Annotated in this window: 98 protein-coding genes and 1 pseudogene (1 of these 99 running past the window's edge); 70 read left to right on the plus strand and 29 right to left on the minus strand. The window is 71.3% G+C overall.

Going from position 1 to position 115,343, the window contains the following annotated elements:
• The first annotated feature begins 155 nt into the window (after positions 1–155).
• The 6 genes from ACIBKY_RS29410 (at position 156) to ACIBKY_RS29435 (ending at position 5,051) form a co-directional block, all read left to right on the plus strand.
• Positions 156–608: a PH domain-containing protein gene (locus tag ACIBKY_RS29410; RefSeq protein ID WP_397101490.1), complete on the plus strand. Its 453-nt coding sequence runs from the start codon at positions 156–158 to the stop codon at positions 606–608.
• 69 nt (positions 609–677) lie between these two features.
• Entirely contained in the window at positions 678–1,415 is a 738-nt protein-coding gene (locus tag ACIBKY_RS29415; RefSeq protein WP_397101492.1) for a phosphodiesterase, read from the plus strand.
• 21 nt (positions 1,416–1,436) lie between these two features.
• Positions 1,437–2,327: an AAA family ATPase gene (locus ACIBKY_RS29420; RefSeq protein WP_397101494.1), complete on the plus strand. Its 891-nt coding sequence runs from the start codon at positions 1,437–1,439 to the stop codon at positions 2,325–2,327.
• Positions 2,320–3,393 carry a VWA domain-containing protein gene (locus tag ACIBKY_RS29425; RefSeq protein WP_397101496.1) on the plus strand — a complete coding sequence of 358 codons (1,074 nt, stop codon included), beginning with the start codon at positions 2,320–2,322 and terminating at the stop codon, positions 3,391–3,393. The genes ACIBKY_RS29420 and ACIBKY_RS29425 overlap by 8 nt, the downstream gene beginning before the upstream one ends.
• Positions 3,386–4,495, plus strand: coding sequence for an XdhC family protein (locus ACIBKY_RS29430; RefSeq protein WP_397101498.1), 1,110 nt, complete (start codon positions 3,386–3,388; stop codon positions 4,493–4,495). Before ACIBKY_RS29425 ends, ACIBKY_RS29430 begins: the two co-directional genes overlap by 8 nt.
• Positions 4,482–5,051: an NTP transferase domain-containing protein gene (locus ACIBKY_RS29435; RefSeq protein ID WP_397101500.1), complete on the plus strand. Its 570-nt coding sequence runs from the start codon at positions 4,482–4,484 to the stop codon at positions 5,049–5,051. Before ACIBKY_RS29430 ends, ACIBKY_RS29435 begins: the two co-directional genes overlap by 14 nt.
• Here ACIBKY_RS29435 and ACIBKY_RS29440 read toward each other — a convergent pair.
• On the minus strand, positions 5,044–5,934 hold the full coding sequence (locus ACIBKY_RS29440; RefSeq protein ID WP_397101502.1) for an endonuclease/exonuclease/phosphatase family protein: 891 nt from the start codon (positions 5,932–5,934) through the stop codon (positions 5,044–5,046). The genes ACIBKY_RS29435 and ACIBKY_RS29440 overlap by 8 nt on opposite strands.
• A 94-nt stretch (positions 5,935–6,028) precedes the next feature.
• Between ACIBKY_RS29440 and ACIBKY_RS29445 the strand changes: the two genes are divergently transcribed.
• From ACIBKY_RS29445 to ACIBKY_RS29455, 3 genes are all read left to right on the plus strand, one after another.
• A complete protein-coding gene (locus ACIBKY_RS29445) occupies positions 6,029–7,069 on the plus strand; it encodes an LLM class F420-dependent oxidoreductase (RefSeq protein ID WP_397101504.1) in 1,041 nt (346 codons plus the stop codon).
• A 533-nt stretch (positions 7,070–7,602) separates the two neighbouring features.
• Positions 7,603–7,665, plus strand: a complete 63-nt coding sequence (locus ACIBKY_RS29450) for a putative leader peptide (protein WP_376773472.1) — start codon at positions 7,603–7,605, stop codon at positions 7,663–7,665.
• A gap of 89 nt (positions 7,666–7,754) precedes the next feature.
• Entirely contained in the window at positions 7,755–9,050 is a 1,296-nt protein-coding gene (locus ACIBKY_RS29455; RefSeq protein ID WP_397101506.1) for a dicarboxylate/amino acid:cation symporter, read from the plus strand.
• Between the two features lie 796 nt (positions 9,051–9,846).
• Here ACIBKY_RS29455 and ACIBKY_RS29460 read toward each other — a convergent pair.
• Positions 9,847–10,784: pseudogene (locus ACIBKY_RS29460) on the minus strand (IS5 family transposase).
• Complete coding sequence (locus tag ACIBKY_RS29465) at positions 10,766–11,104, minus strand: hypothetical protein (protein WP_397101508.1); 339 nt, start codon at positions 11,102–11,104, stop codon at positions 10,766–10,768. Before ACIBKY_RS29465 ends, ACIBKY_RS29460 begins: the two are co-directional and overlap by 19 nt.
• Before the next feature lie 30 nt (positions 11,105–11,134).
• Between ACIBKY_RS29465 and ACIBKY_RS29470 the strand changes: the two genes are divergently transcribed.
• The 4 genes from ACIBKY_RS29470 (at position 11,135) to ACIBKY_RS29485 (ending at position 13,343) form a co-directional block, all read left to right on the plus strand.
• Positions 11,135–11,317, plus strand: a complete 183-nt coding sequence (locus ACIBKY_RS29470) for a hypothetical protein (protein WP_397101510.1) — start codon at positions 11,135–11,137, stop codon at positions 11,315–11,317.
• A gap of 49 nt (positions 11,318–11,366) precedes the next feature.
• Positions 11,367–11,912: a transposase gene (locus tag ACIBKY_RS29475; protein WP_397101512.1), complete on the plus strand. Its 546-nt coding sequence runs from the start codon at positions 11,367–11,369 to the stop codon at positions 11,910–11,912.
• Positions 11,909–12,442, plus strand: coding sequence for a transposase (locus ACIBKY_RS29480; protein WP_397102148.1), 534 nt, complete (start codon positions 11,909–11,911; stop codon positions 12,440–12,442). The genes ACIBKY_RS29475 and ACIBKY_RS29480 overlap by 4 nt, the downstream gene beginning before the upstream one ends.
• A gap of 262 nt (positions 12,443–12,704) precedes the next feature.
• Positions 12,705–13,343 carry a hypothetical protein gene (locus ACIBKY_RS29485; protein WP_397101514.1) on the plus strand — a complete coding sequence of 213 codons (639 nt, stop codon included), beginning with the start codon at positions 12,705–12,707 and terminating at the stop codon, positions 13,341–13,343.
• 353 nt (positions 13,344–13,696) lie between these two features.
• Here the strand turns inward: ACIBKY_RS29485 and ACIBKY_RS29490 are convergent, their stop codons facing one another.
• Both ACIBKY_RS29490 and ACIBKY_RS29495 read right to left on the minus strand, forming a co-directional pair.
• Positions 13,697–15,085, minus strand: a complete 1,389-nt coding sequence (locus tag ACIBKY_RS29490; protein ID WP_397101516.1) for a rhamnulokinase family protein — start codon at positions 15,083–15,085, stop codon at positions 13,697–13,699.
• On the minus strand, positions 15,082–16,059 hold the full coding sequence (locus tag ACIBKY_RS29495) for a LacI family DNA-binding transcriptional regulator (protein ID WP_397101518.1): 978 nt from the start codon (positions 16,057–16,059) through the stop codon (positions 15,082–15,084). The genes ACIBKY_RS29490 and ACIBKY_RS29495 overlap by 4 nt, the downstream gene beginning before the upstream one ends.
• A gap of 103 nt (positions 16,060–16,162) precedes the next feature.
• On the opposite strand from ACIBKY_RS29495, the gene rhaI reads away from it, so the two are divergent.
• From rhaI to ACIBKY_RS29510, 3 genes are all read left to right on the plus strand, one after another.
• Positions 16,163–17,299 (plus strand): L-rhamnose isomerase, encoded by a 1,137-nt coding sequence (rhaI, locus tag ACIBKY_RS29500; protein ID WP_397101520.1) that lies wholly within the window; start codon positions 16,163–16,165, stop codon positions 17,297–17,299.
• Positions 17,299–19,329, plus strand: a complete 2,031-nt coding sequence (locus ACIBKY_RS29505) for a bifunctional aldolase/short-chain dehydrogenase (protein WP_397101522.1) — start codon at positions 17,299–17,301, stop codon at positions 19,327–19,329. The genes rhaI and ACIBKY_RS29505 overlap by 1 nt, the downstream gene beginning before the upstream one ends.
• A 552-nt stretch (positions 19,330–19,881) precedes the next feature.
• Positions 19,882–21,663 carry a serine/threonine-protein kinase gene (locus ACIBKY_RS29510; protein WP_397101524.1) on the plus strand — a complete coding sequence of 594 codons (1,782 nt, stop codon included), beginning with the start codon at positions 19,882–19,884 and terminating at the stop codon, positions 21,661–21,663.
• 194 nt (positions 21,664–21,857) lie between these two features.
• Here ACIBKY_RS29510 and ACIBKY_RS29515 read toward each other — a convergent pair whose 3' ends face one another.
• Positions 21,858–23,645, minus strand: coding sequence for a glycoside hydrolase family 9 protein (locus ACIBKY_RS29515; protein WP_397101526.1), 1,788 nt, complete (start codon positions 23,643–23,645; stop codon positions 21,858–21,860).
• Between the two features lie 92 nt (positions 23,646–23,737).
• Here ACIBKY_RS29515 and ACIBKY_RS29520 point away from each other — a divergent pair, with 92 nt between their 5' ends.
• The 3 genes from ACIBKY_RS29520 to nusB are packed head-to-tail and all read left to right on the plus strand — an operon-like array spanning position 23,738 to position 25,773.
• The gene (locus ACIBKY_RS29520; protein ID WP_397101528.1) at positions 23,738–24,775 is read left to right on the plus strand and encodes a M24 family metallopeptidase; all 1,038 of its coding nucleotides are present in this window, start codon (positions 23,738–23,740) and stop codon (positions 24,773–24,775) included.
• Between the two features lie 25 nt (positions 24,776–24,800).
• The gene (gene efp, locus ACIBKY_RS29525; protein WP_397101530.1) at positions 24,801–25,361 is read left to right on the plus strand and encodes an elongation factor P; all 561 of its coding nucleotides are present in this window, start codon (positions 24,801–24,803) and stop codon (positions 25,359–25,361) included.
• Between the two features lies 1 nt (position 25,362).
• A complete protein-coding gene (gene nusB, locus ACIBKY_RS29530; RefSeq protein WP_184960681.1) occupies positions 25,363–25,773 on the plus strand; it encodes a transcription antitermination factor NusB in 411 nt (136 codons plus the stop codon).
• A gap of 286 nt (positions 25,774–26,059) precedes the next feature.
• Here the strand turns inward: nusB and ACIBKY_RS29535 are convergent, their stop codons facing one another.
• Both ACIBKY_RS29535 and ACIBKY_RS29540 read right to left on the minus strand, forming a co-directional pair.
• Positions 26,060–26,983, minus strand: a complete 924-nt coding sequence (locus ACIBKY_RS29535) for a LysR substrate-binding domain-containing protein (protein ID WP_397101533.1) — start codon at positions 26,981–26,983, stop codon at positions 26,060–26,062.
• Between the two features lie 19 nt (positions 26,984–27,002).
• A complete protein-coding gene (locus tag ACIBKY_RS29540) occupies positions 27,003–28,316 on the minus strand; it encodes an MFS transporter (RefSeq protein WP_397101535.1) in 1,314 nt (437 codons plus the stop codon).
• Positions 28,317–28,492: 176 nt separating this feature from the next.
• On the opposite strand from ACIBKY_RS29540, the gene ACIBKY_RS29545 reads away from it, so the two are divergent.
• The 14 genes from ACIBKY_RS29545 to ACIBKY_RS29610 all read left to right on the plus strand — a co-directional run bounded on the left by ACIBKY_RS29545 (position 28,493) and on the right by ACIBKY_RS29610 (position 40,065).
• Positions 28,493–29,920, plus strand: coding sequence for a 2-hydroxymuconic semialdehyde dehydrogenase (locus ACIBKY_RS29545; RefSeq protein ID WP_397101537.1), 1,428 nt, complete (start codon positions 28,493–28,495; stop codon positions 29,918–29,920).
• Positions 29,921–29,928: 8 nt separating this feature from the next.
• Positions 29,929–30,741 carry a 2-keto-4-pentenoate hydratase gene (locus ACIBKY_RS29550; RefSeq protein ID WP_397101539.1) on the plus strand — a complete coding sequence of 271 codons (813 nt, stop codon included), beginning with the start codon at positions 29,929–29,931 and terminating at the stop codon, positions 30,739–30,741.
• A complete protein-coding gene (locus tag ACIBKY_RS29555; protein ID WP_397101541.1) occupies positions 30,738–31,472 on the plus strand; it encodes a 2-keto-4-pentenoate hydratase in 735 nt (244 codons plus the stop codon). The genes ACIBKY_RS29550 and ACIBKY_RS29555 overlap by 4 nt, the downstream gene beginning before the upstream one ends.
• Positions 31,469–31,897, plus strand: a complete 429-nt coding sequence (locus ACIBKY_RS29560) for a RidA family protein (RefSeq protein WP_397101543.1) — start codon at positions 31,469–31,471, stop codon at positions 31,895–31,897. The genes ACIBKY_RS29555 and ACIBKY_RS29560 overlap by 4 nt, the downstream gene beginning before the upstream one ends.
• Positions 31,894–32,436 carry a 3-hydroxyanthranilate 3,4-dioxygenase gene (locus ACIBKY_RS29565; RefSeq protein ID WP_397101545.1) on the plus strand — a complete coding sequence of 181 codons (543 nt, stop codon included), beginning with the start codon at positions 31,894–31,896 and terminating at the stop codon, positions 32,434–32,436. The genes ACIBKY_RS29560 and ACIBKY_RS29565 overlap by 4 nt, the downstream gene beginning before the upstream one ends.
• The gene (locus ACIBKY_RS29570; RefSeq protein ID WP_397101547.1) at positions 32,433–33,425 is read left to right on the plus strand and encodes an amidohydrolase family protein; all 993 of its coding nucleotides are present in this window, start codon (positions 32,433–32,435) and stop codon (positions 33,423–33,425) included. Before ACIBKY_RS29565 ends, ACIBKY_RS29570 begins: the two co-directional genes overlap by 4 nt.
• Positions 33,422–34,582, plus strand: a complete 1,161-nt coding sequence (locus ACIBKY_RS29575) for an alpha/beta fold hydrolase (RefSeq protein ID WP_397101549.1) — start codon at positions 33,422–33,424, stop codon at positions 34,580–34,582. Before ACIBKY_RS29570 ends, ACIBKY_RS29575 begins: the two co-directional genes overlap by 4 nt.
• Complete coding sequence (locus ACIBKY_RS29580) at positions 34,579–35,451, plus strand: acetaldehyde dehydrogenase (acetylating) (protein ID WP_397101551.1); 873 nt, start codon at positions 34,579–34,581, stop codon at positions 35,449–35,451. The genes ACIBKY_RS29575 and ACIBKY_RS29580 overlap by 4 nt, the downstream gene beginning before the upstream one ends.
• Positions 35,448–36,455 carry a 4-hydroxy-2-oxovalerate aldolase gene (dmpG, locus tag ACIBKY_RS29585; RefSeq protein ID WP_397101553.1) on the plus strand — a complete coding sequence of 336 codons (1,008 nt, stop codon included), beginning with the start codon at positions 35,448–35,450 and terminating at the stop codon, positions 36,453–36,455. Before ACIBKY_RS29580 ends, dmpG begins: the two co-directional genes overlap by 4 nt.
• 10 nt (positions 36,456–36,465) lie before the next feature.
• Positions 36,466–36,801 carry an MmcQ/YjbR family DNA-binding protein gene (locus tag ACIBKY_RS29590; protein WP_397101555.1) on the plus strand — a complete coding sequence of 112 codons (336 nt, stop codon included), beginning with the start codon at positions 36,466–36,468 and terminating at the stop codon, positions 36,799–36,801.
• A 19-nt stretch (positions 36,802–36,820) separates the two neighbouring features.
• On the plus strand, positions 36,821–37,450 hold the full coding sequence (locus ACIBKY_RS29595) for a C39 family peptidase (RefSeq protein WP_397101557.1): 630 nt from the start codon (positions 36,821–36,823) through the stop codon (positions 37,448–37,450).
• A 30-nt stretch (positions 37,451–37,480) separates the two neighbouring features.
• The gene (locus tag ACIBKY_RS29600) at positions 37,481–38,215 is read left to right on the plus strand and encodes a methyltransferase domain-containing protein (protein ID WP_397101559.1); all 735 of its coding nucleotides are present in this window, start codon (positions 37,481–37,483) and stop codon (positions 38,213–38,215) included.
• 26 nt (positions 38,216–38,241) lie between these two features.
• Positions 38,242–39,483, plus strand: coding sequence for a DNA polymerase IV (dinB, locus tag ACIBKY_RS29605; protein ID WP_397101561.1), 1,242 nt, complete (start codon positions 38,242–38,244; stop codon positions 39,481–39,483).
• Positions 39,484–39,666: 183 nt separating this feature from the next.
• Positions 39,667–40,065 carry a DUF3040 domain-containing protein gene (locus ACIBKY_RS29610; RefSeq protein ID WP_397101563.1) on the plus strand — a complete coding sequence of 133 codons (399 nt, stop codon included), beginning with the start codon at positions 39,667–39,669 and terminating at the stop codon, positions 40,063–40,065.
• Between the two features lie 211 nt (positions 40,066–40,276).
• Here the strand turns inward: ACIBKY_RS29610 and ACIBKY_RS29615 are convergent, their stop codons facing one another.
• From ACIBKY_RS29615 to ACIBKY_RS29625, 3 genes are read right to left on the minus strand one after another with little or no spacing between them, the layout of a single operon-like run.
• Complete coding sequence (locus ACIBKY_RS29615) at positions 40,277–42,697, minus strand: transglutaminaseTgpA domain-containing protein (protein WP_397101565.1); 2,421 nt, start codon at positions 42,695–42,697, stop codon at positions 40,277–40,279.
• Positions 42,694–43,953: a DUF58 domain-containing protein gene (locus ACIBKY_RS29620; protein ID WP_397101567.1), complete on the minus strand. Its 1,260-nt coding sequence runs from the start codon at positions 43,951–43,953 to the stop codon at positions 42,694–42,696. The genes ACIBKY_RS29615 and ACIBKY_RS29620 overlap by 4 nt, the downstream gene beginning before the upstream one ends.
• On the minus strand, positions 43,950–44,999 hold the full coding sequence (locus ACIBKY_RS29625) for an AAA family ATPase (protein ID WP_397101569.1): 1,050 nt from the start codon (positions 44,997–44,999) through the stop codon (positions 43,950–43,952). Before ACIBKY_RS29625 ends, ACIBKY_RS29620 begins: the two co-directional genes overlap by 4 nt.
• A 409-nt stretch (positions 45,000–45,408) precedes the next feature.
• Between ACIBKY_RS29625 and mraZ the strand changes: the two genes are divergently transcribed.
• From mraZ to ACIBKY_RS29715, 18 genes are all read left to right on the plus strand, one after another.
• On the plus strand, positions 45,409–45,840 hold the full coding sequence (mraZ, locus tag ACIBKY_RS29630) for a division/cell wall cluster transcriptional repressor MraZ (RefSeq protein WP_184960700.1): 432 nt from the start codon (positions 45,409–45,411) through the stop codon (positions 45,838–45,840).
• A gap of 212 nt (positions 45,841–46,052) precedes the next feature.
• The gene (gene rsmH, locus ACIBKY_RS29635) at positions 46,053–47,012 is read left to right on the plus strand and encodes a 16S rRNA (cytosine(1402)-N(4))-methyltransferase RsmH (RefSeq protein WP_397102150.1); all 960 of its coding nucleotides are present in this window, start codon (positions 46,053–46,055) and stop codon (positions 47,010–47,012) included.
• A complete protein-coding gene (locus ACIBKY_RS29640) occupies positions 46,996–47,883 on the plus strand; it encodes a hypothetical protein (protein WP_397101571.1) in 888 nt (295 codons plus the stop codon). The genes rsmH and ACIBKY_RS29640 overlap by 17 nt, the downstream gene beginning before the upstream one ends.
• Complete coding sequence (locus tag ACIBKY_RS29645; RefSeq protein ID WP_397101573.1) at positions 47,880–50,231, plus strand: penicillin-binding transpeptidase domain-containing protein; 2,352 nt, start codon at positions 47,880–47,882, stop codon at positions 50,229–50,231. Before ACIBKY_RS29640 ends, ACIBKY_RS29645 begins: the two co-directional genes overlap by 4 nt.
• Positions 50,232–50,271: 40 nt before the next feature.
• Entirely contained in the window at positions 50,272–51,792 is a 1,521-nt protein-coding gene (locus tag ACIBKY_RS29650; RefSeq protein ID WP_397101575.1) for a UDP-N-acetylmuramoyl-L-alanyl-D-glutamate--2,6-diaminopimelate ligase, read from the plus strand.
• Positions 51,789–53,237 (plus strand): UDP-N-acetylmuramoyl-tripeptide--D-alanyl-D-alanine ligase, encoded by a 1,449-nt coding sequence (gene murF, locus ACIBKY_RS29655; protein WP_397101577.1) that lies wholly within the window; start codon positions 51,789–51,791, stop codon positions 53,235–53,237. The genes ACIBKY_RS29650 and murF overlap by 4 nt, the downstream gene beginning before the upstream one ends.
• Positions 53,234–54,292, plus strand: a complete 1,059-nt coding sequence (gene mraY, locus ACIBKY_RS29660) for a phospho-N-acetylmuramoyl-pentapeptide-transferase (protein ID WP_184960705.1) — start codon at positions 53,234–53,236, stop codon at positions 54,290–54,292. Before murF ends, mraY begins: the two co-directional genes overlap by 4 nt.
• Positions 54,289–55,665, plus strand: coding sequence for a UDP-N-acetylmuramoyl-L-alanine--D-glutamate ligase (murD, locus tag ACIBKY_RS29665; RefSeq protein WP_397101580.1), 1,377 nt, complete (start codon positions 54,289–54,291; stop codon positions 55,663–55,665). The genes mraY and murD overlap by 4 nt, the downstream gene beginning before the upstream one ends.
• On the plus strand, positions 55,662–56,951 hold the full coding sequence (ftsW, locus tag ACIBKY_RS29670; RefSeq protein ID WP_397101582.1) for a putative lipid II flippase FtsW: 1,290 nt from the start codon (positions 55,662–55,664) through the stop codon (positions 56,949–56,951). The genes murD and ftsW overlap by 4 nt, the downstream gene beginning before the upstream one ends.
• A gap of 13 nt (positions 56,952–56,964) precedes the next feature.
• On the plus strand, positions 56,965–58,041 hold the full coding sequence (gene murG, locus ACIBKY_RS29675) for an undecaprenyldiphospho-muramoylpentapeptide beta-N-acetylglucosaminyltransferase (RefSeq protein WP_397101584.1): 1,077 nt from the start codon (positions 56,965–56,967) through the stop codon (positions 58,039–58,041).
• Complete coding sequence (gene murC, locus ACIBKY_RS29680) at positions 58,038–59,441, plus strand: UDP-N-acetylmuramate--L-alanine ligase (protein WP_397101586.1); 1,404 nt, start codon at positions 58,038–58,040, stop codon at positions 59,439–59,441. The genes murG and murC overlap by 4 nt, the downstream gene beginning before the upstream one ends.
• Positions 59,438–60,100, plus strand: a complete 663-nt coding sequence (locus tag ACIBKY_RS29685; RefSeq protein ID WP_397101588.1) for a cell division protein FtsQ/DivIB — start codon at positions 59,438–59,440, stop codon at positions 60,098–60,100. The genes murC and ACIBKY_RS29685 overlap by 4 nt, the downstream gene beginning before the upstream one ends.
• 679 nt (positions 60,101–60,779) lie before the next feature.
• A complete protein-coding gene (gene ftsZ, locus ACIBKY_RS29690; protein ID WP_379618563.1) occupies positions 60,780–62,210 on the plus strand; it encodes a cell division protein FtsZ in 1,431 nt (476 codons plus the stop codon).
• Positions 62,211–62,411: 201 nt separating this feature from the next.
• The gene (locus tag ACIBKY_RS29695; RefSeq protein WP_397101590.1) at positions 62,412–63,107 is read left to right on the plus strand and encodes a YggS family pyridoxal phosphate-dependent enzyme; all 696 of its coding nucleotides are present in this window, start codon (positions 62,412–62,414) and stop codon (positions 63,105–63,107) included.
• A 117-nt stretch (positions 63,108–63,224) separates the two neighbouring features.
• Complete coding sequence (locus ACIBKY_RS29700) at positions 63,225–63,728, plus strand: cell division protein SepF (RefSeq protein WP_397101592.1); 504 nt, start codon at positions 63,225–63,227, stop codon at positions 63,726–63,728.
• A gap of 83 nt (positions 63,729–63,811) precedes the next feature.
• The gene (locus ACIBKY_RS29705) at positions 63,812–64,102 is read left to right on the plus strand and encodes a YggT family protein (RefSeq protein ID WP_184960716.1); all 291 of its coding nucleotides are present in this window, start codon (positions 63,812–63,814) and stop codon (positions 64,100–64,102) included.
• 102 nt (positions 64,103–64,204) lie between these two features.
• Positions 64,205–65,068 (plus strand): DivIVA domain-containing protein, encoded by an 864-nt coding sequence (locus ACIBKY_RS29710; protein WP_379618558.1) that lies wholly within the window; start codon positions 64,205–64,207, stop codon positions 65,066–65,068.
• 42 nt (positions 65,069–65,110) lie between these two features.
• Entirely contained in the window at positions 65,111–66,697 is a 1,587-nt protein-coding gene (locus tag ACIBKY_RS29715) for a hypothetical protein (RefSeq protein ID WP_397101595.1), read from the plus strand.
• A gap of 141 nt (positions 66,698–66,838) precedes the next feature.
• Here ACIBKY_RS29715 and ileS read toward each other — a convergent pair whose 3' ends face one another.
• On the minus strand, positions 66,839–69,973 hold the full coding sequence (gene ileS / locus ACIBKY_RS29720) for an isoleucine--tRNA ligase (RefSeq protein WP_397101597.1): 3,135 nt from the start codon (positions 69,971–69,973) through the stop codon (positions 66,839–66,841).
• Positions 69,974–70,404: 431 nt separating this feature from the next.
• Here ileS and ACIBKY_RS29725 point away from each other — a divergent pair, with 431 nt between their 5' ends.
• The 3 genes from ACIBKY_RS29725 to ACIBKY_RS29735 are packed head-to-tail and all read left to right on the plus strand — an operon-like array spanning position 70,405 to position 72,250.
• Entirely contained in the window at positions 70,405–70,794 is a 390-nt protein-coding gene (locus ACIBKY_RS29725) for a TraR/DksA C4-type zinc finger protein (RefSeq protein ID WP_184960723.1), read from the plus strand.
• The gene (gene lspA, locus ACIBKY_RS29730) at positions 70,758–71,324 is read left to right on the plus strand and encodes a signal peptidase II (RefSeq protein ID WP_397101599.1); all 567 of its coding nucleotides are present in this window, start codon (positions 70,758–70,760) and stop codon (positions 71,322–71,324) included. Before ACIBKY_RS29725 ends, lspA begins: the two co-directional genes overlap by 37 nt.
• A complete protein-coding gene (locus ACIBKY_RS29735; RefSeq protein WP_397101601.1) occupies positions 71,321–72,250 on the plus strand; it encodes an RluA family pseudouridine synthase in 930 nt (309 codons plus the stop codon). The genes lspA and ACIBKY_RS29735 overlap by 4 nt, the downstream gene beginning before the upstream one ends.
• A gap of 186 nt (positions 72,251–72,436) precedes the next feature.
• On the opposite strand, the gene ACIBKY_RS29740 is transcribed toward ACIBKY_RS29735, so the two are convergent.
• From ACIBKY_RS29740 to ACIBKY_RS29765, 6 genes are all read right to left on the minus strand, one after another.
• Positions 72,437–73,807, minus strand: a complete 1,371-nt coding sequence (locus ACIBKY_RS29740) for an acetyl/propionyl/methylcrotonyl-CoA carboxylase subunit alpha (protein WP_397101603.1) — start codon at positions 73,805–73,807, stop codon at positions 72,437–72,439.
• Positions 73,804–74,256 carry an acetyl-CoA carboxylase biotin carboxyl carrier protein gene (locus ACIBKY_RS29745; protein WP_397101605.1) on the minus strand — a complete coding sequence of 151 codons (453 nt, stop codon included), beginning with the start codon at positions 74,254–74,256 and terminating at the stop codon, positions 73,804–73,806. The genes ACIBKY_RS29740 and ACIBKY_RS29745 overlap by 4 nt, the downstream gene beginning before the upstream one ends.
• Complete coding sequence (locus ACIBKY_RS29750; protein WP_397101607.1) at positions 74,249–75,910, minus strand: acetyl-CoA carboxylase carboxyltransferase subunit alpha; 1,662 nt, start codon at positions 75,908–75,910, stop codon at positions 74,249–74,251. Before ACIBKY_RS29750 ends, ACIBKY_RS29745 begins: the two co-directional genes overlap by 8 nt.
• Positions 75,907–76,245, minus strand: coding sequence for a TcmI family type II polyketide cyclase (locus ACIBKY_RS29755; RefSeq protein WP_397101609.1), 339 nt, complete (start codon positions 76,243–76,245; stop codon positions 75,907–75,909). The genes ACIBKY_RS29750 and ACIBKY_RS29755 overlap by 4 nt, the downstream gene beginning before the upstream one ends.
• A gap of 113 nt (positions 76,246–76,358) precedes the next feature.
• Positions 76,359–77,024 carry a response regulator gene (locus tag ACIBKY_RS29760; protein ID WP_397101611.1) on the minus strand — a complete coding sequence of 222 codons (666 nt, stop codon included), beginning with the start codon at positions 77,022–77,024 and terminating at the stop codon, positions 76,359–76,361.
• The gene (locus tag ACIBKY_RS29765) at positions 77,003–77,815 is read right to left on the minus strand and encodes a sensor histidine kinase (RefSeq protein ID WP_397101613.1); all 813 of its coding nucleotides are present in this window, start codon (positions 77,813–77,815) and stop codon (positions 77,003–77,005) included. The genes ACIBKY_RS29760 and ACIBKY_RS29765 overlap by 22 nt, the downstream gene beginning before the upstream one ends.
• Before the next feature lie 353 nt (positions 77,816–78,168).
• Here ACIBKY_RS29765 and ACIBKY_RS29770 point away from each other — a divergent pair, with 353 nt between their 5' ends.
• Genes ACIBKY_RS29770 through ACIBKY_RS29810 form a run of 9 tightly spaced genes read left to right on the plus strand, consistent with a single transcriptional unit; the run spans position 78,169 to position 85,060 of the window.
• The gene (locus ACIBKY_RS29770) at positions 78,169–78,522 is read left to right on the plus strand and encodes a SchA/CurD-like domain-containing protein (RefSeq protein ID WP_379618535.1); all 354 of its coding nucleotides are present in this window, start codon (positions 78,169–78,171) and stop codon (positions 78,520–78,522) included.
• Positions 78,519–79,238 (plus strand): SDR family oxidoreductase, encoded by a 720-nt coding sequence (locus ACIBKY_RS29775; protein ID WP_379618533.1) that lies wholly within the window; start codon positions 78,519–78,521, stop codon positions 79,236–79,238. The genes ACIBKY_RS29770 and ACIBKY_RS29775 overlap by 4 nt, the downstream gene beginning before the upstream one ends.
• Positions 79,235–79,543 (plus strand): antibiotic biosynthesis monooxygenase family protein, encoded by a 309-nt coding sequence (locus ACIBKY_RS29780; protein ID WP_397101615.1) that lies wholly within the window; start codon positions 79,235–79,237, stop codon positions 79,541–79,543. The genes ACIBKY_RS29775 and ACIBKY_RS29780 overlap by 4 nt, the downstream gene beginning before the upstream one ends.
• The gene (locus ACIBKY_RS29785; RefSeq protein ID WP_397101617.1) at positions 79,540–80,718 is read left to right on the plus strand and encodes an FAD-dependent oxidoreductase; all 1,179 of its coding nucleotides are present in this window, start codon (positions 79,540–79,542) and stop codon (positions 80,716–80,718) included. Before ACIBKY_RS29780 ends, ACIBKY_RS29785 begins: the two co-directional genes overlap by 4 nt.
• Positions 80,715–81,542: an SAM-dependent methyltransferase gene (locus tag ACIBKY_RS29790; RefSeq protein ID WP_397101619.1), complete on the plus strand. Its 828-nt coding sequence runs from the start codon at positions 80,715–80,717 to the stop codon at positions 81,540–81,542. The genes ACIBKY_RS29785 and ACIBKY_RS29790 overlap by 4 nt, the downstream gene beginning before the upstream one ends.
• Entirely contained in the window at positions 81,542–81,787 is a 246-nt protein-coding gene (locus ACIBKY_RS29795; protein WP_379618525.1) for an acyl carrier protein, read from the plus strand. Before ACIBKY_RS29790 ends, ACIBKY_RS29795 begins: the two co-directional genes overlap by 1 nt.
• Positions 81,784–82,605 (plus strand): cupin domain-containing protein, encoded by an 822-nt coding sequence (locus tag ACIBKY_RS29800; protein ID WP_397101621.1) that lies wholly within the window; start codon positions 81,784–81,786, stop codon positions 82,603–82,605. Before ACIBKY_RS29795 ends, ACIBKY_RS29800 begins: the two co-directional genes overlap by 4 nt.
• Positions 82,602–83,861, plus strand: coding sequence for a beta-ketoacyl-[acyl-carrier-protein] synthase family protein (locus ACIBKY_RS29805; protein ID WP_397101623.1), 1,260 nt, complete (start codon positions 82,602–82,604; stop codon positions 83,859–83,861). The genes ACIBKY_RS29800 and ACIBKY_RS29805 overlap by 4 nt, the downstream gene beginning before the upstream one ends.
• A complete protein-coding gene (locus ACIBKY_RS29810; protein ID WP_397101625.1) occupies positions 83,858–85,060 on the plus strand; it encodes a beta-ketoacyl synthase N-terminal-like domain-containing protein in 1,203 nt (400 codons plus the stop codon). Before ACIBKY_RS29805 ends, ACIBKY_RS29810 begins: the two co-directional genes overlap by 4 nt.
• A gap of 313 nt (positions 85,061–85,373) precedes the next feature.
• Here the strand turns inward: ACIBKY_RS29810 and ACIBKY_RS29815 are convergent, their stop codons facing one another.
• On the minus strand, positions 85,374–87,560 hold the full coding sequence (locus tag ACIBKY_RS29815) for an MMPL family transporter (protein ID WP_397101627.1): 2,187 nt from the start codon (positions 87,558–87,560) through the stop codon (positions 85,374–85,376).
• A 120-nt stretch (positions 87,561–87,680) separates the two neighbouring features.
• Here ACIBKY_RS29815 and ACIBKY_RS29820 point away from each other — a divergent pair, with 120 nt between their 5' ends.
• On the plus strand, positions 87,681–88,370 hold the full coding sequence (locus tag ACIBKY_RS29820) for a response regulator transcription factor (protein WP_397101629.1): 690 nt from the start codon (positions 87,681–87,683) through the stop codon (positions 88,368–88,370).
• Positions 88,367–89,470, plus strand: a complete 1,104-nt coding sequence (locus tag ACIBKY_RS29825; RefSeq protein WP_397101631.1) for a sensor histidine kinase — start codon at positions 88,367–88,369, stop codon at positions 89,468–89,470. Before ACIBKY_RS29820 ends, ACIBKY_RS29825 begins: the two co-directional genes overlap by 4 nt.
• Before the next feature lie 90 nt (positions 89,471–89,560).
• On the opposite strand, the gene ACIBKY_RS29830 is transcribed toward ACIBKY_RS29825, so the two are convergent.
• From ACIBKY_RS29830 to ACIBKY_RS29860, 7 genes are all read right to left on the minus strand, one after another.
• Entirely contained in the window at positions 89,561–91,303 is a 1,743-nt protein-coding gene (locus ACIBKY_RS29830) for a serine/threonine-protein kinase (RefSeq protein ID WP_397101633.1), read from the minus strand.
• Between the two features lie 9 nt (positions 91,304–91,312).
• The gene (locus ACIBKY_RS29835) at positions 91,313–91,624 is read right to left on the minus strand and encodes an AzlD domain-containing protein (RefSeq protein ID WP_184960765.1); all 312 of its coding nucleotides are present in this window, start codon (positions 91,622–91,624) and stop codon (positions 91,313–91,315) included.
• Positions 91,621–92,283 carry an AzlC family ABC transporter permease gene (locus tag ACIBKY_RS29840; RefSeq protein WP_397101635.1) on the minus strand — a complete coding sequence of 221 codons (663 nt, stop codon included), beginning with the start codon at positions 92,281–92,283 and terminating at the stop codon, positions 91,621–91,623. Before ACIBKY_RS29840 ends, ACIBKY_RS29835 begins: the two co-directional genes overlap by 4 nt.
• Positions 92,284–92,293: 10 nt before the next feature.
• A complete protein-coding gene (locus ACIBKY_RS29845) occupies positions 92,294–93,139 on the minus strand; it encodes an AraC family ligand binding domain-containing protein (RefSeq protein ID WP_397101637.1) in 846 nt (281 codons plus the stop codon).
• A complete protein-coding gene (locus ACIBKY_RS29850; RefSeq protein ID WP_397101639.1) occupies positions 93,136–94,671 on the minus strand; it encodes a serine/threonine-protein kinase in 1,536 nt (511 codons plus the stop codon). The genes ACIBKY_RS29845 and ACIBKY_RS29850 overlap by 4 nt, the downstream gene beginning before the upstream one ends.
• Before the next feature lie 10 nt (positions 94,672–94,681).
• The gene (locus ACIBKY_RS29855; protein WP_397101643.1) at positions 94,682–96,637 is read right to left on the minus strand and encodes a serine/threonine-protein kinase; all 1,956 of its coding nucleotides are present in this window, start codon (positions 96,635–96,637) and stop codon (positions 94,682–94,684) included.
• 165 nt (positions 96,638–96,802) lie between these two features.
• On the minus strand, positions 96,803–98,164 hold the full coding sequence (locus tag ACIBKY_RS29860; protein ID WP_397101645.1) for an amino acid permease: 1,362 nt from the start codon (positions 98,162–98,164) through the stop codon (positions 96,803–96,805).
• A 163-nt stretch (positions 98,165–98,327) separates the two neighbouring features.
• Here ACIBKY_RS29860 and dnaE point away from each other — a divergent pair, with 163 nt between their 5' ends.
• The 5 genes from dnaE (at position 98,328) to ACIBKY_RS29885 (ending at position 109,755) form a co-directional block, all read left to right on the plus strand.
• Complete coding sequence (gene dnaE / locus ACIBKY_RS29865) at positions 98,328–101,855, plus strand: DNA polymerase III subunit alpha (protein ID WP_397101647.1); 3,528 nt, start codon at positions 98,328–98,330, stop codon at positions 101,853–101,855.
• Positions 101,856–102,019: 164 nt separating this feature from the next.
• Positions 102,020–103,333 (plus strand): discoidin domain-containing protein, encoded by a 1,314-nt coding sequence (locus tag ACIBKY_RS29870; protein WP_397101649.1) that lies wholly within the window; start codon positions 102,020–102,022, stop codon positions 103,331–103,333.
• A complete protein-coding gene (locus ACIBKY_RS29875) occupies positions 103,334–104,503 on the plus strand; it encodes an MFS transporter (protein WP_397101651.1) in 1,170 nt (389 codons plus the stop codon).
• 251 nt (positions 104,504–104,754) lie between these two features.
• Complete coding sequence (locus ACIBKY_RS29880) at positions 104,755–105,681, plus strand: TolB family protein (RefSeq protein WP_397101653.1); 927 nt, start codon at positions 104,755–104,757, stop codon at positions 105,679–105,681.
• Positions 105,682–106,356: 675 nt separating this feature from the next.
• Positions 106,357–109,755 carry a M28 family peptidase gene (locus tag ACIBKY_RS29885; protein WP_397101655.1) on the plus strand — a complete coding sequence of 1,133 codons (3,399 nt, stop codon included), beginning with the start codon at positions 106,357–106,359 and terminating at the stop codon, positions 109,753–109,755.
• Here ACIBKY_RS29885 and ACIBKY_RS29890 read toward each other — a convergent pair whose 3' ends face one another.
• The 3 genes from ACIBKY_RS29890 to murA form a co-directional block, all read right to left on the minus strand.
• The gene (locus ACIBKY_RS29890; protein WP_397101657.1) at positions 109,756–112,605 is read right to left on the minus strand and encodes an ATP-binding protein; all 2,850 of its coding nucleotides are present in this window, start codon (positions 112,603–112,605) and stop codon (positions 109,756–109,758) included.
• Between the two features lie 110 nt (positions 112,606–112,715).
• Positions 112,716–114,920: a transglycosylase domain-containing protein gene (locus ACIBKY_RS29895; protein WP_397101659.1), complete on the minus strand. Its 2,205-nt coding sequence runs from the start codon at positions 114,918–114,920 to the stop codon at positions 112,716–112,718.
• A 52-nt stretch (positions 114,921–114,972) separates the two neighbouring features.
• Positions 114,973–115,343, minus strand: the 3' portion of a protein-coding gene (murA, locus tag ACIBKY_RS29900) for a UDP-N-acetylglucosamine 1-carboxyvinyltransferase (protein ID WP_184960780.1). Its footprint extends 940 nt past the window's final position; 371 of the gene's 1,311 nt are visible here — the last part of the coding sequence; its start codon lies off the right edge, out of view — the gene reads right to left on this strand; the stop codon is at positions 114,973–114,975.

The raw sequence follows: 115,343 nt of genomic DNA on the forward strand, positions 1-115,343 counted from the left end.
CTGGGGGGCCGGGGCGCCGTGGGGGGCGGGGGGGGGGGGGGGGGGGGGGGGGGGGGGGGGGGGGGGGCCGGGGCGCGGGGGGGGGGGGCCCCCCCCCCCCCCCCCCCCCCCCGACCGCTCGCCGGACCGACCCCGACGTGCGGTAAGTTTCCTGCGTGCCCGAGCCAGTCAGCCCGCCGCCGCTACCCGTGACCTTCCGCCCGCGCCGCGGCAGAATCGTCCCGTACGGCTTCGCCGTGATCATCCTCATCGGTGCCGTGCTGATGGCCCTGTTCATCGCCGAGCCGTTCCAGCTGGCCGACCGGATCGCCATCGTGCTGTTCGGCTGCGCGGTGGCGTACATCCTGCACCTGCTGGGCCGCGTCCGCGTGGAGGCCGACGACGAGGGCATCACGCTCGTCAACGCCCTGCGCACCCACCGCTACACCTGGCCCGAGGTCCTGGACATCACGCTGATGGTCGGCGACCCCTGGCCCAAGATCGACTTCTCTGACGGCCGCACCGTCGGCGCCATGGGCATCCAGGGCTCGGAGAAGGCCCGCGCCAAACAGGCCACGGCCGAGCTCAGGGCCCTCATCCGCGCCCGGGGAGAAGCCCGCGAAGACTGAAGTGGCCTGGGAATCCGGGGCCGAGGTGGACCTTTGCCGGCGACCTCCCCGGGGCTACGCTGCACGGACATGAACGTGATCGCGCATCTCAGCGACGTCCACATCGACGCCGATCCCCGCAGCTCCGGCCGCACCCGCGCCGTCATGGACTACCTGAACGACCTCCCGTACGACCTCGACCTCGTCCTGGTTACCGGTGACATCGCCGACCACGGCCTGCCCGAGGAGTACGAGCGGGCCCGCGAACTGCTCGCCGCGCGCCACCCCGTCCTGGTCTGCCCCGGCAACCACGACGACCGCGCCGCCTTCCGCGCGCACCTTCTCGGCGGCGAGGCCGCCACCGGCCCGGTCAACCAGGTACACCACGGCTCCGGCTTCGTCGTGGCGGCGTGTGACTCCTCGGTGCCGGGCAAGGACGAGGGGCTGCTGGAGGACGAGACGCTCCAGTGGCTGGACCAGGTCCTGGCCGAGGCGGGGGAGCGGACGGCGCTGGTCGCCTTCCATCACCCTCCCGCGCTGCTGCACGTGCCGTTCATCGACGGCATCAGGCAGTACGGCGAGCAGCGCCTGGCCGGCCTCCTGAAGCGCCACCCCCACGTCGCCGCCCTGCTGGCCGGGCACGCCCACACCCCGGCGGCCACCACGTTCGCGGGCCGGCCCCTGCTCGTGGCGCCCGGTGTCGTCTCGACGCTCCGGCTCCCCTGGGAACTGCCCAAGGGCGTGGTCGACCTCGACCAGCCGCCGTCCCTGGCCTTCCACGTGCTCGACGAGGGCCGCGTGACGACGCACTACCGAACGATCCTCTGAATGTCGGCGTAGCCTGAAGGGGTGCTGAGGCGGACCATCAGGGCGGCGGACATCGAGTCACCGGAAAAGCTGATCGAGCTGCTCGACCGGTACTCCTACCTGGCCGACGAAGGACTGGCGACGGCGGCGTTCCTGGCGCTGCGGATGGGCCGGCCGCTGTTCCTGGAAGGGGAGGCGGGGGTCGGCAAGACGGAGCTGGCCAAGACGCTGGCCGACCTGCTCAAGGCGCCGCTCATCAGGCTGCAGTGCTACGAGGGCCTCGACGCCGCCCAGGCACTCTACGACTGGGACTTCGCCCGCCAGCTCCTCCACCTCAAGGCCGCCGAGGCGGCCGGGGTCACCGACGTGGCCCGGCTGGAGAGCGAGATCTACGACCGGCGCTTCCTCATCGCCCGGCCCCTGCTGAAGGCGGTCGAGACGCAGCCCAGCGTGCTGCTGGTGGACGAGATCGACCGGGCCGACGACGAGTTCGAGGCGTTCCTGCTGGAGGTGCTGTCCGACTTCACGATCTCCATTCCCGAACTGGGCACGATCAAGGCGGCCACGCCGCCGGTCGTGGTCGTCACCTCCAACCGGACGCGGGAGGTGCACGACGCGCTGAAGCGCCGCTGCCTGTACCACTGGCTGGAGCATCCGGGGTTCGACCGTGAGGTGGCGATCCTGCTGCGCAGGCTGCCCGGGTGCACGCAGACGCTGGCCGTACAGGTGGCGGGGGCGGCGGAGCGGCTGCGGGCGGCCGAGCTGATCAAGCCGCCCGGCGTGGCCGAGACCCTCGACTGGACCGAGGCGCTGCTGACGCTCGGCGCGCGCGAGCTCGACCCGGGCCTGGCGGCGGCCACGCTGGGCGCGGCGCTGAAGTACCGGGAGGACGTCGAGGCCGTGCTCGCGAACGGGTTGCTGCGCCATGGATGAGCTGGCCGCGACGATGACCGGGTTCGCCAGGACGCTGCGGGCGGCGGGGGTCGCGGCCGACCACGAGCGCACCCGCAACCTGCTGCTCGCGCTGGACCACCTCGACGTGGGCGACCCCGCGCGGGTGTACTGGGCCGGGCGGCTGACGCTGTGCGCCGCGCCGGACGACCTGCCCCGGTACGACCGCTGTTTCGCCGCCTACTTCGGCGGTCTGCGGGCGGCCGGCCGTACCGCGGACAAGGTCGTCACGCGGCACGTGGCGGCGGGCGAGGCGCGCGAGGACGGCGAGCAGGAGGACGCGCAGGCGGCGCCCGGCACGGCCAGCCGCACCGAGATCCTGCGCCACCGCGACATGGCCAGGATGACCGAGGCGGAACGCGCCGAAGTGCACCGGATGCTGGCGATGCTGCGCGAACGGCGGGCCCGCCGGCGCTCGCGGCGCCACCAGCCCGCCCACCGCGGCGTCCTCGACCCGAGGCGGACGATCCGCGAGGCGCTGCGCAAGGGCGAGGTGGCGCGGCTGCGCAGGAAGGCGCACGCCACCCGCCCGCGCAAGGTGGTGCTGCTGGTCGACGTGAGCGGGTCGATGTCGCCCTACGCGGAGACGCTGCTGCGGTACGCGCACGCGCTGGTGCGCAGCGAACCCAGGGCGACCAGGGTGTTCTCGATCGGGACGCGGCTGACGCACGTGACCGCCGAGTTGCGCCACCGCGATCCGGGCACCGCGCTGAACGAGGCGTCGCGGGTGATACCGGACTGGAGCGGCGGCACCCGGCTGGGGGAGGAGCTCCGGAGTTTCCTGAAAGATCATGACGCGCGCGGCGCGATCGTGGTCCTGGCCTCGGACGGCTGGGAACGCGGCGACCCCGCGCTGCTCGGCGCCCAGATGGCCCGGCTCGCCCGGCAGGCGTACCGGGTGATCTGGGTGAACCCGCACAAGGGGTATGAGGGTTATGAGCCGCTCACCGGTGGGATGAGGGCGGCGTTGCCGTACATAGACGACCTCGTGGCCGGGCACAGCCTGGCCGCGTTCGAGGCGCTCAGCGAAAGGCTCGGCCATGCGTGAGGTGCTCCCGGAGATCATGCGGTGGTGGCGCTCCGGGCTGAGGTTCGGGCTGGCGACCGTGGTGAGCACGTTCAGCAGCGCGCCCCGGCCGCCCGGCGCCTCGATGGCCGTGCGCGGGGACGAGGTCGTCGGCAGCGTCTCCGGCGGCTGCGTCGAGGGCGCGGTGTTCGAGCTGGCCGCCGAGGCCGAGGCCCCCGTCCTGCAGCGGTACGGCGTGAGCGACGACGACGCCTTCGCGGTCGGGCTCACCTGCGGCGGCATCATCGACATCCTCGTCGAGCCGGTCTCCATCGAGACCTTCCCCGAGCTCGGCGACATCTACTCCTCGGTACGCGCCCACGAACCCGTGGCCGTCGCCACCATCGTCGGCGGACCGGGCCGGATGGGCGCACGACGAGTGATCTGGCCCGATCGCACCGCGGGCACCCTCGGCCTCGACCGCCTCGACCAGGCCGTCGACGACGACGCCCGCGGCATGCTCGCCCAGGGCCTGACCGGCATCCGCCACTACGGCGGCCACGGCGAGCGCCGGCTGGACGACCTGGCGGTGTTCGTGCACTCCTTCGCGCCGCCGCCGCGCATGCTGGTCTTCGGCGCCATCGACTTCGCCGCCGCCGTCGCCCGGGTCGGCAAGTTCCTCGGCTACCACGTCACCGTCTGCGACGCCCGGCCGGTCTTCGCCACCCCCAAGCGTTTCCCCGAGGCCGACGAGGTCGTGGTCAAGTGGCCGCACGACTACCTGGCCACGCAGAAGGTGGACGAGCGCACGGTCATCGCCGTGCTCACCCACGACCCCAAGTTCGACGTGCCGCTGCTGGAACTGGCCCTGCGCACCGACGCCGGCTACGTGGGCGCGATGGGCTCGCGCCGTACCCACGAGGACCGGCTGGAACGGCTGCGCGAGGCCGGGCTCAGCGCCCGCGAGCTGGCACGGCTGCGCTCGCCCATCGGCCTCGACCTCGGCGCCCGCACCCCGGAGGAGACGGCGGTGTCCATCGCCGCCGAGCTCATCCAGCTGCGGTGGGGCGGTTCCGGACGGCCGCTGAGCGAGACGCGTGGACGCATTCACGGATGGGCAGAAAAGCGGGATGAAGCGATCTAGCGTGGCCGGGCTGCTGCTCGCGGCCGGGCGCGGAGCGCGGCTGGGCACGCCCAAGGCGCTCGTGGAGTACGAGGGCGAGCGGCTGGTCGATCGCGGGGTACGGCTGCTGGAGACCGGCGGGTGCCATCCCGTCGTGGTGGTGCTCGGGGCCGCGACCGTGCCCGTGCGGGGCGCCGTCGTCGTGCGCAACCCCGGCTGGCGCGCCGGGATGGGCTCCTCGCTGCGCGTCGGGCTGGCCGCGCTGCCGCCGGACGCCGCCGCCGTGGTCGTGGCGCTGGTGGACCAGCCGTTCGTGACGCCCGCCGCCGTGGCGGCGCTGATCGCCAGCGGGGGCGAGGTGGCCGTCGCCACGTACGGCGGCTCCCGGCGCAACCCGGTGCTGTTCGGCCGCGACCACTTCGCCGAGGTGGCCGGGCTGGCCGTGGGGGACGTGGGGGCCAGGCCGTTCCTGAAGGCGTATCCGGAACTGATCACCGACGTGCCGTGCGACGGGCTGGGCAGCCCGGCCGACATCGACACGCCCGAGGACCTGGAGCTTCTGAAAGGTCCTAACTGAGTCGCAGAGACGCCAGGGCGGCGCGGTGGTCGCTGCCGACGGCCGGGGCGACGCCCGCCTTGGTCGCGGTCATGCCCTTGTACAGGATGTGGTCGGGCCGGGTGATCGGGAACGACGACGGCCAGGTGAACCCGAACCCGTCGCCCGCCTCGCGCTGCGCGTCCCGCAGCGGCGGCGTCAGCCCTGACATGCCGCGGTCGGTGGTGGCGGTGTTGAGGTCGCCCATGAGCAGGATGCGCTTGCTGGAGTCCTTGTCGACCAGCGAGCGCGCGTGGGCCAGCGACTTGTCGCGGAAGGCCGTGTGCCCGGGACGCGCCGAGGCCAGGTGCATCACGTACACGGTGACCTTGCCCTTCGGCGTGTCGGCCACCGCCCGCAGCGCCCTCGGCCAGCCCATGCCGACGTCGAGCTTCTGCTGCTTGCTCAGCGGGTAGCGGCTCCACAGCCCGACCGTGCCGACGGGGTACTTGTGCGGGAACATCCGGTCGAGCTGCTTGGCGGCCGGTCCGCCCGGGGTGAGTTCCTGGGCCGCGACCAGGTCGAGCCCTTCGGCGATCTTGCGCATGGCCTCGCCGGAGGCGCTGTTGGTGACGCCGACGTTGACCGTGGCCACCTTGAGGTCGCTGGCGCCGCCGGGCGGCGACTGCAGCATGGTCGAGCCGAACATCAGCGCCCACACCAGGCCGGGCACCAGAGCCGCGACCGTGGCGCCCTTCGAGCGCGACAGCGCCGCGCCGAGCAGAAGCACGGGCACCGTGAGCCCCACCCAGGGCAGCATGCTCTCCCAGATAGGCGTGAATCCACCCATGGCCGGAAAGAGCTGATGACCCGCCAAGGCCACGGCGACCAGGGCGGACACGACGATGACGACGCGACTCAGCACCTGTCCCAGGCTAGCCGGTGTGGGCCCGGGATGCGGACAGGCTAACCTGGTGCCGAATATAGTTCGGTTACTGCTCGGTTCGAGGGAGTCCGGCATGCGGATCGGTATGGCGCTCAACTATTCAGGCGGCTTCAAAGAGACGGTCGCCGAACTGGCCGACTATGAGCGGGCCGGGCTCGACATCGTCTTCGTGGCCGAGGCCTACAGCTTCGACGCGGTCAGCCAGATGGGCTACATCGCCGCCAAGACCGACCGCCTGGAGATCGCCTCCGGCATCCTGCCGATCTACTCCCGCACCCCGACCCTGCTCGCGATGACCGCCGCCGGGCTCGACTACGTCTCCGACGGCCGCTTCACCCTGGGCCTCGGCGCCTCCGGCCCGCAGGTGATCGAGGGCTTCCACGGCGTGCCGTACACGGCGCCGCTGGGCCGTACCCGCGAGGTCATCGACATCTGCCGCCAGGTGTGGCGCCGCGAGAAGCTCACCTACTCCGGCAACCACTACACCCTGCCGCTCCCTCCCGAGCAGGGCACCGGACTCGGCAAAGCCCTCAAGATCATCAATCATCCGGTACGGCCGCGCATCCCGATCGTCGTCGCCGCCATCGGTCCCAAGAACGTCGAGCTGACCGCCGAGGTCGCCGAGGGCTGGGAGCCGATCTTCTACGTACCGGAGAAGGCGGCCGACGTCTGGGGACCGTCACTGGCCGCCGGAGCCGCCCGCCGCGACCCGTCGCTCGGCCCCCTGGACACCATCGCGCAGGCCGCCCTGGCGATCGGGGACGACGTGCAGGGGCTGCTGGAGCTGGGGCGCGGCATGGCGGCCCTCTACATCGGCGGGATGGGCGCCAAGGGGCGCAACTTCTACAACGAACTCGCCCGGCGCTACGGCTACGAGAAGGAGGCCGAGCAGATCCAGGACCTGTACCTGGAGGGGAAGAAGCAGGAGGCGGCGGCGTTGGTGCCGCAGGAGTTGCTGGAGAAGATGTCGCTGATCGGGTCGGAGGGCTTCGTCCGGGACCGGATCCAGGCTCTGCGTGAGTCGGGGGTGACGACGCTGAACGTGACGCCCCTGGCCAACACCCACGAGGAGCGCCTCCGCCTCGTGGAAAAAATGAAAGAACTGACCGCCTAACCCCGGCAGACAGGCACGCCACCACCCCGCCACGCCGCCACGCCGCCCCGCCCGGCACCCCGGCCTGCCGTCCCGGCACGCCGTCACCCCGCCCTCTCCCGGAAACCCGGCGTCGCCTGCCCCGCCCCGGCCTCGCCGACCCGCGCCCGTCCCACGCTCCCTTCTGCTGGGTTCCCGACCCCCGGTCACTGGTTCCCGGCCCCGGGGTCACGGGTCGGGTCCCTGGGCCGTGTCCGTCCTGGGTTGTTCGGGATTGTGAGGGTTGTCGGGCTTTGGTGCGCCGCGTGGGCGGAAGGGCGCGGTGGTGTCCGGCGCACCCCGGGGTGGGCCACGGTGGCTGGTCGGCGGAGGGCTGTTGCGGCGCCTCGCCGGAGTGTGGTGGGGAGCATCGGCTGTGGCGGCGCGCCTGGGGCGGCGGGCGGTGGTTCGTGGGCGGAGCCGTAAGGGACGGTGGCGCGGATCACAGAGGACGGCGGGAATAGTCAGAGATAAGAGCGGTGTTGTGATGCTTCGTGAGGTATTCGGTAGTCATCGTGTGGCTCGTTGAGCGGCTGCACATCGACCTGTGCCGCGTGACGGGGACGAGCTGTCGCTGATCGCGCCATGACGCGCTAGATCGCCACTCACCCCTTTTCTCCTTTCCGGTGCGCCTTCGGCATGCCGTCATCTCCGGAGCCTTCCTCTCGTGAAGAGATTCAGCTTTTCCCTGCAACTGCTCGCCGGCCTCGTGGCCGGCATCGCCCTCGGATTCGTCGCCAAGGTTTGGGACGTCTCCTGGCTGGCAGAGACCCTGACCCAAGTCGGCAAGATCTTCGTTCAGCTCCTGAAGCTGGCCGTCCCGCCGCTGGTGTTCACCGCGGTGCTGGTCAGCGTCGCCAACCTCCGCAACGTCAACGGCGCCGCCAGGCTGGCCTCGAAGACCCTGTTCTGGTTCCTCGCGACCGCCTTCATCTCGGTCGCCTTCGCCATCGGCCTCGGCCTCGTCATCAACCCCGGCCAGGGCGTCACCCTCGACACCAGCACCGCCAAGGCCGTCGACACCGAGGGCGCCGGCACCTGGCTCGACTTCGTGACCGGCATCATCCCCACGAACATCGTCACCGCCTTCACCGAGCTCAACGTCCTCCAGATCGTCTTCCTCGGCGTCGTCCTCGGCGCCGCGGCCCTGGCGATCGGCGACAAGGCCGAGCCGTTCCTGAACCTGAGCCGCTCGGTCCTCGAACTCGTCCAGAAGGCCCTGTGGTGGGTCATCCGCCTGGCTCCCATCGGCACCGCCGGCCTGATCGGCAAGGCCGTGGCCACGTACGGCTGGGACCTGCTGGCCCCGCTGGCCAAGTTCTCGGCCGGTGTCTACATCGGCTGCTTCATCGTCCTGCTGGCGATCTACCCGACGCTGCTGGCCGTCTTCGGCAAGGTCAACCCGCTGAAGTTCTACCGCAACGCCTGGCCGGCCATCGAGCTCGCCTTCGTCTCCCGCTCCTCCGTGGGCACGCTGCCCCTGACCCAGCGCGTGACGGTGGAGCGCAACGGCGTCGACCGCGACTACGCCTCCTTCGCCGTCCCGTTCGGCGCCACCACCAAGATGGACGGCTGCGCCTCGGTCTACCCCGCGCTGGCCGCCATCTTCGTGGCCCAGGTCTTCAACGTCCCGCTGGGCGTGGGCGACTACCTGCTGATCGCCTTCGTCTCGGTCGTGGGCTCGGCCGCGACCGCGGGCCTGACCGGCGCCATCGTGATGCTCACCCTGACCCTGAGCACCCTGGGCCTGCCCCTGGAAGGCGTCGGCCTCCTCCTGGCCATCGACCCCATCCTGGACATGATCCGCACCGCCACCAACGTCGCGGGCCAGGCAGTGGTCCCGGTCCTGGTCGCCCGCTCCGAGGGCCGCCTGGACGAGGCCGTCTTCAACGCCCCGCCCCAGCCCCTCGACGACGAAGCCCCCGCCGCCAAGTCCCCCGCCAGGGAACCGGCGCTGGCATAACCGCATGACAACAAAAGGGCGAGAGGCTCCGGCCTCTCGCCCTTTTCGCGTGCCGAAACATCGACTTTCCGACCAGTGCCAATCCTCAGAGATCAAGCCTCATGTGCCCACGAATTACAGAACTCGGGTTTTAATGTGTGACGCCGCTGTCACAAAAGGTTGCGATCCTCGCGCCCGTCAAACTTCGCGGCGGGGAGCGCGAGCCGAATCCGTCTTGAAAGGGTGACGCATCCTGCGGAACCTAGATTGCTGACCTCCTCGGGCGGGTCAACTCGTCACCAGCAACTCTCGTACCTCAAGCCCGCGAGGTCGGATTGAATAGGCTCAGTCCTACAACTATAGAACCGAGTCCACAAGGGCCAGAATAAAGCGGTACCGCTGCGTCCATCCCGGATTCGATTATTGATCTGAACGAATCAACGACCCGAACATATACCGGCAAGACCGGCTTGGCGGGATCTATTCAGCCGGGGAGCCGGATGCCTCGGCATAACGATCTTCCTGCTGCAACTTACTTTCTCTGTATTACTCTCTGTGAATGCGTGGTCTCATATTTGATCTTGTGGTCCCGTTGGGCGATTGTTACGATTTGCCCGTTTGCTGGGAGCTCTGAGCCTCCGATGGAGTGGACGTCGTCCATGTCGGTGAGCAGAGCGACGTCTGGTGGCCCGGGTCCGGGTTGCCCCTCGTTGGTTCGGAGTGTGACGGCGCATGCGTCGATCGTTGGCATGGGTACGTACGGGAATCGCGGCGATCGCGGTGGGTGTTTTGCCGGGGTTAGGAGTTGTTTCTTAGATCAGATTCTGAGCCAGATGACCAGGGCGGCCAGGGTGACAGTGCCGAGGAAGACGGAGGCGCGTTTGTCGTAGCGCGTGGCCACGGCCCGGAAGTTCTTCAGCCTGTTGATCGCCCGTTCGACGACGTTGCGCGCTTTGTAGCGTTAGGCGTCGAAGCCAATGGGGCGTCCCCCGGCCGAGCCGCGCCGGCGGCGGTGGGCGCGTTGATCGCGTGGTTCGGGGATCGTGTGGCGGATCTTACGGCGGCGCAGGTGAACGCGGTTGGCGCGGGAGGAGTAGGCCTTGTCCGCGGCCAGGCTGTCCGGCCTGGTACGCGGATGTCCCGGCCCGGGCCGAGGCACCCGGATGGCCTCCAGCACCCGCCGCAACTGCGGGCTATCACCGTACTGACCCGGCGTCAGCACCAGCGACAACACCCGGCACCGGCCATCCGCGGACAGGTGGATCTTGGTAGTGAAGCCGCCCCGGGAACGGCCTAAGCACTCCCCAGCCTGACCACCTCCGCCAGCCGGGCGGCCAGTGTGGCCGGCACCGGATCGCCCCGCTTCGTTCCGGCCTCGTCCCCCTTTTGCCGCCTCGACACGGCAGGCGGCGGGGTGCGGGACGCACCGGCGGCGTGCTGGTGCGCCCGCACGGTGGTGGAGTCCACGCTGATGTCCCAGTCCAGGCGGCCCTCGGCGTCCTGCCCGGTCTGGATCGCGGTCAGCAGCATCTGCCAGGTGCCATCAGCCGACCAGCGGCGATGCCGCTCGTACACCGTGATCCAGGAGCCGAACCGTTCGGGCAGGTCACGCCACGGCAGCCCGGTACGGGCCCGGTACAACACGCCGTCGATCGTCCTTCGATGGTCATTCCACCGCCCGCCCCGCCCGCCGCCTTCAGGCAGCAGAGGCTTGAGCCGTTCCCACTCCGTGTTAGTCAGATCACCACGACCCATGACCCAATCGTGACAACATCACCACAATTAGTCAGCAAATCTAAGAAACAGCTCCTAGTGCCGATGGTGGTTCCGCCCGCGTCGGCGCAGGAGGTCGGCACGCAGGTCGCGGCGCGTGAGTTGACGTCGGTGGTGACGCCGAAGCAGATGTCGGGGACCGCGAGCGGGTTGCCGTCGTTGGTGGACACATCGCTCACGCAGGTGGGTGGCGTGGGTGCTCCGGTGGGTTCGGGTCCTCGGGTGAAGGGTGTGCCGCTGCTGACGGTCGAGGTGCTCGCCATAGATGGCGCGTTCGGGGATTTGAAGTTCTTCTTCAGCATTTGCGAGAAGCTGGAGCCGGTGGAAAACCCGTGGCGGGTATGCCGACGCCGGTGCCGATGTGCCTGGATGCGCCGGGTCGGGTGGGTGTGGACTCGTGGCGGGTGCCGGCGGGCAAGGTGGAGTGGGGCAAGCAGTACGAGCGGTGGGTGCGCATCGTCAACACCCGCGACAACACCTCGACCACCAGTACAGAGGATGAAAGCCTGAGGTGACACGGCGTGGTTGCGTGCTCATCGGCTGGTTCGGGAGTATGCCGGTGGGATGCGTTATCCGGATGGTGGTGGTCTGACCCCGGCGGCGCGAGCCAGGCGTGAACAGATCCGCTTGGAAGCTGCCGGGCTGTTTGCCGCGGGCATGTCGCCGCCCCTGGTGGCAAAGAAGTTACGGGTCTCGCGCAAGTCGGCCTATGCCTGGTACAAGATCTGGCGAACGGCCGGGGTCGAGGCGTTGGCGTCGAAAGGACCGGGCGGGCAGCACTGCCGGCTCAACGCCACGCAGGTGGAGCGGCTGGAGGCCGCGCTGGATGCCGGTCCCGCAGTATGGGGCTGGGTCGAGGACCAGCGGTGGACACTGGCGCGGGTCACCGTTGTGGTCGGTCGGCTGTTCCACGTCTCCTACACCCCACGCGGGATCTCCTACCTGCTGCACCGGCTCGGCTGGAGTCCGCAGGTCCCGCGGCGACGTGCCGCTGAACGCGACGAGGAAGCCATCGCCACCTGGGTGAAGGACACCTGGCCGCTGGTGGAACAACGGCGCGGGACCAGGACGCGTGGATCTGCTTCGCCGACGAAGCAGGACCATCGCTGAGGCCGCCCAAGGCCCGTACCTGGTCCCGCCGTGGAGTCACCCCGACCGTCACCGTCACGAGCAGGGGCTCGGGTCGGGTCAACCTGGCTGGGCTGATCTGCTTCAAGCAGGGCCGGCGGACCCGCCTGATCTACCGGATGAGGGTCTACCGGCGCCGCAAGAACGAACGCAAAGGGTTCAACGAAGCCGACTTCGCCCGTCTGCTGGATGCCGCCCACCAGCAGCTCGCCGGGCCGATCGTGCTCGTCTGGGACAACGTCAACACCCACGTCGGCGCCCGGATGCGCCGCCTGATCGAGACGCGTCCCTGGTTGACGGTGTTCCGCCTGCCGACCTACGCGCCCGAACTCAACCCCGTCGAGAGCGTGTGGTCCCACCTCAAACGCGGCCTGGGCAACCTGGCCCCCTGCACGCTCGCCGACCTCGCCCAGGTCATCCGCAGCAGACTCAAGCAGATGCAGTATCGTCCCACCCTCTTGGACGCCTTCCTGGCACACACCGGCCTGACCACAGACCTGAGATCGACATGACACCCCGAACTTTCAATCTGTGTAGCAAGAATCTTTTCACCACCGGGTCGCCTCAGCCGCAGATCAGCCGCATCTGGGTGAGGGCGCTCCGAATGGGCAGGAGTTCTCGCCGACCACGGGCAACTACACGAGTTCGTTCGTTGATGCGAAGGTCACGGCGAGGGGGCCGTCGTTGTCGGTGGTGCGCACCTACAACAGCATGGACGCGCGGATGGCGGATACAGCCTCAAGGATGCGCCGGACCGTGACAAGAATGGCTACAATGGGGCTCAAACGCGCTATGAAAAATGTTTGGAAAGGATTCAATTCGCTCTTGGGCTACGGATTATTGGCGGTGTGTGGATGTCTACTGTTGGTGGCTGCAATGACGAGTGGGTTCCAAGGCAACTTTCGTGCGAACCGTCAGATGGGCCGCTCTGGTGCTGCTCGGGGTATCGCGAAATTGTTGATCGCCGTTCTAGGTGCCGCGCTCTTTATTGCAGCCTGCGGGAAAGAGGTACGCGTTGATCCTGCGGCTGTGTCGGAGATCCACGCCATTGGCCGCGTCCTGACAGAAGGCACTAGCGAATGGCACTGGGGAGACGAAGGGCCCGGATACACTTCCCTCAACAAGACAGTGGTTCTCGATATGGGAAGCACCACAGCACAGGCTGCTCTCGAAAAGGCCCGCGCGCTTCTGATCGAGCGTGGGTGGGAGATCGACGCGCCAGCAGGCGATGGAAGCCTGTCCATGACGTCTGGCAGGTGGCAGGGGCTGCAGCTTTTCGCCTACAGTGTGAAGCAGTACGTTCAAATCTGGGGGTTGGAGGATGTGGAAGAGCCTCAGGTTGCAGAGGTGATCAAGAGAGCACGCGAACGGTCCACTTCGGACGCGCTTCTGGTGGTGAAGCTTCAGCCTTGATTCGCGGCGATGGTCGAATACTCGACCAGATTACCGAAATGGTTTCTTCTCTAGGGTCGTGGTGGAGAATCCGCTGCCGGGTTTAGATTTGAGAAGATCGTCTGGCTCTGCCGCTCGGTCGTTCTATCCAGATCTTGTTGGTGACCCGCCCGCCGTCTGCTTGCAGGTGTCGGCATAGTTGGCCTTGGCTGCATACGCCGAACCCTCGTCGCGTGGCCCACTGCCTCGACCAGTTTGACCTCTTCGAGGCCGGGCATGTCGATGAGCGCGACCATCTGCTGTCGGTCTGTCGAGTTCTTAGGCTGTGTGTCAGTCGCGTTGATTGAAACCTGATCGATTTTTTCGAAAGCGCCTTATTGTATGACACGGTCGGGACTGGGCTCGAATAGCTTGCATGAGGCGCCGGCGCGGATTTCGTGGAAGTCGTCGATCATTCCGGCCGCTCGGGCCTGGACGAGGATGTTGCCCAGTGCGGTGGCCTCTACGGGGCCGGCCACCACGGGCAGGCCGGTGGCGTTGGCGGTCAGCCGGCACAGGAGGCGGTTGCGGGCGCCGCCGCCCAGCAAATGGATGACGTCCACCTGGTGGCCGGACAATGCTGTCGCGTCGGTTATCGCGTTTCGGTGGGCCAGGGCCAGGCTTTCCAGGATGCAGCGGACCGTCTCGGCCTGTGTTCTCGGGGCGGGTTGGCCCGCTCTCCGGCAGGCTTCGGCTATGCGGGCGGGCATGTCGCCGGGGGCCAGGAAGGCGGGGTCGGCGGCGTCGATCAGGGAGCGGTGGGGTTCGGCTTCTTCGGCCGCCTTCAGCAGGGCGGGGAGATCGGGCATGCCCCAGGTGGCCAGGCATTCCTGGAGGAGCCACAGGCCCATGACGTTGCGGAGGTAGCGGGTGGTGCCGTCCAGACCGGTCTCGTTCGTGAAATTTCCGGTACGGCTGGCCTCTGACAGCACCGGAGAAGAAAGCTCCACGCCCACCAGCGACCACGTGCCGCAGGAGATGTAGGCGAAGGCGTCCGTGGCGGCCGGGGTGGCGATCACGGCGGAGGCGGTGTCGTGGGAGGCGACGGTCACGACCGGTGCCGACCAGTCCGGGAAGGCGTCGCGGCAGCACGACGCGGGCGCGTGGGCGGGGGTCATGACGCCGATGGGGGTGCCGGGGTGGCGTATCGGCGGGAGAAGGTGAGTGGGGATGCCTGCCTTGCCCGCCAGATCGTACGCCCAGGTTCGGGAGTGGATGTCCAGGAGGCCGGTGGTTGAGGCGTTGGTGACCTCCGCGCCCTTCTCGCCGGTCAGCCAGTACGCGATCAGGTCCGGGATCAGGAGCATGGTCGCGGCGTCGGTCAGGTCGTCGGCCAGCAACTGGAAGATGGTGTTGATGGGGTGGGGCTGGATCCCGGTGGCCTCGTAGAGCGCTCCGGCGCCCAGCCGGTCGATCGTGGCGGGCACCACGCCCTCCGTGCGGCTGTCGCGATAGCTCACCGGGTCCCGGAGCAAGGTGCCGTCGTGGCCCAGGAGACCGTAGTCGACGCCCCACGAGTCGATGCCGATCGAGGCTACCGGTCCCGCTTTGGCCAGGCCGTACAGGATCTCGTGGAAGATGCGGTGGATGTCCCAGCGCAGGGCGCCCTCGCGCAGGGTGGCGCCGTTGGGGAAGCGGTGGACCTCGGTCAACGTCAGGGACTCGTCGCTGACGATGACACGCCCGCTGGAGGCGCCGAGGTCGATGGCGGCGAAGCGGGTCATCGCGTGGACTCCCTCACGACCAGTTCGGGCTGAAAAACGATTTGCTGGTGGGCGTGCGCGCCGGGGCGGTCGCACTCGTCGAGCAGCAGTTCCGTGGCCACCTTGCCCAGCTGGTAGGTCGGCTGGCGGATGGAGGTCAGCGAGACGGCCGAGGCCGACGCGAAGTCGATGTCGTCGTAGCCCATCAGGGCCACGTCGTCCGGGATGCGGACGCCGAGTTGCGTCAGGCCGCGCAGGACGCCGAGGGCCAGCAGGTCGTTGGCGCAGAAGACGGCGTCGGGGATGCCGGAGTCCAGCAGCAGCTGGGCCGCCTTCTCGCCGGCGCGGGCGGTCATGGCGGGCATCTGGATCAGTCGCAGGGTGCCGGGGAACGTCCGGGACGCGCCCTCGAAGCGGTCCTGGCACTGGCGGATCGTCAGGGGGCCGCTGACGTAGGCGACCGAGGTGGCGCCGCCGGCCAGGAGATGCTCCACGGCCAGCTTGCCGCCGACGACGTCGTTCACCGCCACCGAGCACTGGTCGGCGCGGTGCGGCGGGTGGTCGACGAGGACGACGTTGATGTCGTGGGCGCGCAGGCGGTCCAGGCGCGCGGGGTGCTCGTCGGTCGGGGTGATGAGGACCCCGCGCACCCGCTGCTCGGCCAGGACGCGCAGGTTGCGTTCCTCCTTGGTACGCGAGCCCGCCGAGTTGCCCAGGATGACCGCGTACCCCAGGGCACTGGCGGTCTCCTCCACTCCGGCGGCCACGTCGGTGAAGAACGGGTTGCCGATGTCGATCACCGACAGGCCGATCGTCCGGCTGTAGCCCGCGCGCAGCGTGGAGGCCGAGGCGTGCCGGACGAAGCCGAGGTCCTCGATGGCCGCCTCTACCCGCCGGCGGGTCGTGGGGGAGACCTTCTCCGGGCGGTTCAGGACGTTCGAGACCGTGCCGGGGCTGACTCCGGCCAGTTCGGCGACCTCCTTGATGTTCACCACGGGACCTGATTAAAACGTAACAACCGCGAAACGGCAATTGACGGCAGCGAGATCGCTGTCTAGCGTCGCACACGTTGTTAAAACGATTCAAAGGATTGCCCTCATGGACATCAGACCGCGGCTCAGGGAGCAACGGATCGAGACCCCCTCGTGGGCGTACGGGAACTCGGGCACCCGCTTCAAGGTCTTCGCCCAGCCCGGCGTCCCGCGCGACCCCTACGAGAAGCTGGCCGACGCCGCCCAGGTGCACCGCTTCACCGGGATCGCCCCGAGCGTCGCCCTGCACATCCCCTGGGACAAGGTGGACGACTACGCCGGCCTGCGCCGCCACGCGGACGGCCTCGGCCTGAGCATCGGGGCGATCAACGCCAACGTCTTCCAGGACGACGACTACAAGCTGGGCAGCGTCACCAACCCCGACCCGCGCGTCCGCCGCAAGGCCTTGGACCACCTGCTGGAATGCGTCGACATCATGGACGACACCGGGTCGGACACGCTCAAGCTCTGGTTCTCCGACGGCACCAACTACCCGGGTCAGGACGACATCCGCGCTCGCCAGGACCGCCTGGCCGAGGCCCTTGAATCGGTTTACGCACGGCTGGGGGAGGGGCAGCGGTTCCTGCTGGAGTACAAGCTGTTCGAGCCGGCCTTCTACACGACAGACGTGCCCGACTGGGGCACCGCCTACGCGCACTGCCTCAGGCTGGGCCCGAAGGCGCAGGTCGTCGTGGACACCGGTCACCACGCGCCGGGCACCAACATCGAGTTCATCGTGGCCTTCCTGCTCAGGGAGGGGAAACTCGGCGGCTTCGACTTCAACTCGCGCTTCTACGCCGACGACGACCTGATGGTGGGGGCGGCCGACCCGTTCCAGCTGTTCCGGATCATGTACGAGGTGGCCGAGGAGCCCGGGATCGCGTTCATGCTCGACCAGTGCCACAACCTCGAGCCCAAGATCCCCGGCCAGATCCGCTCGGTGATGAACGTGCAGGAGGCCACCGCGAAGGCCCTCCTTGTCGACAAAAATGCCCTTAAATCCGCGCAGGCTGCGGGCGACGTCCTCGGGGCCAACGCCGTCCTCATGGACGCCTACAACACCGACGTACGCCCCCTGCTGGCCGACCTCCGCCAGGAGGCGGGCCTCGACCCGGACCCCATGGCCGCCTACGCCAAGTCCGGATATTTCCAGGAAATCAGCGCCACCCGCGTCGGCGGCGCCCAGGCAGGTTGGGGAGCCTGATGAGCAGCACGCGCCACGACACTCCCGCGCCGGTCAGGGAACTGCTCGACCGCGCCCACGCCTTGGGCGGCGACCCCCGCAACACCAACTACGCGGGCGGCAACGCCTCCGTCAAGGCCGCCGGACACGATCCCGTCACCGGCCAGGACGTGGATCTGATGTGGGTCAAGGGTTCCGGCGGCGACCTGGGCACGCTGAAGGAGAGCGGCCTGGCCGTCCTGCGGCTCGACCGCGTACGCGCGCTTAAAACGATCTACCCCGGCGTTGAACGCGAAGACGAGATGGTGGCGGCGTTCGACTACTGCCTGCACGGCAAGGGCGGTGCCGCGCCGTCCATCGACACCGCGATGCACGCCCTGGTGGAGGCGGCGCACGTCGACCACCTGCACCCCGACGCCGGCATCGCGATCGCCGCCGCGCAGGACGGCCCCGCCCTGACCGAGCGGATCTTCGCCGGCCGCGTGGTGTGGGTGCCATGGCGCCGCCCCGGCTTCCAGCTCGGCCTGGACATCGCCGCCATCCAGGCCGAGAACCCGCAGGCCATCGGCGTCATCCTCGGGGGCCACGGCATCACCGCCTGGGGCGCCACCTCGCAGGAGTGCCACGCCAACTCGCTGGAGATCATCCGCACCGCCGAGCGGTACATCGCCGCCCACGGCCGCCCCGACCCCTTCGGCCCGATCGTCCACGAAACCCCCGGTGAAGAGGAACGGCTGGCCAACGCGGCCCGGCTCTTCCCCCTGCTGCGCGGCCTGGCCTCGACCGACGCGCCCATGGTCGGCCACTACACCGCCACCCCCGAGGTCCTCGACTTCCTCGCCCGCGCCGAACACCCCCGCCTGGCGGCGCTCGGCACCTCCTGCCCCGACCACTTCCTGCGCACCAAGGTCGCCCCGCTCGTCCTGCCGCCGGACCCCGACGAGCAGCGGATCAGGCATCTCCACGCCGCCTACCGAGCGGATTACGCCGCGTACTACGCCCGCCACGCCGTACCGGAATCACCCCCCATGCGCGGCGCGGACCCCGCGATCGTGCTGGTACCCGGCGTCGGCATGTTCTCCTTCGGCAAGGACAAGCAGACCGCGCGCGTCGCCGGCGAGTTCTACCTCAACGCGATCAACGTCATGCGCGGCGCCGAGGCGTTGTCCGCCTATGCGCCGATCGAGGAGAGCGAGAAGTTCCGCATCGAGTACTGGGACCTGGAGGAGGCCAAGCTCCGCCGCCTGCCGCAGTCCAAGCCGCTGGCCACCCGGATCGCGCTGGTCACCGGCGGCGGTTCCGGCATCGGCGCGGCGACCGCGCGCCGCCTGGCCGCCGAAGGCGCCCTCGTGGTGGTCGCCGACCGCGACCTCGCCGCCGCCGAGAAGGTGGCCGCGCTGATCGGCCCGGCGGACGCGGCGGTCGCGGTCCGCGCGGACGTGACCGACGAAGCGCAGGTCCAGGACATGGTACGGCGGGCCGTGCTGGCCTTCGGCGGCCTCGACCTGGTGGTCAACAACGCGGGACTGTCCCTGTCGCGCCCCCTGCTGGAGACCACGGCGGACGACTGGGACATCCAGCACGACGTCATGGCGAAGGGCTCGTTCCTGGTCTCCCGCGAAGCCGCCCGAGTCCTGATAAATCAGGGCATGGGGGGAGACGTCATCTACATCTCCTCCAAAAACTCGATCTTCGCCGGCCCCAACAACGTCGCCTACGGCGCCGCCAAGGCCGACCAGGCCCACCAGGTCCGCCTGCTCGCCGCGGAACTGGGCGAACACGGCATCCGCGTCAACGGCGTCAACCCGGACGGCGTCGTCCGCGGCTCCGGCATCTTCGCCTCCGGATGGGGCGCCAACCGCGCGGCCGTCTACGGGGTGCCCGAGGAGCGGCTCGGCGAGTTCTACGCCCAGCGCACGTTGCTGAAGCGCGAGGTCCTGCCGGAGCACGTGGCGGCCGCGGTGTTCGCCCTGACCGCCGGCGACCTGAACCTCACGACGGGCCTGCACATCCCGGTCGACGCGGGCGTCCCCGCCGCCTTCCTCCGCTGACCCACCCCACCTATCACCCCACCCCGCCCATCCGCACCGCCCACCCCCGCCCATCCGCACCGCCCACCCCCGCCCATCCGCACCGCCCACCCCGTCCGTGCACCTCGTCCGTCCGCCCCGTCCGCCCCGTCCGCCCCGTCCGCCCCGTCCGTCCGCACCGTCCACCTCGTCCATCCGCACCGCCCACTCCGTCCGCCCACCCCGTCCGCGCCGCCTACCTCGCCCGCCCACCCGCTTGGCTCGCCTCACCCCACGGATCGCCTGCCTCGCCTGGCTTGACCTCTGTGTCTCTGCACCCGGCCTGACTGGCGGTGGGAATGTGGCGGTCTGCGTGGCTGGGGATGTGGTGGGCGGTCTGCGGCGGGGAGGTGGGGGGTGGGGATGGGGCCGGTCTGGCTTGTGGGGGTGGGAGGAGGTTGTGGCGTGGTCCGGTGCCGGGGTGGGTGATCTCCGTGGACCCCTGGGGCGGGGTGGTGGAGTTCGGGGGCTTGAGGGCGGGTGAGCCCCTAAGGTTGGGGGCAAATTGCCAACCTTGAGTGCATTGGCGGGGATATGTCCGAGGAGACGCTGGTCGCGGGCCGCTACCGGCTGGACGACCTCATCGGCCGAGGGCAGGCCGGTGAGGTGTGGCGGGCGCACGACGAGAACGCCGACTGGACCGTGGCGGTCAAGATGCTCACCGCGGGCTCCAGCGAGCTGGCTCACAAGCATGCCCAGACCGTGGCCAAGGTCGTGCATCCCCATGTGGCCATGGTTCTGGACATCGGTGGGCATAACGGCGTGCCGTACCTGGTGATGGAGTTCTTGACCGGGGCGAGCCTCGGTGAGGAGCGTGTCGCGCACGGGCCGCTGGGGATCGTCGAGGCATGCGACCTGTTCGGACAGGCGGCGGCCGGGCTTGACGCCGCGCATCGGGCGGGGGTGGCGCACGGGCAGATCGACCCTGACTCCTTCCGCCGGGCGGGCAGCGGGGTGCTCAAAGTGGTCGGGTTCGGGATTCAGGGGGCGGATCCGGGGCCGGTGACGCCGTACCGTGCTCCTGAGCAGCTTGACGGGCAGGGTGGGGCGGCCGCCGATCTGTATGCGCTGGCCGCGGTCTGCTATGAGATGTTGTGCGGGCGGCCGCCGTTCGAGGGCGAGGGGGAGGAACTGGCCGAGCGCATCCGCACCGCCGAGCCCGAGCCGCCGACGCGCCACCGTCCCGCCGTTCCGGCCGAGCTGGAGCAGTTGTTGCTGGCGTTGCTGGCCAAGGATCCCGCCGCACGTCCCGCCAGTGGTGACACGGTACGGCGCCGCCTGGCGAGCATCGCCCGCCCCGGCGCCACCCAGCGCACCGGCCCCCTCCCCAACCTCCCGGACGCCCAGATCCCCTTGACCGGAAACCCCGACGGCCAGCCATCCACCCGCCCCGGTGCGGGCCCGCAACCAGGCCACGGTGCCCCAGGCGTGGGGGTCCCGCAAACAGGCCACGGTGTCCCGGGCGTCGGGGGCTCGCAAGCGGGTCACGGCGCGCCGGGTGCCGGGGGCTCGCAAGCGGGTCACGGCGCCTCAGGCCATGGGGGCCCAGGCCACGGTGCTTCAGGTCACGGGGGCACGCAAGCGGGCTTCGGCGCCTCGGGTCTGGGCGGGCCGCAGACGGGCCACTACAGCCCGCGACCAGACCCGCAAACCGGTCTGCACACGGTCCCCGGTGGCCTGCCGCCCGTCAAGGACGGCCACACCCAGGTCTTCGAAGGTCCCATCCAGGATCCGCCCAACCAGAACCGCCGCCTGATCATCCAGATGGTCGCCGCCCTGGCCGTCATCGCTCTGGTCACGATCGGCTTCGTCGTCCTGTCCGGCCGTGACCAGCCCGCCGCGACCCCCGTACCCAGCGCGACCTTCACTCCGCAACAGCCAGACCCGACACCTTCGGCCACCCCGACAGAGCCAGAGCCGACGGAAGAGCCGACTCCGGAACCCACCGGCCTGGTCGACACGCTGGGCCCGGCGAACCCCCTGGACACCCTCACCCCCCAGCCCCGCGACACCACCGGCCTGCGGCAGACCCCGCCGGGCGGCTGGGAGACCTGGCTGGGCCGGTTCGATGAGGCGGTCAGGCTCCAGCAGCAGGTGAACGGCATCGATGGCGGGGTCGCCGCCGACGCCCGCAAGAAGATCGCCAAAGCGATGGACCGGATCAGGAAAGGCCGCGAGGACCAGGGCCGCCGCCACGCGCTGGAGGCGGCGGCGGACCTGCGCGAAGCGGCCGGCGACGGCGACATGGCCGCCACCGGCCCCCTCGCGAACTTCCTCGCCGACTGGGGCCTCAACCGCCCCGGAACATCCGCGTGAGAGGCTGAGGTCTCACCTGCTCCGGGGCATCCGCGTGAGCGGCCGAGGTCTCACCCGCCGCTCGACATCCGCGTGGCAGGCTGAGGTTTCACCTGCGCGGGACATCCGCGTGAGCGGTGAGAGGCTCAGCCGCTCCGCGAGGCCCGCGTGAGCGGCCGAGGTCTCTGCCCGCCAGGGTGCGCGGGGCGGGGAAGCTACCCGCCCCGCGACATCAGCGTGAGCGCGTAGAGCGCCACCGCGGCGAAGTCGTCGGCGGGTTCGGACGCCTGCCACGACCGGACGTCGTCGACGAAGCGGCTGCCGCGCCCGGTGAACGGGGCGTAGCGGTCGACTCCGTCGGCGGGGCAGGGGCTCATGCGGTCCATGTGACCTCCCAGCCCGTCATCGAACAGGGAAGCGCTGTTCGGGCCGTTGACCACGGCGCCGGTCGGCGGCCTGCCGGTGAGGTTGGACATCTGGTAGTGCGGGCAGGTGATCGCGTCGTCGCCGACTCCGGAGACGAACGACACGCCCCACGCGTTGGCCCCGAAGGCCCAGCCGCGCTGGCGGGTGCCGAAGGAGTCGTAGGAGCGGTCGCCGCTCACCGACCGGTAGAGGCGCGAGGTGGCCGCCAGCCCGAACGCGTGCGGCACCGAGTCGAACTGGTCGTACCTCGCACCGGCCTGGAACGGATCCTGGGCGGCCCGCGCGGCGCCGATCTCCAGCTGCGCCCTGAGGTCGCCGACGAGCTGCCGCTCGGTCACCGGCAGCGTGCCGCCACGAGCTTGGCGGATGGCCCTGACCAGGTCGGCGTGGCCGAGCGCGCTGACGTCGTACAGGTTGAAGGTGTCGCCGCCGGCGTCGTGCTTCAGGTACTCGCCGGCCCAGTGGGCCGCCTGCCGCAGCCACTCGCCGGCACGCGGGTCGCGCAGGCGCTGGGCGGCCAGGGCCAGTTCGGCGCCGCCCAGTTCCATGTCGTCGCGCCAGACGCTCTCCGGGTAGAAGGCGTGGGGCAGCGAGGTGACGAGCCGGCCGACGTTCTCGGTCTTGGCCATGGCGTAGACGGAGGCGCCCTTCTCCAGCAGTTCGCGGGCGCGTCCCCGGTCGGGCTCCACCTGCGCGGCCAGGGCGAAGGCGGCGGCGGTACGGCCGGCCAGGTTGGGGCTGATCGGCTGGCCGGGCGCGGCGGCGCGGAAGACGGGCCGGTCGCGGATGTACTTCTCGGTGGAGTGGTCGTCCTCCTCCGGCATGCGCCAGATGTCGTGGTCGCCGGCGAAGGTGCCCTCGGCGTTGCCGGCCCCGATGCCGACCTGGATGTAGAGGGTCTTCGACGTCTCGTCCCACATCTTGTCGAGGAACTTCAGGCCGTGGTCGGCCTCGCCGCGCAGGCGCGGGTCGATGGCGCCGTCGCGCTTGGCCGCCCACAGGAGCGTGTCGACATAGGCGAGGATGTGGGTGAACTTCAGGTAGTCGCCCGCGTCGAACCATCCGCCCGACACGTCCACCGGGCCGCCGACCTTGGTCAGGTCGCCCTTGATCTGGTCGGTGTCGGGGCCGGTGAACTCGGGCCAGTCATAGACCGAGGCGGCCTTGTCGCTCTTGTGCCAGCGGTCGCGCTGGCCGCCGAAGAACGTCACGATCTTGGCCGCGGGCAGCGACAGGGCGATCGAGGGGGCCACGGCGAACTCGGCGGAGGTCTGCCCGCCCGCCTTGACCCGGTAGCTGCCGGGGATGCGGAGCCTGGACAGGTCCAGGTGGTAGACGTGACGGTAGGTGTCGTTCCACTTGCCGAGGTCGCGGCCCGCCGTACCGCGCAGGACCACCCGCCCCCGGCGATCGACGACGGTGAAGGGGAGTGGACGATCCGCCATGAGGTAGGCCTCTTTGGCCTCCTCTGGCGCGAAGCCCACCTGGTCGACCCTGATGAACGACGCGCTCTCGGCCATCGCTGGGCTCCCTGCGATCAGGACGGATAACGCGGTCAACGCCGCTGCCAGCTTCATGCACGCTCCTTGAAGGTTAGGAAACCTTACTAACCTTGCTGCGCACGGTAGCCGCGGAGCGTGAGGAAGGTCAATACGCGTACATTGACGAAATGACCGACACTCACGCGCGGCGCCGAGCCGCCCTGGCCGCGCTGCTGCCCGAGCGCGGGGTCCCCGCGGTGCTCGTCTCCTCCCTGGTCAACGTGAGGTACCTGACCGGACTCGACAGCTCCAACGCCGCGGTCCTGGTCCGCGAGGACGGCAGCGCCACGCTCGCGACCGACTCCCGCTACATCGAGATGACCCGTGACCTGGGCGTCGAGGTCGTCGAGACGCCGGACACCGCGGGCGCCCTGGCCGCGCCGGGCACGGGGATCGAGGCCGCGCACATGTCGGTCGCGACGTTCCGTCGGCTGGGGGAGGGCCTGGTCCCGCTGGAGCCGCTGGTGGAACTCCTGCGTACGGTCAAGGACGAGGAAGAGATCGAGCTCCTGCGTATGGCCTGCGCCATCTCCGACCAGGCATTCAGCGATATTTCCGAAAATATCCGCCCCGGCGCCACCGAACGCCACGTGGCCCGCGTCCTCGAACACCGGATGATCGAACTCGGCGCCGACAAGGTCGCCTTCGAGTCCATCGTCGCCGCGGGCACGAACGGGGCCGTACCCCATCACACCCCCACCGACCGTGAGCTGCGCAAAGGCGACCTGGTCACCCTCGACTTCGGCGCCAACTACCGCGGCTACCACGCCGACATGACCCGCACCGTCAGCCTGGGCGAGCCCGCCGCCTGGCAGCGCGAGATCTACGACCTCGTCGCCGCCGCGCAGAAGGCCGGTCGCGAGGCCCTCGCGCCCGGCGCCACGGCCAAGGAGATCGACTCCGCCGCACGCGGCGTGATCGCCGAAGCGGGCCACGCCGGGCACTTCCGGCACGGCCTCGGACACGGCGTCGGCCTGGAGATCCACGAGGAGCCGTTCCTGGGCCCCGCCAGGACCGGTAGACTAGAGGATCGAGTTCCGATCACCGTCGAGCCGGGGGTCTACCTCCCGGGACAGGGCGGGGTCCGCATCGAGGACACGCTGGTCACGCGTGTGGGCGGGCCGGAACTCCTCACGAAGACGACCAAAGAGCTGCTCGTCCTTTAGAGCGGCAACACGCGGGAGAAAACGAGTGGCGACGACCAACGACCTCAAGAACGGCATGGTGCTGAAGCTCGACGGCGGTGAGCTGTGGGCCGTTGTGGAGTTCCAGCACGTCAAGCCGGGCAAGGGCGGCGCGTTCGTGCGCACCAAGCTCAAGAACGTGCTCTCCGGCAAGGTCGTCGACAAGACCTTCAACGCCGGGGTGAAAGTCGACGTGGCCAACGTCGACAAGCGCGAGATGCAGTACTCCTACAAGGATGGCGACGACTTCGTCTTCATGGACACCGAGACCTACGACATGGTCAACGTGCCCGCCAAGACCGTCGGCGACGCGGCCAGTTACATGCTCGAGAACACCATGGCCACGATCGCCTTCAACGAGGGCTCCGCGCTCTACGTCGACCTGCCGGCCGCGGTCGAGCTGCTGATCTCCAACACCGAGCCGGGCCTGCAGGGCGACCGCTCGACCGGCGGCACCAAGCCCGCCACGCTGGAGACCGGCGCCGAGATCAAGGTCCCGCTGTTCATCACCACCGGTGAGAAGGTCAAGGTCGACACCCGCAGCGGCGAATACCTCGGCCGGGCCTGAGGTGTCGGCACGCGGCAAAGCACGCAGGCGCGCCCTGGACATCCTGTTCGAGGCGGAGGCCAGGGAAGAAGACCCGCTGAAGATCCTCGCCGAGCGGGTGGAGCGGAGCGAGCCGCCGGTCAACGAGTACACCTCGGCGATCGTGGAGGGTGTGGCCCGCCACCGGGCCCGCATCGACGAGCTCATCACCACCTACTCCGAGGGCTGGACGCTGGAGCGCATGCCCGCCGTCGACCGCAACCTGCTGCGCGGCGGCACCTACGAGCTGCTGTGGATGCCCGACGTCCCGGAGGGCGTGGTCATCAGCGAGTGGGTGCATCTGGCGGGCGAGCTCTCGACCGACGAGTCGCCCAGCTTCATCAACGGCCTCCTGGCCCGTTTCAAGCAGCTCAAGCCGAGTCTGTCGCTCTGAAAGGGGGCGCCGTGATCATCACGGCGCCTCTTTTCCGTTACGGCTCCCGCCACCCCACCCGCACCGCCGCCATGGGCGCGCGCCCGTCGAGCGCCGCTCGTGAGGGCTCACGGGGTCCCCGCCGTGACGACTCCGCTGTTGACCCGATAAGAGCTCAAAGGCAACCCGGTAAGTGCTCAAAGGAGACCGGGTAAGAGCTCAAAGGAGACCCCGGTCAGGCCCTGAGGGAAACCCGGTCGGGCCTCAAGGGACCCGGTCGTGGTTCGAGGGTGTGCCAGCTGGGTCGTCAGGGCTCAAGGGTGGCCGACTGGGTTCGGAGGTGGTCGAGCATGACCTTGGCCGCCGGAGTGAGGGCCCGCGACCCCGGCAGAGTGACGCCGACCGAGCGTTTCACCGAGGCCAGCGGCACCGGCAGGCACACGAGCTGCGGATCGGACCGGACCAGCAGCGCCGGCAGCGCGGCCACCATGTCGGTCTGCAGCAGCAGCGACCGGATCGTCAGGATCGACGTGCACTCCACACGGTCCTCGGGCAACGGCAGGTCCTGGTTCTTGAAGACCTGTTCCAGCTCCTGCCGCAGCGACGTCTGCTCCAGCGGCAGGATCCACGGATAGCCGAGCAGCCCGCCCAGCGTCGAGGCGGCCGAGGCGGGGTGGCCGGAGCGGGCGACCAGGAGGATGGGCTCGTCGTAGAGCGGGATCTGGCGCAGCCCGTGCCGGTCGTCGATGGGGTTGAGACGGCCGAGGACCAGGTCGGTGTCGCCGTCGATGAGCCGGGGGACCAGCGAGTCGAACGTGCCCTCGCGCACGATGACCGTGATGCCGGGCCGTTCCGCCTTGAGCGCGGCGATCGAGCGGGGCAGCAGGACGTTCGTGGCGGCCAGCAGGGTGCCGACGGTGACGGTGCCGGTCTCGCCGTTGGCCAGGCCGGTGATGCGGTCACCGGCCCGGCGCAGCTCGGCCTGGACGGCGCGGGCGTGGTCGACGAAGGCGGTGCCGAACACGGTCGGGGTGACCCCGCGCGGCCCCCGGGTGAACAGTTCGACGCCGAGGATCTGCTCCACCTCGCGCAGGCCGCGCGTGGCGGCGGGCTGGGCGAGGCGGAGGTGTTCGGCGGCGCGCAGCACGCTGCCGTGGTCGGCGATGGCGGTGACCAGCACGAGGTGGCGGAGCTTGAGGCGGCCGCCGAGCAGGTCCAGGGCGCGGGTCATCACCATTTCAGCATAGCTTTCAGCTCTGGGCGACCCGATTGGGTATGGCTTCGGGGACGTCGCCGAAGCGTTCGGCGTCGTTGCGGGGCAGGACCAGCGCGGCCACGAGGCTGATCGCGGTCACGACCGCCAGGTACGCGGTGATCGACCACGACGAGCCGGTCGAGGCCAGCAGGGAGGCGGCCACCAGAGGGGTGATGCCGCCGCCGAGCAGCGCGGCGAGCTGGTAGGCGGCCGAGGTGCCCGAGTAGCGGATCGCGACGGGGAAGAAGCTGGCCGTCAGCGTGCCCTGCGCGGCGTGGGTCATCGCCAGCACCGCGCCCATGGCCACCATGAAGACCGCGATCAGCACGTGGTTGCCGGTGTTGACGACGGGCAGGATGGCCACGGCTCCGGCCAGCAGGACCCATGAGCCGTGGGAGAACAGGGCCCGGAGCCCGAACCGGTCGCCCAGGTGGGCCCAGAGCGGCGCGGTCGCCAGCCAGACCGTCGCGCCGCCGATCACGCAGGTCAGCAGGAAGGTTCGGGACAGGCCGATCGCGGGGGCCTGGCCGTACTGGAGGATGTAGACCATGAAGACGTAGGCGACGGCGCTGTTGCCGATGATGACCGCGATGCTGTGCACGACGCCGCGCCAGTGGCCGCGCAGGACCTCGGCGATCGGCAGCTTGACCGGCTTGCGCTGGACCACGAAGTCGGGGCTCTCCTCGATGCGCAGCCGCAGGTAGATGCCGACCACCACGAGGACGACGCTCAGCAGGAACGGCACCCGCCAGCCCCACGACATGAAGGCCTCCTCGCTCAGGGCCGAGGAGGTGCCCAGGAAGACGAGGTTGGCGCAGAGCATCCCGGCGGGCGTGCCCATCATCGGGAAGGCGCCGAACAGGCCGCGGCGGCCCTTCGGCGCGTGCTCCATGGTCAGCACCACGGCCCCGCCGAGTTCGCCGCCGAGGCCGATGCCCTGGGCGATGCGCATCACGACCAGCAGCACCGCGGCCCAGATGCCGATGCTGGAGTAGGTGGGCAGCACGCCGATGAGCGTGGTCCCGATCCCCATGATCAGCAGTGAGACGACCAGCGTGTTGCGGCGGCCGAGCCGGTCGCCGAAGTGGCCGAAGACGATGCCGCCCAGCGGGCGGGCCAGGAATCCCACGGTCATGGTGCCGAAGGCGGCGATCGAGCCGGCGACGGGGTCCATGGCGGGGAAGAACTGCTTGTTGAAGACGAGCGCGGCGGCCGTGCCGTAGAGGAAGAAGTCGTACCACTCGATGGTCGTGCCGATGAAGGCCGCCCACGAGACGCGGCGCGCCGCCCTGCGGCGGTCAGTGTCCATTTTGCGTCTGTACCTTCCGATCAGGGGGTACGGACGAGGATGCACGCTGGTGCTATGTCAAGGCGAATACTGTTCTGGCCGTCGCGTATGTCAAAAGCGTCATATATCGGAAGTGTGATAGCTGGGCCGCGATCAGGTATTGGCCTGATATGGCGCCGCGGCCGGACAATGGCGCCATGAAGCATTACGTCAACGGGGTCTTCGAGACCACGGGGACCCCCTTCCCGCTGATCTCGCCCGTCGACGGGCGCCAGATGGGGACCGTGCCCGAGGCCCCGCGCGAGGTCGTCGACGCGGCGGTCGCCGCGGCCGGGGCGGCGCTGGCAGGACCCTGGGGCGCCACGAGCACCGAGGAGCGCTGCGCCTGGCTGCGGCGGATCGCCGACGGCATCGAGGCCCGGTTCGACGCGTTCGTCGCCGCCGAGGTCGCCGACACCGGCAAGCCGCGCGAGCTGGCCGCCACCGTGGACGTGCCCCGGGCGATCGGCAACTTCCGCGCCTACGCCGACCTGTCCTACGGCCGCCCGGAACGCGCCCACCACACCCGCGTCCCCGGCTGGAGCGGCACCGGCGAGGCGCTCAACTACACCGTGCGCCGCCCGCTCGGCGTCGTCGCCGTCATCTCCCCGTGGAACCTCCCCCTGCTGCTGCTCACCTGGAAGGTCGCGCCCGCCCTGGCGGCGGGCAACGCCGTGGTGGCCAAGCCCTCGGAGGAGACGCCCTCCACCGCGACGCTGCTGGCCGAGGTCATCGACGAGGTACGGCTGCCGCCCGGCGCCTTCAACCTGATCCACGGCCACGGAGCCGGAGCGGCCGGCGAGTTCCTGACCTCCCACCCCGGCGTGGACGCCATCGCCTTCACCGGCGAGTCGGCCACCGGCTCGGCCATCATGCGCGCCGCCGCCGACCACGTCACCCCGGTCTCCTTCGAACTCGGCGGCAAGAACCCGGCCCTGGTCTTCGCCGACGCCGACCTGGACGAGGCGGTCGAGGGCACGATCCGGTCGACCTTCACCCACTCCGGCCAGATCTGCCTGTGCACCGAGCGCGTCTACGTCCAGCGCCCGATCTTCGACGCGTTCACCGCGAAGCTCGCCGAACGGGCCAGGGGGCTGAAGGACTACGGCCCGATGATCTCGGCCGGCCACCGCGACAAGGTGCTGTCCTACTACCGCCTGGCCGTCGAGGAGGGCGCCACGGTCGTCGCCGGGGGCGGCGCCCCCAGGTTCGGCGACGAGCGCGACGGCGGCTTCTACGTCGAGCCCACCGTCATCACCGGCCTGCCCGAGAGCGCCAGGACCGTGCGCGAGGAGGTCTTCGGCCCGATCTGCCACCTCGCGCCCTTCGACGACGAGGCCGAGGCGATCCGGCTGGCCAACGACAGCCCGTACGGCCTGGCCGCCACCGTCTGGACCGGCGACCTGTCGCGCGCCCACCGGGTCGCACCGAGGATCGAGGCCGGGATCGTCTGGGTGAACTGCTGGAACCTGCGCGACCTGCGCACCCCGTTCGGCGGGGTGAAGGCGTCGGGCATCGGCCGGGAGGGCGGCGAGTACTCACTCGACTTCTTCTCCGAGCCGGTCAACGTGTGCGTGAAGATATGAGGTCATCGGTGACGAACGTTCAACAGGCCGCCGAGCGGCTGCTGGGGGCGCACGCCTCCGGCCTGCCCTGCGAGCCCGTGCGCGATCTGGTCGACGGGGTCGAGGAGGCGTACGCCGTACAGGATTGGCTGACCGGCAGGTGGCTGGGTGAGGGACGGCGGCTGACCGGCCGCAAGATCGGCCTGACCAGCGCGGCCGTGCAGAAGCAGCTCGGCGTGGACCAGCCGGACTTCGGGGCGCTGTTCGCCGACATGGCGGTTCCCGACGGCGCCGAGATCCCGGCCGGGACCGTGCTGCAGCCGCGCGCCGAGGCCGAGGTGGCCCTGGTGCTGGAGCACGACCTGCCGCACGAGCGCCACACGGTGGCCGACGTGATCAGGGCGACCGCGTTCGCGCTGCCCGCGATCGAGGTGGTCGGCAGCCGGATCCGCGGCTGGGACATCACGCTGGCCGACACCGTCGCCGACAACGCCTCCTCCGGCCTGTACGTGCTCGGCAACCGGCCGGTCCCGCTGAAAGACCTGGACCTGCGCCTGGCCGGGATGGTCATGGAGCGCCGCGGCGAGCAGGTCTCGACCGGGATCGGCGCCGCGTGCCTGGGCCACCCGCTGCACGCCGCCGTCTGGCTGGCCGACACACTGGCCCGCCTCGGCCGCCCGCTCCGGGCGGGAGACACCGTGCTGACCGGCGCGCTCGGGCCCGTCGTGCCGGTCGTGCCCGGCGACGTGCTGGAGGCCAGGATCGACGGGCTCGGCGACGTCCGAGCCGCCTTCGCGAAGGAGCCTCACGCGAAGGAGACTTTCGCGAAGGAGAGCACGTGAACCGCCTGGCGCAGCGCCTGGACGAGGCGGCGCTCAGCCGTACCGCCATCGCGAAGCTGACCGAGGAGACGGCGCTCGACGTGCCCGCCGCCTACCAGGTGCAACGCGAGGTGATCGCCCGCCGCGAGGCCCGCGGCGAGAAGCTCATCGGCGTCAAGATGGGCTTCACGAGCCGGGCCAAGATGATCCAGATGGGCGTGGACGACGTCATCTGGGGCCTGCTGACCGACGCCATGCTGATCGAGTCGCATCTGGACACGGGCACGCTCATCCACCCGCGCGTCGAACCCGAGATCGCCTTCCTGCTGGAGCGCCCGGTACGCTCGCCCGCCGACGTGGGCGCGGCCGTCGGCGGCGTGGCCGTCGGCTACGAAGTGCTCGACTCCCGCTTCGCCGACTTCTCCTTCACGCTGGAGGACGTCATCGCCGACAACGCCTCCGCCAGCGGGTTCGGCCTCGGCCCCTGGCACACGCCGCGCGCGGTCGCCAACGTCGGCCTGACCCTGGAGATCGACGGGCGGACCGTCGCCTCGGGGTCGTCGGCCGCCATCCTCGGCGACCCGATGCGCTCCCTGCACGCCGCCGCCCGCCTGGCCCAGGCCGCCGGGATCGAGCTGGAGGCGGGCTGGATCGTGCTGGCCGGGGCGGCCACCGCCGCCGTCCCGCTGCCGCCGGGCGCCCACGTTCGCGTCAGCGGCCAGGGGCTCGGCCACGCGGAGGTGACGACATGAGCGAGGAGTCGATGCTCGTGCCGGGCAAGGCCCGCCCGCGCGGGCGCTTCCCGCACTTCAGGCGGGCCGGCGACCTGGTCTTCGTCTCCGGTACGAGCTCCCGCCGCCCCGACGGCACCTTCGCCGGGGCGAGCGCCGACGAGATGGGCACCACCAGCCTCGACATCCGCGAGCAGACCCGCGCCGTCATCGGCAACATCGCCGACATCCTCAAGGCCGCCGGAGGCGGGCTGGCCGACGTCGTCAACGTCACCACGTACCTGGTCTCCATGAACGACTTCGGCGGCTACAACGAGGTCTACGGCACGTACTTCGACGAGAACGGCCCCGCCCGCACCACCGTCGCCGTCCACCAGCTGCCCCACCCGCACCTGCTGATCGAGATCTCCTGCACCGCCCACATCCCGACGAGGAGCACCCCATGATCCCGCCGTTCAACCTCGCCACGTGGATCGACGAGCACGCCGACCAGCTCAAGCCGCCCGTGGGCAACGTGCAGATCTGGAAGGAGGCCGACCTGATGGTGACCGTCGTCGGCGGCCCCAACCAGCGCACCGACTTCCACGACGACCCGATCGAGGAGTTCTTCTACCAGCTCAAGGGCGGTATGGTCCTGCGCGTCATGGAGGAGGAGGGCAAGCCGCCGGTCGACGTCCAGATCCGCGAGGGCGACGTCTTCCTGCTGCCGCCGCACGTGCGCCACTCCCCGCAGCGGCCGGTGCCCGGCTCCATCGGCCTGGTCGTCGAGTACGCCCGCCCGCAGGGCGACCTGGACGCCTTCGAGTGGTACTGCGTCAACTGCCACCGCCTCGTGCACCGCGCCGAGGTGCAACTGGAGTCGATCGTGGACGACCTGCCGCCGGTCTTCAACGCCTTCTACGGCAGCGACCGCACCTGCCCGCACTGCGGCGCCGTACACCCGGGCAAGGACTGGCCCGACGAGCTGCGCCCGGTGGTCCAGTGATCGACATCCACGCCCACGTCTTCCCGCGGATCTCCCGCGAGGAGGCGCGCACCCTGGCGGGGGCCGGCGAGCCGTGGCTGCGCGAAGGCATGATGATGAGCGGCGACGAGGACTACCGCCCCGTCACCCCCGAGCTGTGGGACGCCGGGGCGCGCCTGGCCGCCATGGACCGCACCGGCGTCGCGGTGCAGGCCGTCTCCTCCACGCCGCTGCTGTTCGGCTACGAGGCCGAGCCCGGCCGCGCCGCCGACTGGTGCGACATGGTCAACGACCGGATCCTCGCGTACTGCTCGCAGGACCCCGCCCGGCTCGTCCCGCTGTGCCAGGTGCCGCTGCAGGACCTCGGCCGCGCCACCGAGACCCTGGCCAGGGCGAAGGCCGCCGGGCACCGGGGCGTGCACATCGGCAACCACGTCGGCCCGCGCAACCTCGACGACGCCGATCTGCTCGCGTTCCTGGAGCACTGCGCCCACCAGGACATGCCGGTCCTCGTGCACCCGTGGGACATGATGGCCGCCGACCGCATGCGCGGGTACATGCTGCCCTGGCTGGTCGGCATGGCCGCCGAGACCCAGCTCGGCATCCTGACGATGATCCTTTCCGGCGCCTTCGAGAGGCTGCCCGGCAGCCTGCGGCTGTGCTTCTGCCACGGCGGCGGCAGCTTCGCGTTCCTGCTCGGCCGGGCCGACAACGCCTGGCACCGGCGCGACCTGGTCCGCCGCGACTCGCCCAGGCCGCCCTCCGCCTACACCGACCGCTTCTCCGTGGACTCCGCCGTCTTCGACCCCCGGGCGCTGCGCCTGCTCGTCGACGTCATGGGCGCGGAACGGGTCATGCTCGGCACCGACTTCCCCTTCCCCCTGGGCGAGGAGGACCCGGGCTCGGTCGTGCGCGCTTGCCCGGGGCTGACGGAGGCCGAACGCGAGGCGATCCTCGGCGGCAACGCCGCCCGCTTCCTGGGCCTGACCGAGAGCGCGCCGCGCGCATGACGCTCGCCCACACCCCGCAGGGCACGCTGCGGGGGCTCGGACTCGGGGGAGCGCTGGCGTTCAAGGGCATCAGGTACGCCGCCCCCGCCCGCCGCTTCATGGCCCCCGAGCCGCCCCGGCCATGGGAAGGGGTGCGCGACGCGCTCACCCCCGGCCCGCCGGCCCCGCAGCGGCCGGGCCGGATGGCGTGGGTGCCCGGCCTGGAGATCGACCCGGCCACGGGCCGCGAGGACTGCCTGTTCCTCAACGTCTGGACCTCGGGGACCGAGGGCCGCCGCCCGGTGCTGGTGTTCCTGCACGGGGGCGCGTTCGTGTTCGGCTCGGGCGCGCAGGCCATGTACGACGGGACCGTGCTCGCGCGTGAGCACGGCCTCGTGGTGGTGACCGTCAACTACCGCTTCGGGGCCACCGGCCTGTGGTACGGCGGCGCCGTACCGGCCAACCTCGCCCTGCGCGACCAGATCGCCGCCCTGGAGTGGGTCAGGAACGCCATCGACGCCTTCGGCGGCGACCCGGGGAATGTGACGCTCGCCGGGCACTCGGCGGGCGGCACCAGCGTCCTGGCCCTGCTGGCCTGCGCGCTGGCCGGCGCCCCGGGCCTGTACGCGCGGGCGGCGGCCATGAGCCCCGTCCCCTACGGCTTCGCCACCCCCGGCCAGGCGGAGGCCTGGACCAGGGCGGCCGCCGTCCCGGGCCCGGCCACGGCGCCGATCGGGGAACTGCTGGCGGGGGAGGCACGTGCCGCCCGCGCGCGGCCCCCGGCGGGAGGGCTGCTGCCCGTCGCCCCGGTGCTGGACGGCGACCTGCTGAAAGAGCACCCCATGTCAGGAAATCTCGCGAAAGTGCCGCTGCTGGTGACCACCACTGCTCAGGAGGGACGGCTGTTCGCCGCGGCCGGCATGGGCCGGCCGTCCACCCGCGAGATCTTCACCGAGCCCGCGCGGGAACTGGTGCGCGTCCACCCCGGCCCCGCCCGCCATCTCGTCAGCGACGCGCGTTCACCCATGACGCGCGACGGCGTCGAACTCGGCGCCTGTCACCTCGCGGACGTGCCGCTGTACTTCGGCAACCACGGCACCCCGTTCACCGGCCACAAGCCGGTGCCGGAGATGACCCAGGAGTTCGCCCGGTTCTGCCGCGGCGAGGAGGACACATGAGCAAGATCGCCATCATCGGGTCCGGCAATATCGGCACCGACCTGATGATCAAGGTGAAGCGCACGTCCGCGTCGCTGGAGGTGGCCGCGATGGCCGGGATCGACCCCGGCTCCGACGGCCTGGCCAGGGCCCGGCGGATGGGCGTGGCCACCACCCACGAGGGCGTCGGGGGCCTGCTCGCGCTGCCCTGCTTCGAGGAGGTCGCGGTGGTGCTCGACGCGACCTCGGCCGGGGCCCACCGGCGCAACGCGGCGGCGCTGGCGCCGTACGGGAAGAAGGTCGTGGACCTGACGCCCGCCGCCATCGGCCCCTACGTCGTGCCCGCCGTGAACCTCGGCGACCACCTCGGCGAGGACAACGTCAACATGGTCACCTGCGGCGGCCAGGCCACGGTGCCGATCGTCGCGGCCGTCTCCCGCGTCGCGCCCGTCCGCTACGCCGAGATCGTCGCCTCGATCGCCTCCCGCTCGGCCGGTCCCGGCACTCGCGCCAACATCGACGAGTTCACCGAGACCACCGCGCGCGCCCTGGAGAGCGTCGGCGGAGCGGAGCGCGGCAAGGCGATCATCGTGCTCAACCCCGCGGAACCACCGGTGATCATGCGCGACACTGTCTACTGCCTCGTGCCCGGCTGCGACGAGGCCGAGGTCGCCGCCTCGGTCAAGGAGATGGTGGCCGCCGTGGCCGCCTACGTGCCCGGCTACCGGCTCAAGCAGGACGTGCAGTTCCGCCCGGCCGACAGCGGCACGCTCGTCTCGGTCTTCCTGGAGGTCGAGGGCGCCGCCCACTACCTGCCCGCCTACGCCGGCAACCTGGACATCATGACGTCGGCGGCGCTGCGCGTCGCGGAGAGGATGGCGGCCCGATGAAGCTCTACATCCAGGACGTGACGCTGCGCGACGGCATGCACGCCATCCGCCACCAGTACACCGCCGGACAGGTCGCGGCCATCGCGCGCGCCCTCGACGCCGCCGGCGTGGCCGCCGTCGAGATCGCCCACGGCGACGGGCTGGCCGGAAGCAGCGTCAACTACGGCTTCGGCGCCTGCCCCGACGAGGAGTGGATCGAGGCCGCCGCCTCCGCCATGGACCGCGCGGTCCTCACCACGCTGCTGCTGCCCGGCATCGGCACCATCGCCGACCTGCGCCGCGCCCACGCGCTCGGCGTCCGCTCGGTGCGCGTGGCCACCCACTGCACCGAGGCCGACATCTCCGCCCAGCACATCGGCGTCGCCCGCGAGCTCGGCATGGACGTCTCCGGCTTCCTCATGATGTCCCACCTCGCCCCGCCCGCCGAGCTCGCCCGCCAGGCCAAGCTCATGGAGTCGTACGGCGCGCACTGCGTCTACGTCACCGACTCCGGCGGCCGGCTGACCATGGACGGCGTCAAGGAGCGCGTGCGCGCCTACCGCGAGGCCCTCGACCCCGGCACCGAGCTCGGCATCCACGCCCACCACAACCTGGGGCTCGGCGTCGCCAACTCCGTCGTCGCCGTCGAGAACGGCGTCACCCGCGTCGACGCCTCCCTGGCCGGCATGGGCGCGGGCGCGGGCAACTGCCCGCTGGAGGCGTTCGTGGCCGTCGCCGACCTGATGGGCTGGGAGCACGGCTGCGACCTGTTCGCGCTCATGGACGCCGCCGACGACCTCGTCCGCCCCCTGCAGACCCGCCCCGTCCAGGTGGACCGCGAGACCCTCACGCTCGGCTACGCGGGCGTCTACTCCAGCTTCCTGCGCCACGCCGAGGACGCCGCCGCCCGCTACGGGCTCGACACCCGCGCCATCCTCGTGGAGGTCGGCCGCCGCGGCATGGTCGGCGGTCAGGAGGACATGATCGTGGACATCGCGCTCGATCTCGCCGGTCGCCGGGGGTGACAATCGGTTCATGGTGACCGAGGAAGACGTCCGCCGGCTGGCCCTCGCTCTGCCGGAGACCGGCGAGAAGCCCATGTACGGCACGCCCGCCTTCTACGTGAAGGCCAGATGGTTCGCCCGCATCCGCGAGGAGGGCGACGTGCTGGTGCTGCCGCTGGCCACCCAGGAGGACAAGCACGAGCTGATCGCCGCCGACCCGGAAGTCTTCTTCACCCTGCCCCACTACGACGGCCACGCGATCGTTCTGGTCCGCATGCCCGCGATCGGGGAGCGGGAGACGGCCGAACTCCTGGCCGACGCCTGGCGCCTGCGCGCCCCCAGGAAACTCCGCTCCCTCGTGCCCTGACCGATTACCCTGGACGTTCATGCAGGTAGCCGCCTTCACACAGTTCATGAGCGCCGACCGGATCGCCTCCTACGTCTACGGCGGCGCCGACCCGGGGGACGACCCGCTGTGGCGGCAGTCGGGCGCGCGCACCCGCGAGGAGTACGCCCGCTGGTGCCGCCACGCGTGCGGGATGGCCTGCCTGCGCATGCTCCTGCACCACCGCGACGGCCACGCCCCATCCCTGCTCGACCTCGTGTACGGCTGCCGCGCCTACGGCGGCTACCGCGAGGAGCCCGAGGGCATCAAGGGCCTCTACTACGCCCCCTTCGCCGACTACGCGCGGGCCGAGCACGGCCTCGCCGCCGAGGTCCACCCCCTGATGGACCCGGGCGAGCTCGAAGGGTTGCTGGCCGCCGGCCGGATGGTGATCGCCTCCGTCCACCCGGAGATCCGCCGCCCCGAGCGTCCCGCGCCCGGCCGGGGCGGGCACCTGGTCCTGGTCACCGGGGCCGCGGACGGGACGGTGCGCTTCAACAACCCCTCGGGCCACACCGAGGCCAGCAGGCGGGCCAGGCTGCCGCTGGCCCGGTTCGGCGACTTCTTCGCCGGGCGGGGCATCAGCGTTCTCGCCCCGGACACCAGGGTGGCGCCGGAGAGCGTAGGCTGACACCGGCTGGCTCGAGTGGGAGGGGAACACGTGACGCGAAGCCCGGTGCGCACTGCCGTGGTCTGGGACGCTCTGCGGGCAGTGCTGGCCGAACGGGCCGGATCCGCCGGGCGCGGCGTGCTCGACATCGTGGACGCCGGAGGGGGCACGGGCGGCTTCGCCGTACCGCTGGCCGAGCTCGGGCACAACGTCACGGTCGTCGACCCCAGCCCCGACTCGCTGGCCGCGCTGGAGCGGCGGGCCAAGGAGAAGGGCGTCGGGGTCAGGGCGATCCAGGGCGACGCCGCCGACCTCGGCGAGCTGCTGCCCAAGGACAGTGCCGACCTGGTGCTGTGCCACAGCGTCCTGGAGTACGTCGAGGACCCCATCAGCGCGCTGACCGCCGTCTCCGGGACGCTGCGCCACGGGGGAGCCGTCAGCGTGCTGGCCGCCAACCCGCTCGCCAGCGCCCTGCACCGGGCGCTCACCGGCCATTTCGACGAGGCACTCGCCGTACTGGACGATCCTCGGGGGCGCTGGGGCGACCGCGACCCCACACCGCGCCGCTTCACGCCCGCCGCGCTGTCGGAGCTGCTGGCGGTGACCGGGCTCGCGGTCGGGCCGGCGCTCGGGGTGCGGGTCTTCGCCGACCTGGTGCCCAGCAGGCTGGTCGACGGCGAGCCGGGGGCCGTGGAAGCGCTGGTGGCGCTGGAGCAGGCCGCCGCCGCCCATCCGGTCCTGCGGGAGATCGCCGCCCAGGTCCACATCCTCGCCCACAAGCCATAGAACGTCTGTTCGGATAGAATCACGGAGTGGCACGCAAGCAGATCACCGGCATCGGCCCCGCTCCCACCACCGGGGCCGACGACACCGGCTGCCCGATCCTCCACGTCGACATGGACGCCTTCTTCGCCAGCGTCGAACTGCTGGAGCGGCCCGAGCTCAGGGGCCGCCCGGTCATCGTGGGCTCGCCCGCGGGCCGCGGCGTGGTGCTCAGCGCGACCTATGAGGCCAGGGCGTTCGGCGTGCACTCGGCGATGCCCATGAGCAGGGCGCGCCGCGTGTGCCCCCAGGCCGTGATCATCCCGCCCGGCCACGGGAAGTACTCCGAGGTCTCCAAGGGGGTCATGGAGATCTTCCACTCGATCACCCCGCTGGTCGAGCCGATCGCCTCCGACGAGGCCTTCCTCGACGTCGGCGGGGCGCGGCGCAGGCTGGGCTCGCCCGCGGAGATCGCGGTGCTGATCCGGGAACAGGTTCGGGAAAGATACGGCATCACCTGCTCCGTGGGCGTGGCGGCGAGCAAGTTCATCGCCAAGCTCGCCTCAAAACAGTGCAAGCCCAACGGGTTGCTGGTGGTGCCCGCCGACGAGATCGTCGGCTTCCTCCACCCGCTGCCGGTCTCGGCGTTGTGGGGGGTGGGGGAGCGCACCGAGCAGGCCCTCGTCCGCCTCGGCATCCGTACCGTGGGCGATCTGGCCAGAGTGCCGCCGACGACGCTCCAGCGCGAGCTGGGCCCCGCCGCGGGCGGTCACCTCGCGGCGCTGGCCTGGGGACGCGACGAGCGCGCCGTGACCGTCCACACGCCCGACAAGAGCATCGGCAACGAAGAGACATTCGCCACAGATGTGGACGATCCCGAGATGATCAAGCGTGAGCTGCTCCGCCTGTCGGAGAAGGTCGCCGCCAGGATGCGTAAGAGCGGACACGTGGGCAGGACGGTGAGTGTGAAGCTGCGCCGTGCCGACTTCTCCACGATCAGCCGCTCCCGCACGCTCAGGGAGCCGACCGACGTGGCCCAGGAGATTTACGCCACGGCCTGCGACCTGTTCGACGCGGCGGGCCTGGAGCGCGTGCGGCTGCGCCTGGTGGGCGTCCGGATGGAGAATCTCGGGCCGGCCCAGGCGGCCTCTCGCCAGCTCAGCCTGGGTGCGCGGGAGACCGGCTGGCGCGAGGCCGAACAGGCGATGGACAAGGCGATCCGGCGCTTCGGGCCGGATGCGGTACTCCCGGCTTCGCTAGTTCGGGGCAGACTTGATGAAATGGAGGCATGACGCCCATGTCGCGAATGGCCCAAAATGGAGGTATGACGTCACCTCCGGTTTGGTCTGCGTTGGACGTTTCCTTTCGCCTACGTCTACAGGCTCGTATTCTGGGGATAACCGACCGCGAGGTTCGGACACCCCGTGTCGTCCGTTGCCGTCTTCCCCGTCCTGGGGCCGTCCTTGGGAGGCGCCGTGCCGCTCTCTGAGCACGAGCAGCGCTTGCTCGACCAGATCGAGCAGGCCCTCTACGCCGAGGACCCGAAGTGGGCCAACACCGTAAGGATCAGTGACCCGCGCAGCCATTACAAGCGTCGCCTGATCAAAGCCTCCATCGGCTTTGCTCTGGGCGTCGTCATCATGATGGTTGGCGTCGTCATCCAGATGATCCCGCTCGGCGTCGGCGGTTTCGTGGTCATGCTCGCCGCGTGTCTGTGGGGTCTGTCCAGCTGGAAACGTATGAACGGGTTCGGTGACTCCGGCTCTGCCCAAGGCGCTCCGGTGCCCGGCAGCGGCAAGGGAGCCAGGAAGAGCCGTGGCACGTTCATGGAGCGTATGGAGGAGCGCTGGCGCCGTCGTCACGACGACCGCTGACTTCTCTCCATACGTTACGGCGGTGCCGCCCCACCGCCACCCGCCGATGAGGGCTGGCCTCGATCGGGGGGATCGCTTCTCACGTCGGACGTGGTCCCCGCCGAGACGGTCACGCCCGACCGGCCGACGGGGACGATCTGACCAGGGCGCACAGACGAAGGTGGCCTGCCCAGAGCCGGGCAAGCCACCTTCCTTCGTCTGACCTTCTGATCTACCGGGTCGCGCTCCTCCTGAACCTGAGGTTCTCCAGGCGGTCGAAGCCGTCCAGCACGCCCTCGCCCATGGACCGCAGCCTGCGCAGCGTCGACGGGGGCAGCAGCGCCGCCCGGATCCGCCGTCCCCGCGAGAGCGTGGCCGCCAGGGCCCGCCGTACCTTGCGCAGGTCCTTGCCCAGCGGCCCGACCACGCCGGGGTCGCGCGCGAACAGCACCCGCTCGACCGTCGCGGCGATCGCGGTCATGGCCGCCGCCGACTCGGCGTCGAACTCGTAGCGCTGCGTCAGCCGCCGGGCCAGCGCCCGCGGCGTCTCGCTGGGCTCGCGGGCCATGCCGTAGTCGTACAGGATGTCGTCCAGCTCCGCCCACGCGGCGGCCACCGACGGGTGGCTGCCCGCGATCACGCGCGCGGTGAGCTCGTCGGAGGGCGCGGAGACCTTCCAGCCGAGCGCGCGCACCCGGCGGCTGCGGGTGACCTGCCGGATCGCCGCAGGGATGAGCAGGATCAGCAGCAGAATCGCGACCCCGATGCCGATCTTGGCGATCAGCGGCGTCGGCTCCTCAGCCGGCAGGCCGTTGCCGCCGAGCCTGGCCTCGCGGTCGTCGATCTCGCGCGGGTTGCGGCCGGGCTGCTGGCCGGGTGGCAGTTCCTCGCCCTGCGTGGTGGCGCCGGGCGTCGGGCTGGAGGAGCTCGCGGTCGGCGTCGGCTGCGGGCGGGCGTACTCCGGGACCCGCGCGCTGCCCTGACCGGCGGAACCCGCCGGGGTCGGCTCGAACGGCAGCCAGCCGACGCCCTCGAAGTAGAGCTCCGGCCAGGAGTGGGAGTCGTCGGTGCCGACCGTCCACCGGTCGCCGGCCTTGTCGCCGCCGGTGTAGCCGACCGCGACCCGGGCGGGGATGCCGATCGCCCTGGCCAGCACCGCCATCGCGCTGGCGAACTGCTCGCAGTACCCGACCTTGCTGCTCAGCAGGAAGTCGCGCAGCGCCGAGGTGCTGCTGCCCTGCGTGCGCAGGTCGTAGGTGAAGTTGCCGGTCTTGGTGAAGAACTCCTGCAGCTTCAGCGCCGCGTCGTAGTGCGTCTCGGCGCCCTTGGTCTGCTCATAGGCCAGGTCGCGCAGGTCGGAGGGGAAGTCCTCCGGCAGCCGCAGGTAGCGCGCCTCGACGTTGGGCTGCTGCGGGCGCTGGAGCGCGCGCAACTGGTCGGGCGTCGGCCGCGGCTCGCTCGTCGCCACCTGGTACTCCAGGCCGGAGGCGCTGTCACGGGTGGAGAAGACCATGAGCGTGCTCACGTCCGCCCGCCAGTCGCCGTCCGCCCGCACCTCACGCGGCGGGTACGGCAGCGGCAGGAACGCCAGGTTCTCGACCTCTTCGCTGATCTTGATGTCGGTCACCGCGCTCACGGTCTCGACGCCGCCGCCCAGCCCCGGAGGAGGCGGCAGCGGGCCGGCGTCGGTGCGGTTCTCCGGCGCGCCCTTCGGCTTGGTCAGGCCGAACTGATCGCCGTCGAAGGTGTCCAGCGAGTAGATCCGCAGGTAACGCGGCACGTCGTCGTTGTTGGTGTAGGTCAGCACGGTCCGCTTCTCGGGAAGCGTCAGCTGGCCCTTCATGTTCGTGACCGGGTTGGGGATCTGGATCATGTTCCCCCTGCCCCCGGTGCCCTGGCCGCCCACGCCGAAGCTGAAGAACGACACCGGCTCCAGCGGCGGCAGGAACGCCGGCACCACCACGGCGATCGCGATCGCGGCGAACCCGATCCGCTTCCCGGACAGCCGCAGCCCCCGCGTGTCCGCGCTCTCGCCCGGCGACGGGGTGGTGGCCGCGCGGGTCCTGCGTACCAGGACCGCCCTGCCCCAGTGCCCGACCCGCTCGCGGCCGTCGGCGATCAGCAGGCCGGTGAAGCCGAGCGCGGCGATGATGAACGCCCACCAGGCGATCGGCTCCAGCAGGATCGTCGCGGGAACGGTCGCCAGCGCCAGCATCGGCAGCCCGGCCAGCGCCGCCCGCCGCATCCGGGCGGCCAGCAGGTCCACCGCGATCGCGATGATCCCCACGCCGCCCGTGGTCAGCAGTGCGATCCCCGGGGTGTCGCCGGGCACCGGCGCGGCGAAGCGCTGGATGTCGTCCCAGCCGGTGGCCAGCAGCTTCAGCAGCTCGGCCGCCGAGCCCTTCGTGGGCACGAGCAGCGCCCACGCCTTGTCGCCGGCGAACGAGGCGGTCAGGTAGACGCCGAGTGTGGCCAGGCTGACCAGCGCCGCCGCCCACGTGGGCAGCGACAGCCGGCCGCTGATCGCGCTGGCGACCAGAATGCTCAGGACCGCGCCCAGGGAGCCCCAGAACCAGGCGCCGCCCTCGAACAACGGGTGCAGCAGGATGGCCGCGCAGAACGTGGCGACGGCCGCGGCGACGGACAGCCTCATGCCGCACCTCCGGGATGGACGGCGAAGCGGCCCCGGCTGGCGGCGTCCTGCCACACCGAGGCGATGGACGTGCCGGCCGGGAGCCTGACGGTGCGCCAGCCGTACCCGGCGAGGACGGTCTGGACCGCCAGGTAGTTCTCCGAGGTGTTCGGCTGGACGGCGTCCCAGGTGTCGACGTCGAGCAGGACGGCCACGCCGGTGATGCCGCTGTGCCTGATCCTGGCCAGGTCGCGCGCCTCCTCCGGGTCCATGGCACCGAGCACGGCGACGACCAGGCCGTCGCCGCTGCCCTGCCGCAGCGCCGAGACGCCGATCTCCAGCGAGCGCGCCGGGCTGTTGCGGACCATCGCGAGGGTGTCGAGCAGCGACCAGCTCAGCCCGCTGTCGGTCAGGTGCTCGGCGCCCTGGTCGGTGACCAGCCGCAGGCCGAGCCCCTCGTGCGCCAGGTGCACGCCGATGGAGGCCGCGGCCGAGACCGCCACCTCGAACGACGAGCGCGGGCCCTCGCCGCGGTGCGCGGAACGCCGGGTGTCGAGCAGGAGCGCGCCGCGGCTCTGCCACTGCTGCTCCTCGCGCCGCACCATCAGCTCGCCGTGGCGGGCGGTGGAGCGCCAGTGCACGCGCCGCAGGTCGTCGCCCTGCCGGTACTCGCGCGGCGCCACGTCGTCGTCGCCCGCCGCGGCCACACTCCTGGTACGGCTGTCGCCGCCGCCGGTCCACTCGCCCGACAGGCGTACGTGGGGCAGCGCCACGACCTGCGGCGTCACCACGAGCGTGTCGCTGATGGTGAACGCGCGGGCCAGCTCCACCAGCCCGAACGGGTCGGCGATGCGCACCGACAGCGGCCCGATGGTGAACCGGCCGCGCAGGTCGGAGCGGACCCGGTAGTCGATCTCCCTGATGCCCTTGGCCTCCACCCGGTCCAGGACGAAGCGCGGGCGCACGCCCAGGGCGTACGGGACGGTGTCCTCGATCAGCAGCAGGCCGGTGGGCAGGCGCGTGACGTTCTCCAGCCGCAACGTCACGGTGGCCTCGCCGCCGACCTCGGCCCGCGAGGGCGACAGGCGGCGGGCGCAGCTGAGCCGGTACCGGGTGCGCGCCACCACCATCGCGGCCAGCAGCGGCAGCGCCGTCACCAGCACGCCGATGCGCAGCAGGTCGTGCTCACCGAGCAGCAGGGCCATGAGCAACGCCGCCAGTCCCGCGGCGAGGAACGACCTGCCGCGCGCGGTCAGTGCGCGCAGTCCCGTTCTCACGCCCGTGTCTCCGGTACGGGCACCCTCCTGACCAGATCGCCCACGACCTGCTCGGGCAGGCGGCGCTGGCCCTGCGCCTCGACGCTGGGCAGCAGCCGGTGGGCCAGGACCGGCACGGCCAGGTCCTGGAGGTCGTCGGGGATGACGTAGTCGCGTCCGGACAGGGCCGCGTGGGCGCGGGCGGCGCGCACGAGCTGCAGCGTGGAGCGCGGGGAGGCGCCCAGGCGCAGGTCGGGGGAGTGGCGGGTGGCGACCGCCAGGTCGATGGCGTACTTCTTGACCGGCTGCGAGACGTACACGCCGCGTACGGCCTCGATCAGCGCCCGTACCTCGGCGGTGGTGGCCACGGGCTCCAGCTTGTCCAGCGGAGGGGTGCCGCCGTGCACGTCGAGCATCTCCAGCTCGGCGGCGGGCTCGGGATAGCCCATCGCCACGCGGGCGGTGAAGCGGTCGCGCTGGGCCTCGGGGAGGGGATAGGTGCCCTCCATCTCGATCGGGTTCTGCGTGGCGATGACCATGAAGGGCGACTCAAGGTGGTACGTCACACCGTCGACCGTCACCTGGTGCTCCTCCATGCACTCGAGGAGGGCGGACTGCGTCTTGGGGGAGGCGCGGTTGATCTCGTCGCCGACCACGATGTTGGCGAAGACGGGACCGGGCTTGAACTCGAACTCGCGCGTCTGCTGGTTGTAGGCGCTGACGCCGGTGATGTCGCTGGGCAGCAGGTCGGGCGTGAACTGCACGCGGCGCACCGGGCAGTCGATGGAGCGCGCCAGGGCCTTGGCGAGCATGGTCTTGCCGACTCCGGGCACGTCCTCGATGAGCAGGTGCCCCTCGGCGAGCAGCACCGTCAGGGTGAGGCGGACGGCGTCGCTCTTGCCCTCGATCACCGACTCGATAGCCTGCCGAATACGGTGCGCGGTGGACACGAGCTCTTCCAGCCGCTGAGGGACGTCATGGGTTACTGCCACCAGGCCTCCATGAGAAGTGCGACGGCTGTCCCGCTGGAGCGTGCTTTGGCGGGAGCCATGCCATTCCTTTTCCATTGTGTGTACCGACCCTACGACGCTGGGGGTTCTTGAGCGACATTTGTCGGTATTCCTCCAGTCCTGACAGTGTTCGAAGGAACCTTCGTGTTCTTGTCCCGTCGCGGTGCGAATCCCGTGACAGTCGGTGGCGCGAGGCGCTCCACTTTCCTCCACCACTGCCCCCGCGGCACCCCTCCAGGCCCCATTCCGTGGGGCGTTTCAACTCTCGACACGCCCATGAGGGTTGACCGGCCGCCCAGCCCGCTCCACCGAGCGCCATCGCGCTGACCTGGGGTTTTGCAAGACGTATAGGCGGCGACCTGGGTTGTAATCAGTTGACGGTGGGGAGAAGTGGAGTATGGTGGTGCGCAGTGGAGGGCCGGTGCACCAGCGCTAGGCACTTCATGAGGCACGGGAGGTGGGGCCGATGTTCCTCGGCACCCATCAGCCGCGTCTCGACGACAAGGGACGGCTGTTCCTGCCGGCTAAGTACCGTGAGGAGCTGGCGGAGGGTCTTGTGATTACCAAAGGCCAGGAGCGATGCCTCTACGTCTTTCCTGTGGAGGAGTTCCAGCGCATTACCGAGGCTCTCAGCACCGCCCCGGTCACCGCCAAGGCGGTGCGTGACTACAGCCGTGTCTTCTTCGCCAGCGCGTCCGACGAGACTCCGGACAAGCAGGGGCGCATCACGATCCCGCAGGGCCTGCGCACGTACGCGGGCCTGGAACGTGACTGCGTGGTCATCGGGGCCAACACCCGCCTGGAGATCTGGGACGCGCAGGCCTGGGAGACCTATCTCAACGCACAGGAGCAGGCCTTCGCCGATCTCTCGGAGGAGGTGCTGCCAGGGATTCTGTAATCGTCACGGTCGATTCGACGGTGTGGTCGTTCGGCGAGGTCTCCACCCGCAACCACTGTCCGGCAGCTGATGCACCTTCCCCGGTGTCAGATGACCGGTATCTCGAAGAGGATGCGGATGGGGACCTGGCCGGACGGGCACCGGGTGGGGACCTTGGAAGGATCGGCCGACGCGTCATCCGCGAGCAAGGACGCGAGAGGGGGGTTGGAGAGATGGCAGAGAGCGCTCACGTTCCGGTGATGCTCGAGCGCGTTCTGGAGTTGCTGGCGCCGGCGTTGACCGGTGCGCGCCCCGTCGTCGTCGACGCCAACCTCGGCCTCGGTGGCCATACGGAAGCCCTGCTCGCCGCCCACCCTTCACTGCACGTGATCGGGATCGACCGCGACCCGTTCGCGATCGAGTTCTCCACGCGGCGGCTCGCGCCGTACGCCGGGCGGACCTCGCTCGTCCACGCGACATCGGACGAGCTGGCCTCCGTGCTCGCGCGGCTGGGCCGTGAGAAGGTCGACGGAGTGCTGTTCGACCTGGGCGTCTCCTCGCCTCAGCTCGACGAGGCCGAGCGCGGTTTCGCCTACTCCTACGACGCTCCGCTCGACATGCGGATGGACACGAGCCAGGACCTCACGGCGGAGAAGGTGGTCAATACCTACTCGGCTGGGGAGCTAACCCGCATCCTTCGTGATTACGGAGAGGAACGGTTCGCACCGCGTGTCGCAGGCCTAATCATCAAGGAAAGGGCCAAGGAGGCCATAACGTCGACTAAGCGGCTTGCCGACATCGTCCGAGAGGCGATTCCTGCCGCTACCCGGCGCACAGGGGGAAACCCCGCCAAGAGGACTTTTCAAGCGCTGCGCATCGAGGTGAACGCGGAACTCGCCGCCCTGGAGGCGGCGCTGCCCGCCGCCCTCGACGCGCTGGTGCTGGGTGGGCGAGTCGTCGTGCTCGCCTACCACTCCCTGGAGGACCGGCTGGCCAAGCAGGTTCTCACGGCGCGAACCAGGGACACCAGCCCGCACGGGCTGCCCGTCCCGCTCCCGGCACACCAGCCGAGGTTCCGCCTGCTGACGAGGGGAGCGGAGCTCCCGAGTGAAGAAGAGGTCACCCGCAACCCGCGGGCGACCTCGGCCCGGCTGAGGGCGGCAGAGAGGATCCGTGTTGACGACGAGGACTGAGCAGGAGATCAGGAGGAGCGCGCCCGCACGCGGCGCCGGCACGCCGAAGAGTGGCGCCGGCAGGTCCGGTTCGGCGAACAAGCCCGTCCCGCCCCCGCGTCCCGCCGCCTCCACCCTTGACCACGCCGACGAGGCACGTGAGGAGCGCTCCGGCGGGGTGCGGCCCCGCCAGGGCACCGAGCCTCGCGACGAGCGCGCCGCGGCCACCCGCGCGCGCCGCGGCCCGACCGGTCGCGCCCGCCGCGCCGAGGACACCGACGAGCGCGCCTCGACGCGCCGCGCCGACCGTGAGGGCCGTGTCACCACGCGAGGTGCCGACGGTGAGGAGCGTGCGGCGTCCCGGCGTGCCGATGGTGAGGAGCGTGTGACGTCCCGGCGTGCCGAGGACGGCGCCGGCGAGCGTGCCGGTGCGGTGCGGACGCGTCAGGGTGACGAGCTTCGCGACGGGCGCCCGGCCGCTTCGCCCCAGGCCGGGGGTGAGCCCGGCGTCGCTTCGCGGGTACGTGGCGGGCGGTCGGTGCGGCCCCAGGGGTCGCGGCGGCCGGCGAGCGCGCGGCGCGGTCCGGCGCGGCGCCAGCGTGGTCCGTTCATCGTGCTGGTGCTCGGGCTGCTCGGCGGCGGGCTGGTCAGCCTGCTGCTGCTCAACACCGTGCTGGCGCAGGACTCCATCCGCGCGGGCAACCTGAAGTCCGAGATCGCCCAGCTCGAGCTCGGCAACCAGCAGCTCGGGGTCGACATCGAGCGCCGCAAGCAGCCGGGCGAGATCGCCGAGGCCGGTAAGCGGCAGCACCTCCAGCCCGACTGGAAGGACCCGAACGTCATCACCCCCGCCAGCGAGGATTCCAGCAAGGTGGGCGGCGCGAACCGGTGAGAGACTCGGGCGGCCGCGGGCAGGGACCCGGTCGCGGACCAGGCGGCGCCGGCGCTCAAGGAGGGCCCGGCGCCGCTCGGCGTACGCCCCGGGGCACGGGCGGCACCGGGCGGACCGGCAGGACCGGGCGACCGGCGCCGGGCGACGACCCGTTCGACCTGCCCTTCACCGACGACCGCCGCCGCCCCGAGCCCGGCGACGGGCCGCAGGACGAGCGTCCGCGCGGCCGTACCTCCCGGGAGGGCGAGCGCTCGCCCCAGGAGCCGCGTGGCCGTACCTCCCCGGAGGGCCGTACCTCCCCGGAGGGCCGCACGTCCTCGGAGGGCCGTACATCTCAGGAAGGGCGCGCTTCCCGCGAACGGCGGGGCGCTCAGGACGGCGCGCGCGAGACCCGGCAGCGGCCGGGCAGGCCCGACGGGCGGGACGAGCGCGAGGCGCGTGACCCGCGGACGCGGCCCGGCAGGCCCGGCGCCGACGCAGGACGGCCCAGGGGAGAGGTGCCGCGCCCGCGTGGCGGGGCGCCGCGCGGGCCCGCCGACCCGGAGCGCGGCGCGCGCAGGGGCGGCATGCCGCCGCGCAGGCCGCCGGCTCCGCCGATTCCGCCGAGGCCGCCGCTGGTGCTCAGGCTGGGCAACCCGCGCCGCCGCATCAACATCGGCATGATCGTCATGACGTTCATCCTGTCGATCTTCGCCGGCCGCCTGATCCAGATGCAGGGGCTCGACTCCAAGATCTACGAGGCCAAGGCCGTGGGCCAGCGCATGATCACCGAGGTCATCCCGGCCAAGCGCGGCTCGATCACCGACGTCAACGGCCACGCTCTGGCCATGACCGTCGAGGCCCGCGAGATGGCGATCGACCCGTCGAAGGTGCATCCGAGCGTACGCGCCAAGGTGGCCAACGTCCTGGCGGCCGAGCTCGGCAAGTCCCAGCAGGAGATCGCCGGCAAGCTCGCCAAGGACACCACCCAGTACCAGCTCCTGGCCAAGGACGTCGACCCGGTCGTGGCCGGCCGCCTGCTCAAGGCGCAGATCCCGGCGTTGACCGCGAAGAAGCAGTACAAGCGCATCTACCCGGCCGGCGACCTGGCCGGCACGCTGGTGGGCTTCGTGGGCGTGGACGGCACCGGCCTGGGCGGCCTGGAAGAGGCCAAGAACTCGCTCCTGGCCGGCCGCGACGGCAAGCAGCGGGTGGAGCAGGGCCGCGACGGCCAGCGCATCCCGATGACCCACAGCCAGCGCCAGGCGCCCCTGGAGGGCAGCGACGTGCGGCTGACGATCGACCGCGACATCCAGTGGGCCGCCCAGAAGTCGATCGCCGAGCAGGTCCAGGCGGTGGGCGCGGAGAGCGGCACGGTCATCGTCATGGACGTGAAGACCGCGCAGATCGTCGCCATGGCCAACGCCCCCGAGCTCGACCTGAACAACTGGCGTCAGGCCCCCCAGGAGAACTACGTCAACCGGGCGGCGGCCGACGTGTTCGAGCCGGGCAGCACCAACAAGGTGATCACCGCCGCGGCGGCGCTGGAGAGCGGCGCGGTCAGGCCGACGACGAGCTTCCGCGTCAAGGACAACATCCGCTGCTACGACCGCACGCTGCGCGACGCCGAGCCGCACCCCACGGAGACGATGACGTTCCAGACGGCGATCGCCAAGTCCAGCAACGTCGCCACGATCATGGCCGCCCGCAAGGTGGGCTCGCAGCGGCTGCACGGCATGCTGAAGTCCTTCGGGTTCGGCGCCAAGCCGGGCGGCGGCGTGCCGGGCGAGGAAGCCGGTCTTCTGCCCGACTACAAGACCTGGTCGGGCAGCCAGAGCTGCACGATCGCCTACGGCCAGGGCGTCTCGGTCACGGCGCTGCAGATGGCCAGCGTGTACCAGACGATCGCCAACGGAGGCGTCAGGGTGCCCCCGCAGATCGTCGCCGGCACCACCGGCCAGGACGGCAGGTTCACCGCGGCCGCCACCGGCAAGCAGACCAAGGTGGTCAGCGAACGGACGGCCACGGAGATCACCGCGATGCTGGAGAGCGCGGCCAGCGAGGAGGGCACCGGCGGCCTGGCGGCCATCCCCGGATACCGCGTGGCCGGCAAGACCGGTACCGCGAACCGCTACGATCCGAAGCTGGGCCGTTACGACGGCTACACCGCATCCTTCGTGGGCTTCGCGCCCGCCGACGCGCCCCGCCTGGTGGTGCTGTCGGTGCTGCAGAACCCGCAGAAGGGCCACTTCGGCGGGCAGCTCGCGGCCCCCGTGTTCAAGCAGGTGATGACGTTCGCCATCAAGAGCAGGAAAATCCCGCCCACAAGCTCGACCGCGCCTCCGGTGCGGTTGAGCGCCGGACAGTGACCGGGGAAGGTACGCTCTCGCCGTGCGTCCCCCGTCGTCTATGCGTCCCACGACCAGCCCGCCGCGCCCGCTGACCGGCCTGGCCACCATGCTCGACGCCGATTCCGGCACGGCGCGTTCGCCGCATGCCGCGATCACCGGCGTCACCATCGACTCCCGCCAGGTGCGGCGCGGAGACCTCTACGTCGCGCTCGCCGGCAGCCACGCCCACGGGGCGAGCTTCGCCGCCGAGGCCATGGCCAGCGGCGCGGTCGCCGTGCTCACCGATCCGGCCGGCCGCGACGCCGCGGTCGCGACCGGGTTGCCGGTGCTGGTCGTGCCGGAACCGCGCGGCATGCTCGGGCAGATCTCCTCCTGGGTGTACGGCCAGCCGTCCCACGACCTGTCGGTCATCGGCGTGACCGGCACGAGCGGCAAGTCCACGACCACGTTCCTGCTGGAGGCCGGGCTGCGCGCCGCCGGCCACACGACGGGCCTGATCGGCGGCGTGGAGATCCGGGCGGGCGAGGTGCGCTTCGAGTCGCGGCTGACCACGCCGGAGGCCTCGGAGCTGCACGGGCTGTTCGCCTTCATGCGCGAGCAGGGCGTCTCCTCGGCGGTGATGGAGGTCTCCAGCCACGCGCTGGCGCTGGGCCGCATCGACGGGATCTTCTACGACGTGGCCCTGTTCACGAACCTGTCGCAGGACCACCTCGACTTCCACCGCGACCTGGACGACTACTTCGCCACGAAGGCCAGGCTGTTCCAGCCGGAGCTGAGCCGGGCCGGCGTGACGAACCTGGACGACCCCCACGGGCGCGAGCTCCTGACGGTGGCCAAGATCCCGATGACGACGTTCTCGCCCACGGGTGACCCGGAGGCCGACTGGCGGGCGCTCGACGTACGGCTGGGCGCCGACGGCAGCTCCTTCCGCGTCGTGGGTCCCGGCGGCGTCGAGGCCGACGCCCAGGTGGCGCTGCCGGGCTCGTTCAACGTCGCCAACGCGCTGGGCGCGATCGTGACGCTGGTGGAGGCGGGCGTGCCGCTGCAGGCCGCGGTGCACGGCGTGGGCACGCTGAAGGGCGTTCCCGGCCGCATGGAGCGGGTGACGACGTCGGAGGACGACTTCCAGGCCGTGGTCGACTACTCCCACAAGCCCGGCGCCGTCGAGTCGGTGCTCAATTCGCTGCGCCAGGTGACTTCTGGCAGGCTCACCATCGTGCTCGGCTGCGGCGGCGATCGCGACAGGGGCAAAAGGCCCATGATGGGAGAAGCTGCGGCGCGCCTCGCGGATGTGGCCATTTTCACCAGCGACAATCCACGCACAGAGGATCCTCTCCACATTCTTGCCGCGATGATGGAGGGGGCACTCGGCGTTCCCCGGCATGAGCGCGCTCATGTGATCATTGAGCCCGACCGCGCGGCGGCGATCGACCTGGCAGTGCGCCGGGCCGGACGCGGCGACGTGATCGTCGTGGCGGGCAAGGGCCACGAGCAGGGCCAGTACATCTCAGGCGAAGTGATCCCCTTCGACGACCGCGAGGTGGTCGCCGAAGCGATCCACAGGAAGGTTTACCAATGATCCCGTTGCCACTGGCCAGGATCGCCGAGCTCACCTCGGGCGCTCTGTCGGGCATGGCCGACCCTCGGGCCGTGGTGCGCGGCCCCGTCGTGATCGACTCGCGGCAGGTCGAGCCGGGATCGTTGTTCGCAGCCTTCCGGGGCGCCAACGTCGACGGGCACGAGTACGCCGTCCAGGCGGTGCGCGCGGGCGCGGTGGCCGTACTGGCCAGCCGTCCGGTCGAGGCGCCCACGGTGATCGTCCCCGACGTGGCCGCGGCCCTGGCGGCCCTGGCCACCGCGGTGGCCGGCTCGCTGCCGCAGGCGACCGTGCTCGGCGTGACCGGCTCGGCCGGCAAGACCACCACCAAGGACCTGCTGGCCCGCCTGACCGGCCGCATCGGGCCGACGATCGCGCCGGTCGGCTCGTTCAACAACGAGATCGGCCACCCGCTGACCGTCCTGAAGGCCGATCTCGACACCCGCTTCCTGGTGCTGGAGCTGAGCGCCCGCGACGCCGGGCACATCGCCCACCTGGCCTCCATCGCGCCGCCGAGCATCGGCGTCGTCCTCAACGTCGGCACCGCCCACCTCGGCGTCTTCGGCGGCAAGGACGCCATCGCCAAGGCCAAGGGCGAACTCGTCGAGGCGCTGCCCGCCACCGGCGTGGCCGTGCTCAACTCCGACGACCCGCTCGTCCGCGACATGGCCGGGCGCACCGACGCCCGCGTCACGTTCTTCGGCCGCGGCGAGGAGGCCGCCATCCGCGCCGAGGAGGTGACCGTCGACGAGCGTGGCCGCGCCTCCTTCCGGCTGCGCACGCCGTCCGGCGTCGCCTACGTGCGGCTGCGGCTGTACGGCGAGCACGCCGTCGGCAACGCGCTGGCCGCGGCGGCGGCGGGCTACGAGCTCGGGCTGCCGGTGGCCACGATCGCCGAGGAACTGTCGGAGGCCGAGCCCCGCAGCCGCTGGCGCATGGAGGTCACCGACCGCCACGACGGCGTGACCGTCATCAACGACGCCTACAACGCCAACCCCGACTCCATGCGGGCCGCCTTCGAGGCGCTCGGCGCGATCGGCGGCGGGCGGCGCCGCTTCGCCGTCATCGCCGCGCTGCGCGAACTGGGCGAGGACAGCGCCACGCTCAACGAGGAACTGGGCCGCCTGGCGGGCGGCGCCGGGCTGGCCGGGCTGATCGTGGCGGGGCCCGACGCCGGGCCGGTGCTGGAGGGCGCCTTCGCCGCCTCCAGCCAGGTGGCCGCGGCCCAGGGTGCCCCGCCACCGGGTGCGCCGCCGGCGGGGCCGTACCCACAGCAGGGCACGCGGATCGTGCACGTGGCCGACGCGGAGGCGGCGGCGCGGGAGCTCGCGTCGTGGCTGCGGCCCGGTGACGCCGTGCTGGTCAAGGGCCCGCGGGCGATGGGGCTCGAACGCACGGCCGAGCGTGTACTCGGGAGCGCGCGGTGACCAACATCATCATCGCCGGCGCGGTGGGATTGATCCTGTCGATGCTCGGCACTCCCCTCGCGATCCGCCTGTTCGCCAGGCGGGGTTACGGACAGGAGGTCCGCGAGGACGGCGTCCAGGCGCACCTGAGCAAGAAGGGCACGCCCACGATGGGCGGCGTGGTGTTCGTGCTGGCCTCGCTGCTGGCCTACGGCGCCTCGCACCTGGTCACGTTCGAGTCGCCGACGATCTCGGGCCTGCTGGTGCTGTTCCTGATGACCGGGCTCGGCGCGGTCGGCTTCCTCGACGACTTCATCAAGATCTACAAGCAGCGCAGCCTCGGCCTGCGCTCGGGCGCCAAGGCGCTGGGCCAGCTGATCGTCGGCGCCGTCTTCGCGGTGCTGGTGACCCAGCAGGCCAACGTGTACGGCATCACGCCCGCCGAGACCCGGCTGTCGTTCCTGCGCGACTTCGGGCCGTCGATCGGCCTGGTCGGGTTCACCATCTGGGTGCTCATCATGATCGTCGGGTTCTCCAACGCGGTGAACCTCACCGACGGCCTCGACGGCCTGGCCAGCGGCGCGACCGCCGTGGTGCTGGGCGCGTACGTGCTGATCGGCAACTGGCAGCTGCGCAACAACTGCATCGACCAGCTCGGGCCCAACTGCTACTGGGTGCGCGACCCGCTCGACCTGGCGGTGGTGGCGGCGGCGGTGCTGGGCTCGCTGATCGGGTTCCTGTGGTGGAACGCCCCGCCCGCAAAGATCTTCATGGGCGACACCGGGTCGCTGGCGCTGGGCGGCGTGCTGGCCGGTCTGGCGATCGCCACCCGCACCCAGCTCCTGCTGATCATCCTGGCCGGGCTCTGCGTGATCATCACGATGTCGGTGATCATCCAGGTCGGGTTCTTCAAGATGACCGGTAAACGGGTCTTCCGCATGGCGCCGTTGCAGCACCACTTCGAGCTGAAGGGCTGGGCGGAGACCACGATCGTGGTCCGCTTCTGGCTGATCGCCGGGTTGTGCGCGGCCGTGGGACTCGGACTGTTCTACGTGGAGTGGATGCCGCGCCCATGACGCTGACGTGTGTCGCGGGGCTCGGAGTCTCCGGTACGGCCGCCGCCCGGGTGCTGGCCGGGCGGGGCGAGCGGGTCGTCGTCCTGGAGGCGGCCGAGGGGGAGCGCCAGCGGCTCGTCGCCGCCGAACTGGCCCGCCTGGGCGTCGAGGTGCGCTTCGGCCCCATGGAACTGCCCGGGGAGACCACCCGGCTGGTCACCACCGGCTGGGCGCCCCACCACCCGCTGATCGCCGCCGCGCTCGCGGCCGGGGTCGAGGTCGTGGGCGAGGTCGAGCTGGCCTGGCGGCTGCGTCCGGAGCAGGCGGCCCCCTGGCTGGCCCTGACCGGCACCAACGGCAAGACCACCGCCGTGCGCATGCTCACCTCGATGCTGCTGGCGGCCGGGGAGAAGGCGCTGGCCGTCGGGAACGTCGGCGTGCCGGTCGTGGAGGCCGTCGCCGAGCCGTACGACGTGCTGGCCGTGGAGCTGTCCAGCTTCCAGCTGCACTGGTCGGGATCGCTGGCGCCCAAGGCGGCCGCGCTGCTCAACGTCGCCCCCGACCACCTCGACTGGCACGGCTCCCTGGAGGAGTACGCCGCCGCCAAGGCCAGGATCTTCGAGCGGGCCGCGACCGTGGTCTACAACGCCGACGACCCGATCGCGGCGGAGCTGGCGGCGCCGTACCCGGGCGCGGTGGGGTTCACGCTGCGGGTGCCGAGGGCGGGCGAGATCGGCGTGGTGGAGGACCTCATCGTGGATCGGGCCTTCTGCCCCGATCCCGTGCACGCCGCCGAGGAGCTCGCGAACCTGGCCGACGTGCATCCGTTCGCGCCGCACAACGTGGCCAACGCCCTGGCCGCCGCCGCGCTGGCCCGCGCGCACGGCGTACCGGCCGGGGCGGTACGGCAGGGCCTGCGGGACTTCGTGCCCGACCCGCACCGCATGTCGTTCGTCGAGCGGGTCGCCGAGGTCGACTACGTGGACGACTCCAAGGCCACCAACCCGCACGCCGCCGCCGCGGCCCTGGCCGCCTACCCGTCGGTCGTCTGGGTGGCCGGCGGCCAGCTCAAGGGCGCCGACGTGGAGGACCTCGTCCGCACGGCGGCGCCGAGGCTGCGCGGGGCGGTGCTGATCGGCGTGGACCGCGCCAGGATCGCCGAAGCGATGTCGCGACACGCGCCGAATGTCCCCGTGGTGGACATCGCCGACCAAGACACTGGAGTGATGGACCGCGTCGTCACCGAAGCCGCAGCGCTCGCCTCCCCGGGGGACACCGTGTTGCTGGCGCCCGCGGGCGCCTCGCTGGACATGTTCGCCAACTACCCGGCGCGGGGGGAGGCCTTCGCGCGAGCCGTACACGAGCACGGCCTGCGCCGGGAGCCGCGGACGTGAGCGCGACCACGGACGAGCGGCCGCGCAAGAGCGGCGCCGTCGAGGGGCCGTCGGTGTGGGCGCGTGAGCAGATGGGCGCGCTGCGCGAACTGCTCGGCAAGCCGCTGACCACCTACTACCTGATCATCGGCTGCAGCGCGCTGCTGCTGATCCTCGGGCTCATGATGGTGCTGTCGGCCTCCAGCATCGAGGCGCTGAACAAGACCGGCAGCCCGTTCTCGTGGTTCATCAAGCAGTCGCTGTCGGCGGCGATCGGCGTGCCGGTGATGTACGTGTGCTCGCGGCTGCCGCACAAGTTCTTCCGCTGGGCGGGCTACCCGCTCATGGTGTTGTCGATCATCGCGCTGGTCATGGTGCTGTTCATCGGCTCCTCCGAGCTGGGCGCGCAGCGGTGGATCTACATCGGGCCGCTGACCGTCCAGCCGTCGGAGCCGGCCAAGCTCGGGCTGGCGCTGTGGGGCGCGGACATGCTGGCCCGCCGGGCGCGCGCCGGGCGGATCGAGTGGCGGCAGATGCTGATCCCGCTGATGCCGGGCACCGCGATCCTGGCCGTCATGGTCATGCTCGGCCGCGACCTCGGCACCACCCTCGTGCTCATGATGATCTTCCTGTCGCTGCTGTGGGTGGTGGGGGCGCCGCTGAAGCTGTTCGGCGGCATCCTCGGTGTGGCGGTGCTGGCCGCGGTCATCATGATCAAGGTCGAGCCGTACCGCATGGCCCGCATCGGCGCCTTCCTCGACCCGTGGGCCGAGGCGCAGGGCGCCGGATACCAGGCCGTCCAGGGGCAGATCGCGATGGGCTCCGGCGGCTGGTTCGGGCTCGGGCTCGGGTCCAGCCGGCAGAAGTGGAGCTGGCTGCCGCACGGCGAGAGCGACTTCATCTTCGCCATCCTCGGCGAGGAGCTCGGCCTCATGGGCACGCTCGTCGTCGTCGCGCTGTTCGGCCTGCTCGGCTACGCCGGGCTGCGGGTGGCGGGGCGGGTCAAGGACCCGTTCATCAGGCTCGCCGCCGCCGCGGTCGTGGCCTGGATCTGCGGCCAGGCCATCGTCAACATGGGCGCGGTGATCGGCGTGCTGCCGATCACCGGCATCCCGTTGCCGCTGGTCTCCTACGGCGGCTCGGCCCTGCTGCCGACGCTGGCCGCGCTCGGGATGCTCCTGTCGTTCGCCAAACAGGAACCCGGCGCGCGCGAGGCGCTGGCCGCTCGTGGCCCCGGACCGGCCGCTCGGGCTCTAAGCTGGCTTGGCCTGGGGGGAAGAACGAGCAGGGGCCGAGCGAGACGTTAGGGAGTGACCGATCATGAGGGTGGTCCTCGCCGGTGGCGGGACGGCCGGGCACATCGAGCCCGCTCTCGCCCTAGCGGACACGCTGCGCGGGCTCGACCCGGGCATCGGCATCACCTGCATGGGCACCGACCGCGGCCTGGAGACCCGGCTGGTGCCCACCCGGGGGTATGAGCTGGAGCTCGTGCCCGCCGTACCCCTGCCCAGGGCGATCACCCCGCAGCTGCTGACCATGCCGGGCCGCCTGGCCGGGGCGGTCAACGCCGCGGCCGCGGTCCTCGACCGGGTGCGGGCCGACGTGCTCGTGGGATTCGGCGGGTACGTGGCCACGCCCGCGTACCTGGCGGCCAAGCGGCGCGGCGTGCCCATCGTCGTGCACGAGGCGAACCCGCGCCCCGGCCTGGCCAACCGGCTGGGCGCCAAGCTCACCGACCACGTCTTCACCGGCCACCCCGACTGCGTGCTGGCCAAGGCGGAGTACATCGGCACGCCGCTGCGGCGCGAGATCGTCCAGCTCGACCGGCTGTCGATGGGCGACAAGGCGCGCTCCTGGTTCGGCCTGCAGACCGACCGGCCGACGCTGCTCGTCTTCGGCGGCTCCCAGGGCGCCCGCTCGATCAACCAGGCCGCGCTGGCCGCCTCGCCGGCCCTGCGCTCGGCGGGGGTGCAGGTGCTGCACGTCGTCGGCCCCAAGAACACCGTCGAGCGCGAGCCTCCGCCGGGCGACCCGCAGTACGTGCTGCTTCCCTACCTCGACCGCATGGACCTCGCCTACGCCGCCGCCGACCTGGCGCTGTGCCGCAGCGGCGCGCTCACCTGCGCGGAGCTGACGGCGGTCGGCCTGCCCGCGGCGTACGTGCCGCTGCCCCACGGCAACGGCGAGCAGCGGATCAACGCGGAACGCATCGCCGGCGGCGGCGGGGGGCTGCTCATCGACGATGCCGATTTGTCACCTGATTGGATCATCCAGAACGTGCTGCCCATCTTGCGGGACCCCGAACGCGTCGCCGTCATGTCCGAGGCCGCGGTCAGACTGGGACGCAAGGACGCGGACATCACGCTGGCCAGGAAAGTGTTGGAGATAGCCCAATGAGTCTCGTGAAGCTGGTCGATCCGGTCGCCGCCGAGGACCTGGGGAGGGTCCACTTCATCGGCATCGGCGGCGCCGGGATGTCGGGCATCGCCCGCATCCTGCTCAAGCGCGGCGTACGCGTGACCGGCAGCGACGCCCGCGGCTCCGACCTGGTGAACGAGCTGCGTGAGCTCGGCGCGACCGTGCACATCGGGCACGCCGCCTCCCACGTCAAGGACGCCGACACCGTCGTGGTCTCCACCGCCATCCGCGACTCCAACCCCGAGCTGGGGGAGGCGCTCAAGCGCGGGGTGCGGGTCATCCCGCGGGCCGCCGCGCTCGCCTCGGTGATGGCCGGGCGCACCGCCGTGGCCATCGCCGGCACCCACGGCAAGACCACCACGACCTCGATGCTGACCGTGGCGCTGCAGAAGAGCGGCGCCGATCCGTCTTACTGCGTGGGCGGGCAGCTGGTCACCACCGGGCTCGGCGCGGACGAGGGCAACGGTGATGTGTTCGTGGCCGAGGCCGACGAGAGCGACGGGTCGTTCCTGATGCTGGCGCCGGACATCGCGCTGGTGACGAACGTCGAGGCGGACCATCTCGACAACTACGGGGACCCGCGGGCCGTGTACGACAGCTTCAACCGCTTCGTGGAGCGGGTCGGCTCGCTGCTGGTCATCTGCGCCGACGACCCGGGGTCGGCGGCGCTGGCCGAGGTGGCCGCCAGGCGCGGGCTGCGGGTCAGGACCTACGGCACCGAGTCCGACGACTACCGCGTCACCGGGGTGCGGCCCGACGGGTTCGGCACGCGTTTCACGATCGAGGGGCGTGGCGAGGTCAGGCTGGCCGTTCCCGGGGCGCACAACGCGCTCAACGCCACCGCGGTGGTGGCCGTGGCCGATGCCCTGGGCCTGCCGTTCGAGGAGATCAGGGACGGTCTGGCGGCCTTCACGGGGGCCAAGAGGCGCTTCGAGGCCAAGGGCGAGGCGGGCGGCGTGGCGGTCTTCGACAGCTACGCCCACCACCCCACCGAGCTGGCCGCCGACCTGCGCGCCGCCCGCGACGTGGTCGCCTCCTATTCGGGTGACGGGCGGGTCATCGCGGTCTTCCAGCCGCACCTGTACTCGCGCACCCGGTTCTTCGCCGACGAGTTCGGCGCGGCGCTCGGCCTGGCCGACCGCGCGATCGTCCTGGACGTCTACGGCGCCCGCGAGGATCCCGAGCCGGGAGTGTCCGGGGCCATGGTCGCCGAGCGGGTCAACCTGCCCGATTCCCACGTCGACTACGCGCCCGACAAGGCCGCCGTGCCCGCGCTGGTCGCGGACAAGGCGCGGCAGGGCGACATCGTCCTGACCATGGGCGCGGGCGACGTCACCGAGCTCGGGCCGCGGATCGTCGCGGAGCTGTCCACCCGGTGAGGGCGCGTACCGCTTTCATCGGGCTGCTGACCGCCGGGGTCGTGGGCACGGCGGTATGGCTGGTTTTCTACTCGCCCGTCCTCGGCGTGCGAAATGTCGAGATCGTGGGGAATCTCACAGTTCCCGCCGACCGGATCGAACAGCAGGCCGCCATCACCGCCCTGCACCCGCTGGCCACCGTCGACCTGGCCTCGGTCGAGAGCCGGGTGCTGGGCATCCGGCAGCTCGCGACCGTGAAGGCCGCGCGGGTGTGGCCGTCCACGCTGGAGATCACCGTCGCCGAACGCGAGCCGGTCGCCGTGCTGCCCGTGGGCGGGAAGGCGGCGCTCGTCGACAAGCAGGGCGTCGTGACCGAGATCCGCGCCATCGGGCCGCCTGACCTGCCGGTGCTGCACATGGACCGGCCCAGCCCGACCGACCCCGTGACGCTGGCGGCCCTCAAGGTCGTCAGCACACTGCCGGACACCTTGTCGGGGAAGGTGAAGACGGTGCGGGCGTCGTCGGCCGAGGGGATCACGTTCGGCCTGAACGACGGGCGGACCGTGGTGTGGGGCGGCACCGACCGCGGCGAGGACAAGGCGGCCGTGCTGCTCTCCCTCCTGTCCCGCAAGGCGGACCTGTACGACGTCAGCTCGCCGGACGTGGTCACGCTCAAGTGATGCGCTCTTCTCGCGTGACGCCTCTTCTCCGTTACGGCAAGCCGGGCTGACGCCACCCGCCGACGTGCGCCGGGGCAGGTCGGGGGGATCGCTTCTCACGTCGGACGTGGCCCCCGCCGTCACGGCCCCGGTCAGCGCCCCGATCGCTCGGCCCGCGCCGCGCCCTGCTCTCCCCGCCGGGTTGTCCCGCGCGCCTGCCCCGGTGGCGGCCGTGCGGCCGGCCTGATGCCCCCTTGGGCGGTGTCCTCGACGGGGTGGCCAGGGGGCCTGCCCTGTCCCTCCAAGACGGGCGTGAGCTGGGGTGGGAGCGGGTTAAGACATGTATTGCCCGGTGCGTGGTAGTTCCAGGGCAGGCCGCGGTGGCCCGGGGTGGTGAGGGTTTGGGAGGAGAATGGGTGGAGCCTGTCCGATCCGGGGGGTGGAGCGTGAGAGTCTGTATCCCGGACGGGAGCCCGGCCAGGCATGACACGGGAACGAATCGGACAGCCCGCGACACGCCGGACGTGCTTGCGGCGCGGTTAGTTGACCCGCCCGGAGCGTAACTCCTACTGTCCGTATCAATCCTCAGGTTGACATAAATCTAAATCTCAACCTGAGGTTGAGAGTTACCCGAAGTGAGAAATGGCGGAGAACGATCCGCACCGAAATGGCAAGTCAACGAGCGGAAAGGCCCCTCGTCGTGGCAGCACCGCAGAACTACCTCGCGGTCATCAAGGTCGTCGGCATCGGCGGCGGCGGAGTCAACGCCGTCAACCGGATGATCGAAGAGGGACTCAAGGGCGTCGAGTTCATCGCGATAAACACCGACGCCCAGGCGCTGCTGATGAGTGACGCCGACGTGAAATTGGACGTGGGCCGTGAGCTCACGCGCGGACTTGGCGCGGGCGCCAACCCCGACGTGGGGCGCAAGGCGGCCGAGGACCACCGTGAAGAGATCGAAGAGGTGCTCAAGGGCGCCGACATGGTCTTCGTCACGGCAGGCGAAGGCGGCGGCACCGGCACCGGTGGCGCACCCGTCGTGGCCAACATCGCCAGGTCACTCGGCGCGCTGACGATAGGTGTGGTGACCAGGCCGTTCAGCTTCGAAGGGCGGCGCAGGGCCTCACAGGCCGAAGCCGGCATCGAGACGCTGCGCGACGAGGTCGACACCCTGATCGTGATCCCGAACGACCGCCTGCTGTCGATCTCCGACCGCCAGGTCAGTGTTCTGGACGCCTTCAAGGCGGCCGACCAGGTGCTGCTGTCCGGTGTCCAGGGCATCACGGACCTGATCACCACGCCCGGTCTGATCAACCTGGACTTCGCGGATGTGAAATCCGTCATGTCCGGCGCCGGCTCGGCCCTCATGGGCATAGGGCACGCGCGCGGTGACGACCGTTCCGTGGCGGCGGCCGAGATGGCGGTCTCCAGCCCGCTGCTGGAGGCCTCGATCGACGGCGCCCACGGGGTGCTGCTGTCCATCGCGGGCGGCTCCGACCTGGGCCTGTTCGAGATCAACGAGGCCGCCCAGCTGGTGTCCATGGCCGCCGCGCCCGACGCCAACATCATCTTCGGCACGGTCATCGACGACGCGCTCGGCGACGAGGTGCGGGTCACCGTCATCGCCGCCGGCTTCGACGAGGTGCCCAAGCTGCCTCCCGCCGCCGTACGGCCGGCCGCCTCGTCGGCCACCGCCGCCCAGGCCTCGGCCCCGGTACGCCCGAGCGGCGTCCAGGCGCCGAGCGTGAAGGCCGAGCCGGTGGCGCCGCCGCGCGCGGAGCCCGCCCGCCCCGAGCCCGTACGCTCGGACTCGGTTCCCTATTCGCAGCTACGCGCCGAGCCGATGCGCCCCGACCAGCGGCCGGAGCCCAGGCCTGAGCCCGTCCGCGCGGCCGAGCAGCACACGCCGGAACCGGCGCCGGCGCAGCCCGCGCCCGCCGCCCAGGTGGCTCCCGCGGTGGAGCCGGTCGCGGAGGAGCCGCCCGCCCCGGTCTCCATCCCCCGCCCGGCCCCCGAGCCCCCGAACCCGCCGACACCGATCAACTCCCGGATGTCGGAGCCGGCCAAGCGCCGTCCGGTGGTCTTCGAGGAGCAGGAAGAGGAACTGGACGTCCCGGACTTCCTCAAGTAGCCGCAGCTTCACCGAACGCCCGCGCCGCAACCGGCGCGGGCGCTCTGCTGTCTGCCCGCCCGCGTTCTGCCACCGGTGACATGCCGCCGCCGGTCAAGAGTGATCGAACTCACGTGCGAGGCCCCACCCTGCCCTGGAGTAGCGTTCTTACGGCAGGCCCCCTGGTGACGGCGGCCTGCCGTACCGGGAGAAAGGTGTGAAGTGACGCGCAAGGCGGAGATCGGCGAGCGGCTGGGCGAGGTGGAGGAGCGGATCGCGCGGGCGTGCCGCGCCGCCGGCAGGGACCGGGCGGAGGTGACGCTGATCGCGATCACCAAGACCTACCCCGCCGACGACGTGCGGACCCTCGCCGAGCTGGGCGTCCGCGACGTGGGCGAGAACCGCGATCAGGAAGCCGCGGGCAAGGCCGCCGAATGCGCCGATCTGCCGGTGACCTGGCACTTCGTGGGGCAGTTGCAGACGAACAAGGTCAGGTCGGTGGTCGGGTACGCGGACGTGATCCACTCCGTCGACCGCGAGCGGCTGGCCAGGGCGATCTCCAAGGAGGCCGTCAGGGCGGGGCGCGAGGTGACGTGCCTGGTGCAGGTGGCGCTCGACGACGACCCGGAACGCGGCGGCGCCCTGCCCGCCGACGTGCCCGCGCTGGCCGACGTGATCGCGGCGGCCGGGAATCTGCGGCTGGGCGGGGTGATGGCGGTGGCGCCGCTGGGGGAGGATCCGGGCAAGGCGTTCGGCAGGCTGCGGGAGATCGCGCTCGCGCTTCAATCGCGCCATCCGGGCGCGGCCATGGTGTCCGCGGGGATGAGTGGGGATTTGTCCGAGGCTGTGGCCAACGGCGCGACACACGTGCGGGTCGGTACGGCGTTGCTCGGTCGCCGCAAGCCCTTCGTCAGGTAATGTCCCCTCAAGTGGGTCTTAGTAGAGGTCGATCCGCGGTGAGCTCCAAGGGGGTACGGCTACCGCCTCGGGTCCCCGCCCGAGCGAGTGCGACCATGAGCAGGAGGACGACGTAGTATGGCCGGCGCAATGCGCAAGATGGCGGTCTACCTCGGTCTCGTGGAGGACGACCGTTACGAGAGGTACGAGGCCTACGCGGACTACGACCCTCCGTACGAGGAGGAGTCGCCGCGGACCGGTGAGGAGCGGGCCGTCACGGTCCAGGACCGCGACGACGAGACCGACCCCGGCGTACCCGCGCCGCGGCCCTCGACGACGGTCCTGGAGCGGCGTACCACCGACCTCGCGAGGATCACCACACTCCATCCGCGCACGTACAACGAGGCGCGTACGATCGGAGAGCACTTCCGGGACGGCACCCCGGTCATCATGAACTTGACTGAAATGGTTGACAGCGACGCCAAGCGGCTGGTGGATTTCGCGGCAGGTCTGGTCTTTGGCCTACATGGCAGCATTGAACGTGTTACCAACAAGGTGTTCCTGTTGTCCCCTGCCAATGTCGAGGTGACCGCCGAGGACAAGGCTCGAATCGCGGAACGCGGATTCTTCAACCAGAGTTAGAGTCTCTGTATGTCTATCGGACCCAACCTGGTCTCACCGAGACCGACGGGAGGGCTCATCAGAAGTGGAGGCGCGGCCACGCCGTGGGGATCGTAGGTCAGATCTTGGTGGTTGTCCTGTCCCTCTACCTGGTGTTGCTCATCGGAAGAATGATCTTTGAGACGGTGCAGGCGTTCGCCCGCCAGTGGCGGCCCTCCGGCGTCGTGCTGGTCCTCGCAGAGGCCACATACACCGCAACCGACCCACCTCTCAAGTTTCTCCGCCGTTTCATTCCTCCCCTCCGGTTGGGTACGGTGGCCTTTGACCTAAGCTTCACAGTCCTGTTCATCGTGGTGCTGATCCTGATCCAGATCGCTGGATCACTCGCCAGATGACGGGCCTGCGAGGTCCGGTCGAGAACCGACTCGTGTCCGCGCTGAAGTGATTCGGGTCTGCCCCCTCCGGACAGACTCCAAGCGCGCCAAGGAGACCAAAAAATGCCGCTGACGCCCGCTGACGTGCGGAACAAGCAGTTCAGTACCACCCGGCTACGGCCGGGCTACGACGAGGAAGAAGTAGACGCCTTCCTCGACGAGGTGGAAGCTGAGCTTGACCGCCTGATCCAAGAGAACGAGGAGCTTCGCGCCAAACTGGCCGAGTGCCTGCGTGGGAAGGTGCCCGGCGGCATGAACATGCCCATGGCCTCCGCCCCGGTGCAGGAGCCGAAGGCCGAGATGCAGCTGCCCCCGCAGCCGGAGCCCATGCGGGCCCCCGAGCCGCAGCCCATGCAGCCGCAGCCCCAGCCCGTCGCCATGAACATGCCTCCCGCCGAGGACAACATGGACACCGCGGCCCGCGTGCTCGCCCTCGCCCAGCAGACGGCCGACCAGGCCATCGCCGACGCCCGCCGCGAGGCGGACGAGACCGTCACCCGCGCCCGCCGCGAGGCCGACGACATCCTGACCAAGGCTCGCCGCCAGGCCGAGCAGGTCATCGGTGACGCCCGTGCCCGCGCCGAGACGCTGGAGCGCGACGCGCAGGAGCGCCACCGCCAGGCCATGGGCTCCCTCGTCCAGACCCGTGACGAGCTGGAGCGCAAGGTCGAGGAGCTGCGCAGCTTCGAGCGCGAGTACCGCAGCCGCCTCAAGCTCTACCTGGAGAACCAGCTCGCCGAGCTGAACGTCTCCGCGGAGGGCAGCGGCGGGTTCCCGGTTCTGCCGAACCCCGGCGCTCCGGCCATGTCGCACGCCGTACCCCAGGGTGGTCAGCAGCCGCTTCCCGGCGGTCCCAGCCCGTTCGGCGGCGAGGCTCCCCAGGGCGCCTTCCCCGGCGCCGACGGCCCGCACAACGACCGCCGGTAAAGTAGCGGGTCAACAGGACCCGTCACTCGAGAGAGCCCCCTAGTGATCCTTATCAGTGCTGGTTTGGTGCTCGCGGCGGTCGTACTGCTGATCGCGGGCTTCGTGCTGGCAAAGCCGTTCCTGATCATGTGGTCCATCGTGGTGAGCGTGCTTTCCGCGTTGTTCCTGGTGATCGGGGCGCTGCTGCGGCGTCATGAGCTGTTCCCCGGCGGGCGTGCCGGGGCCACGGCCACCCCTCCCGAACCCGCGAAGTTCGGGTACCCGCAGCCGCCGCACTCCGACCAGGCTCCCGCGGGAGCGCCGCCGTCTCCTCCGCGTCCCCAGACGTTCCAGCAGACGGCGACCGTCCCCTCACCGGCTCCCCGCCGGCCCGCGGCACGCGGGATCTCCCCGGACGCCCTCGTCCTGGTGATCCCCGGGCGCAAGCGTTACCACGTACCGGGATGCCGTCAGCTGATCGGACGGGATCACGAGGAGCTCACATTCGAGGAGGCGCGCGAGGAGGGCTTCACGCCCTGCACGAGCTGCCTGCCCGACGCGGCGCTCGGTGGACGGCAGCTGCCGCCTGCCGCCGACCCCGAGCCCGTCACGCCCCACCCCGCTGCCTCGCCGGAGACCAGGACCGTCTCCGCCGAGCTTCCGGCGGAACCCTCCGAGGCGACCCGCGACATCCGGCCCCCGGGCCCCGTCGCAGCGCCGAAGCCGGCCCCCGCCGCTTCCACCCCCACTCCGGAGTCCGGGCCCGACCAGCCTGGCGGCTGGTTCGCCCCCAAAGCCTCTTCCTCCGGTACGGCGAAGCCCCCCGCGGCCGGTGACGACACCCCGCCCGCGCCGGGACCGGACGACGAGTCCGACGCCGAGACGACCAACCCGCACCTCCGGCTCCCCGCCATGGAGTCCCCGTCCAAGCCGCCGGCCGGCAGCCCAACGGGCCCGTCCGGCAGCCTCACAGGCCCGGCCGGCAAGCCCGTGAGCGCGGCGGGCAAGCCCGCGAGCGCGGACGGCAGGCCCGCGAGTCCCGCGGACGACAGGCCCCGGAAGGACGAGAAGCCCGGTACGGACAACCGGTCCGGGACGGACAAGCCCGGGACGGACAGGCCGGGGACGGACAAGCCCGAACGGGCCGCCCCGGCCGGGCAGCGGCCTCCGGCCGAGGAGAAGGCCGTGCATCCGGTCACCGGCGACAACGGCGCGGGCCGGCGGCCCGAGGCGCCGGTCGCCGACGAGGGCAGGCCCACCGGCAAGAGCCCGTCAGGGCCGCGTGTGGCGCCCTATGTCGCCCCCGCGACCACCAACGGCGAGGCCAAGCCCGCGACCCCGGAGAAGAAGCCTGAGCCCGGCTCACGGCCCACGCCCGCCGAGTCCCGGGCGGAGTCGGAAGAGCCGAAGCCGGAGCCGAAGCCCCGCCCGGGCGCCGAGGATGACGCCGGTGACGACGCGCCCGCCAAGGACACGCGGCCGGGCACGGTGAAGGTCATCGTCGGCACGCGCCGCTACCACAGCACCGCCTGCCCGCTGATCCGCGGCGCCGGCGACACGGGCGTGGAGACCATGACGCTGGCCCAGGCCGAAGCGGCCGGGCTGACGAGCTGCTCGGTCTGCCAGAACGACCGCGAATCGGTCAGCTGACCACCCGCGCCCAAGGACTGCGGGCTGACGAAGGGGCCCCATACACGGGCTTACCGAGCGGCCCCGCACGCGGGCTGACGAAGTGGCCCCGCACATGGAAGGACGCGGCCCCCGGACGAAGGGGACCGCGTCTTCTCACCTCTACACGCGGCGCAGCTGGAAGGTCAGCCCGAGGTCGGCGTCGGTGAACACCGGCAGCTCGGACGTGCCCTCCGTGACCGACAGCGCCAGGACCTCGTCGGCCACCAGCCCGCCGTCGGACCGCAGCGCCTCCGAGAGGTCGGGCGAGGCTGCCGTCCACCACAGGTCGATCCGGTCGGTGATCGCCAGGCCGCTCGACTTGCGGGCGTCCTGCACCAGGCGGATGACCTCGCGGATGAGCCCGGCCCTGCGCAGCTCGCCGGTCATGGCCAGGTCGAGGGCGACGGTCTCGCCGGTGCCGGTGTCGACGGCGCCGGTCTCCACCGCCCAGCCGGAGCGCGGCTGCTCGGTGACGATCACGTCGTCGGGGCCCACCTCGACCGTGCCGAGCTCGGCTGCCTCCAGCGAAGCCGTACCCCCGGAGCGCAGGGTGCGCGCCAGCGAGGCGGCGTCGGCGGCGGAGACGGCGGCGGCGACCAGCTTGGTCTGGGAGCCGAACCGCTTGCCCAGCGCGCGGAAGTTGGGCTTGACCGTGTAGGAGACGAGGTCGGCGCTGTAGCCGGACATGTCCTCCAGCGTCTGCACGTTCAGCTCGTCGGCGATGAGCTCGCGCAGCTCGTTGGGCAGGGCGGGCCAGTCGTGGGCGCCGACCAGCGCGCGGCCGAGTGGCTGGCGGGTCTTCACCCCCGACGAGGCGCGCGCGGAGCGGCCCAGTTCGACCAGCCGCCGCACCAGCGCCATCTGCTGGGACAGCGCGGGGTCGAGCAGGTCCTCGCGTACGGCCGGCCACGAGGTCAGGTGCACCGAGGCGGGGTCGCCCTCCCGGCGCAGCACGTCCCACAGGTAGTCGGTGACGAACGGGGTGATCGGCGCCATGAGCCGCGTGACGGTCTCCAGGCACTCGTACAGGGTGGCGAAGGCGTCCTGCGAGCCCTGCCAGAACCGGCGGCGCGAGCGGCGCACGTACCAGTTGGACAGGTCGTCGAGGAACTCCGCCAGCCGGCGCCCGGCCCGCACGGTGTCGTACTCGTCGAGCGCCGCGCTCACCTCGGCGACGGTGCGGTGGAGCTCGGCCAGCGCCCAGCGGTCGATGAGCGGCCGCTCGGCGGCGGGGGTGGCCTCCCGCGGCGTCCAGGACGAGGCGTTGGCGTAGAGGGTGAAGAAGGAGGCGGTGTTCCAGTAGGTCAGCAGGACCTTCCTGACGATCTCCTCCAGCGTGCCGTGGCCGACCCGGCGCGCCGCCCAGGGTGAGCCTGAGCAGGCCATGAACCAGCGCAGGGCATCGGCGCCGTGCTGGTCCATGAGCGGGATGGGCTGCAGCACGTTGCCCAGGTGCTTGCTCATCTTGCGGCCGTCCTCGGCCAGGATGAGGCCGAGGCAGAGCACGTTCTCGTAGGAGGACTGGCCGAAGGTCAGCGTGCCGACGGCCATGAGCGAGTAGAACCAGCCGCGCGTCTGGTCGGTGGCCTCGCAGATGAACTGCGCCGGGTAGACGCCCTCGGGCTTGCCGCGGGCGCCCCACTGGGCGAACGGCATCGAGCCGGAGTCGTACCAGGCGTCGATGACGTCGGGCACGCGCCACGCCTCGGCCGAGCAGGACGGGCAGGGGAAGGACACGTCGTCCACGAACGGGCGGTGGGGGTCGAGCGCGGACAGTTCCTGACCGGCCAGCTCGCCCAGCTCCTCCAGGGAGCCGACACAGGTGACGTGGCTCTCGTCGGCGGTGCACACCCACAGCGGCAGCGGCGTGCCCCAGTAGCGCGAGCGCGACAGCGACCAGTCGACGTTGTTGCGCAGCCACTCGCCGAAGCGGCCCCACTTGATCGTGTCGGGGAACCAGTTGGTCTTCTCGTTCTCGGCGAGCATCTGGTCCTTGACCGCGGTGGTGCGGATGTACCAGGAGGGCAGCGCGTAGTAGAGCAGCGCGGTGTGGCAGCGCCAGCAGTGCGGGTAGCTGTGCTCGAAGTGGCCGCCGCGGAACAGCAGGCCGCGGGCGCGCAGGTCCTCGGTGAGGCCCTCGTCGGCGTCCTTGAAGAACTGGCCGCCGACCATGGGCACGTCGTCGAGGAAGCGGCCGTCGGGGCCGATCGGGTTGACGACCGGCATGCCGTACTTCTTGCAGACCGTGAGGTCGTCGGCGCCGAACGCGGGCGCCTGGTGGACCAGGCCGGTGCCGTCCTCGACGGTGACGTAGTCGCCGAGCACCACGTAGTGCGCGCCGGGGATGTCGACGAGGTCGAAGGGGCGCGTGTAGGAGGTGTGCTCCAGCTCGCGGCCGGTGAAGCGGGCCACCTCGGTGGCGCCGTCGCCCAGCACGCCGAGCAGCGGCTCGGCGACCACGAGCACCTCGCCGTCGGCGGTGCGCGCGGCGACGTAGGTGACGTCGGGGTGTACGGCGACCGCGGTGTTGGACACCAGCGTCCACGGCGTCGTCGTCCAGACCAGCAGCGAGGCGCCGAGTTCCTGGAGGCGGCCCGAGGTGGCCGGCATGCGCACGTACACCGACGGCGACGACACGGTCTCGTAGCCGCCCGGCTGGCCCAGCTCGTGGTCGGACAGGCCGGTGCCGCAGCGCGGGCAGTACGGCGTGATGCGGAAGTCGCGGAACAGCAGGCCCTTGTCGAAGATGACCTTCAGCGACCACCAGACCGACTCGACATAGGACGGGTCCATGGTCCGGTAGGCGGTGGACAGGTCGATCCAGTAGCCCATCCGCTCGGTGAGCTCTTCGAAGGCGTCGACGTGGCGCAGCACGGACTCGCGGCACTTGGCGTTGAACTCGGCGATGCCGTACGCCTCGATGTCCTTCTTGCCGGACAGGCCGAGTTCTTTCTCGATGCCGACCTCGACCGGCAGGCCGTGGCAGTCCCAGCCGGCCTTGCGGGGGACGCTGAAGCCCCGCATGGTCTTGTAGCGCGGGAACAGGTCCTTGAAGACGCGCGCCTCGACGTGGTGGACGCCGGGCAGGCCGTTGGCGGTGGGCGGGCCCTCGTAGAAGACCCACGACGGGTTGCCTTCGTTCTGCTCCACCGAGCGCTCGAAGATCTTCCCGTCGCGCCAGCGGTCGAGGACCTCGCGCTCGAGCGCGGGCAGGTCGACCTGCGCGGGAAGAGAGCGGAAAGAGTGGGAAGACATCTCGGGCGGGACCTCCACGCTGGTCACATGCTGACAGGTGCGTGAAGGGACGAAGCCGGAGGCTCCGCGGTACCACCCTTCTTGGCCCCGAAAGGGACCCTCTTCGTTCAGGGCTGCGGCCGGTTCTAGTGAGCTCGGTGACGAGCCGTTCTTCCGGCGGCTCCGGGGTGATATCCCTCACAGTCGGGCCCCATCAACGCCTTGCAGGCTCAAACCATAACGCAGAGTGGAGCGAAAGACTTCCCCGTTTTCCGCGGGCCGTGTCCGTGGCGGGCAAAGCGGTGGGAATGGACTCTCCAGTGGAGGAGTTGAATTCGCGGGGCGGGATAGTACGGGAGGGGTAAACCTCACGGCGGGTCGTTTGCCGATCCGTTATCGGGCACCTAAGCTGCCCGCACCATTCACCGGCCTTGATCAGCATGGAGGCAGCCATGGCGGCAGTCACGCAGACCGCAACACCGTCGATGTGGTCGGAGCAGGAGCTGGCCGAGGTACGCGAGTCCCTGCAAAGGGAGATAGACGAGCTCAACGCGGACATTCGCCGCCACGAGTCGGAGATCGCCTCGGGCGACGTGACGCAGGGCGCCGGCGACGACCAGGCGGACGCCGGAGCCAAGACCTATGAGCGCGAACGCGAGATCGCCCTTACCCTGAATGCGCGCGACCTGGTCGCGCAGAACGAACGTGCGATCGCCAGGATCGACGCAGGGACCTATGGAGTGTGCGAATCGTGCCAGAAGCCGATCGGCAAGGAGCGCCTGCAGGCGTTCCCGAGGGCGACGCTGTGCGTGACGTGCAAGCAGCGGGAGGAGCGCAGGTAAAGCGCAAGCTCCTCCTCCTGCTGGGCGCGCTCGCCTTTGTGATCTACGCGGCCGACCTGGTCACCAAGACCGTCGTGCTGCGGACGCTCGAAGGCGAGCCGCCCAACGTGATCATCCCGGGCGTGCTCCAGTTCCGGGTGATCTTCAACTCCGGCGCCGCGTTCAGCATCGGCACCGGGATGACGTTCGTGTTCACCATCATCGCCACGGGCGTGGTGGTGGCGATCATCCGCACCGCCCGCAAGCTGCGCAGCCTGCCGTGGGCGATCACGCTGGGCCTGTTGCTGGGCGGCGCGCTGGGCAACCTCACCGACCGGTTGCTGCGCTGGCCGTCCGGCTTCGGCCGGTCGACCCAGCTGCAGGGGCACGTGGTCGACTTCATCGAGGTGCTGCCGGGCAACTTCCCGATCATCGACTACTTCCCGGTCTTCAACATCGCCGACTCCGCGATCGTGTGCGGCGGCATCCTGGCGGTCATCCTGGCCTGGCGCGGCCTGCAGATCGACGGCACCCGCGAGGTGAAGAAGTGAGCGAACAGCGCAGCCTGCCCGTCCCGGACGGGCTGGAGGGGGAGCGGCTGGACGCCGCCCTCTCGCGGCTGTTCGGCTTCTCCCGTACGCGCGCAGCGGAGCTGATCGGCGCCGGCGAGGTGCTGGTCGACGGCAACGAGGCGGCCAAGTCCGACCGGGTGCACGCGGGCGCCTGGCTGGAGGTGACGATGCCGCCCCCGGTCACCACCCCGATGCCCGTCGCCGAGCCGGTGCCCGGCATGACGATCGTGTACGAGGACGACGACGTCGTCGTGGTCAACAAGCCGATCGGCGTGGCCGCCCACCCGACCGTCGGCTGGACCGGCCCCACCGTGATCGGCGGCCTGCTCGGCGCCGGGCACACCATCGCCACCAGCGGCGCGGCCGAACGCCAGGGCATCGTGCACCGGCTCGACGCCAACACCACCGGGGCGATGGCCGTGGCCAAGAGCGAGCACGCGTACTCCCACCTCAAGCGCGCCTTCAAGGAGCGCACGGTGGACAAGCGCTACAACGCCCTCGTCCAGGGACATCCCGACCCGTTCCGCGGCACGGTGGACGCGCCGATCGACCGGCATCCGGCCGGGGACGGGCGCTGGGCGGTGGTGGCGGGCGGCAAGCCGTCGGTGACGCACTACGACACGATCGAGGCGTTCCGGGCGGCGTCGTTGCTGGACATCAAGCTGGAGACCGGCCGTACGCACCAGATCCGGGTGCACATGTCCGCCCTGCGGCACCCGTGCGTGGGCGACCTTCTCTACGGCGCCGACCCGACGCTGGCGGCCCGGCTCGGCGTGACGCGGCAGTGGTTGCACGCGGTGTCGCTGGGCTTCGAGCACCCCTCCTCCGGCGAGTGGATGTCCTTCACCACCGACTATCCGGAAGACCTCCAGAAAGCCCTCGACCTGGTGCGCGCCGAGTCGTAAGTCTCTGTCGCGGCGAGGCTTTCCGCCGCTCCATCCGTTACGGCGAGCCGCCCCCACGCCACCCGCCGCCATGCGCGGGCGCCGATCGTGGGGGTCGCTTCTCACGCCGGACAGACGCACCACCGTCACGGCCCCCTTGACCACCTGGACCGGCCCCACGCGTGTGCCGGCCGACCGGGACCCGTGCTACCCGGTGGGAATCGGGGCGCGGGAGAGGAAGTCGGTGACGAAGGCGGTCGTGTGGGTGCCGGCGGCGAACTCGGGCTGGGCCAGCAGCGCGCGCAGCAGCGGGATGGTGGTGGCCACTCCCGGACCCTCGACGGCGAACTCGGCCAGCGCCCGGTCGGCCCTGGCGATCGCCTGCGCCCGCGTCGGCGCCCACACGACCAGCTTGGCGACGAGCGAGTCGTAGTCGGGCGGCACCCGGTCGCCCTGCGCGAACCCGGAGTCGACGCGCACGCCCGGCCCGCCCGGCGGGCGGAACACCGTGAGCAGCCCCGGCGTGGGACGGAAGCCGGCGGCCGGGTCCTCGGCGTTGACGCGGCACTCGATGGCCGCGCCGGTCGGCGTGACCCGCTCCTGCGTGAGCGAGAGCCGTTCCCCGGAGGCGGCCCTGATCTGCTCGGCGACCAGGTCCACGCCGGTGAGCAGTTCGGTGACCGGGTGCTCGACCTGGATCCTGGCGTTGATCTCCATGAAGGTGGCGTTGCCGCCGGCGTCGACCAGGAACTCCATCGTGCCGGCGCCGGTGTAGCCGACGTGCCGGGCCCCGGCCACCGCGTACGCCCCGAGCCGGCGGCGCAGGTCGTCCGGCAGCAGCGGGGAGGGCGCCTCCTCGACCAGCTTCTGGTTGCGGCGCTGCAGCGAGCAGTCGCGCTCGCCCAGGTGGATGACGCCGCCGGAGTCGTCGCCGAGCAACTGCACCTCGACGTGCCTGGCCGCCGGGACGAACCGTTCGACGTACACCGACCCGTCGCCGAAGACCTGCTGGGCCAGCGCGGTGGTGGCGCGGTAGACCTCGCGCAGCTCACCGGCGTCGCGGGCGACCGCGATGCCGCGCCCGCCGCCGCCCGCGGCGGCCTTGACGATCACCGGGTAGCCGATCTCGGCGCCGATCTTCTCCGCGTCGGCCAGCGAGGGCACCGCGCCGTCGCTGCCGGGCAGCACCGGCAGCCCGGCCCCGGCCATCAGCGCGCGCACCCGGGCCTTGTCGCCGACCAGGTCCATGACCTCGGGGCGCGGGCCGACGAAGGTGATGCCGTGGGCGGCGCAGATCCGGGCGAAGTCGGCGTCCTCCGACAGGAAGCCGTACCCCGGGTGGATCGCGTCCGCCCCGGTCCGAAGCGCCGCCTCGATGATCGCCGGCACGTACAGGTAGCTGCGGCGGGCCGGGGGCGGGCCGATGCTCACCGCCTCGTCGCAGGCGGCCACGTGCCTGGCCGCCCGGTCGGCGCTCGAGTACACGGCCACGGTGGGGATGCCCAGTTCCCGGCAGGTCCTGGCCACGCGGACCGCGATCTCGCCCCGGTTGGCGATGAGGATCTTGCGCGGCCTCATCCGTCCACCCTGATCCGCACCAGGTCCTGGCCGTACTCCACCGGCTCGGCGTTGCCCGCCAGCACCTCCACGACCTCGCCGGACTGCTCGGCGGCCACCGGGTTCATCAGCTTCATCGCCTCCACGATGCCGATCGTCTGGCCCGCCTCCACCCGGTCTCCCGCGCGCACGAACGGCGCCGCTCCGGGCTCGGGCGCGACGTAGAACGTGCCGACGAGCGGCGCCGTCACGACCGCCAGCGCCGGATCGGCCGCCTCCTGCGGCGCTTCCTCCCACTCAGCCTGTACGGCGGGCGGCCCGGTGGGCACGGCCCCGGCCCACGACACCTCCAGCGAGCAGTCGCCCAGCCGTACCGAGACCGACGAGACCGGTCCGGGAACGGTCTTGACCAGGTTCCCCACTTCCTCGCGCAGCAGGCGCAGCGCCGCGTGCAGATCCTGCTCAGCCACCCTCGACCACCCCCAGCCGGCGAAACCGCTCGTACCTGTCCTTGCGCAGCTGGGCGCCGTCCATCCCGGCCAGCTCGCCCAGCGCCTCCAGCACCGCCCCGCCCAGCGCGTCCATCGCGGCGGCGGGGTTCTCCTGGGCGCCGCCGGCCGGCTCGGGCACGACGCCGTCCACGACGCCGAGCCGTAGCAGGTCGGGCGCGGTGATCCGCAGCGACGACGACAGCTCCAGGGCGTGCGAGGGGTCGCCGTGCAGGATCGTGGAGCAGCTCTCCGGGCTGATCACCGAGTAGACGGCGTGGCGCAGCATCAGCACCCGGTTGGCCACGGCCAGCGCCAGCGCGCCGCCGCTGCCGCCCTCGCCGATGACGGTGGCGACCACCGGCACGGCCAGCTCCGACATCCCGGCCAGGCACTCGGCGATGGCCCACGACTGGCCGCGGTCCTCGGCGCCGACGCCGGGCGCGGCGCCCTGCGTGTCCACGAAGGTCACCACCGGCAGGCTCAGGCGGTCGGCCAGGCGCATCAGGCGCAGCGCCTTGCGGTAACCCTCGGGGTGGGCCAGGCCGAAGTTCCTGGCGACGAGCTCCTTGGTGTCGTGGCCCTTCTGGTGGGCCACGATCATCACCGGGACGCCGCCGAGCATCGCGGGGCCGCCGACGATCGCCGGGTCGTCGGCGTGCAGGCGGTCGCCGTGCAGTTCGACGAAGTCGGCGCACAGGTGCCGGACGTAGTCCAGCGCGGTGGGGCGGGCGGTGCCGCGGGCCAGCCGTACCGTCTCATGGGGGCGCAGCGGGCCGGTCAGCTCGTCGGGGTCGCGCACCACGACGGGTTCGCGCGCCACGGTGGGGGCGGCGGGCGGCCGCGGGGCGGTCAGCGTCAGCAGGCGGGACAGCAGCGGGCGCAGGCCCTCGCGGGGTTCGACGCGGTCGAGCATGCCGCCGGCGAACAGGTACTCGGCGCTCTGGAAGCCCTCGGGCAGCCGCTCCCTGGTGGCCGCGGCGATGACGCGCGGGCCCGCGAAGCCGATGAGCGCGCCGCGCTCGGCGACCAGCACGTCGCCCAGCGTCGCGAACGAGGCGGTCACGCCGCCGAACGTGGGGTCGGTGAGCACGCAGACCGACAGCAGTCCCTCCTGCCGCAGGCGGCTCATGGCCTGGGCGGTCTTGCCCATCTGCATGAGCGAGAGCGTGCCCTCCTGCATGCGGGCGCCGCCGGAGGCGATGGCCAGCACCAGCGGGAGGCGGGTGCGCACGGCCAGTTCGCAGGCGCGGGTGACGGCCTCGCCGACGGCCGAGCCCATGCTGCCGCCGAGGAAGGCGAAGTCCATGGCGGCCACGACCGCGGGGCGGGCGCCGATGCTCGCGCGGCCGTAGACGACCGCGTCGTCGAGGCCGGTCCTGGCCCTGGCGCGCGCCAGGCGCTCGGTGTAGGGGAGCGTGTCGGAGAAGCCCAGCGGGTCGCCGCCCCTGACCTGGGGTACGGCCGGGCGGAAGGAGTCCTCGTCGACCAGCGTGGCGATCCGTTCCATCGCCCGGAGGCGGTGGTGGTGGCCGCACTCGGGACAGACCCGGTGGGCGCGGGTCAGGCGGGGCAGGTAGACGATGGCCGAGCAGCCGGCGCACCGGGTCCATTCGTCGGTGGCGGTGACGGTCACTGCGCACCTCCGCCGGGACTCCAGTGGTAGAAGCGGGTGGCCATGGCGTCGGCCGGGCCGCGCCAGGTGGCCGGGTCGTACGGGACGACGTGCGGGCTCAGCTCCTCGCTCAGGCCGCGGAAGTCCGCGCGGTCGCGGGCCCGTTCCATCGCCTGGCCGGCGGGGCCGTCGAAGTCGACGACGTGGAAGTACAGCTCGCGGTACTGGTACAGCTCGCGCCGCCGGACCCCGAGCGCGCGGGGGAGCTCGCCGTCGTCGGACTCGCCGAACAGGCGGGCTACCTCGGGGGCGCTGCCGGGGCTGAGCCTGGCGACGATGAGGATCCTTTCGGACACGTGACCTCCTGGGTGGAACGAGCCGCTATGGCGTTCTCACCGTAGGAAGCGCCCCCGGCGGGTGTCGCCCACCGCATGCCTGATTGCCCGCCTCCTCCGCGCGGGGGAGAGCCCTAACGCGCGGAGGAGGGGACCAGGCCGTTCTCGTAGGCGTAGATGACGACCTGGACGCGGTCGCGGACGCCGAGCTTCTGGTAGAGGTGCTGGACATGGGACTTGACGGTGCTGTCGCCGAGGACGAGTTCCCGGGCGATCTCGTCGTTGCTGTAGCCGCGTACCAGGAGCCGGAAGACGTCCCGCTCCCGGTCGGTGAGCTGCTGCAGGCTGCCGGTGGTCGTGCCGGCGAGCGTGGGCCGCTTGGCGAACTCGTCGATGAGCCGCCGGGTGACCGAGGGTGACAGCAGGGCGTCGCCCTCGGCGGCCTCGCGTACCGCGTCGATGACCCGCTCGGTGGGGGCGTGCTTGAGTATGAAGCCGCTGGCGCCGTTGCGCAGGGCCTCGAACAGGTGCTCGTCCTGGTCGTAGATGGTGAGGATGACGACCTTGGCCGGACTGCGCGCGCCGATGATCTCCCTGGTCGCGGTGAGGCCGTCCATGCGCGGCATGTTGATGTCCATGAGCACGACGTCGGGGCTGAGGCGCTTGACCGCCTGCACGGCCTCCACCCCGTTGGCCGCCTCGCCCACGACGGCGATGTCGGGCACGCCGCTGAACGTGGCGTGCAGGCCGGTTCTGATGAGCGGCTGGTCGTCGACGATCAGGACGCGGATCGTTCGCACGGGCGGTCCTCCCATAAGTGGCCGCCTTCCAGCGGGAGCAGCGCGCGTACGGCGAAGCCGCCTCCCGCCAGCGGGCTCGACTCCAGTACGCCGCCGTGCTCGGCCACGCGCTGGCGCAGTCCTTCGAGTCCGGTGCCGCCCCCTCCTTCGGGCGGGACCGCCTTCGGCCCGCCGCCGCCATGGCTGATCACCTCGACGGTGAGGCGGCCGTCGATCGAGGCCGACAGCAGGATCGGGCCGTCGGCGTGCTTGAGCGCGTTGGTCAGCGCCTCCTGGGCGACCCGGAAGGCGGTGTGCTCCACGTCCGCTCCCACGTCCTTGACGCTGGACAGGTTCTCCAGCACGAGCGTGAGCTGTCCTTCCGGCGCGCGGTCGGTGAGCTCGGCCAGCCGGACCGCCAGGGGGGTCCGGGACGGCGCCACGAGGCCGGGTTCTCCTCCCGGCGGTGGAGCGGGCATGGCCCGCAGGCTGCCCAGGGCGCCGCGCAGTTCGGCCAGCGTGGCCTGCGCGGTGCTGTCGATGACGTCGGCCGCGCAGCGCGCCGAAGGCAGCGCGGTGGCGAGCTGGCGGGCGTGGAAGGCGATGACGACGAGGCCGTGCCCGACTCCGTCGTGCAGGTCGCGGGCGATCCGGCTGCGCTCGCGCAGCATGGCGCCGGACTTGAGCCGGCAGTGCGCCCCGGTGACGACCAGGGCCGCGGTGGTGAGGCCGAGAAGGACGGCCAGCAGTACCTCTACCTCAAGGAGCTGGATGTCCCCAAGTAAGTGAGTATTTCCCCATTTAACCCCCATGATCGGGGAGCCTAGTTGACCCGGATACCCATTACAAGAAAATCGTAAGAATGGTCACAGGAGCTTCACATGGAGGGTTATTCGGTTTCCCGGAGCTCCGCCCGCGCCGGGCATACCATGCTGACCTGCCCGGATCAAGCGCTCACAGCGTTCTCCCAGCGTTCGCCATGCCTTCTCTATGCTCGACGTAACAGGGCGAAATGGTGTGCGCTTCAACAATTTACATTTGGGTTTTATTAGGGTGAATCCTTTATGTCTCATTCGAGGAGGGGAGGAGATCCCCCGAAGTGAGGGGACGCGGGTTCGCCAAAGCGGTGGAAGACACCCGGCGCCCCTCCGAACACGCTGAAGGCATGCAACGTCATGCGATCACATTCCAGATCAAGCCCGGCTCTGAGGCGGCCGTCCGAGAGCTGCTGGCCACCTACGACCCGCCCGAGTGGGACACCCCCGACGGCGCGCGGCTGGTCAGCACCTCGATCTTCATGAAGGACACCACGGTGATCCGCGTCGTCGAGATCGACGGCAGCCTGCCGAGCGTGATGGCGCACCTGTCCAGGCAGCCCAGCATCCAGAAGCTGGAGCGCGCGCTCGACCCCCACCTGGCCGTGCCCCGCGACCTGAGCACGCCCGACGGCGCCCGCGCCTTCTTCATGACGGCGATCATGGAGCACGTCACCACCCGCGTGGCGGAGCCCGTCCGATGACGGCGCCGGCGCTCATCGTCACCGGAGCCACCGGCGGCCTCGGCCCCGCCGTCGTCAGCCGGCTGGCCGGGCGCGGCGACCGCCTCCTGCTCACCGGCCGCGACAAGGCCAGGCTGGCCGAGCTGGGCAAGGAGTACGACGTCGAGACGCTGGCCACCGACGTCTCCGACCCCGCCGGAGCCCGGGAGGCCGCCGAGGCCGCCCTGGCCGCCTTCGGGCGGATCGACGGGCTGGTGCACCTGGTCGGCGGGTTCCGGGCCGGGCCGTACTTCCTCATGGACCCGGCCGCCTACGAGGGCATGCTGCGCGACAACTTCCTGTCGGCCGTCACCGCCACCCAGGCCCTGCTGCCGCACCTCACCGACGGCGGCCGGCTCGTGTACTTCAGCACCCCGCTGGCCGACGAGCCGATGCCCGCCCTGTCGGCCTACGCCGCCTCCAAGGCCGCGCTCGTCGCCTGGGTGCGTTCGATCGCCCACGAGCTCAAGCGCGGCGGCGTGCACGCCAACGTCGTGTCCATGACCATGGCCGACACACCGCAGAAGCGCCGGGAGCGGCCCGACCTCAACACCGACCACATGGTCGCGCCCGAGCTCGTGGCCCGCGTGGTGGCGTTCCTGACCAGCGCCGAGTCCGACGGCCTGTACGGCAGCGTGGTGCCGGTGCTCGGCCGCTTCGAGTTCACCTCCGAGCTGTCCGGAAGGCCGCCCCGATGAGCGCCCGCATCGTCTTCCTCATCCGGGTGCCCGCCGAGCGCACCGACGACTTCCTCACCGCCTACGAGAAGATCCGCTACGAGGTCGCCGGCGGCGTGCCCGGACACCTCAAGGACCAGGTCTGCCAGTCGGCCACCGACCCCGGGCAGTGGCTCATCACCAGCGAGTGGGCGAGCCTGGACGCGTTCCTGGCCTGGGAGGCCGGTGAGGAGCACCGCGAGCTGGTCAAGCCCATGCGCGAGTGCATCACCGAGGCGCGCTCGCTGCGCTTCCACATCAGGCAAGAGACCAGCAGCCCGTCGTGAGCGCGCGCAGGATCGCCGTGGTCGGCGGCGGCATCGGCGGTCTCAGCGCCGCGATCGCGCTGCGCCGCGCCGGCGCCGCCGTCACCGTGCACGAGCGCGCGCCCGCGCTGCGCGCCGCCCAGTCCGGTCACGGCCTGGTGCTCTGGCACAACGCGGTGCTGGCGCTGCGGCAGCTCGGCCTGGACGCGGGCAAGGCCGGCTACGAGCTGCACACCCACCACTTCCGCAACCGGCGCGACCGCACGCTGGCCACCTGGCCGATGGCCGACATGGCCCCCGTCTACGACGCGCCCGTCTACAGCGTCAGCCGTCCCGGCCTGCACCAGCTCCTAGCCGAGGAGGTCGGCGGCGACCTCGTGCTCGGCTCCCGCTGCACCGGCTTCTCCACCGGAGACGACGGGGTCACGCTCCGCTTCGACGACGGCAGGCAGGAGCGTGCCGATCTGCTCGTCGGCGCCGACGGGCTGCGCTCGTCCATACGGTCCGGGCTCATCCCGCACGAACCGCCTCCCAGGTACGCGGGCTTCACCGCCTTCCAGGGCGTGATCAAGCTGCCCGGTTCCGGCGTCCCCCCGCACACCTTCCTCAGCACCTGGGGAGAGGGCCGCTGGTTCGTCTGCTACCGGCTGGGCGGCGGGCACGTCTACTGGGACGGCGTGCTCAGCGACCACATCACCGCCCCGCCCGGCACGGGGATCACCGGCCTGCTGGCGGAACAGTTCGCCGGCTGGCCCGATCCCGTGCCCGCGCTCATCGCCGCCACCCCCGAGGCGGACCTGACCCCCGTCCCCATCTACGACCGGCCGCCGGCCGCGCGCTGGAGCCACGGCCCGGTGACGCTGCTCGGGGACGCCGCCCACCCCATGACCTTCAACCTGGGCCAGGGCGCCGGACAGGCCATCGAGGACGCCGTCGTCCTCGGCCAGGTGCTCGCAGAACCGGAAGCCGGGCACGACCTGCCCGCCGCCCTCGCCCGCTACGAGGCCAGGAGGGTCGCCAGAACCGCCCGCATCGCGCGCAGGTCCCGGGCCAACGGGGCGCTGACCCGCTGGCGCAACCCGCTGGCCTGCGCGGCCCGCGACGCCTTCATGCGGCTGACCTTCGACCGCCTCGTCTTCCGCAAGACCTACGACCTCACCATGGCCGTCGACTTCGCCGAGAGGAACACACCATGACCGGGCTGCCCAGCGGCGTGAGCCGTACAGCCGTGCTGATCGCGCAGGCACGAGAGGGAGAGAGCGCGCGCCCGAGCGGCCTCTTCCACGACCCACTCGCCCGCCCCCTGGTCGAGGCGGCCGGGCGGATCGACGGCGTCAGCGAGGCGGGCCGGCGCGCCGCCGACCACTTCGTGCTGCGCACCCGCTACTTCGACGACCGCCTCACCGAGGCCGCCGCGGCCGGCATCCGCCAGGTCGTGCTGCTGGCCGCCGGGCTCGACACCCGCGCCTTCCGGCTCGGCTGGCCGGAGGACCTCGCGTTGTTCGAGGTGGACCTGCCCGATCTGGTGGCCTTCAAGGAGAAGGTGCTGGCCGACCAGGGCGCCCAGCCTCGCTGCGCGCGCAGGGCGGTCGCCGCGGACCTGCGCGGCGACTGGCCGGCGGCGCTCGCCGAGGCTGGGTTCGACCCGGGGAAGCCGACCGCCTGGCTGATCGAGGGCGTGCTCATGTACCTGGCGCCCGAGGACGGCGCGCGGGTGCTGGAGCGCGTCGGCGAGCTGTCGGCGCCCGGCAGCCGGCTGTCGGCCGAGCACGTCAACGACGCCTACCTGCGCCAGCCCGCCATGAAACCGGCCATGAACCGCCTGCGGGCCACCCAGGCCGCCTGGCTGTCCTCGGTCGAGGACCCGGTCGGCTGGCTCGCCGGCTTCGGCTGGCGCGCCGAGGTCACCCACCAGGCCGACCTCGCCAGGAGGCTCGGCCGTCCCGTCCCCCCGATGGCCGACTCCTCGGTCGTCGGCGCCGCCCGTATCTGGCTTGTCACCGCCCTGAAAGGATCATGATGGAATTCACCGATAGCACGCTGCGCGACCTGCTGGCCTCCGTGGGCCTGCCCTCCCAGGCGGGCGACGGCGCCGCCGAGCGCACCTTCGACGAGCTCGGCCTGGACTCCCTGGCCCGCGTCGAGCTGGCCACCCGCATCGAGGACCGCTTCGGCGTCGACGTGGAGGACCGCATCACCGAGCACGCCACCCCCGCCGAGGTACGCGAGCTGGTCAACCAGCGGCTCACGGCGGTGACCCGATGATCGGGCACACCGACAACGCGATCGAGATCGCCGCCCCGGCCGCCTTCGTCTGGGAGCACACCAACGACGTCACCACCTGGCCGGGGCTGTTCTCCGAGTACGCCAAGGCCGAGGTGCTGGAGGAGAGCGAGTCCTCCGTCACCTTCCGCCTCACCATGCACCCCGACGAGCAGGGCCGCGTCTGGAGCTGGGTCTCCGAGCGCTCCTGGGACCGTGACACCTGGACCGTGCGCGCCCGCCGCGTGGAGACCGGCCCGTTCGAGTTCATGAACATCACCTGGGTGTACGAGGAACTGGCCGACGACCTCACCCGGATGCGCTGGGTCCAGGACTTCCACATGAAGCCCGGCGCCCCGATCGACACCGCCGCGATGACCGACCGGATCAACACCAACACGCTGGTCCAGATGGGGCTGATCAAGGAGAAGCTGGAGAGCCGCCGCCGCGCGGTGATCGGCTTCCACGACGTGCCCTCCAACCAGCGGCGCGGCGGCGACCTGCGCACCCTGCTCTCGCCCGCCACCTGCGGCGCCACGGCGGGCTTCAGCGGCGCGGTGCGGGTCGCGCCCGGCGAGAAGGTCGCCGAGCACTACCATCCGTACTCGGAGGAGTTCCTCTTCCTGGCCGCCGGCACGCTCAAGGTGGACCTGGACGGCGAGCCCGTCGTCCTGGAGGCCGAGCAGGCGCTGTTCGTGCCCCGCAACGTCCGCCACCGGCTGACGAACGTCGGCGAGGTCGAGGCGCTCGTGGTCTTCCAGCTCTGCCCGCTCGCGCCCCGGCCCGAGCTGGGCCACGTCGACACCGAGGAAGCCTCGTGAGCTCCAGGCGTGTGGTCGTCACCGGCCTGGGCGTCATCGCGCCGGGCGGCGTGGGCCGCGAGGAGTTCTGGAACCGGATCGTGGACGGCAAGCCGGCCGTACGGCGGATCACGGCCTTCGACCCCTCGCCCTTCCGCTCCCAGATCGCCGCGGAGGTGGACTTCGACCCCGCCGCGGCGGGCCTGACGCCGCGCGAGATCAGGCGCACCGACCGGTTCGCGCAGATGGCGCTGGCCTGCGCCGACGAGGCGCTCGCCGACTCCGGGCTCGACCTGGACGCGGCCGACCGCGACCGGATGGGCGTCTCACTCGGCTCGGCCGTCGGCGCCACCATCACGTTGGAGGACGAGTACGTGGTCGCCAGCGACCACGGCCGCGACTGGGAGGTGGACCACCGCCACCTGCGGCCCTTCCTCTACCAGGCGCTCGTGCCCTCCAGCGCGGCCAGTGAGCTGGCCGTACGCTACGGCGCCCACGGCCCGGCCGCGGTGGTCTCCACCGGCTGCACCTCGGGCATCGACGCCATCGGCCGCGCGTTCCAGCTCATCCGGGACGGCGAGGCGGACATCATGATCACGGGAGCGGCCGACGCGCCCATCTCCCCGATCACCGTCGCCTGCTTCGACGCCATCCGCGCCACCACCCCCAGCAACGACGACCCGGAGGCCGCCTCGCGGCCCTTCGACGCCGACCGCAAGGGCTTCGTCCTCGGCGAGGGCGCCGCCATCCTCGTCGTGGAGGAGCGCGAGCACGCCATGCGGCGCGGCGCGACGATCTACTGCGAGGTCTCCGGGTACGCCGCCCGGGCCAACGGCTTCCACATGACCGGCCTGCGCCCCGACGGGCACGAACTGGCCGAGGCGATCTCCGCCGCGCTGGCCCAGGCCAGGCTCGGCCCCGAGGCGATCGGCTACATCAGCGCCCACGGCTCCGGCACCAAGCAGAACGACCGCCACGAGACCGCCGCCTACAAGCGCGCCCTCGGCGAGCACGCCAGGCGGGTGCCGATCAGCTCGATCAAGTCGGTCGTCGGCCACTCGCTCGGCGCCATCGGCTCGATCGAGATGGCCGCCTGCGCGCTGGTGCTGAAGCGCGGCGTCGTGCCGCCCACGGCCAACCTGGCCACGCCCGACCCCGAGTGCGACCTCGACTACACGCCGCTGGTCGCCCGCGAGGTCCGGGCCGGGCACGTGCTGTCGGCCGGGAGCGGCTTCGGCGGCTTCCAGTCGGCGATGGTCTTCTCGGGGGCCGCATGAGCGCCCGCCGCGCGGTCATCACCGGCCTCGGCGTGGTGGCGCCCACGGGGGTGGGCGTCACCGACCACTGGGAGGCCTCGCTCGCCGGCGAGAACCGCATCGCCGCACTCGGCTCGGGCCCGGTGCCCCTGGCCGGGCAGGTCCGCGGCTTCGACGACAGCGAGTTCGTCGACAGCAAGCTGCGCGTCCAGACCGACCGGTGGACCTGGTTCGCGCTGGCGGCGGCCCACCTGGCGCTGGCCGACGCCGCCTTCGACCCCGGCAGGGAGAACCCGTACGACCTGTCGGTGGTGACCGCGAGCGGCTCGGGCGGCAACGCCTTCGGCCAGCGGGAGATCCAGGCGCTGTGGAACCAGGGTCCCAAGGCGGTCAGCGCCTACCAGTCGATCGGCTGGTTCTACGCCGCCGGCAGCGGCCAGTTGTCGATCAAGCACCAGCTCAAGGGCGCCTGCGGCGTCCTGGTGGCCGACGCGGCCGGGGCGATCGACGCGCTGGCCGAGGCCGCGCGGCTCGTACGGGGCGGGACCGAGGCGGTCGTCACCGGCGGCACCGAGGCGCCGCTGTCTCCCTACGCCCTGGCCTGCCAGTCGAGCGAGACGGCGCTGTCCGGCTGCGCCGACCCCGACCTGGCCTACCGGCCGTTCTCGCCGGACGCCGGCGGATACGTCCCGGCCGAAGGGGGCGCGATCCTGCTCGTGGAGGAGAGAGACTCGGCCTACGGCAGGGGCGCGCCCACGGTCTACGCCGAGATCGCCGGAACCGCCTCCACCCACGACGCCCACCATGTCACCGACCCCAGCCCCGACCACCGCCAGTACGCGCGGGCCATGCGCGAGGCGATCGCCAGATCCGGGCTGACCCCCGCCGACATCGGCGTCGTCTTCGCCGACGGCGCGGGCAGCCGGGACCGGGACGCCGCCGAGGTGGCCGCGCTCCGCGAGGTCTTCGGGGCGCGCCGGGTGCCGGTGACCGTACCGAAGACCATGACCGGCCGCCTGTGCTCGGGCGGGGCCGCGCTCGACCTCGCGTGGGCCGCGCTGGCCCTGGCCGACGGGGTCATCCCGCCCACCATCAACACCACCTCCACCGACCTGGACCTGGTCACCGAGCCGCGCCTGGTGCGCGGGCTCTCGGCCGCCCTCGTCACCGCCCGCGGCGCCGGAGGCTTCAACTCCGCCGCCGTCCTCACCCGCCCCTGACCACCCCACCCCGACCAGCCCGCCTCCCGCCCGGGGGCGGGCTTTTCGGCTCCCACCTTCCGCTCCACAGGCCCTTTCGCTCCGGACAGCCCTCTCACCCTGCACAGGCCCTCTCGCTCCGCACAGCCCCTTCGCTCCGCTCGGTCCCTTCGCTCCGTGCGGGGCCTTGGCTCCGTGCGGGGCCTTGGCTTGCGCGAGGGGCTTGGCTCCGTGCGGGGCCTTGGCTTGCGCGAGGGGCTTGGGTCTGTGAGGGGGTTTTGGCCGGTGAGAGGCCGCCGCCCCGGGGCGGGGCGGCGGCCCGGTCGGCCGGGGATCAGCCCACGGGTTCCGGTACGGCCGGCGCCACCCGATCCTCGTGCCGCAGCGGCGAGGGCCGCACGAACAGCACCCGAGCCGCCCACCCAGGCAGCCACCAGTTCCAGCGCCCCATCATCGCCACCGCCGCCGGCACGAGCACGGCCCGGATGAGCGTGGCGTCCAGGGCGATCCCGAGCGCCAGCCCGCTGGCGAACACCTTGACGTCCAGCTCCGGCGTCATCGCCAGCACCGCGAAGGAGATGAACAGGATCAGCGCCGCCGAGGTCACCAGCCGCCCGGTCCGCCCGACCCCCTCCACGACCGCCTGTGCCGTGTTTCCGGACTTGTCGTACTCCTCCCGCATCCTGGCCAGGAGGAACACCTCGTAGTCCATGCTCAGCCCGTACAGGAACGCGAAGATGGTCAGCGGGACGAACTCCCCGATGGCCCCGGTCGGCTGGATGTCCAGGATCTCCCTGGTGCCCCAGCCGTACTGCCAGATGAGCACCATCGCGCCGATCACCGCGCCCAGCGACAGCAGGTTGAGCAGGACCGCCTTCAGCGGCAGCAGCAGCGAGCGGAACGCGCGGGCCAGCATCACGAACGTCACCAGCGCGATCATCGCGAACATCCACGGGAAGGCGCCGTAGGTGTGCTCGCGGAAGTCCATGCTCTGCGCGGCGTTGCCGCCGACCAGTACGCCGTCCGGCACCGCGGCGCGCACGCGGGCGATGGTCGCCTCGCCGGCGTCGGTGCCGTTCTCGGCCGAGGGCAGCACGGCCAGGACGGCGGTGCCCTCGCGGCGCCAGCCGGGCGTGTCCGGCGACAGCACCGCCGAGACGCCCTCCACGCCGGCGATCACGGCGGTGGCCGTGGCCGGGTCACCCTTCACCAGCACGTCGAACGGGGTGATGGAGCCGGTCGGCACACCCGCCTGCCGCAGCGCGGTCAGCCCGGCGTACCCGGAACCGGAGGTGCGCAGGTGCGCGCTCTCCGGCAGGCCGAGGTTGACGCCCAGGGCGGTGTAGCAGAGCGCGGCCAGCAGCCCGCCGGCCACGAGCGCGGCCGGCCAGCGCCGGCGCACCACCACGCTCGCCCACGCCGACCAGGCCCGGCCCGCCCGCGCCTCGCGGGCGAAGCGCACGTCACCGCCCTCCGCGCCGCCCTTCTTGCGGTCCAGGCGCTGGCCGGTGCGGGCGAGCAGGACCGGCAGCACGGTCAGCGTCGCCAGCACGCTCACCGCCGCGATGATCATCCCGGCGACCCCCAGGCTGCGCAGGAACGGCACCGGCAGCACCACCATGGTCACCAGCCCGATCGCGACGGCCACGCCGCTGAACAACACCGCCCGCCCGGCCCCCGCCATGGCCCGGTGGACCGCCTCGTCGCCCCGGTGGCCGTTGGCCTGCTCCTCCCGCCAGCGCGCCACGATCAGCAACGAGTAGTCCACCGCGATGCCCAGCCCGAGCAGCGGCATCGTGGTCAGCGCCACGTCGTGCACGGTCATCACGAACGTCAGCAGCAGGATCGCGATGAACGACACGAACACCGCCAGCACCGAGATCAGCACCGGCACCAGGGCCAGCGCCGAGCGGAAGACCAGCAGCAGCACGAGCACCGCCGCCAGCACGCCGATGCCGATCTTCGTGGGCACGTCCACGCCGCCGGCGTCCACGCTGGGCGCCAGCGCGTCCAGGCCGGTCACCTCGACCCGGCTGCCCTGCGGAAGGTGCGGGCTCATCGCCGCCCTGATCACCGGGCCCTCGTCGGGTGTCTCGCCGAGGCCGCCGCCCGGTGGGCTGCCGTCGGAGTAGGTGCCGGGGTAGACCAGGCCGAAGGTGGTGCGGCCGTCCGAGCCGACCAGCTTCGTGTCCCCGGTGGTGGCGAACGACACGACGCGTGCCTGGGGCATCGCCGCGGCGACCGCGTCGTAAGCGCGGCCGAGCGCCGCCCGCTGACCGGTCGCGGTCGTGCCCTCGGGCAGCACCACGACCGGTACGAACGGCCGCTGGTAGCCGCCGTTGCCGTAAAGACGGACGATCTCCTGGTTGGCGTCGAAGGCGGGCATGCCGGCGTGGGAGTACTCCTCTGACAGCCGCTGGATCGCGATCGGGGTGGCGCCCATGCCGATCAGGAAGGCAAGGACGGCCAGCAGCGTGACGAGGCCCTTGCGGCCGAGTACGAAGGCCGAGATTCTCTCCATGGAAACAGTCGAGCAGCGCCGCCGGTGCCCGCTCTGTGGGCGTTCTGAGGAAAGCATGTGAGTGCGGTTTCACAGAGATCTTTATGGGCTTTCACAGAACGGACGGGAAAGACTGGTCCCGTGAGCCGAATCCTGGTCGTCGACGACGAACCGTACCTGGCCGACCTGGTCTCCACCGCCCTGCGCTACGAGGGGTTCGAGACGCGGATCGCCGGCAGCGGGGCGTCCGCGGTGGCGCTGGCCCAGAGCTTCGACCCCGACCTGATCGTGCTGGACGTGCTGCTGCCCGACATCCTCGGCACCGAGGTCTGCCACCGGATCAGGACGGCGGGCTCCCAGGTGCCCGTCGTCTTCCTCACCGCGCGCGACGCCACCGAGGACAAGATCACCGGGCTGACCGTCGGCGGCGACGACTACGTCACCAAGCCGTTCAGCCTGGAGGAGCTGATCCTGCGCATCCACGCCGTGCTGCGCAGGACCAGCGGGGCCGCGCAGAGCTCGGCGCGGGCCGGGTTCGCCGACCTGGTCGTGGACGACGACACCTACGAGGTCTGGCGGTCCGGTCAGCGCATCGACCTGACCCCGACCGAGTTCAAGCTGCTGCGCTTCCTGGTCGCCAACGCCGGCAAGGTCATGTCCAAACGCCAGATCCTCGACCACGTCTGGGACTACGACTTCGGCGGCAACGACGGCGTCGTCCAGACCTACATCAGCTACCTGCGCCGCAAGGTCGACGCCTTCGAGCCGCCGCTCATCCACACCATGCCCAGGATCGGCTACGTGCTGCGCCTGCCCAGGGAGGACCGATGACCCTGCGCACCCGGCTGGTCCTCACCACGGTCGGGCTGGTCACGCTGGCGCTGGGACTCGTGGCCGGGGCCACGTTCGGCGCGCTGCAGGACTGGCGCGGCTCCGGAGGCAGCAGGCTGCTGGCCATGAACACGCCGGAGGCGCTCGTGGCCGCCTCTGACGAGCTGACCTCGCGGGTGGCCTGGGTCCTGGCCGGTACCTCGGCGGCGGCGCTGGTCCTGCTGACGTTCCTGGCCGCGCACCTGATCCGCAAGGGGCTGCGCCCGCTGGACCGCATGGTCGAGGCCGCCGCCGACATCGGCGCCGGCAACCTGGAACGCCGCGTCGAGGCCGCCCGCCCGGTCGGCGAGGTGGGCCGCCTGGCCCACGCGCTCAACGCGATGCTCGGCCAGCTGGAGGGGGCGTTCCGCCAGCGGGAGTCCTCGGAGGAGCGGCTGCGCAGATTCGTCGCCGACGCCTCCCACGAACTGCGCACCCCGATCGCCACCATCCGCGGCTACGCCGAGTTGTTCCGCCGTGGCGCCGACGGCCGTCCGGAGGATCTGGCGCGGGCCATGCACCGCATCGAGGCCGAGGCGGGGCGCATGGGCTCGATGGTCGACGAGATGCTGCTCCTGGCCCGCCTCGACCAGGGCCGCCCCCTGGAACGCACGCCCGTCGACCTGATGGCGCTGGCCGCCGACGCCGTCTCCGACGCCCACGCCATGGACCCCGGGCGCGTGATCGGACTGGAGTGCGCCACCCCCGTCACCGTCACCGGCGACCCGCTCAGGCTCCGCCAGGTCATCGGCAACCTGCTCAAGAACGTCCTGGACCACACGCCGCCCGGCACGCCCGCCGTCGTCCGCCTGGACAGGGAGGGCGGGCACGCGGTGCTGGAGGTCGCCGACGAGGGGCCAGGCCTGGGCGAGGAGCAGACCGAGCGGGTGTTCGAGCGCTTCTGGCGCGGCGAGCACCGGCAGGCCGACGGGCGGCGGCTCGGAGGGTCGGGGCTGGGGCTGTCGATCGTGGCCGCCGTCGTGGCCTCCCATGGCGGCGAGGTACGGGCCGCGTCCACCCCCGGCACGGGCACCACCTTCACGGTACGGCTACCGCTCTGACGTGAACCGCGTGCCTTGTCGGCTATGAAGCTCTTTGTGAGCCCGGGTGCTTCAGCCCGGTGTGTCAGCCCTTTGTGTCAGCCCTTTGTGTCAGTTCGTCCCATTGCGACGCCGGAGCCGGGATCCTCGTTCGGCTGGTCCTCGTTCTGCTGGTCCTCGGCTTGCTGGTCCTCGTTCGTCCTGCTTGTTCTTGCCGCCCTTGTCGTCGCCGTTCTCCGACGGGTCGACCTCGCCGGGCTTGTCGTCCTCGCCCTTCTCGGTGGCCGAGCGGGTGGGGGTGGGTTTCTTGGTCGGGGTGCGATCGGGGTCCGGGGCTTTCGTGGTGGGCTGAGTGGTGGGCCGGGTGGTGGGGCTCTGCCGTACCGGGGACTCGGTGGGCGGGGCGGAGGACGGCGGGGGAGTGTCAGATGGCGAGGGGTCGCCCGTGGGGGTGCTCTTCACCACGGGCGTCGAGGGCGTCCGGGTGGCCACGTCGCGCTCCGACCACCACGCGACCCCACCCGTCACCAGGCCCGCCGCCAGCACGAGCCCGCTCAGCGCGGCCACCCGCCCCGCCCGTCCTTTGCCGCGTCCGTGCCGTCCGGACCCGCGCCCGTCGCGGCCACCCCCGCCCCCGCCCGCGCCGCCCGCGCCCGGCCCGCCATACCCGGCCGCGACGCCCGCACCCGCTACGCCCGCGCCACCCATGCCCGAGCCTGCCGCGCCCGCGCCACCCATGCCCGCACCCGCAGCGCCCGCACCCGCACCCGCGCCCGCGCCCGCGAGGCCCGCGCCTTCGAGGCCCGCGCCACTCATGCCCGCGCCATCCGAGCCGCCCATGCCCGCACCCACGACGCCCGCGCCCGCCACGCCCGCGCCACTCATGCCCGCACCCGCACCCGCGACGCCCGCACCAGGGATGCCCGCACCAGGGATGCCCGCGCCACGCGAGCCCGCGCCGCCCGCTCCCGCGTCACCCGGGTCCGCGGCTCCGGTTCCCGGGATCGGGGGGATGGGGATGGTGGGTTCGGGGGCGAGGCCGGTGGTGATGGCGTGCAGGTGGCGCTCGGTGTCCTCGGCGGTCAGGCGGTCGGCGGGGTTCTTCTCCAGGAGTCCCAGGATGACCGGGCCCAGCGGCCCCGCCTTGGACAGGGGCCCCGGCGGGTCGTGCATGACGGCGCCCAGCGTGGCCAGCGCGTGCCCGCGCTGGAAGGGGGAGTGGCCCTCGACGGCCACGTACAGGGTGACGCCCAGCGACCACAGGTCGGCGGCGGGGCGGGCGGTGCCGCCCGCGGCGCGCTCCGGGGCGATGAAGGCGGGGGTGCCGACCAGGACGCCGGTCCTGGTGAGGGAGGCGTCGTCCTCGGTGGTGGCGATGCCGAAGTCGGTCAGCACCGCCCGGCCGTCGTCGGTGAGCAGCACGTTGTCCGGTTTGACGTCGCGATGCAGGACCCCGGCCGCGTGCGCCGCCCGCAACGCCTGCATGAGCTGCAGGCCGATCGCCGCCGTCTGGACCGGGGGCAGCGCGCCCTCCTCCCGCACCGTCTCGCCCAGCGTGCGCGAGGGCACGAGCTGCATGATGATCCAGGGATGCCCGTGCTCCTCCAGCACGTCGTAGACGGTCGCCACACCCGGGTGGGCGACCCGTCCCGCGGCCCGCGCCTCACGGAAGGTCCGTACGGTGAACAGCTCGCGCTCGGGGCCGCTGAGATCGGGTGGCGGCTGGATCTCCTTGACCGCCACATCCCGGCCGAGCACCTCGTCATGGGCCTGCCAGACGGTGCCCATGCCACCCTTGCCGATGGTTCTGAGCAGACGGTAGCGGCCGCCGACGATCCCCGCAGATTCGGACATGCGGGGCGTCTACCCGGTAAAGAGCCTTACAAGCGCGGTGACGACGGCCGCTGACGCCAGCACGGCCAGGAACGGCGCGCGCAGCAGCAGCGCGACCACCGCGGCGCCCAGCCCGGCGGTCCTGGCCAGGTCGAAGTCCAGGCGGCCCTGCTCGGTGAACATCTGCACCGCGATCAGCGCGGCCAGCAGCGCCACGGGCACCAGTTCGGAGAAGCGGTGCACGAGCGGGTGGTCCAGCACCTTGCGCGGGGCGGCCAGGCCGGCCAGCTTCAGCGCGTAGCAGCCCGCGCAGACGATCGCGATCGCCCACCAGAGCGTCATCGGACCATCACCACCAGCACGGCCGCCGCCGCCACCAGCACGGGCACGCCCGGCGGCAGGAACGGCGTGGCGGCCAGCGCGATGAGCGCGCCGGTCAGGGCGAGTGTGCGCAGTTCGGAACGTTCCCGCAGCCGCGGCCAGAGGATGGCCAGGAACGTGGCAGGGCCGACGACGTCCAGCCCCAGCATGCCCGGGTCGCCCAGGAAGGAGGTGCCGAGCGCGCCGGCGAGCGTGGTGAGGTTCCACATGACGTAGAGCGTGACGAACGTGGTGGTGAACCCGGCCCTGGCCGCCGCCGGGTCCGGCTGGGCGAGGGCGACGGCGGTGCTCTCGTCGATGACGCCGTGCGCCGTCACCGCCCGGCGCCCGCCGCGGACCTGGAGGAGGTCGGCCAGGCGCAGGCCGTACAGGGTGTTGCGGGTGCCGAGCAGCAGGGCCCCTGCCGTGGCCGAGACCAGGTCGCCGCCCGCGCCCACGGCGCCGGTCAGGGCGAACTGCGAGGCGCCCGTGAACGTCAGCAGGCTCAGCACGCACGCCTGCGCCACGTCCAGTCCCGCGGTGACGGCCGCGGCCCCGAAGGCCACGCCGGACAGGCCCACTGCCAGCCCGACGCCCAAACCGTCCCGGATCGCGGCGGAACGGGTTGTTGTCTGTTCCATGCGGGTAAGGCTAGGAAGCTGGGCCTTCCTCCGTCTTGTACGTTCCTGCGGAGCGCTGGTACGCCGCCGGCGGCACGCCCACGATGCGCTTGAAGTGCCGGTTCAGGTGGGCCTGGTCGGTGAAGCCCACCTCGGCCGCCACCAGGGCGGGCGGGCTGCCCGTCTCCAGGAGTGAGCGGGCCCGCCGTACCCGCAACGAGGTGAGGTAGGCGTGTGGCGGCAGGCCCGTCGCCGCCTTGAACGCCCGCAGCAGCGGGAACGGCCGCGCGCCGACCACCGACGCCAGTTCCTCCAGCGTCGGCGGGTCCACCATGCGCGCGCGCAACACCTCCAGCGCCGCCTTCACCTCGCGCCCGCCCGCGGACGCGCCGTCCGGCGGAGCGTGTGGCGGCGTCGAGTGGCGCGACAGCAACTGGGCGAAGAAGGTCCGCATCAAGGTGGAGGCCGTCAGGTCGTCGCCGCGCTCGGCCGCCAGATGCGTGCGCCCCAGCAGTCCCGCCAGCGCCGGATCGCCCACCACCTGCTCGGGAAAGAACGGCCGCGCGTACGGCAGGCCCAGCTCGGCCGCCACCTCCGCCATGGCCTCGGCCGACGGGTACAGCATCCGGTAGGCCCACCCGTCCGGCGTCCCCGCGTGACCGGTGTGCACCGAGTCGGCGTTGACCAGCACGATCTCGCCCGAGCCCGCCCGGTGGGTGGAGCCGCGGTTCTGGAACTCCTCGACGCCGTCGAGGATCAGCCCGATCGCGTACTCGGCGTGGCTGTGGCGGGTGAAGCGGTGGGTGACGTAGCGGGCTTTGAGCAGGTTGACCTCGGGCACCGCCGGGTGCCGCCAGAAGTTCGCCTGCTCCTTCACAACACCCGAAAATACTCCACGAAGGTGTTGAAGTAGTTCACGTGGGCCTCCCACCGGCTGTCGGGAAGCTCCCAGTAGACGGCGTACGGGCGGCCGTCGGCGGCGCGGAAGCCCCGCGTGATGACGTGCACCCGCGTCGTGCCCTTGACCCGGGTGAACTCCCAGTCGGCGGCGGGACGGCCCAGGTACGTGAGCCGCCTGATCGCGATCCGCCGGTAGTCGCGGAACTCCTTCCTGCGCAGGATGTCGCCCTCGACGTTCTTCCAGTGCTGGACGGGGTCGCTCCAGACGTCGTCGGTCCACTCGACGATGAGCTGGCCGCCGGGGCCGGGGCCGGTCCAGGAGATGCTGTCGCGGTCCTGGCTCTTGCTGCCCTTCCAGTCCTTGGGCACGGCCAGGGAGAAGGCGCCGGTCTTGCTGGTGACCGTACGCCAGCCGTCGGGGGGCGCAAGGGACGGCGTGGCGGTCGTCGTGGGGGTGGGGGTGGCGGTGACGCCGGGGGCGGGTGGTGTGGGGGTGGGCTTGGGCGCGGCGGTGCCGGTCAGCCGGCCGGACAGCAGGAAACCGGCCGTGGCCAGGCCGCCCACGGCGACGAGCGCGATGGAGGCGGCCATCCAGCGTGGGCGGCGTCCGGCCCGCGACGCGCCCGTGGGGTGGCCGCCGCTGTGGAGGGTGGGCTCGTGGCGGGCGCCGCCGGGTGCCCCGCCGTGGCCGAGGGGCGGCTTGGCCGTACCGGATGCCGTGTGGAGCAGTGCGGCGGCCTGGGCGGCGGGGATGCGGGCGGCAGGGTCGCGGCGCAGCAGGCCCTCGATGACCGGCGCGAGCGCGCCCGCGCGCGCCGATGGGGCGGGCAGGTCGCGCAGGACGGCGGCCACGGTGGCGGCCCACGAGTCGCCGCGGAAGGGCGGCCTGCCCTCGACCGCGGTGTACAGGGTCGCGCCCAGCGCCCACAGGTCGGACTCCGGCCCGGCGGGCAGGCCGTTGAGGCGCTCCGGCGGCATGTACGCGGGCGTGCCGACCAGGTGGCCCGTCGCGGTCAGGCCCTGCTCGGCCTCCAGCGTGGCGATGCCGAAGTCGGTCAGAACCACGCGGCCGTCGTCGGCCAGCAGTACGTTCTCCGGCTTCACGTCGCGGTGCAGCACGCCCGCGGCGTGCGCGGTGCGCAGCGCGTCCAGCAGCGCCGCGCCGATCGCCGCCACCGTGCCGGGCGGCAGCGGGCCGTCGTCGCCGACCACCTTGGCCAGCGAGCGCGAGCGCACGAGGTTCATGACGATCCAGGGGCGGCCGTCCTCCTCGACCACGTCGTAGACCACGACCACCGACGGGTGCTCCAGCCGCCCGGCGGCCCTCGCCTCCCGGATCGTGCGCCGGTTGAGCTCGTTCCGCTTGTCCTCGCCGACGCCGGAGTAGCGGACCTCCTTGACGGCCACGGGACGGTCGAGCAACTCGTCGTGCGCGCGCCAGACGACGCCCATGCCGCCCTCGCCGATCGGTTCGATGAGGCGATAGCGGTTGCTGACCAGCCGTTCCACGCGGTGCAGCCTACTTGGCGGGTTTGAAGGTGGCGGCGAAGGTGTCGAAGAAGTGCAGGTCCTTCTTCCACCGGCTGGCCAGGTTGTGCCAGTAAATGGAGTAGCCCATCCCGCCTTCGGTGACGAAGCCCCGGTTGCGGACCCGGGTCTCACCGGTGTTGGTGTTCCAGGTGAACTCCCAGTCCGCCGCCGCCACCATGTAGTCGACCTTCTTGATGTGGATCTTCTTGTAACCGCCGAAGCTGTTCTTGGCCGACTTCTCCTGCCGCTTCCAGTCGCCGACCGGATCGTCGCCGGCCTTGTCGATCTGGTCGATCGCCACGAAGGCGTTGGGTCCGGCGCCGGGACCGCGGTAGAAGACCTGGCTGCCCTCGCGCTTGAACTCATCCCAGCCCTTGGGCAGGGCCAGGGAGAAGCCCGACTTGTCCTTGTGCATCTTCCAGCCGTCGGGCAGCACGCCCTCCGCCTTGGACGCCTCCGGGGTGGGGGAGGGGTCGGCCTGCTCCGGCGGCGTGCTCTTTTCCGGACTGGAGGTCACCGCGGCGGTCTGCTGGGCGCGCCCCGGGCCCTCCTTCTTGTCTGCCTTGTCCATCGCCGAGTTCAGGCCGAGGTAGCCGCCGATCCCGGCGACCAGGATCACGGCCGCGCCGACCGCGATGAGCGGGCCGTAACGGCGGCGGCCGCCCTCGCCGGAGGGATGGGTGAGCTCGGTCGCGGGGGCGGCCGGGACCAGGTCCCAGGAGTCCGGGTCGTCGGCGTCGGCGGGCGCCTCGGCCGCGAGCGCCGCCCGCTGCCTGGCCGCTTCCCGCTCGCGCTCCCGTTCCCGCTCCCGGGCGGCCTCCCGCTCCCTCGCCCGTTCCCGCTCACGGGCCCGCTCGCGTTCGGCGGCCTTCTCGCGCTCGCGGGCCCGCGCCCGCTCGCGCTCCAGTTCCCGCTTGCGGATCTGCTCACGTTCGCGTTCCGCCGCGGCGCGCTCGCGCTCGGCCGTGCGCGCCTGCTCCACGGCCGCGCTCTCCAGCGCGGAGGTGTCGATCCGCGTCGGCCGGGCGATCTTGGTCCCGGTCTCGGGTACGGCGGCCGGCACGGGCTTGAGATTGGGGTCGGTGGGCATGTCGTCCACGGCCACCACGGCCTCGGAGTGCGACTGCATGACGATCCGGCGCAGCATGCGCGCCGTCTCCTCGTACGTCAGCCGCTGCACCGGCTCCTTGACCAGCAGTCCGTCGATGACGGGCTTGAGCGGCCCGGCGTTGTGCGAGGCGTCGGGCTCGTCGGTCAGCACCGCGTGCATGGTCGCCAGCGCCATGCCGCGCTCGTGCGGAGACTTGCCCTCCACCGCGGTGTAGAGGGTGGCGCCCAGCGACCACAGGTCCGACTCGCGCCGGGCGGGCAGGCCCTTGAGCCGCTCCGGCGCGATGAACGCGGGCGTTCCGGCGAGGCCGGTCATGGTCAGCTGCGTCTCGGTCTCCAGCGTGGCGATGCCGAAGTCGGTCAGCACCACGCGGCCGTCGTCGGCCAGCAGCACGTTCTCAGGCTTGACGTCGCGATGCAGTACGCCCGCCTCGTGGGCCCGGTGCAGCGCGTCGAGGACGGCCACCCCGATCTCGGCCACGCGCGCGGGCTGCAGCGGCCCGTCCTGCTTGATCACGGCGCCGAGGGAGCGCGAGGGCACGAGCTGCATGACGATCCAGGGGCGGTCGTCCTCCTCGATCACGTCGTGCACGACGATCACGTTGGGATGCTCGAATCTCGCCGCCGCCCTGGCCTCGCGCATGGTACGCCGGTTGAGCAGCTGGACCTCGTCGCCCAGAGCGGCCGCGTAACGGACCTCCTTGACCGCGACGGTGCGGTCGAGCAGTTCGTCATGGGCCCGCCAGACGATCCCCATGCCGCCCCTGCCGATGGGCTCCTGCAGCTGGTAGCGGCCGGCGATGCGGCGACCACGCTGCGTACGATCCGACGTCAACGGCCTCAAACCCTCCTCTAGGCCAAGAAATACTCCCATAGCGGGGGATCAACGGCGACTCACGTAAGAGTCAGTCCGTTCTGCGGGTAGCAAGCTATGGCAGGTAGACGCCAGATGTAATCTTTTCGACATCATTTGTCGCCACGCGTTCACCGGAGCGGCGGTCTACGGCATGGGCGGGGGACCCGCACGGTGGGCGCGCCGCCGTGCGGCGGTGATCTTCCAGCCGATCGCGATCCCGGCGGCGAGCAGCGGCAGCAGGAAGAACGCCACCCGCTGGTCGTCGTCGGCGAACGGCATGAGCAGCACCACCAGCGCCAGGAACGCCAGCGTCGCCCAGTTCGTGTACGGCGTGCCCGGCATCCTGAACGGCGAGACGTGCCCGCGCCCGCGCAGCCGGAGCTGGCAGTAGACCAGCGTCCCCCAGGTGGTGATCACGCCGAGGGAGGCCACCGCGGTGGCGATGTTGAACGCGCGCTCGGGCACGTAGTAGAACAACGCCACCCCGGCCAGGAAGACGGCGGCCGTCATCAGGATCCCGCCGATGGGGACGTGCCGCCCGCTGAGCCGTGCGGCGAAGGCGGGCGCCTCGCCCTTCATCGCCATCGAGCGCAGGATGCGGCCCGTGGAGTAGAGGCCGGAGTTGCACGACGACATGGCCGCGGTGATCACGATCAGGTTCATGGCGTCGGCCGCCCACGGCACGCCGAGGCTGGCGAAGAACGTGACGAACGGCGAGCTGTCGGCGCTGTAGGCGGTCCAGGGCAGCACCATCGCCAGCAGGATGACCGAGCCGACGTAGAAGACGGCGATGCGCCAGATGACGCCGTTGATGGCCTTGGGCATGACCTGGCGGGGATTGGCGGTCTCGCCCGCGGTGATGCCGACCAGTTCGATGGAGGCATAGGCGAAGACCACGGCCTGCAGGCTCATCAGCACGACGCCGAAGCCGTTGGGGAAGAAGCCGCCGTGCGCGACGAGGTTGGCCGGGGTTGCCGCGCCCACGGAGAACAGCACCGCGCAGAGCCCGACCACGAGGAAGGTGATGATCGCCAGCACCTTCAGCAGCGCGAACCAGAACTCCAGCTCGCCGAAGAGCCGCACCGACAGCAGGTTGACCACCAGCACCAGGGCCAGGGCGAGCAGCGCGGTGGCCCAGGTGGGAAAGTGGGGCGCCCAGCGGTGGACGTAGGTGGCGATCGCCGTCAGTTCGGCGATGCCGGTGAAGGCCCAGTTGATCCAGTACATCCAGCCGCTGGCGAAGGCGGCCCACGGGCCGACGAACTCGTTGGCGTAGTCGACGAACGAGCCGGACGTGGGCCGGTAGAGCACCAGCTCGCCCAGCGCCCGCATGACGAAGAAGGCCGCCAGGCCGGCGGCGGCGTAGGACAGCACCAGCGCGGGCCCGGCCGCGGCCATCCTGCCGCCCGCGCCCAGGAACAGGCCGACCCCGATCGCGCCGCCGATCGCGATCATCTGGACGTGCCGGTTGCCCAGCGCGTGGGTGTAGCCTTCATCCGTCTGCACTGTGTGAACCCTTCGTCGCACTCCGTCATGGCGACGATATCCACGCGGGTGCCCGCGACCAGTGGGGCGCGCCGTCGCGCGGCTCTCGCGGCCGCCCCCGAACTGTCGGTGCCGGCAACTAGAGTCGGAGCGCTCGCCACGTCCGTCCGGGAGGCGCCGCTCCATGTCGTCCAGCGACTCGTTCGTCCACCTGCACGTGCACACCGAATACTCCATGCTCGACGGGGCCGCGCGGCTCAAGCAGATGTTCGGACAGGTCGGCGAGCTGGGCATGCCCGCGATCGCCATCACCGATCACGGCAACATGCACGGCGCCTACGACTTCTACCGGCAGGCCACGGCGGCCGGCGTGAAGCCCATCATCGGCATCGAGGCCTACGTCGCCCCCGAGGCGCGGCAGAACAAGCGGCCCGTGCTGTGGGGCGAGCCGCACCAGAGGAAGGACGACGTCTCCGCGGGCGGCTACTACACCCACATGACGATCTGGGCGCGCGACAGGACCGGCCTGCACAACCTCATGCGGCTGTCCTCGCGCGCCTACACCGAGGGCTTCCACCGCAAGTGGGCCCGCATGGACGCCGAGATCCTGGCCGAGCACGCCGGCGGCCTCATGGCCACGACCGGATGCCCGTCCGGCGAGGTGCAGACCAGGCTCAGGCTCGGGCAGTACGACGAGGCCGTGAAGGCGGCGGCGAAGTTCCAGGAGATCTTCGGCAGGGAGCACTACTTCCTGGAGATCATGGACCACGGCCTGGAGATCGAGCGCCGCGTCCGCGACGGCCTCGCCAGGATCGGCGAAGAGCTGAACATCCCGCCGCTGGTGACCAACGACTCCCACTACACCTACGAGTCCGACGCCGCCTCCCACGACGCCCTGCTGTGCGTCCAGACCGGCAAGCAGTTGTCCGACCCCGACCGCTTCCGCTTCGACGGCTCCGGCTACTACATCAAGTCCGCCGGCGAGATGCGCGCGGCCGACACCTCCGAGCTGTGGGCGGAGGGCTGCCGCAACACGCTGGTGGTGGCCGAGAAGGTCGACGCGACCGGGTTCTTCGAGCACAAGAACCTCATGCCGAGCTTCCCGGTGCCCGACGGCATGACGGAGGAGGAGTTCTTCCGCCGGACGGTCTGGGAGGGCATGCGCCGCCGCTACCCGGAGGGCTGGGACGACGAGCGCGCCGAGCGGGCCGAGTACGAGATGGGCGTCATCCTCCAGATGGGCTTCCCGTCCTACTTCCTCGTGGTCGCCGACTTCATCATGTGGGCCAAGGGCAACGGCATCGCGGTCGGCCCCGGGCGAGGTTCGGCGGCCGGGTCGCTGGTGGCGTACGCGATGGGCATCACCGACCTCGACCCCATCCCGCACGCGCTGCTGTTCGAGCGCTTCCTCAACCCCGAGCGCGTCTCCATGCCCGACGTCGACATCGACTTCGACGAGCGCAGGCGCGCCGACGTGATCCGCTACGTGACCGAGAAGTGGGGCGCCGACAAGGTCGCCATGATCGCCACCTTCGGCACCATCAAGGCGAAGGCCGCCATCAAGGACGCCGGCCGCGTGCTGGGCTACCCGTACGCGCTGGGCGACCGGGTCACCAAGGCCTTCCCGCCCGCCGTCATGGGCAAGGACATCCCGCTGTCGGCCATCTTCGACAAGGATCACCCGCGCTACGCCGAGGCCGGCGAACTGCGCAGGCTCTACGACGAGGACGCCGACGTCAAGGCGACCATGGACCTCGGCAAGGGCCTGGAGGGCCTGATCCGGCAGACCGGCGTGCACGCCGCCGGCGTCATCATGTCGTCGGAGGTCCTGACCGACTACGTCCCGATCATGCGCCGCGACTCCGACGGCGTGATCATCACACAGTTCGACTACCCGACCTGCGAGACGCTCGGCCTGCTGAAGATGGACTTCCTGGGCCTGCGCAACCTGACGGTCCTCGACGACTGCCTCAAGGCCATCGAGTCGGCCACCGGCGAGAGGGTCGAGCTGCTCGGCCTGCCGCTCGACGACGTCAAGACGTACGAGCTGCTGGCGCGCGGCGACACCCTCGGCATCTTCCAGCTCGACGGCGGCGGCATGCGCTCGCTGCTGCGCCTGATGCGCCCCGACAACTTCGAGGACATCTCCGCCGCGCTCGCGCTCTACCGCCCCGGCCCGATGGGCGCCAACTCCCACACCAACTACGCGCTGCGCAAGAACGGCCAGCAGGAGATCTCCCCGATCCACGAGGCGCTCGAAGAGCCCCTGCGCGACATCCTCGACACGACCCACGGCCTGATCGTCTATCAGGAGCAGGTCATGGCCATCGCGCAGAAGGTGGCCGGCTACTCGCTCGGCGGCGCCGACCTGCTGCGGCGCGCGATGGGCAAGAAGAAGAAGTCCGAGCTGGACAAGCAGTACGAGTTCTTCGAAAAGGGCATGAAGGACAACGGCTACCCGGCCGCCGCCATCAAGGCCCTGTGGGACATCCTGCTGCCCTTCTCCGACTACGCCTTCAACAAGGCCCACACCGCCGGCTACGGCCTGGTCTCCTACTGGACCGCCTACCTCAAGGCCAACCACCCGGCCGCGTACATGGCCGCCCTGCTCACCTCGGTCAAGGACGACAAGGACAAGTCAGCCCTCTACCTCAACGAGTGCCGCCGCATGGGCATCAAGGTCTTCCCGCCGGACGTCAACGACTCCGACTTCGACTTCACCCCGCGCGGCACCGACATCCGCTTCGGGCTGTCGGCGATCCGCAACGTCGGCGGCAACGTCGTCGACGGCATCATCGGCGCGCGCAAGCGGAAGGGGCGTTTCGCCGACTTCAAGGAGTTCCTGCGCAAGGTCCCGGCGGTCGTCTGCAACAAGCGCGTCATCGAGTCGCTGATCAAGGCGGGCGCCTTCGACTCGCTCGGCCACGTCCGCAAGGGCCTGGTCATGGTGCACGAGCAGGCCGTCGACGCGATCATCGACATCAAGAAGAACGAGGCCATCGGCCAGGACTCCCTGTTCGGCGCCATCGAGGGCGGCGAGGACCAGACCTTCGACGTGCAGATCCCGGTGGGGGAGTGGGACAAGAACACCCTGCTGCAGTTCGAGCGGGAGATGCTGGGCCTGTACGTCTCCGACCACCCGCTGTTCGGCGTCGAGCACATCCTGGCCTCCGGCGCCGACTGCTCGATCGCGGCCCTGCAGGACGAGAGCCACGCCGACGGCCAGGTCGTCACCGTCGGCGGCATCCTGTCGGGCGTGCAGCGCAAGGTCACCAAGAAGGGCGACACCTGGGTCCTCACCCAGCTGGAGGACCTCGAAGGCGCCATCGAGGTCATGATCTTCCCGTCGGCGTACCTGCTGTGCTCGACGATCCTGGCCGAGGACGCGATCGTCTTCGTCAAGGGCCGCATCGACAAGCGCGAGGACGTCGCGAAGATCATCGCGATGGAGGTGACCGCGCCCGACCTGACCCGCGAGGCGGGCGGGCCGCTGACGGTCAGCCTGCCGCTCGGCCGCTGCACGCCGCCGGTCGTCGCCCGGTTAAAGGAGATCCTGACCGCCCACCCCGGCACCTCCGAGGTGCATCTGCAGGTGCACCACGGGCCGAAGACGACGGTCCTGCGGGTCGAGGACCGGTTGCGGGTCACGCCGTCGCCGTCGCTGGTGGGTGATCTCAAGGAGTTGCTCGGTCCGGCGTGCCTTGGAGGTTAAGAAACCTTCCTAACTAACTTGACACGCTCGTTGCCGCTTGCCACGATCACCGGTAAGCGGCTCGGCGCGGCCCCGCCAGGGGTGACGCGCTCAGCGAGGAAACCACCCGCTGTCCCGGCTGCTCAACGGATCATGCCCAGATCTCGCCCCCCAGGAGATTCGCCATGTCCAGAGCACGCTGGTCTCTGCTCTCCGTCCTCGTCCTGATGGCCGGGCTGTTAACCCCGGCCACAGCCACAGCCACAGCCACCGCCACCGCCACCGCCGCCGTCGAGACCCTGCTGTCGCAGGGCAAGCCCGCCTCGTCCTCCTCCAAGGAGGGCAGCTCGTACAGTTCGGGCAAGGCCGTCGACGGCAACTTCACCTCCACCCGCTGGGCCTCCCTGGAAGGCAGCGATCCCCAGTGGATCCGCGTCGACCTGGGCAGCGTCCAGCAGATCTCGCGGGTCAAACTGTTCTGGGAGGTCGCCTACGGCAAGGCGTACCAGATCCAGGTCTCGCCCGACGCTTCCACCTGGAGCACCGTCTACTCCACGACCTCCGGTGACGGCGGCCTCGACGACCTGACCGTCACCGCCTCCGGCCGTTATGTGCGCATGTACGGCACCGCCCGCGGCACCTCCTACGGTTACTCGCTGTGGGAGATGCAGGTGTTCGGCGGCACCCCCGACCCCGGCGGCCCCTCCTTCACCGTCGCCGCCGCCGGCGACATCGCCGAGCAGTGCACCTCCGGCTCCTCCTGCATCCACCCCAAGACCGCCGCCCTGGTCGAGTCCATGAACCCCGAGTTCGTGATCACCATGGGCGACAACCAGTACGACGACGCGCTGCTGTCGGACTTCCGGAACTACTACGACAAGACGTGGGGCCGGTTCAAGTCCAAGACGCGCCCCTCGCCCGGTAACCACGAGACCTACGACCCGGCGGGCCCGCTGGCCGGCTACAAGTCGTACTTCGGGTCCATCGCCTACCCGCAGGGCAAGCCGTACTACAGCTACGACCGCGGCGAATGGCACTTCATCGCCCTCGACTCCAACTCCTTCGACAGCCAGGCCCAGCTCGACTGGCTCAGCGCGGACCTGGCCGCCAACACCAAGCGGTGCGTGGCCGCCTACTGGCACCACCCGTTGTTCAGCTCCGGTGAGCACGGCAACGACCCGGTCAGCCGTCCGGTCTGGCAGCGCCTGTACGCCGCCCGCGCCGACCTCGTCCTCAACGGGCACGACCACCACTACGAGCGATTCGGGCCCCAGAGCCCGACCGCGCAGGCCGACCCCAACGGCATCGTCGAGATCCTCGGCGGGATGGGCGGGGCCTCGCCGTACAACATCGAGAACGTCCAGCCGAACAGCCAGAAGCGGCTCACCAACACCTTCGGCGTCCTGAAGCTGAACTTCACCGACACCACGTTCGCCTGGCAGCTCATCGGCGTCGACGGTTCGGTCAAGGACACCAGCCCGACCTACACCTGCCACTAGATGTACGTGTCGATCCGCGGCACCATGCTCACCCGCGCCGTGCCCGCCAACGTGGTGGCGCTCGGCGCGGTGAGCCTGGTGACCGACATCTCCTCAGAAATGATCACAGCGGTGCTTCCGCTGTACCTTGTGGGGACGCTCGGGCTCAGCCTCGTGCAGTTCGGCGTCCTCGACGGCCTCTACTTCGGCATCACCGCCGCCGTACGCCTGGCCGGCGGCCACGCCGCCGACCGCTGGCGCCGCCGCAAGCTGGTGGCGGGCGTGGGCTACGCCCTGTCCGCCGCCGCCAAGGTGGGACTGCTCGCCGCCGGCGCCTCCGTGGCGGCGCTGGGCGCGGCCATCGCCGCCGACCGCACCGGCAAGGGCCTGCGCACCGCGCCCCGGGACGCGCTGATCACGTTGAGCGCGCCGCCGGAGGGGCTCGGCTCGGCCTTCGGCGTCCACCGCGCGATGGACACCGCCGGCGCCTTCCTCGGCCCGCTGGCCGCCTTCGGCGTACTGGCGGCGACCGGCGGCGCGCACGACGCCGTGTTCGTGACCAGCTTCTGCGTCGCGATGCTCGGGGTCGTCCTGCTCGCCGCCCTGGTCCGCGACCGCCGCGGCCCCCTGGCCCCCCGGCCGTCGCTGCGGGCGGCGGTGCTGCGCGACCGCGCGTTCCTGCGGGTCTGCGCGGCCGCGTGCCTGCTCGGGCTGGTCACGGTGAGCGACGCGTTCGTCTACCTCATGCTGCAGCGGCGGCTGGGCTTCGCTCCGGAACTGTTCCCTTTGCTGCCGTTGGGGACGGCCGGGGTCTATCTGCTGCTGGCCGTACCGTTCGGGCGGCTTTCTGACCGGTACGGCAGGGCCTTCGTGTTCCTGGGCGGGCACCTGGCGTTGCTGGGGGCGTACCTGGTGCTGATGGGGCCGGGCTGGCTCGTGCCCGTGCTCGTGCTGCACGGGGCGTTCTACGCGGCGACGGACGGGGTGCTGATGGCCCTGGCCGGCCCGATGCTGCCCGAAACCCTGCGAACCAGCGGCCTCGCGGTCCTGCAGACGGGACAGGCGGCGGCACGGATGGTGTCGTCGATCGGGTTCGGGGTGTTGTGGACGGGGTTGGGCGCGGGCCAGGGACTGCTGGTGATGTCGGCCGGACTCGTCATATCGATCATCGTCGCCTGGAGAGTCCTATGACCCCCACCCCATCCACCCCCACCCCATCCACCCCTTCTGCCTCTTTCCCTCCCACCTCCGCGCCTTCTGCCTCCCCACTTCCCGCCCCCGCCCCTCCGGCCTCCGCCTCTCCCGCCCCCGGGCCCTGCGACTCCACCCCATCGGTCTCCGCCCCTATCCCCGCCACCTCCGCCACCGGAGACCGGGCCGCCCAGGGCAACGGGACCGACCAGGTGGTAGGGGGTTCTGGGAGGAGGGGCGGGGCACGGCGGGTGGGGGCGGTTGTCCTCGCGGTCGTGGTGCTGGCCGGGGTGGCCGTCGGGTATGCGAGCTGGGCGGCGGCGAAGAAGGAGGGGCCGGCGGCTTCGGCCGTGGATCCGGGGAGGGCGGGGCAACTGGTGGTGCGGAGTTCGGGGCGGATTGCGGCGGTGCCGATGGGGAATCCCGCGGCGGTGCCGGCCGTGAGCGCCACCACGTGCGACCGGAACTACACCGCTGCCGGTACGACCATCTGCCTGGTCACCCGCCCCGGTGCGCCTCCCACCACGGACGCGATCATCCTTGACCGTTCGATGCGTGAGGTCCGCAAGGTACGGCTGGCCGGGATTCCCAGCCGGGCCCGCATCTCGGCCAGCGGGCGGATGGCGTCGTGGACGGTGTTCGTGACCGGTGACTCCTACAACAGCGGCGGCTTCTCCACCTGGAGCGGCATCCTGGACACCAAGACCGGTTACGTGATCACCAACATCGAGGAGATCCCGCTACGCATCGACGGCCGCCGCTACTACTCCGCCGACGTCAACTACTGGGGCATCACCTTCGCCGACGACGACTCCCGCTTCTACGCCACGCTGTCAACGAAGGGCAAGACGTACCTGGTGGAGGGGGACTTCACGAACTGGCGCGCACGTACGCTCCGCGAGAACGCCGAATGCCCGTCCCTCTCCCCGGACGGCTCCACCCTGGTCTACAAGAAGCGCGTCAAACCTGGCCCGTGGCGCCTGCACGCCCTCGACCTCGCCACCGGCCGCGAAACGCCGCTGGCCGAGACCACCTCCATCGACGACCAGGCCGCGTGGCTGGACGAGCGCACCGTGATGTACGCCAAGGGCAAGGACATCTGGTCCGTCCCGGCCAACGGCACCGGCACCCCTCACCTCCTCACCCCCAACGCCTCCTCCCCCTCCGCCATCCACTAACCACCCCCCCCTCGACCCCCGTCCCCGCCCCTCGGTCCCATCCCCGCCTCTCCGTCCCCGTCTGTCCGGCTCACCCCCGCGTCCGCTTGTCCGGTCCACTCCCGCGCCTGCTCTCGTCCCGCCGCGCCATCGCGCGCCGCCGACGGGAGCCCCTTTCGCGTTGTGCGGGAGGCGAGCGGGCCGCCTCCGGCAGCCGTGGGGTTCTGTCGTGCTGCGCCTGCCCGCGCATGCCGTCGTGCTGTGACGTGGATAGCGGAGGTCTCGGAGCTCGCCTCGGGCTGGCGTCGGGGGTGTGGGCTTCGTGGTGGCGGGTGTGGCGAAGCCCTGGGTGGTGTCGGGCGGGGAGGGCTTCGTGATGGCGGATGCGTTGGCGGGGAGGGGGCCGGGCGTGGGCTTCGCGGTGGCGGGGTGCGACGCGAGGAGGGGCGTCGGGCGTGGGATTTCGTGGTGTCGGGTGTGGGAGGCGGGGACGGGGGCGGGTTTTCCGAGGTTGGGGTCTTACAGGTGGGCGCGTAAAGCGGTGGTTAACGTAATTTCCGTACGTATACCGATATCGATACGGATATCCCGTCAAGCTGTCCAGTCTTAGTGTCAAGCCGCCACACCCCCCATCCTCCACGCCGGCCCGCCCACACCGGCGGGCCAGCGTGGACGGACCCCTGAAAGGACTGGCGAGTGAGACGCAGATCCGTCCTCGCGGCAGTCGCCGGGCTGGCCGTCACGGCCGCCATGGTGATCAATCCGGCCGCCGCAGCGGCGCCCCCCGGCGTCAACCCCCAAAAGAGCCTGACCGCCTCGGACCCGAAGAGCCTCGCCGCCACCGCGGCCGATCGGGCCGTTGCCAGCGGGCTGGACGAATTACGCAAGGGCCCTGATGAGACGTACTGGCGCCGGGCGGTCACGCCTGGCGCCAGTGGCATGTTCTACGTGTCCTACGACCGCACCTACAAGGGCCTGCCGGTGGTCGGCGGCGACGCCGTCGTCGTGACCGACTCGCAGGGCCGGGTGCGTGACACCACCGCGGCCTCCGGCCCCGCGCCGGCCGATCTCGCGGTGCGGCCCGTGGTCAGCGCCGAGCGCGCGATCCGGGTGTCGAAGAGCCGTCTGTCGCGGGTGGACGTCACCGGTACGCCCCGCCTGGTCGTGCTGGCTTGGGGCGAGCGGCCGACGCTGGCCTGGGAGACCGTGGTGGAGGGCGTCGCCGCCCGTAAGCCGAGCAAGCAGCACGTCTTCGTGGACGCGCGCACCGGCAAGGTGGCCGACCACTACGACGAGGTCAAGGCCGGCACCGGCAATGGTTACTACTACCCGAACGTGACCATCGACACGAGCCAGTCCTCCGGTACCTACCGGATGGTCGACACCTCCCGTCCCGGCATCCAGTGCGGCGGTCAGAACGGCCAGCCGTACACCGGACCGGACGACGTCTGGGGCAACGGCTCGGGCACGAACCTCGAGACCGCCTGCGTGGACGCCCTCTACGGTGCGCAGCGCGAGTGGGACATGCTGCGTGACTGGCTCGGCCGCAACGGCATCGACGGCGCCGGCCGCGGCTTCCCGGCCCGTGTCGGCCTGGCCGACGTCAACGCGTACTGGAACGGCAGCTACACCAACTTCGGCCGTTCCCAGGACAACCAGCGCCAGGTCACCCCGATCGACGTGGTCGGCCACGAGTACGGCCACGCCATCTTCCAGACCACGCCCGGCGGCGCCGGTTCCGGCAACGAGAACGGCGGCATCAACGAGGGCACCGGCGACATCTTCGGCGCTCTGACCGAGCACTACGCCAACCACCCGAACGACCCGCCGGACTACGAGGTGGGTGAAGAGGTGAACCTGGTGGGCGACGGCCCGATCAGGTACATGTTCGACCCGTCGCGCGTCGGCGACCCGAACTGCTGGTCCACCTCGATCCCGAACACCGAGGTGCACGCGGCGGCCGGTCCGCTGAACCACTGGTTCTACCTGCTGGCCGAGGGCAGCGCGCCCGGCGGCGGCAAGCCGAACAGCCCGATCTGCTCCGGCGGACCGAGCTCGGTGACCGGCATCGGCATCCAGAAGGCCGGCAAGATCTTCATGGGCGCCCTGGCCCGCAAGACCTCGTCCTGGCGTTACGCCGGCGTCCGTTCGGCCTCGCTGGCCGCGGTGGTGGAGCTGTACGGCGCCAACAGCGTCGAGTGCGCCACGACGAAGGCGGCGTGGAACGCGGTGAGCGTGCCGGTGCAGACCGGCGAGCCGACCTGCACCCAGCCCGGCCAGGACTTCTCCATCTCCACCAACCCGGCGACGGGGACGGTCCAGCCGGGTCAGACGGCCACGACGACGGTCGGCACCCAGACCACGTCGGGCGCCGCGCAGACGGTCAACCTAACCGCTTCCGGCGTGCCCGCCGGCGCCAACGCCAGCTTCAGCCCGGCGTCGGTGACCAGCGGCAACAACAGCACGCTGACGATCACGACGAGCGCGTCGACGCCGCAGGGCGCCCACACCATCACGGTGACGGGCACCGGCCAGACCGCAACGCACACGGCCACCTACCGGCTGACCGTGGGCACCTCGACGGTGGATCCGCCGGACATCAGCCTGACGAACGTCAAGGCGCACCTCTCGCAGTTCCAGACGATCGCCAACAACAACGGCGGCAACCGCAGGTCGACCGGCGCCGGCTACACCGCCTCGGTCTCCTACGTGGAGCAGAAGCTCCAGGCCGCCGGCTTCGAGGTACGCCGCGTGGCGTGTGGTTCGACCTGTACCTCCGGGGCGGGCCCGAACCTGATCGCCGACTGGCCGGGCGGCGACGCCAACCAGGTCATCATGGCCGGCGCGCACCTCGACGGCGTCTCGGCGGGACCGGGCATCAACGACAACGCCTCCGGCTCGTCGGCGCTGCTCGAGGTCGCGCTGACGCTGGCGGCGACACGTCCGAACATGCTCAAGCACGTCAGGTTCGGCTGGTGGAGTGACGAGGAGCAGGGTCTCAACGGCTCCGAGGGCTACGTGGCCACGCTGAACCAGACCGAGCGCAGCAAGATCCAGGTCTACCACAACTACGACATGGTGGGCTCGCCCAACGGCGGCTACTTCATCAACAACATCAACACCACCGCCGCCCAGCACCTGAAGGCGTTCTACGACCGGCTGAACCTGCAGCCGGAGGAGAACACCGAGGGCGCCAACCGCTCCGACGACGCCTCCTTCCGCAACGCGGGCATCGCGACGTCGGGTGTGGCGGCGGGCGCCAGTTACACCAAGACCCAGGCGCAGGCGGCCAAGTGGGGCGGCACCGCCGGACAGGCCTACGACCGCTGCTACCACGCCGCGTGCGACACCTCCGCCAACATCAACGACACGGTCCTCGACCGCGCCTCCGACGCGTCGGCCTGGGCCATCTGGAAGCTCGCGGTAGGCACGGACAACCCGAACCCGCGCGACTTCTCGATCGCGGCCAACCCGTCGTCCGGCACCGTTCTGGCCGGCAACTCGGCGACGACCACGATCAACACGCAGACGACGGCCGGCACCGCGCAGACGGTCAACCTGACCGCCTCCGGCCTGCCCGCCGGCGCCAACGCCACCTTCAACCCCGCCTCGGTCACCTCCGGCGCCAGCTCCACGCTGACGATCACCACCAGCACGTCGACCCCGACGGGCAACCACACGGTGACGATCACCGGTGCCGGTGAGACCGCGACCCGCACCACGGCGTTCACGCTGAACGTGACGGGCGACACGGGCGGCCGCACGTTCCGCAACGACACCGACTACCAGATCCGCGACTACACCTACATCCAGAGCCCGATCACCTCCACGGCGACGGGCACGGCGCAGTCCCCGGTGACGGTCACGGCCACCAGCACCCACACCTGCCTGGAGGACCTGGACATCTGGCTGCGTGGCCCCAACGGCACGTGGCGCCAGATCAGGGCCGCCGGCGGCACGTCCTGCTCGGCCTTCGGCACCCGGACCTGGTCCGTGCCGGTGACCCAGCAGGCGAGCGGTCAGTGGGTGCTCTACATCGAGGACGTCTACGCCCAGGACCAGGGCGTTCTCGACTGGTGGAGCATCAAGGTCTGATCACCCGGGTCCCGGCCGCCCGGCGGCCGGGACCCCCTCAGCCGCGAGCGCGGACACGACCTCCGTCCGCGAGCGCACTCCGAGTTTGCGCAGGAGGGTCGCCACGTGAGTCTCGACCGTCCTGCGCGACAGGAACAGCACCTCCGCGATCTCCTTGTTGGTACGGCCCAGCGCCACCAGCCTGGCCACCTCCCGCTCGCGCGGGGACAGGACACCGGCGCTCTTGCGCCGCACGGTGGGGATGGCGACGCCGCACTCGCGCAGCGCGTGCCGGCACCGGGCGGCGTCCCGGGTGGCCCCCAGGGCGGCGAAGCGTTCCGCGGCCTCGGCCAGCGCGGTGGCGGCGGCCGTACGGTCACCCAGGGCGAGATTGGAACCCGCTTCGGCCTCTCCGGCGCGTGCGGCGGCGTAGGGCTGCGGCATGGCGGCGTAGGCGGCGCGGGCCAGCGCGAACCTGGCGGCGGCCGCCTCGTGCCGGCCGGCGGCGGCCTCAAGGGTGCCGCGGGCCAGGTCGAGCGCGGCGGCGCTGGCGGGCGCGTGCCTGCCCACGACTCCTTCGGCGAAGCCGGCGGCCAGGTCCGCGGCCTCCTCGGCCATCCCGCCGCGCAGCAGGGCGTTGACCGCGGGGACCAGCAGCTGGTCACCCCAGACCCACACGCCCTTGCCGCGCAGCCGTTCCACCGCGCGCACCGCCTCCACCACGGCCGGGGCCTCCTCGCCGCGGGCCAGGTGCAGCTCGATGAGGCCGCCGCTGGCGGCCAGCGCGAGCGGCAGGTAGCCGGCGTGCGGCTCGTCGAGGCCGGCGGCGCGCAGGTGGGCGGCGGCCTCGGACCACTCGCCCGAGGCGAGCGCGAGGCGGCCGATGACGAAGTGCGCGTCCAGGGTCGCGACCGGGGTCTCCTCGAACTGCTCGATCGCGGTCGCCGCCCTGGCGCCCAGGCCCTCCCAGCGCCCGGTCAGCCAGGCCAGGCGCAGGTCCACCCCTTCGGCCAGATTGGCGTGGAAGAAGGCCCCGGTGTCCTGGGCGAGCGTGCGGCCGCGGCGGCCGAGGTCGTCGGCCTCGCCGTACAGGCCGAGGGTGGCGGCCAGGTCGTAGAGGTTGCAGTAGGCGCGGGCGACCTGCCTGCGTACGGCGGCCGAGGGGTCGGAGGCCGGCAGGCGGGCGATGAGCTTACTCGCATCGGGGGTGCCCATCGCCATGGCCAGCGCCGCCCTGTTGCCGAGCACGGCCGCGCTCACCTCGGGGTCGTCGGTGGTCGCGACCAGTTCCTCGGCGCGGGCCATCCACTTCTCGTGCACGGCCAGGGGTTCGGTGCCCCACCAGGGCATGGCCAGCCCGGCCAGGCCCCTGGCCGCCAGCGCGGGGCGGTCGTCCAGTTCCTCCACGGCGGTCAGGATCACCGGCGGCCCGGTGACCATGTCGCCCATCTGGGCGAACAGGATGAGGCCGAGGGCCAGCCTGGCCTGGCCGCGCAGGTCGCGGGAGAGCGTGTTGTCCGTGAGCACCTGCTTGAGCAGCCGGGTCACGCGGGGCACCGACAGCCCGGCCACGGCCAGGCGGCCCATGGTCAGCACCAGCGCGACGCGTTCCGAGCCGGGCAGCCCCGGGTCGGCGACCATCTCCTCAAGGAGCTGGATCGCCAGCGCCACGTCGCCGAGGGCGGCGGCCCGCTCGGCGGCGGCGGTGCCGTAGCGCAACCAGGCGCGGGTGTCGCCGGACCTGCGGGCGTGGAAGGTGAGCTGGACCAGCGAGGGCGGGTCCTCGCCGGACAGGGCCCGTACCGCGCGTTCGTGGGCGATCCTGCGGTCGGGGCCGGGGATGGTGTCGTAGACGGCCTCCTGGGCGAGGGCGTGGCGGAAGCCGTACCGGTTGCCGGGGTATTCGTGCAGGACGCCGAGGGCGAGGGCCTCCAGGAGGCCGCCCCCGTCGCCGGCGACGGCGGCGAGCTGCGGCTCGCCGGAGGGCAGGCGGAGTACGGCGGCCGCCCGGACGGTGCCGAGCGCGGCGGGGGAGAGCCTGGCCAGCTGCTCGGTCATGGACTCGCGCAGCAGCAACGGCACTCCGGCGTGTTCCAGGGCTTCGGGGCTGCGGTCGTCACCCAGCGAGCGCACGACCTCCTCGACCAGGAACGGGATGCCGGAGGTGCGTTCGTGCAGGCGGCTGGCGAAGGCGGAGGGCAGGTCGTCGCGGCCGAGCAGGCCCGCGGCCAGCGTGCCGACGTCGCGCGCGTCGAGCGGGCCGAGCGGGATGACGACGGTGGTGGCCTCGGGGGCGTGGCGGTAGGCGGAGCCGAGCGGCAGCCCGGCGGCGGGCAGGTCGCGCCTGCGGTAGGTCATGACCAGCGACAGCCCGTCCGGCGGCCGCCGGCGCAGGAACCGCAGCAGATCCTGGGTGCCGTCGTCGGCCCAGTGCAGGTCCTCGATGACCAGGACGGTCGGCCCGGCGGCGTCCAGCAGGCCGTGCACGGCGCGGAAGAGGCGGTGGCGCTCGGCGTCCGGGTCGGTGAGGGGCGCCGGCGCCATGGGTAACACGTCGCTCAGCTCGGGCAGGTGGCCGCGCAGCGCGCCGGTGACGGGATTGAGCTTGTCCGGGTACGGCAGGCGTCCCATCAGGTCGCGTAACGCCTCGAAGACCGGCCCATAGGGAAACGGCTCGCGCAGCTGATGGCAGTGCCCGAGCAGCAGGCTGCGCCCGGACGCACGGGCGTGGACGGCCGCCGCGTGCACCAGCGTGGTCTTGCCGATGCCCGGCTCACCCTCCACCAACGCCACGGACGGGGGAGCCGTCATCGCCTCGCGCAGCGAGTGAAGTGCGGCGTCCCGCCCGACTAAACCTGGCCAATCGCGCATGAATGACTCCGAACGGCTAGGTGAATCCTCCCGGACGTTATCCACCGCAGCCACGTGGTTCAATCCCGGAACATAACTCCGGGGTTGCGATGCGATGTCAAGTGCCTCCGTCAGCGGTGGCGGCGCTTCCAGCGCACCTTGTGCGGCTTGCGATGGTTGCCGCCGCCGCGATTCCAGCGCACCCGCTGGTGGCGGGCCTTGCGGTCGCGGCCCGCCTTGCGCTCGGCGGCCTGGGCCTCCTTCAGGCCCGGAGTGAATCCACCGCCGAAGCGTGACATATCCGGATGGACGAAGCCATGGCTCCGCACGTTCCGCAACGCCGACTCCATCGAGCGCACCCAGATCGGGCCCGGCAGTGAGGCGCCCTGGACCGAGCCGTAGTACTCGTCGCCGATCTGGACCCCGCGCAGCGGGTAGCGGTAGGAGCCCCGGATGTCGCCGACGCTGACCGCCGCCGCCAGGTCCGGGGTGTAGCCGGCGAACCACGCCGAGGTGTAGCCGTTGTTGGTGCCGGTCTTGCCGGCGGCGGGGCGGCCGATGCCCTGGCCCTTCATCGTGCCCTTGGTGAACACCCCGCTGAGCACGTGGTTGACCGCGTCGGCCACACGCCGGTCGAGCGCCTGCTCGCAGGAGGGCGGCACCGCGGTCCTGCCGGTGTCGCCGCCGGAGATCTCCAGGATGGCCTGCGGCGCGCAGTAGCGGCCCCTGGCGCCGAAGGCGGCGAACGAGGCGGCCACCGTCACCGGGTCCATCTCGTTGACGCCGAGCGTGAACGTCGGTACCTCGCGCAGCGCCGTCCCGTCGGCGCGGCTGACGCCGAGCGCCTGCGCGGTCTTGACCACGTTGCAGAGGCCGACCTTCTCCTCCAGCATCATGTAGAAGATGTTGACCGACTGCCAGGTGCCGGTCTCCAGGCTGTGCGGGCCGCCCTTGCCCTCGCCGCTGGCGTTGTAGACGCGGGCGCTGCGGTCGTTGACCGCGTTGCCCCGGCAGTCGCGGTAGCCGTTCGCGGGCACCAGCGCGCCCGGCGTCTGGAAGCCCTGGCCGAAGCGCCAGCCCTGCTGCAGGGCGGTGGCCAGCGTGAACGCCTTGAACGTCGAGCCCGCCTGGAAGCCCTGCCCGCCGCCGTGCATGACGTCGGCGGGCAGGTTGAAGGTGGTGTTCGGGCCGTTCTTGCGGTTGCCGGGGTTGTTGCCGAAGCGTTTGCTGGCCGCCATCGCCCTGATGCGGCCGGTGCCGGGCTCGACCATGGCCTCGGCGGCCACCTCGGTGTCCTCCGGCCGTACCTGCGCGGAGATCGCCCGCTCGGCGGCGCGCTGCGCCTTCGGGTCGAGCGCGGTGCGGATCGTCAGCCCGCCGCGGGCCATGCGCCGCTGCCGCTCGGCGGGCGTGTTGCCGAAGACCGGGCTGGAGAGCAGTTCCCGCTGCACGTACACGCAGTAGAACGGGTAGGGGCTCTGGGCGCAGCCGCCCGGCTGCGGTGCCAGCTTGATGCCGAGCCTGGCGCCTTTGGCCGCCGCGGCCTGCGGCCCGGTCACCATCCCGAGCGCGGCCATGCGGTCCAGGACGAGGTCGCGCCGCGCCTTCAGCCGCGCCTGCTGCCGGCGTCCGAGCGAGGGGTCGTTGGCGTACGGCGCGCGTACCGCCCCGGCCAGCGTGGCCGCCTGGGTGAGCGTCAGCTTGGCCGAGGAGGTGGAGAAGAAGCGCCGGGCGGCGGCCTCCACGCCATAGGCGCCGGCGCCGAAGTAGGCGATGTTGAGGTAGCGCTCCAGGATCTCGTCCTTGCGGTACTTCTCCTCCAGCGCCAGCGCGTACCGCAGCTCGGTGATCTTCCTGGCCATGCTGGGCGCCCGCGCCCGGTCGCGCTCGACCTCGCTCTGCGCGTTCTCCACCAGGATGTTCTTCACGAGCTGCTGGGTGAGGGAGGAGCCGCCCTGCCGGATGCCGCCCGCCTGGCTGTTGGTGATCAGTGCGCGGATCGTGCCCTTGACGTCCAGGCCGCCGTGCTCGTAGAAGCGGGCGTCCTCGATGGCCACGATGGCCTGGCGCATGACCGGCGCGACCCCGGCCAGCGGCACCTCGGTCCTGTTGGCCGTGTAGAACTGCGCGAAGACCTCACCGTGCCGGTCGAGGAGCCGCGTCACCTGGGAGAGCGGCTCTTCGCGGGGGGCGGGCGGCAGGTCGGTGAAGGTCGCGGCGAGGTTCTTGGCCGTGAGCCCCGCGCCGCTGACGGCGGGCACGGCCAAGGCGGCCGTGAGCACCCCTCCGAGAGCCCCCACCACCCCCAAAGCGCCGACGGATTTGAGGACAGTCACGAAGGATGATGTACGACCTGGTGATCAGCGGCAAACGCCCGCTTCCAACTCTTTACCGGCGCCTTTGGATGTTCAATCCGAGCATCTTGAACTGCTCGAAAGGCCGGTGATATCCGCGTTCGATGTGGTGCACCCCGCGCAGCGTGGACTGCCCGTCGGCCACCGCCGCCGCCAGCACCGCGGAGAAGCCGGCGCGGATGTCGGGCAGCCGCACGTCGGCGCCCTTGAGCTGCGACACGCCCCGCACGACCGCCGAGTGCTTGGCGTTGGTGTCGTGGTAGCGGCAGGCCGGGCCGCCCAGGCACTGGTCGAACACCTCGATCTCGCAGCCCATCTCCTGCAGCGCGGGCACGTAGACCAGCCGGTTCTCGAAGACGGTCTCGTGGAGCACCGACATGCCCTGGCTCTGGGTGAACAGCACCA

The organism is Nonomuraea sp. NPDC050394 (assembly GCF_044459065.1).
Classification (GTDB): domain Bacteria; phylum Actinomycetota; class Actinomycetes; order Streptosporangiales; family Streptosporangiaceae; genus Nonomuraea.

What these genes read in the sequence shown, in the direction of transcription:
- ACIBKY_RS29790 (WP_397101619.1), top strand. Translation starts at nt 80,715, where the DNA reads ATGACCGGGCTGCCCAGCGGCGTGAGCCGTACAGCCGTGCTGATCGCG.
- ACIBKY_RS29830 (WP_397101633.1), bottom strand. Translation starts at nt 91,303, where the DNA reads ATGTCCGAATCTGCGGGGATCGTCGGCGGCCGCTACCGTCTGCTCAGA.
- ACIBKY_RS29700 (WP_397101592.1), top strand. Translation starts at nt 63,225, where the DNA reads ATGGCCGGCGCAATGCGCAAGATGGCGGTCTACCTCGGTCTCGTGGAG.
- ACIBKY_RS29560 (WP_397101543.1), top strand. Translation starts at nt 31,469, where the DNA reads ATGAGCGAGGAGTCGATGCTCGTGCCGGGCAAGGCCCGCCCGCGCGGG.
- ACIBKY_RS29520 (WP_397101528.1), top strand. Translation starts at nt 23,738, where the DNA reads ATGACCGACACTCACGCGCGGCGCCGAGCCGCCCTGGCCGCGCTGCTG.
- ACIBKY_RS29775 (WP_379618533.1), top strand. Translation starts at nt 78,519, where the DNA reads ATGACGGCGCCGGCGCTCATCGTCACCGGAGCCACCGGCGGCCTCGGC.
- ACIBKY_RS29725 (WP_184960723.1), top strand. Translation starts at nt 70,405, where the DNA reads ATGGCGGCAGTCACGCAGACCGCAACACCGTCGATGTGGTCGGAGCAG.
- ACIBKY_RS29815 (WP_397101627.1), bottom strand. Translation starts at nt 87,560, where the DNA reads ATGGAGAGAATCTCGGCCTTCGTACTCGGCCGCAAGGGCCTCGTCACG.
- murC (WP_397101586.1), top strand. Translation starts at nt 58,038, where the DNA reads ATGAGTCTCGTGAAGCTGGTCGATCCGGTCGCCGCCGAGGACCTGGGG.
- ACIBKY_RS29465 (WP_397101508.1), bottom strand. Translation starts at nt 11,104, where the DNA reads ATGCTGAAGAAGAACTTCAAATCCCCGAACGCGCCATCTATGGCGAGC.
- ACIBKY_RS29650 (WP_397101575.1), top strand. Translation starts at nt 50,272, where the DNA reads ATGCGTCCCACGACCAGCCCGCCGCGCCCGCTGACCGGCCTGGCCACC.
- rsmH (WP_397102150.1), top strand. Translation starts at nt 46,053, where the DNA reads ATGGCAGAGAGCGCTCACGTTCCGGTGATGCTCGAGCGCGTTCTGGAG.
- ACIBKY_RS29475 (WP_397101512.1), top strand. Translation starts at nt 11,367, where the DNA reads ATGCGTTATCCGGATGGTGGTGGTCTGACCCCGGCGGCGCGAGCCAGG.
- ACIBKY_RS29740 (WP_397101603.1), bottom strand. Translation starts at nt 73,807, where the DNA reads ATGAGGCCGCGCAAGATCCTCATCGCCAACCGGGGCGAGATCGCGGTC.
- ACIBKY_RS29540 (WP_397101535.1), bottom strand. Translation starts at nt 28,316, where the DNA reads ATGGACACTGACCGCCGCAGGGCGGCGCGCCGCGTCTCGTGGGCGGCC.
- ACIBKY_RS29510 (WP_397101524.1), top strand. Translation starts at nt 19,882, where the DNA reads ATGTCCGAGGAGACGCTGGTCGCGGGCCGCTACCGGCTGGACGACCTC.
- ACIBKY_RS29765 (WP_397101613.1), bottom strand. Translation starts at nt 77,815, where the DNA reads ATGGGGGTTAAATGGGGAAATACTCACTTACTTGGGGACATCCAGCTC.
- ACIBKY_RS29595 (WP_397101557.1), top strand. Translation starts at nt 36,821, where the DNA reads ATGCAGGTAGCCGCCTTCACACAGTTCATGAGCGCCGACCGGATCGCC.
- ACIBKY_RS29825 (WP_397101631.1), top strand. Translation starts at nt 88,367, where the DNA reads ATGACCCTGCGCACCCGGCTGGTCCTCACCACGGTCGGGCTGGTCACG.
- ACIBKY_RS29485 (WP_397101514.1), top strand. Translation starts at nt 12,705, where the DNA reads ATGGGGCTCAAACGCGCTATGAAAAATGTTTGGAAAGGATTCAATTCG.
- ACIBKY_RS29810 (WP_397101625.1), top strand. Translation starts at nt 83,858, where the DNA reads ATGAGCGCCCGCCGCGCGGTCATCACCGGCCTCGGCGTGGTGGCGCCC.
- ACIBKY_RS29795 (WP_379618525.1), top strand. Translation starts at nt 81,542, where the DNA reads ATGGAATTCACCGATAGCACGCTGCGCGACCTGCTGGCCTCCGTGGGC.
- ACIBKY_RS29430 (WP_397101498.1), top strand. Translation starts at nt 3,386, where the DNA reads ATGCGTGAGGTGCTCCCGGAGATCATGCGGTGGTGGCGCTCCGGGCTG.
- ACIBKY_RS29870 (WP_397101649.1), top strand. Translation starts at nt 102,020, where the DNA reads ATGTCCAGAGCACGCTGGTCTCTGCTCTCCGTCCTCGTCCTGATGGCC.
- ACIBKY_RS29890 (WP_397101657.1), bottom strand. Translation starts at nt 112,605, where the DNA reads ATGCGCGATTGGCCAGGTTTAGTCGGGCGGGACGCCGCACTTCACTCG.
- ACIBKY_RS29580 (WP_397101551.1), top strand. Translation starts at nt 34,579, where the DNA reads ATGAGCAAGATCGCCATCATCGGGTCCGGCAATATCGGCACCGACCTG.
- ACIBKY_RS29490 (WP_397101516.1), bottom strand. Translation starts at nt 15,085, where the DNA reads ATGACCCGCTTCGCCGCCATCGACCTCGGCGCCTCCAGCGGGCGTGTC.
- ACIBKY_RS29435 (WP_397101500.1), top strand. Translation starts at nt 4,482, where the DNA reads ATGAAGCGATCTAGCGTGGCCGGGCTGCTGCTCGCGGCCGGGCGCGGA.
- ACIBKY_RS29710 (WP_379618558.1), top strand. Translation starts at nt 64,205, where the DNA reads ATGCCGCTGACGCCCGCTGACGTGCGGAACAAGCAGTTCAGTACCACC.
- dnaE (WP_397101647.1), top strand. Translation starts at nt 98,328, where the DNA reads ATGTCGTCCAGCGACTCGTTCGTCCACCTGCACGTGCACACCGAATAC.
- ACIBKY_RS29625 (WP_397101569.1), bottom strand. Translation starts at nt 44,999, where the DNA reads ATGGAAAAGGAATGGCATGGCTCCCGCCAAAGCACGCTCCAGCGGGAC.
- ACIBKY_RS29770 (WP_379618535.1), top strand. Translation starts at nt 78,169, where the DNA reads ATGCAACGTCATGCGATCACATTCCAGATCAAGCCCGGCTCTGAGGCG.
- ACIBKY_RS29505 (WP_397101522.1), top strand. Translation starts at nt 17,299, where the DNA reads ATGAGCAGCACGCGCCACGACACTCCCGCGCCGGTCAGGGAACTGCTC.
- ACIBKY_RS29875 (WP_397101651.1), top strand. Translation starts at nt 103,334, where the DNA reads ATGTACGTGTCGATCCGCGGCACCATGCTCACCCGCGCCGTGCCCGCC.
- mraZ (WP_184960700.1), top strand. Translation starts at nt 45,409, where the DNA reads ATGTTCCTCGGCACCCATCAGCCGCGTCTCGACGACAAGGGACGGCTG.
- ACIBKY_RS29565 (WP_397101545.1), top strand. Translation starts at nt 31,894, where the DNA reads ATGATCCCGCCGTTCAACCTCGCCACGTGGATCGACGAGCACGCCGAC.
- ACIBKY_RS29575 (WP_397101549.1), top strand. Translation starts at nt 33,422, where the DNA reads ATGACGCTCGCCCACACCCCGCAGGGCACGCTGCGGGGGCTCGGACTC.
- murD (WP_397101580.1), top strand. Translation starts at nt 54,289, where the DNA reads ATGACGCTGACGTGTGTCGCGGGGCTCGGAGTCTCCGGTACGGCCGCC.
- ACIBKY_RS29445 (WP_397101504.1), top strand. Translation starts at nt 6,029, where the DNA reads ATGCGGATCGGTATGGCGCTCAACTATTCAGGCGGCTTCAAAGAGACG.
- ACIBKY_RS29515 (WP_397101526.1), bottom strand. Translation starts at nt 23,645, where the DNA reads ATGAAGCTGGCAGCGGCGTTGACCGCGTTATCCGTCCTGATCGCAGGG.
- ACIBKY_RS29535 (WP_397101533.1), bottom strand. Translation starts at nt 26,983, where the DNA reads ATGACCCGCGCCCTGGACCTGCTCGGCGGCCGCCTCAAGCTCCGCCAC.
- dmpG (WP_397101553.1), top strand. Translation starts at nt 35,448, where the DNA reads ATGAAGCTCTACATCCAGGACGTGACGCTGCGCGACGGCATGCACGCC.
- ACIBKY_RS29835 (WP_184960765.1), bottom strand. Translation starts at nt 91,624, where the DNA reads ATGACGCTCTGGTGGGCGATCGCGATCGTCTGCGCGGGCTGCTACGCG.
- ACIBKY_RS29615 (WP_397101565.1), bottom strand. Translation starts at nt 42,697, where the DNA reads ATGAGGCTGTCCGTCGCCGCGGCCGTCGCCACGTTCTGCGCGGCCATC.
- murG (WP_397101584.1), top strand. Translation starts at nt 56,965, where the DNA reads ATGAGGGTGGTCCTCGCCGGTGGCGGGACGGCCGGGCACATCGAGCCC.
- ACIBKY_RS29590 (WP_397101555.1), top strand. Translation starts at nt 36,466, where the DNA reads ATGGTGACCGAGGAAGACGTCCGCCGGCTGGCCCTCGCTCTGCCGGAG.
- ACIBKY_RS29840 (WP_397101635.1), bottom strand. Translation starts at nt 92,283, where the DNA reads ATGGAACAGACAACAACCCGTTCCGCCGCGATCCGGGACGGTTTGGGC.
- rhaI (WP_397101520.1), top strand. Translation starts at nt 16,163, where the DNA reads ATGGACATCAGACCGCGGCTCAGGGAGCAACGGATCGAGACCCCCTCG.
- ACIBKY_RS29780 (WP_397101615.1), top strand. Translation starts at nt 79,235, where the DNA reads ATGAGCGCCCGCATCGTCTTCCTCATCCGGGTGCCCGCCGAGCGCACC.
- ACIBKY_RS29800 (WP_397101621.1), top strand. Translation starts at nt 81,784, where the DNA reads ATGATCGGGCACACCGACAACGCGATCGAGATCGCCGCCCCGGCCGCC.
- ACIBKY_RS29545 (WP_397101537.1), top strand. Translation starts at nt 28,493, where the DNA reads ATGAAGCATTACGTCAACGGGGTCTTCGAGACCACGGGGACCCCCTTC.
- ACIBKY_RS29415 (WP_397101492.1), top strand. Translation starts at nt 678, where the DNA reads ATGAACGTGATCGCGCATCTCAGCGACGTCCACATCGACGCCGATCCC.
- murF (WP_397101577.1), top strand. Translation starts at nt 51,789, where the DNA reads ATGATCCCGTTGCCACTGGCCAGGATCGCCGAGCTCACCTCGGGCGCT.
- ileS (WP_397101597.1), bottom strand. Translation starts at nt 69,973, where the DNA reads ATGTCTTCCCACTCTTTCCGCTCTCTTCCCGCGCAGGTCGACCTGCCC.
- ACIBKY_RS29425 (WP_397101496.1), top strand. Translation starts at nt 2,320, where the DNA reads ATGGATGAGCTGGCCGCGACGATGACCGGGTTCGCCAGGACGCTGCGG.